The organism is Arachidicoccus rhizosphaerae (assembly GCF_900107765.1).
In the GTDB taxonomy this organism is placed as follows: domain Bacteria; phylum Bacteroidota; class Bacteroidia; order Chitinophagales; family Chitinophagaceae; genus Arachidicoccus; species Arachidicoccus rhizosphaerae.
In genome coordinates this window covers 1-115,343 of the sequence record NZ_FNQY01000010.1, presented here as the reverse complement: position 1 = coordinate 115,343, position 115,343 = coordinate 1, and the positions used below count along the sequence as shown (strand labels likewise).

The following is a 115,343-nucleotide window of genomic DNA, read 5'->3' as shown; positions in this document are numbered from 1 at the left end:
ATTTTTTGTTTTCTTTAGCTTTTTGCCTGTTTAAGTTTTAATGGTTTTTAAAACCGGAAAAAACAGATTTAAATGCTAATTTAATACATTGAACTGCACCCTATTACAAAGTTTAGTTTTTAGAGGTACTGCGCGCCACTTTTCGTTTTTGCTTGCGGCCAAATCAAATTCTGCTTGAAAAAATGTCAGTTTAACGCAATTAATTGTCAGATTTTAAAATTATACAGGATGGTACAGGACAGTTATGTTAACCCTGCATGATATATTTGTTAAGAATTGAAAAAATGATTAACGTTCGTTAGACCTCTTTGAAAGTTTTGAATGGATATGCTGTTGATACTCATGAGCTAGCATCACAAAATGCAGTGGTTTTGTCATGCTTTTTTCAGGTATTCTTTAATTAATGTTGGACAACAATTATTAAATAAAGCTAAATACTGTTTTCATAATGGCTGTATATGTGTTTATCAGGCTGCTTTAAGTTATTTTATTCTGGTATCGTTTTCAATACTGGAAATGCATGACAATCCTGCTTATATTCTATTCTTTTCTTCTGGGAGCAATGACGGTATTAATGACCAAAATCTTTAAAGAATGTACAACAAAAGTTCACTGGATCAGCTCTTGGGGCTGATCAAAAGACATCGGAAGAAGTTCTATGTTCCTTTGTCGTTGACGGTTTTGTGCCTGGGCAGTGCGCCCGCCATTTCTCTGGCTGCACCCAAAGGAGGTAGTATCTCTACTTTTTCCAGGAAGGAGGTTACGGTTACAGGAACAGTCGTAGATGAGTCAGGGAAGCCGGTAATCGGCGCCATTGTTACCATTAAAGGGGTATCCAAAGGTGTTTTAACAGGCTCTGATGGTAAATTTTCCATCGACGTGCCGGATGCGAACACAACGCTTTTGATTTCTTACATAGGCTATACAAGCCAGGAAGTCCCTTTGTCCGGAAAAACAAATGTGACGGTGACCTTAAAGGAAGCGGCAGGTGCGCTGGAGGACGTGGTAATGGTGGGTTATGGTACCCAGAAAAAAAGTGATTTAACCGGAGCGATCGTCAGTGTTTCTGCTGAGGAACTGGAAAGGCGGCCGGTAGCCAATGCTCTGGAAGCAATGCAGGGTAAGGCAGCTGGCGTTGATATTACTTCCAATGAACGCCCCGGTCAGACGGGTAGTGTACTGATTCGTGGGGTACGTTCTTTAAATGCCAGCAATTCACCTTTATATGTGGTGGATGGAATTCCGCTGGCTACAGGCGGTCTGGAGGCTTTAAATCCAAATGATATAGAAAGCGTTGATATCTTAAAGGACGCCTCTGCTACGGCCATATATGGCTCACGGGGTGCGAACGGTGTTATACTGGTAAAAACCAAGCAAGGAAAGGCCGGCAGAATGACGGTTAGCTACAACGGCTCGGCAACATTTGAGACACTAGAAGACAAGGCTACGATGATGAATGCGGAGCAGTATATTGAATTCAGAAGAGCGGCTTACCGCAGAGCAGACCAGTACCCTGAAGAAGCTACCGAGGCTAATGATAAGGCCATTTTCGGGCAGGACGCTTACGCCTGGGCCAATGTCGAAAAAGGCTGGGCCAGTGGAAGCTGGGATGGCTCTAAGGTAAGTACAACAGACTGGACCGGCATGGTGACGCGTACAGGAATTACCCAGAATCATTCTTTAAGTGTCAGCGGCGGTACCGAAAAAATGAAGACTTATGCTTCAGTAGGTTATCTGGATCAGACAGGCACGCAAAAAGGTCAGGATTATACCCGCTACAACGGCAAATTCTCCATTGACCTCCAGCCGGTTAAATGGTTTAGATTTGGAGGAAGTCTATCCACTACCTATAGTGTGCAGAACTATGGTTTCTCTTCCTCCAGTGCAAGCGGAGCCAGCAGTCTTTATTTTGCGGCTCAGGGTATGCTGCCTTTCGCAGTTCCGTTTGACAGTACCGGAGCGCGTATTAATCTTCCGGGAGGTGATATCAATATCTTAAATCCTATCGGTGAGGATAAATATAATATCAATGAGCGTAAACTTACCAGAACAATTGGTCTTGCCTATGCTGAGTTGAATATATTACCCGGATTAAAACTGCGCAGTAATTTTGGCCCTGAATTCTATAACTGGCAAAATGGCCGCTTTATGGATTCTTTATCTATTAACAGAGGGGGCGGGGAGCCAGGATCAACCAATTTTGCCGAGTTAAGTCAGAGTAATAAACTTTCCTGGACCCTGGATAATCTGCTTTATTATGAAAAAGCAATCCAGAAGCATAATTTTCAGTTGACCTTACTGCAGAGTTCTTCTTATAACAGAACAGAAACCTCAGATATGTCAGCGGAAGATCTGCCTTGGAACAGCCAGAAATGGTATCAGCTGAACTCTGTGAGTAAGCTGAGCGGTTATAGTACAGGCTTATCCAAATCAACACTGAAGTCTTATATGGCTCGCCTGAACTATTCTTTTGACAATAAATATCTTTTAACGCTTTCCAGCAGATGGGACGGAGCTTCTCAGCTGGCAGATAATCATAAATGGTCTTATTTTCCCTCCCTGGCTGCTGCCTGGAAAATAGACCAGGAAGACTTTATGCGTTCAGTTAGCTGGATAAATGCTTTAAAACTGAGAGCCGGCCTCGGTACAACGGGTAATGCGGCTATTGATGCCTATGGTACCAAAGGAGGCGTTCAGACCTTATATTATACCTGGGGCAGTACGGTGGATGCAGGTTATGTATCCAGCGACGCTTCTTTAAAAGATCCTGCTTCTATGCCTAATGAAAATCTGGGATGGGAGCGTACCACGCAGTTTAACGTAGGATTGGATTTTGATATCTTACATAACCGTATCAGTGGTTCTGTGGATGTATACAAATCCACGACCAGCGATATCTTAATGGAAATGAGTATCCCGTCCCTAACCGGTTATACAACAGCCTGGGCTAATATCGGGAAAACGGCTAACAAAGGGATTGATATCACTTTAAATACACAAAATATCAAGACCCGTAATTTTAGCTGGAATACGACCTTAACGCTGGCGGGCAACAGAAGCCGCATAGTGGAACTCAGTAATGGGAAAGAAGATGATTTATCAAACCTCTGGTTTATAGGACAGCGCTTAAGTGTATATTATGACTATAAAAAAGTCGGAATTTGGCAAAACACGGCTGCTGATCAGGAGGAAATGGCTAAATTCAATGCCAATGGCGGCACTTTTGAAGCGGGTGATATTAAGGTGGCTGATTTAAACGGCGACTATAAAATTGATGCTAATAATGACAGAACCATTGTAGGTCATTCAAGCCCGAACTGGACAGGCGGTTTGCAAAATATCTTTACTTATAAGAACTGGGAACTGACCGTATTTATGGTGAGCCGAATGGGATATACCATAGCGACAGGAGCAGAGTCCCTGCAGGGTAGGTATGCACAGCGTCTGGTAGACTACTGGACAGAAAGTAATCCTACCAATGATTATCCTTCTCCAGATTATAGTAGCGCGGCCGGGGATCCTTATAAATCTTCCATGAACTATCAAAATGGTTCTTTTATAAAGATTCGTAATATCTCCTTAGGCTACAGGCTGCCACAGTCTATGCTGGATAAATTACATGTTTCTAACCTGAAATTCTACGCACAGTTAACCAATCCCGGAATGATTTATTCCGGCGTATCCTGGATTGATCCTGATTTAGGGGGTTCTACGTATAACAGAGGGGTGGTTATTGGCGCAAACCTGAATTTCTAACAATTAAAGTATTAATGATCATGAACCGATATATAAGATATGGCATTTTAGGGATTAGCCTGGGGCTATGCACCATGCAATCCTGTAAGAAAGGTTTTTTGGAGGAGGATTTAGTAACTTCTCTGAGCACGGATGATTTTAAAACCCAGACAGGGCTGGATGCGCTGGTAACGGGTATGTATCAGTCTTTAAGATTTCACTTCAATTATGAGTGGGCTTATACGACTACAGAGTATGGAACCGATGAATTTGAAGTAGGCGGTGACCGGACAATGGAGATGTGGAATTCTTATAACTCCAATCTGAATTCTGAGACTGCCCATGCACAGGATATCTGGGATAATATGTATGGTAACATTAACTCTGCTAATATTGTGATTCAGAATGTACCGCTCTATTATGGAGAAGGAGAGAATAAGAATACCCGTTTGGGTGAAGGGTATTTTATGCGGGCATTTGATTATTTTAAGCTGGTGAAACAATATGGCGGTGTGCCACTTAAATTAACGCCTTCTACCTCGGTGGAAAGAGAATTTACCAGAAATACAGCCCAGGAAACCTATCAGCAGGTTATTGATGATTTTACGCAAGCGTATAATGATTTACCGGAAACACCCGAAGCTACAGGTCGTATAACCAAGTATGCAGCAGCACATTTTCTGGCCAAGGCTTATTTGTATAGGGCCAGTGAGCTGAACGATGACTGGAACAGTGATACCAAACAATCTGACCTGCAAAATGCAGTAAAATATGCAGATATAGTAATCAACAGCGGGCATTACAGCCTGGCTCCCAATTATAGCAGCCTTTGGGATTTTGAATCCGTTGACGGACCGAATGAACAGCTAAGTGAAATCATCCTGGCGGCTCAATTCTCTGACAATACGGCTACCCAGGGTCGGTATGGTAATCAGGTGCATTTGTATTATCCGTCCGTTTATCAGAATCTGCCTGGTATGCAGCGCGATATTGCCGGAGACAGAGAGTTTCAGCGCATGCGCTCCACAGACTATATCCTGGATGTATTCGACCGGGTTAATGACTCAAGGTTCTGGAAAAGTTTTAAGACCAGTTATCTGTGTAATAAACCCTCCAGTGCTCCAACCTGGACTGCTAAATATGCACCTTCCACTGATTTGGTAGGCAAGGTCAAGTTTGCAGGAGGAGAAGAGTCCATTCGTTATATCGTTAATGATGCAGGAGACACCCGGTATACTTCAGACAATATTAACTACCGTGCGCCTGGTATGTATGTTCGCTATTTCAGCGGAGAAGCGAATGGTTATAAAGGCGGCCATGGCAATTATACTGCCAGCCAGTACGTGGCACTTTCTAAGTTTATGGACGGTTCCAGAAGTACGGTCGCTTCACAGTTCGGGCAAAGAGACGGGATTTTAGCGCGTTTGGCAGAAACTTATCTGATCGCTGCTGAAGCTTATGGACGTCTGGGAGAATATGATAAGGCCCTGCCTTATTTAAATGCTGTGAGGGACCGTGCGGCCTATAAAGATGGAGAGGACCGCTCGGCCTATGTAGACGGCGGTATTGCTTATAAAAATAATACGGCCGCCAACACCGCCACTTACGTGTCTTACTCTTCTAAAAACACTTATTATGAGTCCAACGACATCGATGCGTCTACCACAGGCAGCACTTTAAGTGAAATGCATTTAAACAGTACGGCAGATATCTTTAATTCTACCCATGATTTCTATGATGTGCTGGCAGTGAGTTCAAACGCAGACAAGTTTCTTTGTTTTATCTTAAATGAACGTTCTCGTGAACTGGCAGGTGAATTGATGCGTTGGGAAGATCTGGCCAGAACAAAGACGCTGATCAAAAGAGATAATGCTTTTAATGATGAAGCCACGCCTACAGCGTATGATTACCTGCGTCCGATACCGCAGTCCTTTTTGGACGCGATTCAAAGTAATGGGTCAGCGCTTACCAGTGCTGAGAAAGAAGCGATGCAAAATCCTGGATGGTAAGCTAATTACAGCAGGCTTTTGCTGATGGAGAATAGTTTGTAATGTTGGATTTAAATTTGGACCCCGTCTCAAAAGGACGGGGTTTTTTGTCAGTTTTGTGTCTTTCAAATTAAATGGTAGTCTACTGCTATTGTGTTAAGGAACGGCTCTATGCTGCTGACGATATCTTTGTCTGACAATTATTTTATGCTTGACGCCGATAGAAATGCCAAAGTATTTCAGGCTGCCTTAGCTGAAAATTATTATACAGCCGATTTAATGTTAAGGTAACTCTTAATTTATTTTTAATATTGACAACAAAACCTGTAAGTTTTCCGATTTTATCACATGTATATTCTGGATAGGTAATCTTACTATCCACCTGACAGGGCGCTATTTCATTAAGGCAATATCGTCTCTTTGCTACAGTCCTTGTATTTACTATTTTGGAAATACGGTAAGTATTCTTTAGTGCAGGCGGATATATTTTTCAGTCAAAATCTGGTCTCATGATCCAATAATGATTTTTTGGTGTAATTGCTAGTATAACCAAATCTATATTGTGACCTCTTCAAGAGAACCTAAGCTTCCTGGCATCACTATTTGTTTGAAAACATCCCAAATATTCTGAATAAACAATCCCCGACAGTCTAGGAGGGTGGTAAATTAAAAAAGCAGCCAGGTAAATACCTAACTGCTTTTTAAAATTTTTTAGTCTTTTGGCCTTCGCCTTTTAACTGTTGCTCTCCCTGCTGGACTTGAACCAGCGACCCTCTGATTAACAGTCAGATGCTCTAACCAACTGAGCTAAGGAAGAATCTTCTTTTTCAAGAAGCGGACCGGACGAGACTCGAACTCGCGACCTCCGCCGTGACAGGGCGGCATTCTAACCAACTGAACTACCGATCCAATATTTGCTTGTCTGCAAATGTATAAAGAACTTAATTTAAAACCCACAAAATAGGGCTCGATTTTTTAGAAAATTAAAAGGCTGTTTTTGCAGCCTTTTCTTTCTGTTTTTGCTCTCCCTGCTGGACTTGAACCAGCGACCCTCTGATTAACAGTCAGATGCTCTAACCAACTGAGCTAAGGAAGAATCTTCCTGAATTTTAAGAATTCTCTTGATTTCAAAGAAGCGGACCGGACGAGACTCGAACTCGCGACCTCCGCCGTGACAGGGCGGCATTCTAACCAACTGAACTACCGATCCAAACTACCCAGAACTAATTGATATCCTTTGTTTTGGGAGTGCAAATATAAGGACAAATAATTTTATCAAACAAATATTTTTTAAAAAAATTTTCTAACGTTACTTTTACACTCGATTAGACTAAATATTAAATAATTATGCCCCAGTATCCAAACAGACAGTTCCTCGATTTTGAGAAGCCCATCAAGGAGTTATATGAACAAATTGATCAGGCAAAAAAGCTGGCTGAAAAGAATCCAAAGATTGATTATAACTCCAATATAGAACAATTAGAGGCTTTAATCTTGGCGAAGCGCAAGGAGATTACAGATAATCTAACTCCTTGGCAGCGAGTACAGTTAAGCCGTCATCCGGATAGACCTTACACGCTTAAATATATTGATAAAATGACCACCGACTTTGTCGAACTTTACGGTGACCGTAATGTAAAGGATGACAAGGCGATGGTGGGTGGTTTTGCTTCATTAGATGGAGAAACCATTATGTTTATCGGGCAGCAAAAAGGTACAAATACCAAACAGCGTCAATTGCGCAATTTTGGGATGGCTAATCCGGAAGGCTATCGTAAAGCTTTAAGGCTCATGAGGCTGGCTGAAAAATTTAATAAGCCTATCGTTACTTTGATTGACACGCCGGGCGCATTTCCGGGGATGGAAGCTGAAGAAAGAGGGCAGAGTGAAGCCATTGCCCGTAATATTTATGAAATGTTTCGCTTAAAAGTGCCTGTTATCTGTATTATCATCGGTGAGGGTGCAAGCGGGGGAGCCTTAGGTATAGGAGTCGGAGACCGGGTCTTTATGCTCGAAAACTCCTGGTATACAGTTATTTCTCCGGAAAACTGTAGCTCCATACTTTGGAGAAGCTGGGATTATAAGGAAACAGCTGCTGAACAATTGAAGCTCACTTCGGACTATATGAGTGAATTCGGGTTGGTAGATGGTGTGATCTCTGAGCCTGTAGGTGGAGCGCACTGGGACTATGACCTGGCAGCCGCCACTTTAAAGGATACCATTAAAAAATCTCTGGCAGAACTTAAAAAGGTATCTGCTGAGAAAAGGATCAGTCAGCGAATTGCCAAATTTGAGAAAATGGGCAATTTTGAGGAGGTAAAGGCTTAATTCATACATGGTTAAAGCTAATCAGCAACCTGAATGGATCATTTGGGTTTTGGTCAGGTTTTAATTACATTGTCATCATTAAAATTTAATATAGCAAACAATTATGTCGCTGAAAAGTTCTCTTAGAGGCACGGGCGTTGCCATTGTGACGCCATTTAACGAAGATCACACCATTGATTTTGAGGCATTAGGTAAGATTATTGACTTTCAGATTGACGGCGGTATCGAGTATCTGGTTACCCTGGGTACCACCGGGGAGACTCCTACCATTTCAAAAGAGGAGCAGGTACAGATCATAGAATATACCTATGAAAAAGTAGCCGGAAGGGTTCCGGTGGTGGTAGGTATTGGTGGAAATAACACACAGGCGGTTGTGGAGCAACTGAAGTCCTTCCCCTTGGAAAAAGCGGTTGCGGTACTTAGCTCTGCCCCTTATTACAGTAAACCTTCCCAGGAAGGTATTTATCAGCATTATAAGGCATTGGCTGCTGCCAGTCCTAAGCCTATTTTGTTGTATAATGTACCTCACCGTACAGGTAAGAATATTGACGCAGAAACAGTTATACGCCTGGCTAAGGAAGTGCCTGGTATTGGGGGTATTAAAGAAGCCTGTGGTAATTTTACACAGTTTGCCAAAATTCTAAGAGATGCACCTCAGGATTTTCTGGTCACCAGCGGTGAAGACGATATCGCCATTCCGCAGATTGCCATGGGAATGCAGGGGGTTATTACTGTGGCCGGGAACGCCTTTCCAAAGGAAGTCTCTACCATTGTCCGTCTGGCCCTGGAGGGTAAGTTTAAAGAGGCTACGGCGTTAAATAACAAGATTCTGGATGTTTTCACTTTATTGTTTAATGAGAACAATCCGGCAGGTGTAAAAGCGTTTTTATTTGAGAAAGGACTTATCAAAAATGAACTTCGATTACCAGTCGTTCCCTTAAGTGCGCCCAACCAGCAAAAAATAAAGGATTTTTTAAACAGCTACAAGGCAGATTAAAATAAACTAAAAATAGGCTATAAGCCTATTGTAATTCATAGTAAACAGGCATTTAAGGGTTATAGGTCCTTTCTTGCCTGTTTTTTATTCAGCGCAAGACAGAATTATACCGGCAAAGTTCCAGAATATACACCCTCTTTTTAACCAAAGGATTATGGGCAGACAGGCTTATAAAGACCTAAGGATAATGTTTGCTTGCTTTAAAGCCGACTAAAAACAAGGCAGGATTTTAAGGGAATGGCCCCTTTTTATATTTTTTCTGTCAACAGGTGTTACGTTTCAGTATTCATGGACGTTCTATGCATAAGATATGTTTCATTGTACCAATATTGAAAGGATAAAAAAATGTGGCAGGGAGGAGGTAATGATTTAAATCAGAGAATCTGCAGTTTTAATGGTTTTTAAATACGTAATGCTTATGAAGAATTTTTGCAGCCTTGTTATCGGTAGTTTTATTTGGCTTTTTATTTTTAGTAGTTGCCATAAGGAAACAGAAAAGGACTGTGGCTGTGGCAGCACGGTTATTACAAGTGTCTCTGGTAAAACTGCCCAACTTTATGGCTTTAAAGAGAATGATAAAACCCAGTGGAACCTTTACGTAAATCATTTAGACGATCAAATCCCTTACTATACCGGAGTTATCTGTAATACAGAAATGGTGGATGAGCTGCTGAAAAAGGAAGGGCTGCAGTTGAATACGGATGCGCATCCGGATCAGGTGGCTGTTGTTTTTTCAGGTGATTTATTTGATCGTTGCATAAAAGAAGATCCGAACGTCTGGAATATTACATTTAACTATAGCTTTAATGTACATCTGGACAGTCTTGCACTGGATACAGAAACGATAAATGATAAATAAGCCGCGGATGATATAATGGGATCGTCGGCGGTCTGTGTGGTAAAAATAATCTATTATAAAAAATGAACACCCTGCCTATCTGAACTGTCGTTCAGTGGCAGGGTGTTCATTTTTAAGGCAATTTGTCCAGACGCTCTTTAAAGAGGCCGCGCCTAAAATGGATTACCAGATTTTCAGCCTGTCTTCCGGTTTGATGTACATTTTATCACCCGGCTGAACATTGAAAGCCTTGTAAAAAGGATCAAAGTTCATCAGTGGTCCGAGTACACGCCACATGGCAGGAGAGTGAGGATCCAGATTGATGCGCTGACGAATCGTTGCGTCTTTATATTTACTTCTCCAGATCTGGGCCAGGGACATAAAGAAGCGCTGATCAGGTGTATATCCGTCAATCTTTGTGGTATCTTGTCCCTGCTTGGTTAATTTAAAGGCATCCCAAGCGATGGCCACACCACCAAAATCCGCCATATTTTCTCCGGTTGTTAATTTACCGTTGACATGCAGTGAATCTAAAACCGTAAATCCGTCATACAGCTTCTGTATTTTCTGAACTTTTTCATCAAATTTAGCTTTGTCTTCACTGGACCACCAGTTATTGATATTGCCGACTTTATCGTATTGAGAACCCTGGTCATCAAAGCCATGGGTCATTTCATGACCGATAACCATACCAATCGCTCCATAATTAACGGCGTCATCTGCATCCTTATCAAAGAATGGATACTGCAGAATACCGGCAGGGAATACAATCTGATTGGTGGTTGGGTCATAATAGGCATTGACGGTAGGAGGGGTCATGTACCAGATATTTTTATCCACTGGCTTGCCTAACTGAGACAACTGGAAATTGTAGTTATTCTCCCTGGCAGAAATTGTGTTCTCAAAATATTTGGCTTTGTCCACATTTACTTTACTATAATCTCTCCAGGTGTTAGGATAGCCGATTTTACGAACAATAGCCTTGAGTTTTATCTGGGCTGTCGCTTTTGTCGTATCACTCATCCAGTCCAGATGCTGAATTCTGTTTGAGAAGGCTGTTTCCAGATTCGTTACCAGCTGATCCATTCTTTTTTTAGCCTCTGGCGGGAAATACTTCTTAACATATAACTGTCCTAGCAGTTCTCCCAGGTTATGGTCGACGGCTGATACCATTCTTTTCCAGAGATCTTCCTGTTTGTCCCTTCCGGTAAGCACTTTTGAATAAGCAAATGCCGCATCAGAAAAAGGAGTGCTCAGAACGCCGGCATAGGATCCTATCGTATTGGCCTTCAGGTAGATTTTCCATTGATCAATAGGTACAGCAACCAGCAGTTTATTAAGGGCCTGATAATAGCCCGGCTGTTCTACATCCAGGGAATCAACGCCATTGGCACCCAGGTTTTTCAACAAATCGCTCCAGCCGATATTAGGCTCGGTGCTGACCAGAGTGGCTACCGGTATTTTATTATAATTGGCAGTGACATCTCTTAATTCTACCCTGGTTTTATGAGAGCCGGCGATTTGTTTTTCTATTTGATATACAGTCGCCGCATCTTTTTGAGCGGTAGCAGAATCTGTTCCGGTCAATGTAAAAAGGCTGGCTAAATAAACCCTGTAAGCCTTTTGAATATTTAAGGTAGAGCTATCGGTTTTAAAATAATAGTCTCTGTCCGGCAGCCCAAGGCCGGTCTGATGGAAGGAGGCTATGTTCATGGAACTGTTTTTCTGGTCTGGTCCGACATTAAAGGAGATAATGGACTGATCGCCTCTTTTGGCCGCATCGGCCACATAAATCATCAGGCTGGGCAGATCCTTAATGGCTTCAATGGAGGCCAGCATCGGCTTTATCGGATCGTAACCTCTTTTATCTCTGGTAATTGTGTCCATTCCGGAACGGTAATAATCACCGACCTTTTGTTCAATACTGCCAGCCTTTTTGTCTCCCAGGGAATCTTCCAAAATAGCGCGGAGTTCCTCCTGATTATCGTCATATAGTTTATTGAATCCGCCGACAGCTACTTTGTCTTCCGGTATTTTAACCGTATCCAGCCATTTGCCGTTGACAAACTGGAAGAAATTATCGCCCGGTTTGACGGTGCTGTCTATATACTGGGTTTCAATAAAATGCTGCTGGGTTTTGCCATTTCCCGTGCCTGGGCCGCTGCAGGCGGCAAAGCTGGAAACCACCGCTACTGCAGCAGCAGAAAGCGTAACTTTATTCATGGTTTTATTTTTATTATTTAAGTCCAAATTTGATTTTTATTATCACTGTCAGTTTACCTGTTCCTGAAACCGGCCTTCAGCAAAGGGGAGCCACGGATCCATCATGACACCACTATCAAAACACACATAAAGGAGGTTTCAGCCAGGTGCTGATTTTAAATACTATGGATGTCTGTTCTGCCCAATTTTGTTTCTTAGTTCATTGTGCTTAGCAAATGTCGGAAAATAATTTTAAAATCGCTTATCTAATCAGAGAACTGGCCGGGGTGGTTTTTTGGTATTTTTGTGCGTACTTTGCGCCATGCAAAAATTAAGCATGGATGATCTGGGCAGATTAAGCCCCGAAGAATTTAAAGCGGCCGAAAAAATGCCGCTGATCATCATTTTGGATAATATTCGCAGCATGCATAATGTTGGCAGCGTGTTTAGGACGGCTGATGCATTTTTGTGTGAACAGATCATGCTTTGCGGTTATACGCCGCAGCCTCCGCACCGGGATATCCACAAAACAGCCCTCGGGGCGACAGAGACGGTCGCCTGGAGCTATTTTAAGGAAACGGCAGCGGCCGTGGCACAGGCCCGCCAAAAAGGTTATGCGGTTTATGCAGTGGAACAGGCCGTCCACAGTATTTCTACAGAAAAGATGGAAGTGCTGAAGACATTGAGTGCTGATGGAATCGCCAAAGGACTGGTGCTGATTTTGGGCAATGAAGTCCAGGGGGTGGAACAGCAGATCATTGACCTAAGCGACGGTTGCCTGGAAATTCCCCAATATGGCACAAAACATTCTTTGAATATTTCTGTGGCTGCAGGCATCGTAATCTGGGAATCCTCCAAACTGTTAAGGAGTATCCGGTGAGAGATTCCGGTGAATTATTGAAAATATTTTTAGTGTAAAAATTTTAATTAACCCCTATAATCCATTGAAAATGACAATCCGAATTTTGGTCACAGGAGGAACGTTTGACAAGGAATATGACATGATCCATGGGAAGCTGGATTTTGAGCAGACCCATGTGCCTGAGATGCTGCAGCTAGGTCGCTGCACGGTCTCTGTAGAAATCAGAACACTGATGATGGTGGATTCTCTGGAAATGACAGATACGGACAGAGAGCTCATCCTGCATACCTGCAGATCTGTCCCAGAGGACAGAATCTTACTAACTCACGGTACCGATACAATGAGTCAGACGGCTGCTTATCTGGCGGCCGCTAATTTGCCTAAAACTATCGTAATTACAGGCGCGATGATTCCCTATAAATTCGGGAGCTCAGACGGGTTTTTTAATTTAGGAGCCGCGCTGGCTTTTCTGCAGACCCTGCCTCACGGGGTTTACGTGGCTATGAATGGCCGCTATTATAACTGGGACAATGTGCGCAAAAACAAAAAGACCGGTTTCTTTGAAGAAATTACACCTGTCAATGCCGGGTAATTATAATTGATTTTCAGTTACTTAAAAGTTCTGTGGTGGCTGTTAAAGGAATTTTACCAGCCACTCACCGAATTTTTAGTGATGTTGTAACACTAAGTTCAATCTAAACGTTATCTTTAAGGTATCAAAATTGCGTATTAAATACCCTAAAAGATGACCTATCAAATATCTCAAGGTATCAAAATTAATGTGGAGACTTTTTTCCAGCCGGATCAAAGCAGCCCGATGGTAAATGAGTATTTATTTGCCTACCGGATCACTATTGAAAACCACAATCATTTTGTGGTGCGGCTACTTAGCCGGCACTGGCATATTTTCGACTCTAATGGAACAACCCAGGAAGTCAAAGGAGATGGGGTGGTGGGCGCCCAGCCTTATATAGAACCCGGAGCTGCTTATCAATATATCAGCGGCTGTAACCTGAATTCAGAAATGGGGCGTATGCATGGTGATTATCTGATGGAAAATCAGGATACTAAAATGCAGTTTACCGTGCCTATTCCGGCTTTTGACCTGATTACGCCATCCAAACTCAATTAAGCGGGCTGCAGCGCTAATAGGGCGTTCCTATGGTGGCCATTCCATCAAAGGGCTGTCATGGCTGTCAGTTCGGTTTTCTTTTCTACTAAAATGAGGGCAGAATCTAATTTTGTTCATGGAACTCGTACCTTACACACTAAAGGATGCTACATTAAAGGAATTGGGTAAGACACCTGCACCTCATAAAACACGTATACGCATTCGCCAAAACAGCTGGATAGCTAAAATGGCCTGTTGGTGCATTAAAGAAAAGGATGTAGCTTTTACTTTATTTAGGACCATTCATCTCTCTCACAGTACTCCCCGCGTATTTTTAAATAATCAAAGATGGGTCGCTCATGAATTGGCGCATGTCCGGCAGTTTGCCACTTATGGCAATGTAAAGTTTATTTTTATGTATCTGTCTGAAAGCTTCAGAAATGGGTATCATAATAATAAATGGGAAGTTGAAGCGAGAGCCAATGAAGACTCAGTAGATATTCTGCAGGATTATTATTTTGAATATACCTCTTAGCGGAAGCGTCTGCCTTTTTAAGCCTCCACAATCAGGGATGCCGGCTGACAGTAATAGTCAGGATTCGTTATCCTTAAACTCCATAAGCGGGCAGTTATATTTATCTGCCTATGATTTTTAATACTCATTGCTGAATGTTAGTCTGTGGCTGAGGCGTTATACAGCGGCAGACTGACATAAAATGTCGTACCTTTTCCAACCTCACTTTCGAACCAGATCTGTCCGCCTGCATTTTCTACGATACCCTTGCAGATGGCAAGACCAAGGCCCGTTCCGGAGGTCTTGGTCGTAAAATTAGGAACGAATATTTTGGCCGCTTCTTGTTGAGTGATTCCCATACCTTTGTCTGCCACAGTAACCATGACGTTTTTCTCAATTCTTTGTTCTTGGATCGTTACAGAAAATTGATCCATTTGTTCAGAAGCCTCCAGCGCATTTTTAATTAAATTGGTAAAGACTCTTCTAAGCTGAACTTTATCGGCCATTACGGTATTTTTTTCCTGAGACGCCCTGTAATTGACTTCAATGCCATCCTCTGTATTATATAGTAACAGTAAGGGGCGTATAATCTCTTCTATGGTAAAGGTTTCGGGCTTGGTATGATGGATATTGGCGAATTGAGAAAAGTCGCTGGCAATTTTTGCCAGCTGGTCAATTTGTTCAATCAGCATATCTGATACCCTTTTGGATAAGGAATGAATATCCGTACTGGGGTTTTGGGCGGAGCGTTGCAAAAACTGCAGGCTCAGCTTCATAGGAGTAAGCGGGTTTTTGATTTCATGAGCCACCTGTCTGGCCATTTCTTTCCAGGCCCCTTCTCTTTCGCTTCTGGCCAGCGCTCTGGCGCTCTCGCCGAGTTTGCGCACCATGATGTTATATTCCTGAACAAGATCGCCGATCTCATCATTACGGTCCCATTGAATCTCCTCGTTTTCAATACCGAGGTTGATTTTTCGCATGTCTTCTTTTATTACAGAAAAGGATTGTGTAATTCTAAAAGTCAATAAGCTGGCGACAGCTCCGGCCAGTAAGAATATCAGGGCATTTAAATTGATAATGGTGACCAGAAAGCTGGAAATTTCCTGATCCAGCTCATACTGAGAATTTAAGGCAGGGGTGTTTAAATAACCAAATACCTGTTTATTCTTTCCGTAAAGCGGTACGTAGATGCTTAAATATTTAAGTTTACCGATGGTTTCCTGCTGGAAAAATTTAATGCGGTGCCGCTGATGGAGCGCGTCAAATGCTTTCGGGTGCATTTTATTGGAGACGATATTCTCATTAAAGATATAAGGCTGAGAGGATGCCTCCAGATTACCGTTCCGGTCATAGAGGTTCACGTCCTGTTTATTGAGGTTTGCCAGTTCAATCACCCTTTGGGCTGCCAGGGTACTATTATAAAAAGCGTCCAGTTCATTGGGCGTCTGCATGGTGAGCGGAAGTTCCTGACCGAGGCTTTCTTCAATTTCTCCGGCCAGAATCTGGGTCGACTGCATCAGTTTATCTTTGTTGCTTTTATTAAAGCGACTGATAAAAAAGGAGATCGTAGATATACCAATGACAATAAAAGAGAACATGCTGATAAAAATCAGTGTCGCATGCACCTGGAATCGTATATTAAAATTCAGTCCGTTTTTAATCAGTTTCCACTTAAAACGGCTCTGGATAATGAACCCTGATATTTTAAGCAATACGATAACGACGACAAAGGAGGAAAACAGATAGGCAAACAAGGTAATGGTATTCAGTAAGTCACTGTTCTTTTCCGTGATGACCACCGTTGTATGATTGCCCGCATTATACCAGAGCTCTTTTACCTTAAAGCTATTGATTTGTTTGAACTCTCTTCGGGGAACCTGATAGGCACTTAGAGAGTCCGAGAATTCAAAATCCTTGCTGTTTGAGAAGATCTGCCGGTTTTTATAAACGGCGTACGAATAATTCTGAGGTATCTGCCCCGTCACGATAACCGGGTTATTCAACAGCTCCAGAGAAAGATTATTATTGACATATTTGCGGGGAGAAAGCACCACAAACATATAACCCATAATGGCTTGGTTATATACACTGGATATCTCCTTACGGTAGATATAATTAAAATTATCGGACTCCGAACCATGGATATACAGATCCGTTACATTGGTCGGCTTGGAATTGCTGACCAGGGCATTGAGCAGACTGAAGGAAGAGGAGTCCGCATTGTATAATGGCTCTCTGTTGGCATCAAAGGTATATATCCGGGTATTGAACTTGTTTAGAAACCCCGAAAAATTAGCCATGATCAGACTGTCTTTAACAAAGCGGTTGTCGCCATCATCGTAAAGCCTGTTGAAATTATCATTCCAGAAGAAGTTGGTGAAATTGCTAATGGCCATTTTAACCAGGTTTTCTCCTGCATTGTCGGCCTGCAAGGCCAGCGCCTCTGCATACCTTTTTTTCTCTTCCAGTCTTCTGTTATTGGAAAGTTGTAATATGGCCGTAAAGGTCATGGCAAAAAACATGACCCAGAACAGAAAATATCTGGATGCCACTAGAGGTCCGGGCAGGTCCTCCCACCGCACTTGCAGGATAAACAAGTATAGCACCATCCAGATTAAAGCCAGAATTTTGATGGTTACCAGGCCCGCACCATCTACGGTAATCAGGATCAGACCGCTGACCACGACAATAGCCATCCGTTCATATAGATTAAATCCTGCATTTAACGCCGGCAGATTTAAAAAATAGGAGAGGTTAAAAAAACTGAGAGTGATAAAAGTCAGAATCACAAAAGTGACGGCAGTATAGATGTTCAGATTAAAAAAGTCGGCTACATTGATCGGAATTTTGGAATCTCTGACCAGGCTGGTTACAATGCTCACCATATTCATGGTACATAGGGCAAACAGGAATAAGGCTGTGATTGCGATTACCTTGCTGTATTTTTTCACCAGCTGCTGATGTCCCTGCCCGACCTTTGTATGCCGGTATTTTATAAAAAATGTAATCCAAAAAAACAGTAATGTATTGATTAACAGATCCCCCAAGGAGGAATGCAACATGTTGGAAGCATAGATGATCGGACTGAAAAGCTCATAACTCCTGTAATTAAAAGGAATAGGCAGCCAGTAGGTCATAAACCTTAGCAGCACAACTGTTACCAACAGCCAGAACGCTCCTTTATAAAAACCCTTGATGAGCGTGATTTCATTAATAATCCCGTTGATAAAAATCAGGACAAATAAAATGCCCAGCAACTTGAAAATTAGCGAAGCCATGCTGGGATGCTGATCCGGATTCTGGGCGTACTTGCTGAGCTTAAACAGCTGCTGACCTTTGGAGTTATGGATGGACTCTCCGGCTCCGGTTCTGTCTATATAATACATCCCATCCAGATCGGGTGCATGGGCGAAACTGTTCCTGAAATATTTACTCTCAATAAAATAAGTCCATCTGATCGGGATCATCCCCACCACCAGATAACTTCCTTCCCTGGTTGGGATTGTTTTTTTCAGCATTTCAAACAGGCCATTATTGGCCCGGATAGGGTAGTAGCCATCCGGCAAATGTAAATCCTGCTGGCTGACATTCATATTAAAGGTATTCCAGTAGGTTTGCCGGGGAGGCAGGCTGTCACGTAAGGCATACACAAAAACACCATAATCCTTATCCAGCAGATTCAGCGAGGATTTATCTGCTTTTTCATCCAATAAGAGATTTAATGCGGCGGTAGTGGTGGTAATCCTTTCAAAATCCTGTTCCTGGCTGGCCAGGTAAGACTCAAAACTCTGCTTGACCTTTTCAGGGGAAGCATTAAAGGCCCAGTAGTTGCTTATCACAAAGGAGAGTGTAAACATCCATGCGGCTATAATAAGAGAATAGCCCTGCTTAAATATGGCTTTTCTGAGTGTGGTGATCATTTGATTTTGGTGCTGCCTAAGGAAGGCTTGGTCCGCCTGTTTATATTATTCTGTTTTTATATTTTTTACATTTTAGTGCACATCTGTTTTTCCTTTGCCGTTGATGGACTCCTGCTTTAACTGCTTTTTAGCCAGCTCCCATAACTGATCCAATGCTTCAAAACTCTGATCCTTATCCGTAATGGATTTGCCAGAGGCTGCAGCCAGCGCTTCCATCCGGTTAAAGCGAAGGATAAATTTCTGATTGCAGCTTTCCAGTGCTTTATCGGCATCTACCTTCAAAAAGCGTGCGTAATTAATTAAGGAGAAAAAAACATCTCCCAATTCTTCCTCGATATGAGCCTGGTCATAAGAAGCGGCCGCTTCTGAAAGCTCATTTAATTCTTCCAGTACCTTATTATAAACGCTAACCGTATCCCCATCAGGCCAGTCAAAGCCTGCCTGGCTGGCTTTTTCCTGTATCCTGGCAGCCTTAACCATGGAGGGCAGGCCCTTTGGCACGCCGCTTAATATCGAGGTCTTTTCTTTTTGCTGTTTAATTTGTTGCCAGTTTCGCTTTACCTCTTCGGCATCCCGGACTTGAATGTCTCCATAAATATGAGGATGGCGCCGGATCATTTTGTCGCTGATGCCATCCAGTACATCTTTCAAATTAAATTTACCTTCTTCTTTGCCGATTCTGGCATAAAAGAGCAGATGCAGCATAATATCGCCCAACTCTCCCTTTAAATCTGACCAGTTTTTTTCATCAATGGCCCCGGTCAGTTCATAGGTTTCTTCCAGCGTCATGGACCTGAGGGTATCTATTGTTTGCTCTCTGTCCCATGGACAGCCTTCTCTGAGTTCATCCATAATGGTGACCAGTCCCATAAAAGCTGCTTCCAGTCCTGTCTGCTGACTAATCCGGTGTTGCATATTCACCGGATGGGTATGCGTTGGAACCGAAAGGGGGCTTTCTGGATTTTCAGCCAGTTTTTCAGGCTGCTGATTTTTATTTTCTGTGCTGGAATTTGTCATACCGTTTACTTTTCAATTGTCTAAGCGGGAACTTATGGGTAAATACCGTTACCATTTAATGATTGATACACCTGACTGGTTTTACAGTCAAGTCAGGGCCTAAAAATACTGTACCTGTGGCAAAGCACCTAATGGTTATTGCTGCAGGGGGCATATAAAGATATTCAGCTGATTTTTTTAGCGCTTGACAGCTTTCCACCGGAAAGCGCCGCTTATAATTTGCATAGAGGGACAGCTGGCAAAGGCTTTTAAGGAAGAATATCAGGAGGGCTGATTTATCCAAAGCGGGGTATAAATCGCAAAAATCGACTTATTTACCGCTTAAATCTGAATTTTCACCGAAAAGACAGGTTTTTTAAAAAATTATATAAACAATTTATTATCAATATAATAGATGCTTTTTTCGACTATTTTGAGTTATTTTTTTGAAAAAAAGATTAAACAAATGTTTGATTGACTTAAACAATTGTTTAATTTTGCATTTCAAAAGCAAAAGAAAGGATTTTAGAGATGTCAGACAAAAAATCTCATATTATTAATGTAGCCATTGAGTTATTTTCCAAAAATGGTTTTGAAGGAACTTCCATGCGAGATCTGGCCAGTGCGGCCGGTGTGAATATCGCTATGATTAATTATTACTTCGGTAGTAAGGAAAAACTATTTGAAGCTATTGTGGAGGGAAGATCTGAAAAGGCGAGGAAAGAATTTGAAGAGTTGGCGCAGGATACCAGCCTGACGGCTATTCAGAAGATGGATCGCGTTATCGTGCTTCAGGTAAATAAAGTTCTGGAAAAAAGGCATTTTCATAAGGTACTTCAAAATGAGGTAATGCTCAATAAAAGACCGGAACTCAATACGGCCATTGGTAATATATTTAAAAAGAATGGCCTGATACTAAGAACCATCCTGGAAGAAGGGATTGAAAATGGGGAGTTTAATGAACAGGTTGATTTGGGACTGATTGTATCCACCATTATGGGAACCATCAACCATGTCTTTTTATCCCGGACCATTTGTAATCTGATTTTTGAGCAGGATGACACAGGCACGGATCCTTTTGAGAATCCAAAAAATAAAAAAAGGGTGATTGATCATTTAAAGGCTTTAATCCATGTTTACCTGCAGAAAAAGCAGGTAACGGATACTAAATAATGGATATCAGGCAGCCCCGGCAAATACAGATTGCTGAAGGCTAATGCATTTAATTAATTCCGATTACAGCTTTTAGGGAAATTACCCAATAAACGTATTGTAAAACACATTCTACATGAATCAAACATTTAAAAAGGCAGGGTATTTGTTTGCAGCCGTAAGCTTTCCTGCTCTTTTATGGGCACAACAACCAACAAAAAACCTAAGTTTAAACGAGGCCATTGAGCTGGGACTGGGGCATAGTAAAAAACTGATGCTCTCCGATGCAGCTATTGAACAGGCTGAGGCCAGTTTAACAGAGGCCAAGGATGCCAAGTTGCCGGACCTGAAGGTCAGCGGCGCCTATTTATACCTGGCTCAGCCTCATCTGAACATCAAACTGGATCTGGGCGGAAACAGTGATAGTGATGATGGTAGTTCCTCTGATGACGGTAGCAGTTCTTCCAGTGAAATGCCAAAGGTACACCAGGCCGTTTACGGAATGGTGAGCGCTTCTTTACCTCTTTATGCCGGCGGGAAAATTAATAACTCCATAAAAAGTGCGGAGTATATCACCAAGGCCACCAAGCTGGATGCAGAAAATGATAAAGAAGGCGTCGTTCAAAATATCATCAGTGCCTATTATAATCTGTATAAGGCCGATGCACAGCTTAAGCTGGTTAACGAAAACCTGCGGACGGCTGAACAAAGAGTCAGGGATTTTTCTAATCTGGAAGCCAATGGTATTATTGCCAGAAATGACCTGATGAAAGCAGAACTGCAACAAAGTGATATGGAATTAGCCGTTCTGGACGCCGAAAACAACCGTAAAATTACCAATTTTAATTTCAATCTGTTATTGGGATTGGAAGACAGTACGCAGATTATTATAGATACCAATGCCGTGGGCACTCCTGCACAGATAGAAGGGCTCGCTGATCTGGTTGGTATGGCTAAGTCTAACCGATTTGATTATCTGGCTACTGTGGAGCGCAGTCAGGCGGCGCTTTATAACACAAAAGTTGTCCAGGGCAATAAACTGCCCACGGTAGCACTTACGGGTGGATATATGGCCGCAGATATTCCTAATGCGCTGAGTGCCTATAATATTGTGAATGTCGGAGTAGGCGTAAGTTATGATTTGGGGGCTTTATATAAGAACAAATCAAAGGAAAGATCCGCCAAAACCCAGGAAAAGATTCTGGATATCCGCAGACAGCAGCTGGAGGATGATATCCAGACAGAGATCTTCCAGGCCTATAATGATTATAACCATCAGCTGAAAAGACTGGATGTGCTGCAAAAAGCCATCGAACAGGCAGAGGAAAACTACCGGATCGTGAAAAATAAATACGATAATGCGCTGGCAACCGCCACTGATCTTTTCGATGCAGACGTTGCTCAGTTACAGGCGCGTATTAATTATGCCAATGCCAAGGCCGACGCTGCCGTGGCCTATAATAAAATTTATGAGACGGTGGGTGTGCTGAATAAAAAGGTACACAATATCCATCAGGCTCAATAATTAAAATATAATATCCAACAAGTAATTAAACAATTATAACAATAATAAAGCGAGAAAAATGTCTCAGGAAAATAACACCACAAAACCCAAGAAAAAATCAAATGCCTTATTTGCGATCATTTTCTCCATATTGGTCGTAGCAGGTATTATTTACGGCGTCATGGCCTTCTTACATGCACAAAAGCATGAAGAAACCGATGATGCGCAGATTTCCAGCGATATCAGCCCGGTTATCCCGCATGTATCAGGTTATATCAAAGATGTTAAAGTAAAAGATCATCAATATGTTCATAAGGGCGATACCCTGGTGATACTCGATGACAGAGATTTCCAGATTGCGCTGGAAAATGCAGAAGCCGGTCTTGCGACCGCCCAAAGCGGCGTTAGTATAGCCAATGCAGGTATTGGCGTTACCGCCAGTAATATTGCCAGTTCCAGAACATCTATTGAAACAGTGGACGCACAAATCGAGTCTGCCAAGGTGAACCTTTGGAGAGCCAATAGTGACTTTGAACGCTATAGCAATCTGATTAAAGACCACACGATAACCCAGCAACAGTTCGAAGAGGCAAAAGCTACAAAAGAACTGGCTGAAAAACAGTTAGGTATTTTGCAGGCGCAAAGAAATGCTGCTGCTAAAAATGTAGCGGCTGTGGCCAGTCAGAAAAGCGTTTCCAGCAGTCAGGTTTCCAGTGCTGAAGCCAAAATCAAACAGGAACAGGCTGCCATTGATGCCGCTAAACTGAATTTATCCTATACGGTCATCACCGCATCTGTTGATGGTCAGGTTGGAACTGTAAACCTGCAACCTGGTCAGTTTGTTTCTGCCGGTCAGTCCTTATTTGAAGTAGTACCTAATCTGAAAAGATGGGTAGTTGCCAACTTTAAAGAAACGCAGATGACTAAAATCCGCAACGGTCAGGATGTGGAAATACATGTGGATGCGTATCCCGATTTGGATTTAAAAGGTAAAGTATCTTCCATTTCTCCGGCTACAGGGGCTAAGATGGCCTTATTGCCTCCCGATAATGCATCTGGTAACTTTATCAAAGTGGTTCAGCGTATCCCGGTCAGAATTGATTTGGTAGGCGTAAATGATGCCACCTTACAGATGCTGAGTTCAGGCATGAGTGTAGACGTAGATGTTCTGTTGACTTCCGCAGGCAATAGCGCTCCGGCTGCCACGCCTGCAGCCGGTACAGATACTGCTGGGACGGCAGCAAAATAAGGCAGCAGAATTAGGTAGTAAGAAAGTACGGTTATAGAAGTTCTGATGAGAGGAGAAGCTGTCATGGTTATCTGCTATTGCGGATTAAATGTTTAATTTCTCCGATAGCAGACAGGGCGGTGGCAGGGAGTGATTAAAGGAAAGGGAACGCGCCGAAAGGCGGTCGGGCTTTCTTTTAAACAGGCCAGTTATCCATACTCCATACTTTCTACGTAAGGCAGAAATAGGCGTAGCCCGGCTTAAAGGTGCAGATATTTTCTGAAAATTATTGAACATCCTTTATTGCATTGCGGTTCACCTTTTCTTTTAAAAGATGAAAAATTATAATGAGTAATACAACAACCTTAAATCAACAGGATTCTTTAGTAGAATACGGTGCCCGAAGGGTGGTCATTGTCATCACAGCTATCCTGTGCGCACTGCTGGAGATTGTGGATACCACGATCGTCAATGTGGCGCTCAATGATATGAAAGGTAACCTGGGTGCTACTTTAAGTGAGATTGGCTGGGTCATTACGGCTTACGCCATTGGTAATGTGATTATTATTCCTATGACCAGTTGGCTGAGCCAGCAATTTGGCAGAAGAAATTATTTTGCGGCTTCCGTTATCCTTTTTACGGTATGTTCTTTTTTCTGTGGTAATGCTACCTCGCTTTGGGAGCTGATTGTATTTAGGTTTTTACAAGGCGTGGGTGGTGGCGCCCTGCTCGTAACTTCCCAAACCATTATTACGGAAGTTTTTCCGATGGAAAAAAGAGGGATGGCGCAGGCTATTTACGGACTGGGTGTAATTGTGGGCCCGACCCTGGGACCTCCTTTAGGGGGCTATCTGGTGGAAACTTATAGTTGGCCCTATATCTTCTTCGTCAATATACCGATCGGGATTGCAGCGGCAATCATGACCCTGAAATTTGTACGCAGTCCTAAATACGGTCAGAAGAAAAAAGCGAGCGAAGTAGACTGGTTCGGGATTCTCTTTTTGATGGGAGCCGTGGGCTGTCTGCAGTTTGTGCTGGAAAAGGGGCAGGAGGAAGATTGGTTCAGTTCACATATCATTGTAATTTGTTCCATTATTTCAGCCGTCATGTTTTATTTCTTTATCTGGCGGGAGTCGGTAGCTAAAAACCCGATTGTAAACCTTAGGGTGCTTCGGGATAAAAACCTGGCTATCGGTACGATTTTAACCTTTATCCTGGGTTTCGGCCTGTATGGCTCTACTTTTATCATTCCATTATATCTGCAGAATATTCTGGGTTGGACCGCGTACCAGGCGGGACTGATTATGGTGCCATCAGCCGTGGTGACGGCTATTATGATGCCAATTATCGGGATGCTGATGCAAAAGGGCGTCAAACAACAGTTGTTGATCTCTTTGGGATTTATCCTGTTCTTTGTCTATAGTATGTGGGGCTATAAAATTATTACGCCCGATACAGGTTTTGAGGACTTTTTCTGGATGTTGATGCTCAGAGGTTTTGCCCTGAGTATGATTTTTATTCCGATTACCACACTGGCCTTGTCCACCTTGACAGGTAAGTCCATAGGAGAGGGAGCCTCTTTCACGGGGATGGCGCGTCAGTTAGGTGGTAGCTTCGGGGTCGCTTTGATTACGACTTTTATGACCAGACAGACCTTTGGCTATCGTACCGACATGGTGAGCAATACCGTCGGCTCAAGCGGCATATTCCAGCAACGATATAACGGGTTGGTCGCGATGTTCACCCAAAAAGGCATGGCTATTAACCAGGCAAAGCAGGCAGCATATGAAGCCATTGATGGTATGATTAATAAACAGGTCGCGATTCTTTCCTATATGGATGTATTTCTTTATATCGGAATGATGTTCTTAATCTGCGTACCTTTTGTACTGATGGTAAAAAACAAAAACAAGAAAGTAGATCTGAGCGCGGCAATGCACTAAGCATCTATCGTTAAATAAATATTTAGTCGGATTATCCTCACATTAAGCATTGAAGACGCATCTGTCTATGTAGCTGGCACCGTACAATTTATTGGTAGTCGCCGGTCATAGGCAGATGTTTTTTTGGGGGGATAATGGACGGATCAAAGTGGATGTATAGCGGCTTTTTTCAGTGGCATTATCTGCAAACAGGTGTAGGAGCGGATCCCGCTATAAAAATTGAGTAATCGTATAAATCAGTAGACCAACCAGTCCGCCCACGATGGTGCCGTTGATTCTGATAAACTGCAGGTCCTTGCCTACTTCCAGTTCTAATTTTTCACTTAGATCTTTTCCCTGCCAGTTGCCAACCGTACGGCTGATCAGCTCACCTACTCTGGCCCTGTTGCGTAGCGTTAAGCGGTAAGCATTGAGCCGGATCCAGTGATTGACTTTGCCGGCCATTTTAGGGTCATTTTTAAGATGGTCGGCCAGACTGACCAGCTGCCGGTCCAGGTATCTTGATAATTTAGTGGAACCTTCCAAAGCAGCGTCGTAGTTCATTTCCTGAAGCAGCATGTCTTTTAAATACTGCCAGGCCATCATGGCATAACCTTCCAGCTGAGTTTCTGAAAGCAGACCTGCTTTGAGTTGCTGTAGATCAGCTTCGAACTTCTCGCCGGTCTTCAGATCCGCGGAAAGGGTTCTCAGTCTGGATCTGAGTTCCTGGCGCAGCGGATGGTTAGCCGTTTGGTGGATCTCATGTATATAATTGGCAAGACCCACTGTAATGCGGTTGGCCAGCATATTATCCACAAAACCCGGGACTAGAAAACCGCTTTCCTTTTTTACCCTGTCCTTAACCAAATCTTCATTTTCCGAAATATAATGTTTGAGGTTATCAAGCAGATAATTTAATAACCGTTGATCCTGACCCTGGTCTAGCAGCAGGTCCAGACCGCCGCCTAGTGTCGGCCCCAGCTTTACCGTTTCGAGTAAATCCCGTCCCTTGTTTTTTAAAAAACGGGCAGCCGCCTGGTCATCGGTTTTTTCCAGCAGCTCCGCCGCCATTTTTAAGGCCTCAGCAATAAGCTGGACCCGGTTATTTTCGATGGCCAGGTAGTTGCCAGCCATGGTAGCCACATCTAATTTTTCAAAATAGGGACGCAGCGCCATCGGAGTAAGGAAGTTATCCACGACAAAGCCGCCCAGGTTATTACCGATAGTGGCCTTTTTTCTTTCAATCAGGTTCGTGTGCGGTATTTTAAGACCCATGGGATGATGAAAGAGTGCCGTCACCGCAAACCAGTCCGCCAGCGCCCCGACAACGCCCGCCTCGGCAAATGCCTTAACATAACCCATCCATGCCCCGGGCCGGTGCTTTAATAAATAGACCATGCACAGATATAACAGTGCCATACATACCAGGCAGATGGTGGCCAGGGTTTTATGCTTTTTTAACTGCCTTAACTTGGGCCGATCCGGATGGAGGGCTGCGTGCAGTTGTCCGGACGCTTCAGTGAAGCCATCCGCTTTATTGGCATTATCTGTAATCTTATTGTTTAATTCATTCATTGTTTCAGGTTGATCATGGTTAGCAGGTGCCTTTTTTAATAGCGATTCAACGCAAAGGACGCTGCTATTCAAATCAAGAGGTACAAATAACCATTTAAAAGGTAAAAATACACCAAATACTTTTATGTCTGACTTTAACCCCGGGATAATGAATACAAGACGATTTATAGCAGAAAGAACCGGCTGTTTTATCAGAAAGGAGCAGCAATAGGTAAGAAGGAAGGATCTATTTTGGCGGTACTCCAAAGGGGGGATATCCGGATAGACAGAAAGATAAAAGCCACTCATTGAGTGGCTTTTATGGCTAAAAATTAGCATATATGCGATTTGCAACAGTACATAAAATTACATACTGATTTTCTTTGCCAGGTTTTTAGGAACGGATTTTTTGTTGACCAGTAAAGAAGTGGTTTTATATTGTACATAGGCTTTGGATACATATAAGAAACCTTTATAGTCGTTCTTGGTACCCCAGGAGTTTTTAACGATATAAAATTCTTTGCCATCCTGATCTTTAGCCATACCTACAATATGCATTCCATGATCATCGGTGGTGGTGTAATCTTCCAGTCCTTGTTGACGGTTTTCCGGAGTGATCACCAGTTCAGTGCGGTCCCCATTATAAATAGCAGATTTTTCATCGCGGGTCAGTTTTTTGCCTTCCAGCTCTTCTGCATTTTTAGGTACAAAGGCGACCCCGTTCGGCCAGCTAAAATAAGGCTCAGATACGTCAGCGCCCCAGCCCACCGTATAACCGTTTTTAAGGGCATTGTCGATAACATCGGTCATATCTGTCGGGGTAATATTGTAATCCCATTGAAAAGCCCAGTTATCGGAAGCCATCATCATGGCTTTTTTATAATAAGGAGTAGAGGTCTGTGAGATAAATTCAATATAATTATCTGCATCCAGGTGAGCTACCTCTTTTGCAAAAGTCTCAGGTGTATACGTCTTGCCTTTATACTGGAAAGAAGCCGGAACGGCTCCCAGGCTGTCGTCCAGGATCTTTTTAAATTCTGCTCTCCAGGCTGCCGGATCGATCTGACCTTTGGTCGCTACAACAGAATCCAATAAAGCTTTCAGCTTTTTTTGCATGGGACCAAACTGGTTGATCTGTTTGCCGTTGACCAGACCAGTATAGTCTGATTCCGGAAGAGTACCGTATTTAGCGTACATATTGATCACATCATGGCCTTCTCCACCATCGCCCCAGCTCAGACCGCCTTGCATCAGCACATAGGCTTCCGCCTTTTCCATATAGGCATTACGTACGGTATAGATTTTAGACAGATGGACGGGAGCCTGACCGTTTTTAATCATTTCTGATTCCAGGAAGGAGTTCGCTGAATAACTCCAGCAGGTTCCTGAAGAACCCTGGTTTTCTACAGGTGTAGTAGACAGGTCAATTACATTTGTAAATTGAAATCCTTGCTTTGCCGCATCTGTTGCATTTTCACTCGCTTTTTTGACCAGATTCACCTGTGCAGTCGCCATAGATACAGTAACCAGGACTGCAAAAGCTGAAAGAAGCGTTCTTTTCATTGTTTCGTTTAATTGGTTTTAGAAATAATTGTTTTGTTCCTTTGCCTGGATACAAAGCGCTGCTTTGATTACATTGTACTGTAGGGCGCAGCTAAGCGGCTCAGATCTCTTTATCGCAAAAAAACGAACCCTGGCTAAATTTAACCGGGGTTAGGTTGCCAAAGATAGGCAGCACCAACCTGAATTCAAAAAATCTTTTGAACACGTGTTAGTTTATTAACAAGCTTTGGATAAGTATTAACGTAGGAAGTTTAAAAGGGTGCCGCGGAAGCAGAAAGAATCAAAGGGCTGTAGGATGGATTATAGGACGGTTATTTATATATCATTCATAAAATCAATGGATAATATATGTTTTGAAGTCTTGTTATTGCTTTTGACCGCTCAATGCGTCAAAATTCAGATCCATCAGTAAATATGGATGGCCCCTGGAGGTTTTGTTTGGATAACTAAAATGCCACCACTCTGTACTCAGCGGGCTAAAGCCTCCTGCTTCCATAAATTTTTTAAGCAGTGCCCGGTTTTTAATGATACTATCTGGAAGGTTTTGATAACCCTGGTGGGCCTTGCTGGTAAAATTGTCAAATTCCGTAGGCATGGGAACCGCCTTGCCTGTCTGGAGACTATATAAACTCAGATCAACTGAGATACCCTTGTTATGCCCGCTGCCATGTTTAGGGTCGGCGGCATAACGATTATCAGGTACCACCTGCCACATCTTTTCCGTTACATTATAGGGTCTATAGGCATCATAGATCAGCAGACCATAGCCTAAGGGCCGCAACTGTTGCGCTATTTTTTGTAAGGCCAGTGCCGCAGGCTTTCTTAGATAAGCTCTTGGACGCTGATAGAGAATCGTATGCGTAAAATTATTTTTCGTAGCATACACGAAATCAGTTTTTAAATCGGGAATCAGGCTGTCTAGGGGCATCAGCGCCAGGTCCGAATCCATTTTAATGCGCGTCTGGTAGCCACTCCAATCTTTAATTAGTTGAAGGCCATATTTATTTATTTTGTATGTTTGGGCATTTAAGGGATGCAGGGGAATAGATAATGTCATGATAATCAGTGAAATTACCGTTTTTGAAAAAGTCGTAGTCTTTTGATAAGCCAGGCAGGTAAGACGGATGTGTTTGGCACATTTTTTAATAATAGTGGCCGGTTTTGAATCATAAGGATGGGGTATTTCCTTAAGTCGGTACATGGGCTTTAAAAGAAATAAATACATACGGTTATAATATGAAAAACAAATGGACACTATGGACGGTGATTCCTTTAATTTTATATTGGCTTGAAAAACAGAATTAATATTCAGATTAAAGATAAACATTAATTTGACAAAGGCAGCTAAAGAGAAGATGACCACCCTTCATTCTTGTTGATGCCCTATATCAAAGTTGTAGTTATACTTAAATTCGCATGACCAGAAAACGAAGCAATTCTCTTATCTGCCCTGCAAAAAAGGCGCAATCTTTAAATAAGATCCTCACGCAATTCAAAAAGATGTATAGGGGTTTTAATTTTTGTGTGCCAGCGACTTATAACGATATGGACTGTATTGAGATGAAGGCCCAGTGCGTCCGGCTCTCTGGCAGGGCATTTGTTTTTGGTTTACTGTTCGCTGGTCTTGGTTTACTGGTTCCGGTTGGTTCATCTAAACTGTATGCCCAGTCTGTCAGTAAATCCATCCGGGTTACCAAAACAGATGATGGCAGAAAAATGGTTTACGGGAAGGCAACGCATTACAGCCGGAGTCTGGAGGGGACAAAAACGGCCATCGGAACCCGCTATCATAATGATAAGTATACGGCTGCCAGTAATTTTTTTAAGCTCCGCACCTGGGTTAAGGTAACCAGGTTATCCAATGGCCGTTCGGTTACGGTCTTTATTAATGACAGGATGCATCCCAACATGGCCAGTAAAGGAAGGGTGATTGACCTGTCCATCGCTGCGGCACAGTCCATACATTTTCTGAGTGGTGCCGGCATTACCCGGGTTAAGGTAGAGGAAGTACCGAAGCCTGAGATAACGGAACCGCTCAAAAGCAATCAAAGTGCTCCTGAGTCCGAGATCAGTGAATATGACCGGTAAATTCCTTTTCAGCCAACAGTAAGTCCATTTAGATGATTATTTGTTAAAGTCGTCCCCATTATAAAGAAAGCCGAGTCCGCATGTAAGGTTATTCAGATGATATGATATAATTTTGGAATCCTTGGGAAATATCCTGAATTTAGCGCTCCTGAATGGTGCCAGGTGGTAAAGCTGGTTCAGGTTCGAAAAAAACAAAAAAGTAATGCTCGTTAAAAAATACATGGTTTTGCCTTTATTTATCCTGGCAGCAGCCTGCGGCAATAGTGGCAGTTCTGATTCAAACAATAACAATAATAGTGCGGATAACGGCAGTGGCAACGCCGCTGCGGCAGATTATACGGTTGTAAAAGTCTTTGCGCATGATCCGACTGCATTTACGGAAGGGTTTTATCTAAAAGGAGATACCGCCTATGAAAGTGCAGGCGAGCCCAATAAAAGCCGGCTTTTCAGTTATGATTTAGCGACCGGGAAGGTTTACCAGGAAGTAAAATTAGGCAAGGATGATTTTGGCGAAGGCATCAGTGAACTGAACGGGAAAATTTATCAGATGACCTGGCAGCAGCATGTGGTGTATGTATATGACGCGACGACCTTTAAAAAAACAGGACAGCTGACCTGGCCTAATGAAGGCTGGGGGATGACCACAGACGGTCAGCAGCTGATTATTAGTGATGGCAGCAGCCATATCTATTATATCAATCCCGCAGATTTTTCAATTATTAAGACGCTTAATATTCAAAATGATTACGGTCCGCTTTCCCAGATTAATGAGCTCGAGTATGTAGATGGTTTTATTTATGCCAATGTCTGGCAGACGGATAATATCGTAAAAATTGATCCGGCGACCAGTAAGGTGGTGGCCACCTTTGATTTATCCGATATCCGGAAGAAAAACGGTTTCCAGCAAAATAAAGATGATGTGCTCAACGGGATCGCCTTTAATAAAGCCACGGGCAATTTTGTGATTACCGGTAAAAACTGGGATCATAGCTTTGAGGTGAAATTTGCGGATACATCAAATAAATAGTACACGTTACGTTATAAAGGGCATAAGCATATTAATTGACCTGCCATCAATAAAGAGTTTGTATTTAACCTACTGATTATAATTGTTTTACAATAATCAATTATAATTTTTATTTATGAATCGAATGGATTTTGACTTTCCAGTATCACCTAGAGAACAGTTTGTCTTTAACAAGATTGCAGCCACCGCTGACGAACTGGGGATGGAGGTCTACCTGATTGGTGGTTATGTAAGAGATAAGTTGCTGGGGCGGCCAACCAAAGATATCGATATCATGACGGTGGGCGACGGTTTGGACCTGGCCCGGCAAATTGCAGAAAGATTCCACCCGAAGCCTCCGGTTTCTTTATTTAAAACCTATGGTACGGCGCAAATTAAATTACCTGACCTGGAATTAGAGTTTGTAGGCGCCAGAAAAGAGAGCTACCAGGAAAACAGCCGTAAACCGGAAGTGGAGAAAGGGAACCTACAAGATGATCTGGATCGCCGTGATTTTACCATTAACACTTTGTATACCAGACTGAGTCTTAAAGATCCGTCAGCGGGGCAGGTTCAGGATCCCTTTAATGGGTTGACGGATTTGAAATTTAAGATTATCCGAACACCCCTGGAGCCGGCTCATACTTTTAGTGATGACCCTTTAAGGATGCTCAGGGCCATCCGGTTTGCGACCCAGCTTCAATTTACGATTGAAGAATCGAGTCTCAGCGGAATTAAAAAAGAAAAGGACAGAATTAAGATTGTTTCAAAAGAACGAATAGCTGATGAGCTCAATAAGATCATGATGGCCAAAAAGCCGTCCATTGGTTGGGATTTGCTTTTCCAGACAGGCTTATTAGATTTGTTCTTCCCGCAGCTTAGCGCCATGGCAGGGGCGGAGAATCTGGACGGAATAGGACATAAGGATAATTTTTATCATAGCATTCAGGTTTTAGATAATATCGTACCGCATACGAAAGATCTATGGCTGCGATGGGCAGCCCTGCTTCATGATATTGGCAAGCCAGCCACCAAGCGCTTTGAAAAAGGGCATGGCTGGACTTTCCACGGACATGAACTGGTCGGCGCTAAAATGATCCCGAAGATTTTTGGGCAGCTGAAGCTCCCCTTAAATGAAAAGATGCGTTACGTTCAGAAACTGGTGGGCCTGCATATGCGGCCTGTTAGCCTGACCAAAGAAAATATTACAGACAGTGCAATCAGAAGGTTACTCTTTGATGCTGCGGAGCAGACCGACGATTTAATGACGCTTTGTGAGGCAGATATCACCAGTAAGAATGTGATGAAGGTGAAGCGTTTCAAGGCAAATTTTGAGCTGGTGCGTCAAAGAATGATTGAGGTTGAACAGGCCGATCAGATGCGCAACTGGCAACCGCCGATCTCAGGAGATTTGATCATGCAGACCTTTGGTATCTCGCCCAGTCGCGAAGTGGGCATCATAAAAGATCATATTAGAGAATCTATTATTGAAGGAATCATTGCCGGCAATTTTGAGGCAGCCTATCAGTTAATGCTGGATAAGGGACGGGAAATCGGTCTTGAGCTCAGCGGAGATCCGCAGCAACAGGATAAAATAAAGGCGCAGGCAAAAGCGCAATTAGAAGCTGCTATGCAGGAGTCGGCACATAAGGATCAGCCGTCTTCCGGATCCCAGGCGGATGCAAACGGGCCCTTATAGCCTGGCCAGGGATAGGGATGCGGGCAGCAACTTTTTCGGCCGGTTTTTTGATACAAGCTATGAGAATACCGGAACGCTTAATTATTGTTTATCTGGCGGGAAGCAGACTACAGCTATTTTTTTTTATCTTAGTCTTAATATCGTTCTTCCATTTTATATTCGCAGTTTTTTGGCGCAGTTTTTCATCAAATTGACTATTTAAAATCATTTTATGGCCGTATTGAAGTTCAGGGTTTATGTAGAAGAAGATAATGGTATTTACCGGGATATTGTCATTAAGACTTCTCAGGTATTTCTGGAGTTGCATGCCTGTATTTTGAAGGCGTACGGATTTGACAACAAGCATCAGGCGACATTTTACAGAAGTAATGAAAACTGGCAAAGAGGCCGGCAGATTTCTTTGGAAAAATATGACATCCCTTATAAGGTCGAGCCCTTGATTATGTCTGAAACCCAGATTAGTACAGAGATTAAAAATACCAATCAGCATTTTATCTATGAGTACGATTTTGATAAAAACTGGATTTTTTTAATTGAGTTGATTGGGGTGAATAAGGATGCTGATTCCAGAAAGGAATATCCTTACATCAGCAGAACAGAAGGGGTGGGCCCGCAACAATATGGTAATAAAAATATACTCTCTGATCAGTTTATGGATATTGAGGAGAAATATGATCTGGAAAAAGGCGCGGATGGTTATGAAAATGAAGGGGAGGATCCGGACGAACAGCAGGATGATGACCAGGCGGACGGCTCAGATGATTACGCAGAGGAGTTGTAGGTAAATAATAAGCGTTAGTTATGGCTTGTAAATTGATTATCAATTAATAATGTTAGTTGTTGAATTTAATCAGGCGATATGGATAATCAGAGGCCGGCTAAAAAAAGCATCTGATAATTATTTATCCGGTTATTGATGAGCATTTTTGAAACTATGAGGGGGCTGAATCCCCTTAATATAAGGAATTTAAAGACCGGAAATGGTAGTTTTTTGCCGTTTACCGGTCTTTTTTAGAGGGATTGCCTAAAAAATACAACTGTTTAACCAAATTTTTTTTCGAGTCTGGCGCAATTTCTGTAATATTGTATTTATTCACATGACTTAAAAAAATGATTTCTGATATACCTCCGGCTTCTGAGTCCGTTGACATTTTAAAAATAATACTAACCATTTTCCTGGTTCTATTAAATGGTTTTTTCGTTGCTGCTGAATTTGCTATCGTTAAAGTTCGTTCCTCCCAGATTTCTACTACAAAAGGCGCCTCCCAAAAACTGGTCAATACGGCACGTATTGTCACCAATAATTTGGATAATTATCTGGCCGCAACCCAGTTAGGGGTTACGCTCGCTTCTCTAGGCCTGGGTTGGGTGGGAGAGAGCGTAATGACTGGCGTGGTGGTTAAGTTTTTCCATCTTTTCTCTGTGGATTTAAGCACGCCTACAGCCAGCAAAATTGCAATTGTCCTTGCATTTGTGCTGATTACTGTCCTGCATATTGTTTTCGGAGAGTTAGCCCCGAAATCTATCGCCATACGCAAGGCCCCGCAGACAACACTGCTGGTGGCTGTTCCGCTTCGGATATTCTACTTTATTTTCCGGCCCTTTATATTACTGTTGAATGCCATGGCAAACCTGATATTAAAGGCTTTTGGTATTTCTCCGGTCAAGGAACAGGATATCCATACCGAGGAGGAGATTAAAATGATTATCACGGAAAGTGAGGAAGGAGGAGCTATTGAAGATTCTGAAAGGGAATTGATTAATAACGTATTTGACTTTGACTCCAGAAGGGTTAGAGAGATTCTGACACACAGAAAGGATATCGTAGCGCTGGATATCGATGCCAGTTTTGATGAAATTGTCAATACGGTGGTCGCTGAAGGGTATTCCCGTTATCCGGTCTATAAAAACTCTCTGGACGAACTGGTGGGCATTTTGACCGTAAAAGATATTTTACAGTTCGTTAATGCAGGTAAGAATCGGGATATTAAAAAAATCCTGCGTCCGGTGTTCTATATTCCGGATTCTATGAAGATTAAAGATATTTTAAAGTCCTTTCAGAAAGATCACCTGCAGATTGCCGTTGTGACGGATGAGTATGGTGATCTGGCTGGTATTGTTACCATGGAGGATATCTTAGAAGAACTCGTAGGCGATATACAGGATGAACATGATGCAGAACTACCGATTGTAGTAGAGCAACCTGATGGTAGCTTTTTGGTGCAGTCTCACGAGACGCTGGAAGATATCAATGAATTCTTACCGAGGCCGTTCCCTCCGGATGGGGAGGATGATTATTCTACCTTATCCGGGCTGATTACCTTCAGACATGGCAGCGTTCCGGTGGAAGGGGAGGTGCTGCACCAGGATGGCTATGAAATCACCATTCTTAAAATGTACAGAAGTTCCGTTGAAAAGGTGCGCTTAAGATTACTCCCCGAGACCTCGCTGCCACAGGAAGAAGATAAATAGCAACAATGAAGCTAAGACCGGACTTTTTGCTGGTTCCAATATAATCCCGCATCAAAAAAGAACAGCAGTTCCATGGTACACATGACCAGAAACTGCTGTTCTTTTTTATTTACCATTTATGCTTTGGCAATGATGATTAGTTGATGACCACTTCGGAAATGGTACCGGGTCCCATTTTTTCATTTATCCTTTCAATGATTAACCCTTTTTGAAACATCAGTTCGTTTTTTAAAGGGCCGTTACTGGTGGTGATAAATAATTTTTGGTTGATAATTTGCAATTTAGTGGTGTATTTGGCAATAACTTCTCCCATGATTTCTTGCCAGACCTGTTCAATGGCAGCAGATTTCAGACCGTTTTTAAGACGGCTCTTTTGCATAAAATTTTTCATGGCATCGTTGATGGAAAATTCGGACATATCTTCTGATTTAATTATAAAGAATTAAAAAGGGGAGTAGATGATTGATTTAAATTGCGGGGACTGTCAAAATCTCTAGAAAAATGACGGAGTCTCAGCTGTTGAAAAAAGGCCTTGCTACCCGCCGAGGTTTTGGGAGGTGTCAGGCAGGGGAAATGCCTGCATCCGGGCGATATATTTTCCGATTACATCAAACTCCAGATTGACCAGGCTTCCGGAGCTAATCTGGCTGATGCCCGTATGTTCGTAGGTATAAGGAATGATCGCTACAGAAAACGCCCCGTCAGAGACATCAAAGCAGGTCAGACTGGTTCCGGAAACCGCAATAGAGCCTTTTTCTATGATCAGATGGTTGAATGCTTTAGGGAAGCTGAAACGATATAAATAACTGCCTTGTTCCGGTGTAACGGACAGACAGGTGCCTGTGGCATCCACATGCCCCTGTACGATATGTCCATCGAGTCGCCCACCTAATGTCATGCAGCGTTCCAGGTTTACTTTTTTTCCCGGCTGCCACTGACTGATATTGCTTTTGCGAATTGTTTCTTCAATGGCCGTTACCTGGTATTGGTCGCCTATTATCGATTCTACGGTAAGGCAAATGCCATCATGGCTGACACTTTGATCAACTTTGAGTTCAGCGGTAATGGAGGATTTAATCCAAAAGGATAAATTACCCCCGGTTGCTGCTACTGCCTGCACGGTTCCAACGGTTTCTACGATTCCTGTAAACATAACTGCAAAGTTAATTGAATTTAATGGCTTCCGAAAACCAAAAACGGCTGTACTGAAGTTGTATTTTACGGAGGGGCACTGTCCCTGTTCCCTGAATTTTATTAAATGACTGCATTTTCTCCTATTTTAATGGACTGACAGGAGATTAGGGGCTAAATAATGTCATAATATATTGATAGTCAATAAATAATTCATTGCCAGAACTAAAAAAATAAGGAATATTCTTTGTTAAATCCTGACATAAGGGTATCTTTGCGCATCTTTTAACCAAAAGGGGGTATATAAAATTATGTTGATTATTGATTCCAAAGATTGTGAGAACATCGATAAAGCGCTCAAAAAGTATAAAAAGAAATTTGAGAAAAGCAAGACGTTATTGCAATTAAGAGAGCGCCAGCACTTTACCAAACCGTCCGTTAAACGTCGTTTTGAAGTTCTGAAAGCAATCTATAAGCAAGACATTGCTTCTGGCAAGATCGAGAAATAATCTCGCAACCATTATCAATAACGATAAGATTTTAGCCTTAAAGTATTAACTTTAAGGCTAATTTTTTATGGGTCAGTCAACAATATACAAGGGGGCAGCCGCCAGAATACCTGTTTTAGCCCAGTTTCTGGATTATCTCAGTTTTGAGAAGCGCTATTCCGTGCATACGGTCAGCGCCTATGAAATGGATCTGGGCCAGTTTTTTGATTTCCTGGAGACCTCCTATACCGGGACTGATTTTACGGAGGTCAACACTGCCATGGTCCGTTCCTGGATGGTGGAACTCAAAAATAATTCAGCCCATCCCAATAATAATAAAACCCTGCACCGAAAGATTTCCTCTTTAAAATCTTTTTATAAATATTTGTTACGCAATCAGCTGGTGGATTCAACGCCGCTTACTGTCCTCAAACTGCCAAAAATAAGCAAAAGGCTGCCTACCTTTCTAAAGGAACAGGAAGCCGCTGAACTGACCAGTCCTTCCAGGATGGAAGGACTGGTGGAAACTGAGTTGCTGGACCAGCAAAAAAGAACAGCCCTGCTAAAAGGACCGGTCCTGTATGAGGGTGCAGCTATCACAGACGGTCAGCTCAACAGCAAAGGAGCCATTCAGGTCTGGAAAAAATATTTTAATGAATTTACCGGATATCTGACTATTTGTTTATTTTATCAATGTGGCATCAGACGCAGTGAATTGATTGAACTTAAGCAAAGGGATGTTGACTTTAGCTTACAACAAATTAAAGTATTAGGTAAAGGACAAAAGCAAAGACTGATCCCGGTGTCGCCTGAGCTGTTGGCGTTAATGCAGACCTATATTCAGCAGCAGGGGCAGATTGATACACTGTTGAAAAATAATCCGGCAGCGGTTTTATTAACGGATCATACAGGTAAACCGCTATATGCGAAAAAGGTATATAATATGGTACGCAGCCTGGTGGGTGAGGTGACGGATCTGAAGAAAAAAAGTCCCCATATTTTGCGTCATAGTTTTGCCACCCATCTATTGAATGCGGGCGCCGATCTGAGCGCTGTCAAAGAGTTGCTGGGACATGCAAGTCTTGCAGCGACTCAGGTTTATACCCATACAAATATTGAAAAACTTAAGGAAGTGTATAAAAAGGCTCATCCTAAATCATGACAAACAATACAGAAGTAAACCGTCATCGTCCAGATGTAAGCACTTTCAAAAGTGAAGCAGCATCCGGTAAAAGGCCTGAGGGCTTTTCCTGGAAAAGCAGAGGCCGGTCCTTTGGGTATGCTTTTAATGGACTGCTGCATGCCTTTAAAACGCAGCATAATATGTGGCTGCATAGTCTGGCTGCCATTATAGCGGTTTGTCTGGGCGGGATTTTACATATCAGTAAAACCCAGTGGGCGGTTATTTTGCTTTGCATCGCAGTGGTGTTTTCTCTGGAAATCGTCAATACCGCCATTGAAAGTCTGGCGGATTTTGTCCATCCGCAATTGCATCCTAAGATGGGACTCGTCAAGGATCTGGCGGCAGGCGCAGTCCTTATCGCGGCTGTCATAAGTTTTATTATCGGCTGTCTGATATTCTGGCCACCCCTGTGGGCATTAGTAAAGGGGTAGCAGATACTGCCTTACAAAAAAGCTCCTGTGGCTGATCAGAAAATCATGTAGGCAGTCAGGTATCACGGTTTTTCCAGCCCTGATTCAGACGGCTGATTGCAACTTACATCCTTTCATTCAATTAATCAAAATGGAAAATACCATCAAAGATACCTCCAGCGAAGATTTTGAATCCGGATATAGTGAGGTCAATGGGCTTAAAATGTATTTTGAAATATATGGGCAGGGCAAACCGCTTGTGTTAATACATGGAGGAGGATCGACCATTCAATCCTGTTTTGGCCGGATTATCCCGCTTTTACAGCAAAACAGAAAGGTGATTGCCCTTGAACTACAGGCCCACGGTAGAACCAGTGATAGAAATACGGAGCTTAGTTTTGAGCAGGATGCGGATGACGTGTTTGTATTGTTACAAAACCTGCAAATTACTAAAGCGGATTTTTTCGGCTTTAGTAACGGGGGGACCACCACTTTGCAGATTGCCATCCGTCACCCTGAAATAATGGATAAGATGATTTTAGCCTCTGCATTAGCCAGAAGAAACGGCGTTGTTCAATGGTTATGGGATTTTATGCCCCAGGCCAGCGTGGAAAATATGCCTGCAGCACTCAAAGAGGCGTATCTACAGGTGGCTGAAGATCCTAAAGGACTCCAGGTGATGCATGATAAAGATGCCCGGCGCATGATCGGCTTTAAAGATATCCCGGACCAGCAGATAGCCGCCATTCAGATGCCCGTTCTAATTATCAACGCAGATAAGGATATCATCACCCTGGAACATGCCCTTGAGCTGCATAGATGGATCGCAGGATCTTCACTGGCCATACTTCCTGGAGGTCATGGAGGATATATGGGTGAAATAACGACGCTTGAGACCGGCTTTACATCCGGACAGCTGACGGTTCTGCTGTTAGAAGATTTTTTAAATAAATAAAGGGCGGGCTGTTTTTCCCGGAAGTTATCAGGTGATTAGTTCGGGAACCCTGACTCCCTGCATAAGCAGGATCTCTTTACTTTTACACGCTCAGCTTAATTGATTTTTATTTTCTATTGCCCATTTTAGCAACGCGTTTTTTACGGGCGGAATGTCCAGCTTTTTAATGATATGGGCCCTGTGTGTCTCAACGGTTTTCTCAGATATAAATAACATGGAAGCAATTTCCCTGCTTGATTTTTGTTCACTGATGAGTTGCAGGATTTTCTTTTCAGAAAAAGTCAGTTGTTCTATAATCCCGCTATGGACGGATTTGCTACCCACATGCAGACTGGTATTTAACTGGTTGCTGAAGTAAGGCTCACCTTTGTGGACCGATTTTATGCATTCTTCTAACTCATCCAGTGCAAAATCCTTTAATAAGAAACCGCTGACGCCGATTTTTTTGGCAAAATTAAAAGTGGCAAGTTCCTTATCCAGCGTAAGCAGAATTACCTTTGTCGCCATTCTGGACTGAATGACTTTTGAAGCCACCTCAATACCGGTCATTCCGGGCATGCTGATATCCAAAATGGCGATACTGGGCCTTTTGGCCAGTATATTATTGAAGGCTTCAATTCCATTGGTACAGGCGGCGATTACGCGGTGGCCTTTTTGTTCTAAATAGGTTTTAATTCCCAGTAAAATGGCCGGGTGATCATCGGCCAGTAATACATCAGACATCGATAGGTACTTTAATTTTGATGAAGGTGCCGGTTGCCCCGGAGTGAATGGTGGCTTTGCCGTTTATGGCTCGGCTACGCTCTAAGATACTAAATAAACCAAAAGAGGCGCCACTATTTAAGGTAGAAGAAACATCGAAACCTTTTCCATTATCCCTTATGACGGCAATGAGATCACTGCCTTCCACCCGGGTCTGGATGTTGGCAGCCTGCGCCTGCGCATATTTAATGACATTATTTAATCCTTCCTGAAAAATTCTAAACAACTGTAGTTCTTTTTCCTTGCCGAGTTCTCCGTTATATTCCAGGTCCGTCGAAATGAATAAGGATTCCTTTTCCGATAGCTGCCGGCAGATATGATTGACGCTCTCTTTAAACCCAATCTGATCCAGCATAATCGGATGCACATTGCGGGAAATGACTCTGACTTCGTCCAGCAACCGGTCAATACTATTCACATCAATTTTCTCCCCATCCTTTACCTGGTGCTTTAGTAAGAGAATATTTTGACCCAGCCCGTCATGCAGATCTCTGGCAAGTCTGCTGCGCTCCGTTTCACTACGGGCAATCAGCCCTGTTGAGAACTGACGCTGTAAATCCGCTTCTTTCTTTTTGCGACGTAAACGGCCATAAGTAATGATAAATCCGGAAAATGCAACGCCTGCAATCAGAAGTGCCCCAAGAAGGCGATTATAAGCTGTTTTTTTGACGATTTGCTTTTGTTGGCTAAGGATGATGGTCTGCTTTTTCTGAAGCTCGTATTGCGTCCTTAATTGGGTGATATACTTATTATTGTCCTGACTGGCCAGGATATTACTGACAGAGTCATAGGATTTATAATACTGTAAGGCATCTTGTAGCCAGCCCCTTTTCTCGGCCACCATATACAGGTTAAAATAAGCGGCCTTGACCAGGATCAGGTTGCTCTGTTGCGAAAAAAGAGTAATTGCTTTTTTTACTTCTGAAATTTCAGGGGAAATATCCGCTTTGACCTCATTGTAGGCAGGAGTGGCGTATATAATATACATTAAACGCTGTTCTTCAGTGCCGATGGCGGCCAGCGGGGCCTTGCATAAATCAAAAAAATACAGGGCTTTTTTAAGGTTACCGCGCTCAAAATAGATTTCTCCCAGGTTGGTGTACAGAATAATTTCCACGCTGGGATTGCTGATACCTTTTTCTTTTAGCTTCAGGGCGTTTTCATAATGATAAAAGGCAGAATCCATCTTACTCAGATTGGCATAGGATCTGGCTAAGCTGACTTCTCCGATAAAAGCATACGCATCATTTTTTTGACGGATATAATAATCCAGGGAGAGTTTTTTTAGAGGTACGGCTTTCTGTTCCTCATCCATACTGGAATAGATGGCAGACAGGTTCCCGTAATTACCTATAATTGCCATGCTGTCCTTTAATTTCTCCGCAATTTTGATCGTCTTTAAATAATAATCTGCCGCCTTTTGAAAATCTCCTTTCTGATAGAAGACCTGGGCCAGTAAGGTATAATAAGATTTATTGATGGTATCATTAAAAGTCGGCAAAAAAGGGGTTAACGCATCTAAAGCCAGCTTGCCACTATCCACCTGTTGGTTAATATACAGGTAATAGGCAGCCTGGGATAATAAGGATTCGACCTGAATTTTCGGCTCATCAGCATGCCGTTCAAATTGTTGCTTATAAAAAGGCAGGACCGTACTATCCGGATGGGCGTAGGCAACATTAAATAAACTCCTGAATATATCGTGACTGAAATGCAGTTGCATCTGCCTGGAAAGACCCTCGTAATATGTTTCCAGTTTCGCGATTTTTTCAAATGGGTCTTTTTGTGCCGTGTCGATCTGGGCGAGTTCTTTAGTAATTTGTTCAATTTCAGCTGGCTGGCTCTTATTATCCTGTGGGGCAGGCTTACTGTTACAACCCCAGAACAGAATAATGACCGCCAGCATCATCCGGTAAAAAGGCATTATTCTTATGATAGCACTACTGAATTGTCCATATTTTCGGCCATAACGGCCTAGTAAACAAAAAGTAGGGGTTTCCCCTGATTGCCTGGAATAAAAGCACATAGTAGTTTTGCTTCAGAATTTAAATAAAGGCAGCGTTTGTGTAGTGCACCCTTATATTATAGAAAATAATATACTACTTTAAAATGCTGCTAAACAAAGGTAAGGGGTTACTGCTTTAAAACGAACAAATCTGATGTAGATCATCATGAAACAAGAATTTTCTGGCCCGGGTTAACATGCGCAACCAAATATTGCCCGGACTGAGCTGAATATGATAATCATGGTTATGCGAAAGGCCGCAACCAAAATTAACCGGAAGGTGTAACCTGATTAACTGGACTAGGAGCTGAATCTGGATGTGGATACGGGTACTTTAAGCAAAAAGTGAGATTTAAAACTTAAAGGTGAGTTACGGTGGTCATATTCGTTGACCGCCTCTCTTTAAGTATCGTTCCAGGTTTTCCCTCAATATGAAGCTGGAGGTAAAACAGACCAGGAAATCCTTTCAAACAGACAACCATAACTGACTGAACATAGTCCATCAAACCAAAACTATCATTACCTCAGGTTCTCTTAAAACAACAAAAACATAAAAAATCCGGCGGCCGGGCTGTAAAAAATAGACGGTCTTAGGCGGCTGTAAAAAAAATCCTTACATGAAAAAGAAACTTTTACTAAGTGCACTGCTGCTGGTCAGCGTGGTGACCCTCTCATGGGCACAGGAATATTTAAATCAGGACCAAACCCTTAGCTCGGGCAACTATGTTTATTTAGGTTTTAGCAACATAACCATTACGGTACCTCAAGGACAGATCGTTTCAATTACTTTCACGGGTGGTTATGGTGGCGGTAATTTAATCGTGGCCGGACAATTAACCATTAATAAAAGCGATCAGGATAATATGCAAATCGGGGGCAATCTGACGGTAGAGAGCGGGGGAGCGGTTAGCGTTAATGGAAATTTTACCACTTCTCAAAATGTTACCCTGAATACGAATTCCAGCCTTAGCGTGACCAAAAATTATGCATCCAATTTACCATATAATAGTGGAGAGTCTGTTCAATTACTGACGGGCAGTCAGCTGCTGATAGGCGGAAACGCTGCATTCAATGCCGGTCATTGTATCATCAATCAGGATGCTTTACTGAAAGCTGAAGGGGATTTAGAATTTGCTAATGCGTATAACGTCATCACGGGTGCCTTGAAAGTTGGAGGAACGCTGGGATTTAAAAACTCTCCTAATGAACTTCATTGTCCCGGCAGCATCGTAACAAAAAATCTGCTAAATGAAGCAGAGCGTAATCCGGACGCACTGTCCGGATCAGGGTTTATACAGGTGCTGGGTAGTTTTATCTCGAACAATCCATTAACCAGTGATGCAGCGATTGTTATTGATTATGATCCGAACCAGGGCGGCGGAGATATAGGAAGCGCTACCAGAGGCGTAATGAGTCCCTGTGCCACCACCTTATATGTAAAACTATCACAATTTACCTGCTCCTATAAAGCAAACAGTATCCAGGTAAGCTGGCAGACAGCTACCGAGCTAAACAATAAAGGTTTTTATATAGAGCGCAGCACGGACGGGATCCATTTTGAGGCTTTGGATTTTATAGTTAGCAAGGCTTTAAGTGGTAATAGCAGCGATCCGGTTGATTATAATTATTCGGATAAAGGGTACGGTATCAGTAATTATTACAGGCTAAAGCAGGTGGCGCTGGATGGCAGTATCACATATAGTACAGTGATTCATCAAAATGTACCAAACGCTTTAAATGCTGCAGCTACGGCTACTGACCAGGTTGTTGCTTACCCAAATCCGGCCGGCAGTTTTATTGACTTTAAAGTTACCGCAGGGGCCGTTCTTTTCCTGTATGATGCAAACGGACGGTTATTACGCCAAATTGCGTTAAACGCAGGCGTCAACCGAATCTCTTTATCCGGTATATCCAGCGGATTATATTATTACCGGTACGGAGCTCAGAAAGGGCGTTTTATCAAAAAGTAGCGCATTACCCATATCAGCCGATCCCTTCCCCGGTTATCTCGACGAACATTAAAAAAGATGCCAGCCTTTAAGTCATACAAACTCAAAGGCTGGCATCTTTTTATATAACAAAACGCTTGCTTAATAGCTCAGGTTACGCTTCTTCGCTGGTAAGTACCGCACGCAGATATTCCTTGTTCAGGCGCGCAATATTGGTGATGGAAATTCCCTTCGGACAGGTCGCTTCACAGGCGCCTGTTGCCGTACAGGAACCAAATCCTTCCTTATCCATCTGCGCCACCATTTCAATAACGCGGGTGCTTCTTTCCGGGTCCCCTTGAGGCAGCAGTGCCAGCTGGGAGACTTTAGCGCCTGCGAACAACATGGCAGAACTATTTTTGCAGGCAGCGACGCAAGCGCCGCAGCCGATACAGGCAGCAGCTGCAAAGGCGTCATCAGCAGATTTCTTATCAATGGGTATCGCATTGGCATCGGCTGCATTACCTGTATTTACGGAAATGTAACCACCTGCCTGGATGACTCTGTCAAAGGCCGATCTGTCCACCATCAGGTCTTTGATAACCGGGAAGGCTTTAGCTCTCCATGGTTCCACAATAATCGTATCCCCGTCCTGGAAAGCACGCATATGCAACTGACAGGTTGTGTTTTTTGCCCAAGGGCCATGAGGTTTACCGTCAATCACCATCGAGCAGGCTCCGCAGATACCTTCTCTGCAGTCGTGGTCAAAAGCGATAGGATCTTCTCCTTCCTCAATAAGTCTTTCATTGAGGACATCAAACATTTCAAGGAAAGACATTTCTGAAGAGATATTATCTACTTCATAGCTCTTAAATCCACCTTGAGCGTTTGTACCAGGCTGGCGCCATACCTTGAGCGTCAAATGCATATTGTAATGTTCCATAATGCCTATTTTGTATTTATCCTTTTACCGGGCCTTTGCTTTGCGACTTAGAATTGGTTCGTAAGGCATTGAACCGGCTCAGGTTCTCGTATTAAGTTATAATATTAAGATCGTGGACTGATGGGTATTTTTTAAGGGTATTTGCTTAAAAAATGCGAACCAGATCCCTTGGTGGCCGACTTTGCTTAAAGTTCCTATTACTTATAGTTCCGCTGCGTTGGCTGTATTTTTTCGTAAACCAATGGTTCTTTGTGTAGTTCCCACTCGCCGACTCCTTTGTATTCCCAGGCAGATACATACATGAACTTATCGTCATGTCTGAGAGCTTCTCCTTCCGGCGTCTGAGACTCTTCTCTAAAGTGACCACCGCAACTTTCTGCACGGTCCAAAGCGTCCAGACACATCAGTTCACCCAGTTCCAGAAAATCAGCCACACGGCCGGCTTTATCCAGTTCCGGATTGTATTCTTTGTCAGAACCCGGTACACGTAAATCTTTCCAGAATTCGGCTCTGAGTTCTCTGATTTCCTGAATGGCTTTTTTAAGACCGGCTTCGTTTCTGGCCATACCGCAGTATTCCCACATAATCTTACCCAGACGTTTATGGAAATGGTCTACGCTGTGTTTACCTTGGATACCCATGAGCAGATCAATTCTTTCTCTGACGGACTCTTCTGCTTTAGCAAAAGCGGGGTGGTCGGTTGCAATGGGTTTATTGTAAATTTCTCCCGCCAGGAAGTTGCCTAAAGTATAGGGAATCACAAAATAACCATCTGCCAGACCCTGCATCAGGGCTGAGGCCCCCAGGCGGTTGGCTCCATGGTCGCTGAAATTAGCCTCACCGAGGCAATACAGACCTTCTACGGAGGTCATGAGTTCATAGTCCACCCAGAGTCCGCCCATGGTGTAGTGGATGGCAGGATAGATACGCATCGGGATCTCGTAAGGATTTTCTCCGGTAATCTTTTCATACATGTCAAAGAGGTTACCGTATTTTTCCTTGACCACTTCCAGGCCATGGTGACGGATCACGTCAGCGGAAGGGTTTTCAATACCGTGTTTGCCACATTCAATGGTGCCATAACGGTTGATGGCTTCGGCAAAATCAAGGTAAACGGCCTGTTTGGTCGTTCCGACGCCATAACCGGCGTCACATCTTTCCTTGGCCGCTCTGGATGCCACATCGCGTGGTACCAGGTTACCAAAGGCAGGATATCTTCTTTCCAGATAATAGTCGCGTTCTTCTTCCGGAATCTGGCCAGCTTTTCTTTTATCGTCTTTTTGTTTAGGTACCCAGATTCTTCCGTCATTACGCAGGGATTCACTCATCAGTGTTAATTTGGACTGATGATCTCCGGTAACCGGGATACAGGTCGGGTGAATTTGGGTCATGCAGGGGTTGGCAAAATAAGCACCATGTCTGTGCGCCTTCCAGGCTGCGGTAACATTAGAACCCATGGCGTTGGTAGAGAGGAAGTATACGTTACCATAACCGCCGCTGCAGATAAGGACGGCATACCCGAAATGTCTTTCCAGTTCTCCGGTAATCAGGTTACGGGCGATGATACCTCTGGCCTTGCCGTCGATATTAACGACTTCTAGCATTTCATGGCGATCGTAGACTTTTACGTTACCCAGTGCCACCTGTCTTTCCAGGGCGCTATAGGCACCCAGCAAAAGCTGCTGGCCTGTCTGACCGGCAGCATAAAAGGTACGCTGTACCTGTACACCACCGAAAGAACGGTTGGACAGCAATCCGCCGTATTCTCTGGCAAAGGGAACCCCTTGGGCCACACATTGATCAATAATATTAGCACTGACTTCTGCCAGTCTGTAAACGTTGGAGTCTCTGGAGCGATAGTCGCCACCCTTTAAGGTGTCATAAAACAATCTGAATACAGAGTCACCATCATTTTGATAGTTTTTGGCCGCGTTAATCCCTCCCTGAGCCGCAATAGAGTGTGCTCTTCTGGGGGAATCCTGGAAACAAAATGTTTTTACTTTATAGCCCATCTCACCTAAGGAAGCTGCAGCACTGGCGCCGGCCAGGCCTGTACCAATCACGATGATTTCCAGCTTACGTTTATTGGCGGGGTTGACCAGTTTACAGTGGTCCTTGTATTCTGTCCACTTATTCTCTAATGGTCCTTTGGGTACTTTTGAGTCAAATGCCATGCTATAAATAGTTGTAATTATTATTTGATTGGTTTTACATACAAAAGAACCCGGCTTTTCAGGGGTTCTTTACCACTAGCTTAACTCAGCCAGCCAAAATAAAAACTCAGGGGCATCAGAGCGAATAATACAGGGACAATGATTGCAAAGCCGTGTCCGATGCAGGTGAGTAATTTGTTGTATTTATTATTGTGTACACCCAGGGAACGAAATGCGCTCTGGAAGCCGTGCATCAGATGATAGGCCAGGGCAATCAGTCCCAGTAGATATACGATTACAATCCAACCGACACTAAAAGTCACTTTCATGCGCTCATAGAGATTAATTTCTTCTCCCAGTAAAAATCCCTGATGAACACGGTTGGGCAACCAAAAATTAGATATATGCAGTACCAGGAAGATTAAAATGAGCGTGCCTAATAAAGCCATGGAACGGCTGTACCATTTAGATCCACGGTTGCCGTAACTTTTAGCATAACTGACCCCTCTTTTGGAACGATTGTTCATTTCCAGGATCAGCCCTTGAATAATATGAACGATTAAAAAGAAGAAAAGGCCGATTTCCAATATTCTGGGCACCCAGTTTCCACCCATAAAATGCGCTGCCTGGTTGAACATTTCTCCGCCGTCATTGGCAAAAACGCAGAGGTTCAGTCCGACATGTACAATTAAAAATAGAACGAGGAAAAGACCTGTGGCACCCATGGTAATTTTTCTGCCAACTGCGGAAGTTAATAACTTTTTAAAGCTCATATCACTTGTTTAGTCTTAAATAATTTCTGGTGCAAAACTACTAAACTAACAGCAGTTTTGCATCATAGAAAAAAAATATTTTTTACAATTGTCTGACAATTCACAAAATAATTGATTCAGATTAGAATTATCCTAATAATTAGTTCATTCGTAATGAGCTTATATCACAATTTTCCATCAAATCTGTCCCGGTTAGCCTGTCTGGATTGCATATTAACAATTAAGTCTTTGCAATGGGCTAAATAGTGTAAACTGTTGTTAGTTCAGCGGCTAACTGGCGGATAATAATCCGGCAGCCGCCTTATCAATAAACCAGTGTAATTCTCCTGAGGAGGGTCTGATGATCTGGCTGGGATATAAATCAGGCTGGTATTTGCCCTCTAATACTTCTTTTAACGCCTGTTGTTTTCCTGGACCTGCTACTAAGAAGGCAACCGCTCCGGCGTGATTGGCCACCGGATGTGTCAGCGTTATACGGTACATATCCTGCGCTTCCAGCCAGAAACTATCTACCCATTTTTTTGTTTCATGGATAATGGGCTGGTGTGGAAATAAAGATAAGGTATGCCCGTCATCGCCCATGCCCAGAATGACCAGGTCAATGCCCGCCGCTTTACCTTCATAAAAGCCGCGAAGCATTTTTTCATAGGCTGCCGCACTGTCGGCAGGTTCAATACCTTCGGTCTGGTAAAAATGAATCTGATCTTCCGAAACGGGAATGTGATTCAGTAAGGTTTCATAGCACATTTTGGCATTGCTTCTATCGTCATTAAATGGGACAAAACGCTCATCACCCATAAAAAAATGCCATTTAGACCAATCCGTCTTGTCTTTATAGGCTGCACTGGTCAGCAAAACGTGAAGTTTTTTGGGCGTACTGCCACCGGAAAGGGCAACGGAAAATTCTCCGGTCTGTTGGATTTTCTGATTGGCATAGCTCAGCAACCAGTTTGCGAAGTCCCGGCTTAACTGATCAATGTCCTCTGATTTGTGTATATGCATCATGATAAAATTGATTGCTCGTTTAGTATATTGTTTTTTATGCTTCCTGATTTTTTTTAGTGGCCACTTGTTTTACAAAATTATAGGTTTTTCCATGTTGCGTCAGCTGAAAAGCTGATTTATCCCTCATAAAATGGATATTTAGGTCGTATTTAGGTTGATTGATCTGGTCAGGGGCCGTCCAATAAGTACAAAGTGCGTCCTGACCTTTAGGATAAACGATCACTGTGTTGCCATCATTGAGCAGACTTATGGTCATTTTCAGCCGGTCGCAATAATATGTGCCCAAAAGTGGTGTTACTTCCCGGATGGCGGGGTGCCACTTATCAACAAAAGGAAGTTCCAACGTTTTATTTTGGGTCGCATGATAGAGGATATCCAGCATATCATTACGCTCAAATTGAGGGGATAAGCCGTTCAATAGGCAACAGATGGCGTATCCGGTCTTTGGAAAATAAAAAACGCCTCCGTGGTTAAAATACGTGTCTCCGCTATGGCCCGCGGCTAAGTCGTTATCCGGCCATAATGCACTTTCCAGGCCTAAACCAAACTGTCCTAAATGGCTACTGTCCGGATAATGAAAATCATCCATTAAAGCCAGGGTTTTTGCACTGACGAGTTTGCCGTGATATAAGCCCTGCATGAATGCTAATAAGTCTTCAGGGGTGGAAAGGATATCCCCCGCACCTTGTACGCTCGGTAAATAGATATCAGCGCTTTTTTGCCAACCTCCGCAGTAATAATAGCTTTCCCGGATTTTCAATGGCGTGTTATGCTTCATTTTTTCCAGTCGCCCGGCGGTGAGCGTATGAATTAGGCCTAGCCTGTCTGTTATCCGACGTTTTAAATTACTGTCAAAAGAACTGCCCGTACATTTTTCAATGATGGCTGCCAGTAGCCAATAGCCGCTATTATTGTATTCTGATGAGGCATTGGGCCTGAAATGCACCTGGGAGTGGCTGAGCATATGCAAAATGGAATCCTCCGGATTTTTGATGGGGTCTAGGAGCCACCCCAAATTAGTATGGAGTCTGCCATAATCGTAGTGAACGGTGGCGAACAGAGAATCCTGATTCAGGCTTTCTATTTTGTCTATTGTATAATCCGGCAGACCGCTTCTATGACGCAGCAGCATTTCAATACTAATACTGTCTGCACTTGGAAGGCCTGAAAAATATTTACTCAGTTTTGTATCAAGGCTTAGCTTTCCTTCCTCTATCAGCTGCATAATCATAACAGCCGTAAACATCTTACTGACGGATCCTGTCGTATAAACAAATGAAGGGTTTTCTTTATCCGGTTCTTTTTCCGGTATTTTCCCATTACCGGAAACATCCGGCGTTAAGGTTCTTTCATAAAGTATTTGGCCGTTTTGCTGTATGGCTACACTTCCGACAGCTAAGTGATTGGTGAAAATAAAATCCAATACCCCGTCCAGTTGTTTTATGGCTTCACTGGTTAAAGCGTTTTTGTTATTTACCCGTAAGCTGGATAAATCCTGGGCAAATAAGCAGGAGGCGCCCGGCAGCGTATTTAGAAGCTGTACCGTGATAACGATCAGAGACAGTAAAGCCCTTGGCAATCTGGCGCATTTGTTTATCAAAGCCCTTTTAATCATTCTGGAGGTAAGGAATGGAAAAATGTATAATCGCCTCTTCATATCTGCAATGTGTCCGCTTTAATCTAAAGCCTGAAGAATTGCCGGTCTGGTAAAAAACCACTGGGTTATGGAATGCCCTCAAAAACTATATAAAAGCCTGAGGATTTTTTGTCCTCAGGCTTTTTAAAGTAATTGATTTACTTATTCTTTTCTGTCTTTTTTCGGAGGCAGGGTGACCCAGGTTCTGCCATCTCTGGCAATCAGGGCTTCTGCATCTTCCGGACCCCATGAACCTGGTGCATAGTTCGGGAAATCTACCGGTGGCCGGCTTTCCCAGGTTTCCAGGATAGGAGCTACCACTTCCCAGGCAATCTCGACCTGGTCACCGCGCATGAACTGTGTGGCGTTGCCCATCATAGCATCCAACAGCAGTGTTTCATAGGCCTCCGGTTGAGGTTCGTCGTAGTTATCATTATAGCTGAATACCATATCCACAGGATTGAGCGACATGGTCTGGCCAGGCCTTTTGGCCTGGAATCTCAGCCGGATATCCATTTCCGGTTGAATAGAAATCGTTAGCCTGTTAGCCCTCCAGGTTTCAGAAGCTTCTGAGGGAAAGGCGTATTTAGGTGCTTCCTTGAACTGAATGGTGATCAGTGTTGTCTTTTCCATCAGGTGTTTACCGGTTCTGACATAAAAAGGCACGCCCTGCCAGCGCCAGTTATCAATATAGAATTTAACGGCAGCAAAAGTATCGGTGGCGCTTTCCGGGTTGACACCTTTTTCCTCTCTATAGGCTTTTTCCTTTTTGCCCTGCATCCATCCGCTGCCATACTGGCCACGAACGGCATATTTCTGTACTTCGTGTTTATTGATTTTACGGATGGCATTGAGCACATCTGATTTTTTATTGCGGATTTCATTGGCTTCGAAGGAAACCGGGGCTTCCATGGCCACCATACAAAGAACCTGCAATATATGGTTTTGTACCATATCTCTCAGGGCACCAGCCTGTTCATAGTAACCACCTCTGTCTTCAACACCCACGGTTTCTGCAGCGGTAATCTGGACATGGTCGATATAATTACAGTTCCAGATCGGTTCAAACAAGGCATTGGCAAAACGCAGCGCCAGGATATTTTGAACCGTCTCTTTTCCTAAGTAATGGTCAATACGATAAATCTGGTTTTCTTCAAATAATCCCGTCAGTAAACTATTGAGTTCTTTGGCGCTCTGCAGGTCATGTCCAAATGGTTTTTCAACGACGATGCGGGTATTTTTTTTGTCTTCTTTATTAATTTTAAGTTTACTGAGGTTGGTGGCAATCTCAGGTACCAGCTGAGGAGCTACGGCCAGATAAAACAGCACGCTGGGGTGTTCGCCCCAGGTTTTTTCGCAGTCATCAATGATCTTGGTGATGCCATTGTAATCTTCCGGTTTATCTGCGTCCATACGCAAATAAGAGATATGCTGCTGGAAATTCTCCCAGGTAGCATTTTTGTCATTTTTTCTTCTGGAGAATTCTTTGATGCCTTCCAGCAGATGTCCCCTGAATTTTTCATTGGAATAATCGGTACGCCCGGTGCCAATGATGGCAAAGTTTTCAGGCATAAAATCATCTATAAACAGATTGTATAATGCCGGGGTTAATTTGCGCTGGTTCAGATCACCACTACCGCCAAAAATAAATACGACGGTGGAAGAGGGCTTTTTATGATTATTATTCTTTTTAGCCATGCTTTTATGATTAAGATAAGGGCAGTTGAGCGGGGTTAATCTCCCTGACTGCCTTTGTATTTTTTACTGGTTAAATTATGGATGCTGTTCCCATTCAGTGTGGAAGATGCCTTCTTTATCCGTGCGCTGATAGGTATGGGAGCCAAAATTGTCTCTTTGTGCCTGGATCAGATTGGTAGGCATTTTTGCGGAAACAAAAGACTCCAGATAAGCCAGAGAGCTCTGAATAGCACCAATCGCGATGCCGCTTTTGGCTGCCTGAGACACGACGTCTCTTAAATCCTGTTGCCCGGCTTTCACTTCCCCTGCGATGGTCGGGTCCAGCAGTACGTTAGATAGATTCGGATCTTTCAGGTAGGCCTGGTAGAAGGTTTCCAGCAGGGTAGAGCGGATAATACAACCGCCTCTCCATATTTTTACAACATCCTTTAATGGGATTTCCATCTGCAGTTCTTCGGAGGCTTTGACTAATAAGGAAAGACCCTGCGCATAACAGATAATAGTAGAGATATATAAGGCAGCTTCTACCTGAGCTTCAAATTTGGCGGCATCTTCCTGGATTTTATGGACAACCGGCTGATATAACGCGGCCGCTTTCAAACGGTCCTCTTTATAAGCCGATAGCGTACGCATGGAGACTGCCATATCAATGCTTGGGATGGCCACGCCGGTATCCATAGCGTCCTGAGACGTCCATTTTCCGGTTCCTTTGGCGCCAGCTTTATCCAAGATCATATCAACCAGGTAATTACCTGTTTCAGGATCTTTGGTGGCAAATATATCGCGGGTGATTTCTATTAAGAAGGAGGAGAGACGTCCCTCATTCCATTTGGCGAACAGCCCGTGCAGCTGGTCGTTGGAATAATCAAGGCCGTTTTTCAGTAAATCATACGCTTCGCTGATGACTTCCATAATGGCATATTCGATACCGTTGTGCACCATTTTTACAAAATGGCCGGCTGCATCCTTACCCATGTAAGCGGTACAAGGTTCCTGATCCTTGCCCACTTTGGCAGAAATAGCTTCTAAAAGCGGCTGGACGTGATTATAAGCTTCTTTATCGCCACCGGGCATAATGCTGGGGCCGAAACGGGCACCTTTCTCACCCCCCGAAACACCCATTCCCATAAAGTGAAAACCTTTGGGTGCCAGTTCTTTAACTCTTCTTAAAGTGTCCGTGTAATGGGAGTTGCCGCCGTCAATAATAATGTCCCCTTTTTCCAAGTAAGGGAGCAGGCTTGCGACAACGGCGTCCACCGGCTTGCCGGCAGGAACCAGTAAGGTGATCCTTCTGGGTGTAGAGAGCCCCTCTACAAATGTTTTGGTATCGGTGGTGCCTTTTACATATGTTCCGGCAGGCGCTCCTGCCTCCAGGGCCTTGGCCTTCTTTTCATCCAGATCCAGACCCAATACACTGAAGCCGTGATCTGCCATATTATATAAAAGGTTCTGGCCCATTACGCCAAGACCAATCATACCAAAATCAAACTTTTTTTCCATAATCCTTTTCTTTAATTTATGAGAGTACCAAAGTTAGTCAATTTAGGGCTTAGCCACCTGCAAATGATATATTAATTTTTATTTTATTTTTTGAAATGTACTGTTCCATCTGCTGCAATGAAAAACTACTTAGATTTTGGGCAGGAGTTACCCCCGCTTTTTGCGCAACCAGCACCCCGTACCGGATATCATCCAACCCTGCAATACTATGGGCATCCGGGTCAATGGATATGCGTATACCGCGGTCCAGTGCCTGGCCGATATGACGCCAGTCTATATCCAGGCGTCTTGGGTTGGCATTGAGTTCAATGACCACATTATTTTGCTTACACGCGTCCAGTATCTTTTCCATATCCAGCGGGTAACCCTGCCTACTTAGCAGGAGTCTTCCGGTCATATGTCCTAAAATATGGGTAAATGGATGCTCGATGGCTTTTATCAGCCTGGCGGTGGCGTCATTTTGGTCCATTTTTAAAACGGAATGGACGGAAGCTATGACCAGATCAAAGCTTTGTAAAATTTCCGGGGGGTAATCCAGGTCGCCGTGCCGTAAAATATCACTTTCAATACTCTTGAATATTTTAAAAGGCGCCAGTTGCTCATTCAGCTGATCTATTTCCGCGTGTTGTTCCACAATCCGGTCCGGCTGCAGACCGCCGGCGTAACCAGCTGATTTTGAGTGGTCCGATATCATCAGGTATTCAAATCCTTTTTCTTTGGCTGCCAGGGCCATTTCCTTAAGGGTCTGACCGCCATCACTGTAACGGCTGTGACAGTGAATGATTCCTTTGATGTCGCTGGTCTGTATGGGTGGGGGTAATATCTCTTTACTTGCTTTTTCTAAGATCTGCGGAAATTCTCTTTGGGGAACAGGGATAAAATGAATGCCGAGTTTTTTAAATAGATCCGCCGGGGTAAAAGTGCCGTTTTGGGTATACCAGTCAGAGAAGGAAGGCTTTGCGTATTTGCGGAGAACAGCTTCTATAAAAGCCGGAGAACCATTTTGTAAAAAGGCTTGTTGATTCATCCGGTGTTCAATAGGTGAATCCTCCCCGCAGGTAACTCCTTTGGATTGCTCCGTACTCATTAAAGTAAAAGATAAATCCGGTAATTTATCGCTATGGATTTCAAGCCAAGCAAGCGAAGGATTACCCGGATCCTCTGTCCTGATAAACGCAGCAGCCGGATACAATTTTTTTACATCCGGATTTGTAAATACTGCTCTTAGCTCTGTTTCGTTTAGGGTCGTTACCCATTCAAGTTTTTCTATAACCGGTAATTGTCTGATAAACTGCCCGGCCATCTGTATCCGGTTCGCAGGTTGTCCATTTTCCGTGCTGGCGGTTTTCAGCATTTGATCCAGCTCATGGGCCAATGATTCCACCTGGGCATACAGAAACTGTCCTTTTTGATCCTGAAAAAATAAGATAGCTGCTTTAATATTGTCTTGCGTTTTCTGACCAAAGCCTTTGAGTAGCATTAAACGGTTTTCCTCGCAGGCATAAAGTAGTTCTCCCAGGTTCTCTATGCCAAGTTCACGCCAGATAATCTCAATTTTTTTGGGACCAAGTCCTTTGACACCCAGCATTTCTATAATCCCTGAGGGCGTTTTTTCTATGAACTGATCCAATACTTTTATATGGCCGGTAGTGAGTAGTTCACTGGTCTTTTGCCCGACAGCAGATCCGATTCCCGGGATCTCCAGCATTTCTTGCGGTGTCATATCCTTAAAGGGTCGGGCAAATTTTTCAATCGTTCTGACTGCATTCTGATAGGTCCGGATCTTAAAGGGAGACTCCTGGTGTAATTCCATCAAACTGGCCAGTAATTTAAATTGATGGGAGATTTCTTTATTTGTCATGTGTTTATCTTAAACCTTTATTGATTGTATGATGGCCATTTAGGATAGTAGAAAGATTTGTCACTATTGCTTAAATGGGACATGCTGTAAAATTAAGGCAGTTCTCCTTAGGTTGGCAATAGATTTGCCCTTAGTTTTCAAAAGTTACCCGCAAGATTCTTTGAAGCTCCAAACAGGGTAGGGAGATAAAAAAAGTCCCGAAGAATCGGGACTCTTTATAATCAGCTTTAATAGCTTTTTATTTGTTTTTTTCTTCTTTTGAAGCTTAAACAGTCTTTCTTTTTCAAAATTAACTGTTGGTGTCAGAAGAAGAGGCTTCAGAAGCTGCAGGCGGAGGCACGGCAGCCTTCTTAGTGCTTTTTGCTCCAGCTTTTTTAGCTGCTTTTTTGGGAGCTGCCTTTTTAGCTGCTTTCTTAGGAGCTGCTTTTTTTGCTGCTGCTTTTTTGGGAGCTGCCTTTTTAGCCGCTTTCTTAGGAGCTGCTTTTTTTGCTGCTGCTTTTTTAGGAGCTGCCTTTTTAGCTGCTTTCTTCGGAGCTGCTTTTTTTGCTGCTGCTTTCTTCGGAGCTGCCTTCTTTGCTGCTGCTTTTTTAGGAGCTGCTTTTTTAGCTACTTTCTTAACGGCTGCTTTTTTGGGAGCCGCTTTTTTTGCTGCTGCTTTTTTGGGAGCTGCTTTTTTAGCTACTTTTTTAACGGCTGCTTTTTTGGGAGCCGCTTTTTTTGCTGCTGCTTTTTTAGGAGCTGCTTTTTTAGCTGTTGCCATGATAAAATTTATTTTAATGGTTAGTAAATTGATAGTAAATTTATAACCTTTTGTAATAACCAAAAAATATTCTTTGCACAGTATGTTGAAAACTCTGAATCTATTTTATATGGTTTTTCAGTCAGTCATATATATCAAAGTTCGCTAATACCTATAAATAAAGGGATACAGCGAATTCGTTTTAATAAAAAAAACTGAATTTCTCAAAAAAAACAACTTCTTTTTCTTAGAAAAAAAACTTGTTTTTTAACCTTATTTTTCCTTTTTTTCTTCATTTTTCAGCATTTTTCCTTCTTTTTTTAATGGAAAATTGTTCTTTTTTATAGCTGATTTTTCTTGTAATTTTTCTTTATTTCCAAGGTTGTTTTCTGTGTTATTCAACTAGAGGAAAGCGCCCGTTTTATTAGATACTGTTCAACAGGTCCGGTAGACGGCTGAACGGTAATCATCTTTTTATTTTCGTTTTTAAAAGGCTGGAGCGGAAGTCATAGACAGACATTTTTTCTGTGGGTTATCGCCCGTCTTTTTTCCAGAAAAAAGACGGGCAAGGCATAAAAACAAAAAAGGAAAAGTCGCTTTTGGGTGATTGCGATCTTTTCCTTTTTGAAAGAATGGAATAAAGTCTGCCGGCTCTTTTTACTTTACTAACTTACCTTAAAATCTGTTTTGCCTGCATATCCTTTAGGATGGTTTTTGCAAAGTCATAAGACATTTTTTCTGCTGAAGTTGGATCAATGGTTTCAGACTGAGCAGAATACAACATCTTATTTCTGGCTTGTAAATCATAAAGGTTGGTTTCGAAGGAATAGGAAGTGGTTCTTTCATAATAACCTCCATAGGGGGCTCCCCACATATAGGGCGCATAGAAAGAATAATAACTCCAAAAATAATAGGGACCTACTCCATAATATCCGGGCACGAAACGACGCGATGCGTTCTTGTCAATCATGGCAATGGTAATCACTGCGTCAATGCCATCTCTTTTCAGCATTCTGAGTACCTGTTGTTCACTTTTATTACGGAAAGCCATAGGACCGTAAATGTCGGTTGCGGTGACGGCGGCAATGCCCATACTATTCAGGCCTGCTGCCAGTTCATTTTCCATGTTTACCTTTACAGCCCGGTTTTTGGCACTTAACATTCCCAGCACCAGGACTTTATTGAAATGCTGGCCGTTTGCCTGTAAGTCTTTGGAGACCCAGCTGGTGGTCAATCTTGAGGAACTGCACCCTGCTATTAACAGCATCATTACGGGCACACACCAAAGCAATAGTTTTTTCATCGTTTTTCTTTTTATGGATTGACTATTATTGTTTTATGATTTATCTTATTATAGTTGAATTGACTTCTGGAATTATTGTATAAGAGGAAAAACCAGAGGCCCATCCATGACTTATTATTTTTAAGTGAATATACTACTATTTGGTTGTTTGACAAATAACGTATTGAAAAGTAATGACGCTACGCTAGGTTTAACTTTTTTTTACCTGATAGGTGCGTTTTTGCATTAAACCTGACTGGTATTTTCCAGTACCCTTTGCTGGAACTGCCGGTGCCAGTTCATCACCTGAGGCCATAGCAGCTGATTTCCATTATTGAAGATAATGCCATCACATTTATCCATCTTTTGTTCTTCATCCATTTGCTTGCTAATACGGTTAATGGCCGCCTGTTCTGTCAGGGAGTCGCGGAGCATAATCCGCTCTATACGAACAGGCTTTTCTGCATAAACACCCAGGATAAAATCAAGCGGTTTATTGCTGCCGGATTCAAATAGCAGGGCTGCTTCTTTTATAAGGTAACCGACAGGAGTTGGGGGAACCGCTTTTGCGTTTTTAAGGGCCCAGTCTCTTTGATTTTGCCATTTATTTATGGCCTCATGATAAGCTTCGGTCTTTTGTTTTATCCAGTCTTGAGCTGCCTGGATTACCGGAGGATGCGTAATGCGGTTGAGCTGTGCCAGCTTCTCACTATCCTGGAAGACCAGGCTTGCGACGGCTTTTCTGTCCAGGCCCTGTCCATTCGCTAAATAGGCGGAGCTGCCGAAGGCCTCCGTAATGGCCCGGATGATTGCCGGATCAGTATTGATGAGTCTTTTAGCCTCCGCGTCGCTATCAAAAACAGGAACCCCGAGCTGACCAAAAAGTCGGGTAACCACAGATTTGCCGCTGCCGATCCCACCAGTGATGCCTATTTTTAGCATAAGGATGATTTTTTGAGTGTCTGTTGGATTTGAAGATGAATTGCCCGGGCTTTATATTTTTGGTCAAAAAAAGGCGACTACCAAAATTAAGGGATTAATCTGGTGGTCGCCTTGAAATTAATTAGAAAATAACGAAATGCTATTGTAAAATTAATCTAAAACAAATTGATTTGTAGTGGATTATTTGGCCGCAGTTCCGCTTTGCAAACCTTTGGTCCAATCCAGGGAGATAGCGGATTTTTCCAGTTTTACATAGCTGCCTGGGCTGGTTTCCAGCATGATGGTGGTGCCATCTTCGTTCACTTTATTGATGGTACCGTGGATACCGGCTATGGTTACCACTTTATCACCTTTTTTCAGGTCATTGATAAAGTTTTTCTGATCTTTTGCTTTCTTTGTCTGTGGCCTGATCATAAAAAAATAAAAGACCACAATGATACCAACCATGATGATCAGCTGTGCGGATCCTCCACCTGGTTGTCCGCCTTGACCAGCCATCATTAATACTGAATTTAGAGTACTCATTAAATTGCTTGTTTTTATGTGTAAAATTAGTGTTTATATTGTTTAAATATTAGCTGCCTTGTAGCAATGACGGGTTACTTTTCTACTTTACCGGTAAACCCTAACACAAAATGCGTATCATTTATCGTATTGGAACTGACCACAATACTTTTGCGAACACTGCCCGGGGCTCCGTGATTGGTATCAAATAAAGCAGTGACACTCCCTTTTTTACCTGGAAGAACGGCCGTCTTTGTATAATCAGCTACCGTGCAACCGCAGGTAGGTCTTACCTGGGTTATAAAAAGCGGCTTTTTACCGGTATTTTCAAAGGTATAGTTGATTTCTACTTTATCGCCCATTTTCGCTGTCCCAAAATCCTTGAGAGAGTCAATCCACTGAATAGTGGTGAAATTAGCGGTATCCGTTTCAACATTGGCCGGAGCTTTGATATTGCTGCCACTTGTATCCTGACAACTAAAGGTGACGCAGGCCAGACATAACATACTGAATCCGATCAGGCTTATCTTACGCATATGCTTATTTTTATGCTATTGGGATTTGTAAAAATCAGCCAAATTTAGGGAAATCACCTTAGAATCCGGCAAAGAAAATAGCGCCGTTTCATCAGAAAGTACCACTTAGGGCTGATTTCTATTATTTTTTGAAGTCTACTTTTTGAATCTTGTTTTGCGAAATTAGCTCTTTATGAATAGAATCTAAAATCCCATTGACAAATTGACCGCTTTGTTGTGTGGAATATTCTTTAGCAATATCAATGTATTCATTGATGGTCACTTTCGTTGGGATGGTCTCAAAATAAAGAAGTTCACTGAGCCCCATTTTAAGTAAAATCATGTCAATTAATGCGATTCTGTCTGAATCCCAGTTTTTGAGTTTGGGCTTTATTAATTCCATCAGATAGTCTTCTTTATCTAAGACAGTGTTTAACAGAGTCTTAGCATAGAGCCATTTGTCCGGAGCGGCTGCATCACCCACATGCATGGAGCTGGGTTTATGCAGGTATTGCATGACCATTTGCTCTGCCATTTCTGCGTCATCATCCAAATTAGGGTATAATTCTTCCAATTTGCCTAAAAAGCCTTCATGCGTGAGTAGTAAATTGGTGAATATAAAGGAGATAATGGCGGATTCAGCTTTTTTCTCCCGGCTGGCCTCTGTAATATATTGTTTGTAGGTAGCTGTGGTGATCAGTTCCAGAAATATCTTTTTGATAATTTCCTCATCAATCAGACTCTCTGTTTTTTCAATGCTTAATACATTTTGAAAATCAAGGTCTTCTTTGATTTTCCAGATAACTTCATTGCCGGCCAGTTTAATATTAAAGCTGCGATCGGCTTCTGTTACAATATGTTTGGAGGCCAGCTGACGTGCATGTTTTTCTGCGTAAGTCGCAATATGAACTAAGTTATCGAGTAAATACACTACCAGCGCCCGGGTCTGATTAATTTGTTGAAGGAGTGTTTTGGAAAGATCGCCGCTTGCAAAAGCGGGTTTTTCGGGTCGTATCACATCGATTGCGTATAAAAGCTGCATGACTTTAACCCGGATATTTCTTCTGCTGATCATAAGGATGGAATAAGAACTTTTTTTAGAGGGAGCAAAGGTAATTAAAGTTTATTATATGACAACCTAATTTCAGGGCTTTAGTAGCTAAAATCAGCGGAATACTCCGCTTTTATGCCGCCGCGGCTTCAGTTTAGCAATCGTTTAGCAAATTTAGGCCAAAAGCAAAAGATACGCTTTAGGAGAATACATGGAAAACCAGAAGGCCTCGGCTGAATATTACTTTTTTATTTGATCCAAAAAAGCCAGGGCCGCTTCAAAAGGCCGGCCAATGGCGGCCTGGTTTTCGGTGACCAAAACGGGCCTTTGTAAAAGTTCGGGGTCAGCGCTAAGGATTGCAATCACCAGGTCGGTACCCTCCGTTGGTGCTTGGTGGTGCATTGGATTCAACTGAGCGCAGCGTTCAGAAAACGTTTCATCTTCTAACCGAATCAACTGCCTGGGGGCTATACCTGTTCGTTTTAATTTGCGGATCAGTTCTGTCAGCTCTTCCACTGTCAGCGGATCGGTTAGGTAGTTTCTGAGGGTGAAAGGTATCTGCTGATCCAGCAGATACTGATACAGACAATTGCTTTTGGAACAGCTGGGGTTATGGATAAGGGTCAGCTTATTGCTATCCATGATATTACTTAAAATTTAGCCGGAAGATGACTTTATTAATAATTAAAAAGGCGTATCCGATCAAAGCATGCTGGAAGGGATACGCCTTTTTATTCAATGCCATTAATGATTAATAGCGGTAATGGTCTGGTTTATAAGGACCTTCCTTAGCCAGTCCTAAATAACTTGCCTGTGCATCACTTAGTTCATCCAAGGTGACGCCGATTTTAGCAAGATGCAAACGGGCTACTTTTTCGTCCAGGTGCTTGGGCAGGACATAGACTTTGTTTTCATAGTTTTCCGGATGGTTCCAAAGCTCGATCTGGGCCAGTGTCTGGTTGGTGAAGGAGTTACTCATCACAAAGGATGGATGTCCGGTTGCACAACCCAGGTTAACCAATCGGCCTTCCGCCAGTACAATGATTTCTTTGCCGTCTATATTGTATAAGTCTACCTGAGGTTTGATGGTATTTTTTGTATTACCATAAGTATCATTCAGCCATTTCATGTCAATTTCAATATCGAAGTGCCCGATATTACAAACGATGGCTTTGTCTTTCATCAGACGGAACTCACGCTCTGTCACGATATCTCTACAACCTGTAGTGGTAACGATGATGTCTGCTTCAGATACGGCGTCCACCATTTTTTTAACTTCAAAGCCTTCCATTGCGGCCTGCAGCGCACAAATAGGGTCGATTTCAGTGACAATAACTCTTGCACCGGCGCCACGCAGCGACTCAGCTGAGCCTTTTCCTACGTCGCCATATCCGGCCACAACGGCCACCTTACCGGCCATCATGACATCCGTTGCACGGCGGATGGCATCTACCAGTGACTCTCTGCATCCGTATTTATTATCAAACTTGCTCTTGGTGACAGAGTCGTTCACGTTAATAGCCGGGATAGGCAGGGTACCTTTGGCCATTCTTTCATATAAGCGGTGCACACCCGTAGTGGTTTCTTCTGAAAGACCTTTAATACCGGCAACCAGTTCAGGATACTGATCCAGTACAATATTGGTCAGATCACCGCCATCATCTAAAATCATGTTTAAAGGCTTGTCTTTGCTGCCAAAAAACAGGGTTTGTTCTATACACCAGTCAGCTTCCTGTTGTGTTTCACCTTTCCAGGCAAAAACCGGGACGCCGGTGGCTGCGATAGCAGCGGCTGCATGGTCCTGTGTGGAGAAGATATTACATGAACTCCAGCGAACCTCAGCGCCCAGGGCGGTTAATGTTTCAATTAACACGGCGGTTTGGATGGTCATATGCAGACAGCCAGCTATGCGCGCACCTTTTAAAGGCTGGGCGGCACCATACTCTTCACGCAGACTCATCAGGCCGGGCATTTCGGCTTCGGCTAATTTAATTTCCTTACGACCCCAATCGGCCAGATGAATATCTGCCACTTTATAGGGAAGGTTAAAATCTATTTTTTCTATTCCAGTAGACGTATTAGCGGCTGTTGACATAGTTTTTTTATTGATTATCTATATAATTTGCGCGAAAATAAGGTTTTTTTAGGTTATGGGCCAGAATTGACTGCTATATATACCGTAAAAGAAACTTAAAGACCTGTGAATAGGGGTAAAGCCGCTTAGAGACCGGTCGTATCAGGGTGGATATTCGCTTTACTCGTCAGGCGCCTGCAGTTCAATTAGTTGATAGGGCTCCGCCAGTTGGTCAAAGGCCGCTTTTAACCGTTCACTGTGGGTATCGGTGATAAAAACCTGTCCCTTAATGCGGGTGGACACCTGACTTAGTAGGTTCAGCATCCTTTGCTGGTCGAGTTTTTCAAAGACATCGTCGAGCAGTAAAACGGGAGGGTTGCTTTTCTGACGGGCTATATAATAATAAGCCGCCAGTTTGAGTGCAAATAATAGGCTTTTGCGCTGGCCCTGACTGGCCAGCGTTTTAAAGGGCTGGTTGTCAAGCGTGATGTTTAGATCATCCCGGTGGATGCCTTTGGTGGTCCTTTGAAGCATTACATCTCTTTGCTGACTGTTGTGAAGCAATTCCGCTAGCGTTGATGTCAGAAGCTGGGACTGAAAATCCAGCTGTAAGGCTTCCAGTGTCTCATGGCCGGCTATTGCCTGATATTGAGTAATGACCTCCGGAATAAAGCCGGCAAAAAAGGCCTTTCGTTTCTCAAATATAGGGGTCGCTACATGGCTAAGCTGCTGGTCCAGTACCTGCAGAACCCCTTCCATCTGAGTAATCGTTTGTCCGGATTTTAACAGTGCATTGCGTTGCTGTAAGATCTTGTTGTACTGGATCAGCAGGCACAGATAATCATAATCCGTCTGGCTTAAAACCTGATCGGCAAATTTTCGGCGTTCCTCGCTGCCACCTGTGATCAGGATGGCATCATCAGGGGCAATCATGATAGCAGGTATACGGCCGATGTGCTCAGAGAAACGTTCATAGGGCACCTGGTCGAATAAAAATTCTTTTTTCCCCCCGGGGCGGACCACACAGCTTATATCACTTTGATGGGGAGAGCCGGCGCCGTCCTGTATATTTGATTCGAGCCGGAAACCTTCCATGCCGTGCTGGGCGTTTTTGCTATCCGGCCGGTTAAAATAACTGCGCGTAAAGCACAGATAATAGATAGCGTCCAGTAAGTTCGTCTTTCCGCTTCCGTTAGGTCCGGCAATGGCCACAATCCGTTTGTCAAACCGGTAGGTGGCCTGCGTATAGTTTCTGAACTGAATCAAGGATAAACGGGTAAATGTTGACACCCTGCAAAATTAGCCAAAAATAGGGGCTAAAAAAATTTAGAGGCAGTAGCCGGTCGTTAAAGGCCCGGGACTGTGCATGGTGTGTCAAATCCTGGAAGAACAGCCTGGACAACAAGCTGGAAGGACAACCAGAACAAATAATAGGGATGAATAGTCTTTGTTTAGATTCCTGACAGCAAATAAGTACAAGACCTTATCGCTTAATCAAAGCAATATTGGGCCAGTTTTCTTTCCTGTTTACCGGGCTGTATGGGCCGTGATTGTTTAAAGCAAAACAGCTCCCGGATGACCGGCATTTAAAAGGCCGGTCATCCAGGAGCTGTTTTCAGGTTAAAGTCTTTAATATTCCTTTGGATCAAGGATCGTTCCGACCTATTTACTCCAGTGAACCGTAGCCGACTGGACCTTTTCACTATTGGTTCCTACCATGATGTCAAAGTCACCGGCTTCCCAATCAAAGTTCAATTCACTATTATAGAATTTTAAGTCTTCCGGCGTTAAGGTAAACTGTACATTTACGGTCTGTCCCTTTTTAATGCTTAGTTTTTGAAAGCCTTTTAATTGCTGAACGGGACGAACCACTGAGCCTACCAGGTCGCGGATATAAAGCTGGACGATCTCCTGTCCGTCATAATCCCCGCTGTTGGTAACCGCAACCGTGACAGTTAAGTGTTGGCTCCCCGTCAGGGTCGTATCAGAAAGCTTCATTTTGCCATATTTGAATTGGGTATAGCTCAACCCATATCCGAAAGGATATACGGGCAGGTTAGAAACGTCCAGGTAATTGGATTTAAACTTTTCAAACCATTTGCCTTTAGGCAGGGGACGGCCGGTGTTCATGTGGTTATAGTATAACGGGATCTGTCCGACATCCTGAGGAAAAGTCATGGTCAGTTTAGCGCTTGGATTTGCTTTTCCGAATAATAAATCCGTTATGGCGGGTGCTGCCATCGTACCACCGAACCAGCTGTCCAGTATAGCCGTAACATTTTTAGCTTCCCAGCCAAGCGTCAAAGGGCGGCCATTGAATAAAACCAGCACGACAGGCTTTCCTGTCTTCACCAGTGCCTTTAACAGGAGACGCTGCGCGTCCGGAATGCCAATCCGGGACCTGCTGGATGCCTCACCTGAGAACTCAGCGCTTTCACCCAGGGCGGCCACGATAATATCCGCCTTGTCTGCGGCCAGTAGTGCTTCTTGTATTAGTTGCTCGGGCGTTTTACGATTTGTATATCTTGGCATCGTTTTGCCAAACAGGGTGACATTATTTTGCAATGTACTGTCGGCAGTTAAGTCGGAGCCCGGTGCATAATACAGCTGGCTGCTGTCTGCCACCGCAAGTTTCATGGCCTGGAGCAGTGACTCCACACCGTTGTTGTTGGCCGCTACCGCCCAGGTACCGCTCATCTGATTGGCGGCATCTGCCAGCGGGCCGATCAAGGCTATTTTCTGGGTCTTTTTCAGGGGCAGTATCTGCCGCTCATTTTTGAGTAACACCATGGATGCCGTAGCCGCTTTTTTCGCAAAGGCTTTATTGGAATCCGTAAAGACTTCAGTCTTAGCCCGGTCAGCATCGCAGTATTTATAGGGATCTTTAAATAACCCCAGGTCATATTTAGCTTCCAGGATTCTTCTGCAGGCCTGGTCAATTTCTGCCTGGGTGATCTTGGATTCATCCAAGGATGTAGCCAGCGTTTTTAAAAATCCTTCACCAACCATATCCATGTCAAGGCCGGCTCTTAGTGCCAGGGCGGATACCTGCTGATAATCCCCTATCCCATGGGCCGTCATTTCGGGAACACCTGTATAATCGCTGACAACAAATCCTTTAAAGCCCCACTGATTCCTTAGTACATCCGTTAAGAGCCAGCGGTTGCCGGAGGCCGGGATGCCGTCCACCAGGTTGAAACTGGCCATGACCGAAGCGGCCCCGGCATCAACGGCAGCCTTATAAGGGGGGAAATAATCGTTGTACATCTGCAGATGACTCATATCGACCGTATTGTATTCCCTGCCTGCTTCAATAGCGCCATATAACGCAAAATGTTTGACACAGGCCAGGATGTTTTGGTTGGAGGATAAATTGCCCTGATATCCGGCTACCATTGCTTTAGCAATCTGGCTGCCTAAAAAAGGGTCTTCTCCATTTCCCTCAGAAACCCGGCCCCATCTGGGATCTCTTGAGATATCCACCATGGGGCTGAAGGTCCAGTTTATACCGTCTGCCGAGGCTTCCCTGGCTGCCGCCTGGGCCGTTTTTTTTATCAGTGCGGTGTCCCAGCTGGTGGAAAGGGCCAGCGGAATCGGGAAAACGGTTTCATAGCCATGGATAACATCCATCCCGAATATCATGGGGATATGCAGGCGGCTTTCTTTTACGGCAATATCCTGGACGGCTTTTATTTTGGCCTCCCCCTTGATGTTAAACAATCCGCCGACTTTGCCTTCCCGGATGCTGGCGGCAATATTTGAACTCTTTGCCTCACCGGTGGTAAAATCACCGGCGCTTGGCAGGTTAAGCTGACCCAGTTTTTCTTCCAGCGTCATCTTAGCCATTAACTGATCAATAAAAGCCTTTTTATCGGCCTGTCCGGCAGTAAGGGATGTGGAATGAGTACTGTTTTGTTGCGCCTGCGCTGCTCCGGTCCCTAGCGAAGCGAGCAAGGTCGCAACAATAAAAACGGGGACTGCTTTTCGAAGCAATCTCTTACGGGTACAAAAACGCAGTGTAGGAGTAAAGGGTTTTTGTGGAATAATCATAAATGATACTTTAATAATTAGTTTGAAATAATAAAGTTTACTGGCAAAACAGGAGGCATCCTGTTTTTGTGACAGTTACTTGATTTTTGACAGTCAATATACCATCGCCTCAAAGGCGATGGCTTGCCACTACTGTCGGATAAATCCGACAACGCGACCAGAGGCTGATTGACGACAGCCCAATAGTTTAATGTTTTTTGCGGCATTAAAGTCCGCATGGTCTGTGTGACCACACTTCATACACTGAAATTCATTTTGAGTTTTCCGGTTTCGTCTTTCAATATGATCGCATTCATTACAGCGTTGCGAAGTGTACGCTGGTGGTACTAAAAATACCGGTACTCCAGCTATCTCAGCCTTGTAGCTGATGAATGCTCTTAATTGGTTGAAAGACCATCCGGAAAACCGGGAACGAAGCTTTTTAGAAACCCTTTGCCGATTACGTATGCCTGATAAATCCTCTAAGGCAATGCCCCTACCGGTGCGTTTTGCTTGTTCCACAATTATCTTACTTATCCTGTGGTTCTCATTTTTTTTGAATCTTTTCTCGCGGCCTGATCTTTTCTTGAGTTTTCTTTTCGCCGCCCTCGTTCCTTTTTTTTGTAGGCCGTCCCTGGCGGCCTGGTTTCTTTGGTGTACTGTTTGAATTTCTTTTCCATCAAAGGACCTGCCATCACTGGTGGTTGCCAGCTGACAAATTCCCAGATCAACTCCAATTACATCTTCGCATTTTATTTTTTCTTCTACAGGCACCTGGCAACAGACATTCAGGAAGAATGCTCCTCGGCTAAAAAAAAGGTCACATTCACCCTTTTGGTGTTGTAAGGCCACTCTGCCACTTTCCCCTACTTTAAAGGATATTTCTTCTCTTCCCTCTAAAGTGAGGATACTAAGTCTCTGCTTTTCCATGTCAAAGGTTAACATACGACAGTCAAAGGGTACGGCGCCCTTTAACCTGAAACGGCGAGCGGTGTCTATGTTACCCTTCGATTGCTTAGCCCTCACTTTGTAGCTATCCACGACTTTGCCTATACAGCGAATAGCCATTTGCGATTTTAAGCTAAAAAGCCGTCGTAATTCATAGTAAGACAGGTGATGTACCCTCAGCTTGTCAAAAACCTGATGACTATGAGCCAACGCTGACACATGATTGCAAGCGTTATTCATCCCTTCTAATGTTTCCATTAGAAGAGATATCTGCCTGTTCGAAGGAACCAATTTTATCTTAGCTGTAATAGTCATTCCTGATACAAAGCTAATATAAATAGTTTATAAATCCTATCATGTTAGTATTATTTAATAAAAATAATAAATTGTTTAATTTTGAGACTCCGCCTGAAAGGCGGTGGTTTCTACCAATGAATCAGAAAATGAAGTATAATGGCGGGGTATTATTTTTACGTCAGTTACCGCTCGTTGCTGTTTTTAATGAGTGTTTAAAGATGACGGAGTGGTCTCCTTAATTGGGTTTACCCTTCAAAGTTTCATAAAAATCGGGAGTTTTACTTATTTTTTTAATTCAAGGAAGGGGAAGGAAGCTGACTTTTTATGCCGGCAGCTGCGGCGCCAAGGGTAAAGCCGAGCTTTTTAAGACCTGCTCTGACCTCCGGTGCACTCACAAACAGACGCCAGAGCAACTGAGAACGGTAATTTTCCATCATTACTACAATAGGGCCCTGATCGATGGCCAGATACCGTTTGGGAAACCAGTTGTCTGCCTGGCTGAATCCGTCATAAAATCCATATTTTCCCAGCAATTTACTGCCCAGGCTATCATAAAAATACCGGAGTGCGGCCATGGACTGCCTGGGCGTATAGGCAAAGCTGCTGAGGGCTGCCGTAGGAGAGATCACCCCCAGGTCGCTTTGCATACTAGGCGCATGCGCCGCATATCCGGCTGTGGAATATCCGGCAGTAAGTCCCCAGCAACCGGGTCCATAGCCTTTAAAACCCTTCGGATTGTCCACACACCACTGATAATTAATTAAGGTCTGGTTGATGTTTTCCTGGCCGTAGTTGCCATAGGCGTCTATCAGGCCTCTGGGGTCCAGCCCCAGATAGGAGTATTCGCTCCAAAACAAGGGACCGCCATTTGGCAGATCCCCCTGGTGAAAAAATTGCAAATCGATGCCTTTATAGCTGCTGGCTCTTTTTATTTTACCATTCATGGCCCAGCCTTCATCATAGGTCGTTTTATCAACCGGGTGTGTAGGAGAGCTGGCTCCCAGTATATACATAATCAGACACTCATTATATCCGTGAACCGGAAAATTCATTTCCCAGCCATAATCAGGGCTCCAATGCCAGTAAAGGACTTTTTCTCCGCCCTTCGTATACCAGTGGTAATCGACCCCGCGCCAAAGCTGGTCTATTCTGGCAGCCAGCGCTTTTTCCTCGCTGCTGCCCCCTTGCAGGTATTGTCTGGCTGTAATCAGTCCCTGCATCAGAAAGGAAGTTTCAACCAGGTCGCCGCCGTCGTCTTTGGTCCCAAAAGGCTTTGTCTTACCTGTTGTGCCCTCATACCAATGCGAATAGGCTCCGTGATAACGGTCGGCTTTTTCTAAAAAGCTGACGATGGCCGTGAGTCTTTGTACGCCTGCTGCTCTGGTAATAAATCCTCTGTCCATTCCGACTATAAGGGCCATGATCCCGAAACCGCTGCCACCGGTGGTGACCACGCTCTGGTCATGTTCAGGATAATCTCCATCCATATGTATCCGCTCGGGGGCCATTTTGCTTTCTAATTCCGCCCCGTCATAAAAATACTGAAAACTGCGCTGCTGAATCAGGGTGAAAAGCGCACTGTCTGAAAGGTAGGGCAGGGGGGCGCCTGCTGCCGTGTCTATACCGGCTGTTGTGTCCGAAGTGCCGGTTTTCAGACTGCTGTCCGGGGACTGGCGGCAGGCTGAGAACACCAATGGAAATGAAAACAGTAAACAAAGGCTGAGCCAGAAATGGTACCGGGATTTGCTGGCAGGTAATGTAAAAAGAATTCCCTTTAAAAAAGAGTGCAAGGGAGCTGAAACTTTATCTTTTCCGGGCTTTATCCCTATGTTTTCAGCCGTGCTGAGGGTATTTGTACTTGTCTGAATGGAATAGGATTGAATAGGTTGCATGATAGACTGTATAGAGGAATGAAAAATGAATGGTAGATAGATATATTAAGAAAACAAAATGAACGCATCTATATAAAAACGTTTTTATAAAAGCGTTTTACTGGAAGACAAAAAAAGGCTGTCTTCCAGTATGAGTACGCTATTAATGTAATGCCGCCTTTTAGTAGCCCGGATTTTGGGTCGTCACGCCTTCTGTGGCATCAATTTCCACCTGCGGAACCGGGAAATGTTCATTTTTACCCGTAGTGAACGTTTTTCCTAAAGCACTAAATACCGTGGCTGCCTGACCGGTACGGATCAGATCAAAGAAGCGGTCACATTCCATTGCAAGTTCAACCCTTCTTTCTTTCCAGATGGCTGTCCTGAGTCCCTGCTGACCGCTGGCCGTCGTATTACCCAGGCCGGCTCTGTGGCGAATAAGGTTCAGGGAGCTGACAGCCGTTGCCGTATTGCCCAGCTCGTTGGCCGCTTCTGCATTAATGAGCACAATATCTCCCATTCTGAGCAGTCGGATATTTTTATTGGTATTATCTCCGTCTCCATCATAACTTTCATCGAAAACACTGACGTAGGCTTTGTAATTATAGCGTGGGTTCGCGGCGGATACCAGGATTACCCCGTCAAATAGTGTGTCGCCTATATGAATGATGGTCGCTTTTTTTCTTTTATCCCCTGCTTCATAGGCGTTGTCTAAATCCTGGCTCGGAACATTAAAGCCCCAGCCGGAATAGGCGCTGACACTGACCGTGCCGGCCTCTGTTATTCTTTTAAAGCTACCGGCTCTGATACCTTGTACGGCGGTATATTGCTGTACGGCAGCGTCAGGAACGCCGATTTTACTTTGGACTTCAAACAAAGACTCTTTGGAGTTTTCTCCGATTTCCCGCCAGATGGTACTGTAATCATCCACCAGGCCATATGTGCCATAACTGCCCTGCATGATGCCGCTGCTCAGATCATAGGCCTGCTGATAATTTTTCTCATATAAAGACACTTTAGCCAGCAGTCCTGCTGCGGCTCCCTTGGTGGCGTGTCCTACATCCGCTGCGGCCTGATTGTCATTGGTGGGCAATACGCTCATGGCTTCCTTTAGATCCTTTTCAATAAAAGCATAGATATCGGCTTCAGGAACCCGGGTTGCTGCTTTTGTGACATCATCGGGGTTTTCAGAGTTCAGCACCGTGTCGATTAATGGGACATCCCCGAACATACGTACCAGGTTAAAATAATAATAAGCCCTTAAAAACTTGGCTTCTGCAATATAGCGGTTTTTAAGGCCGGCGTCCAGCTGGGTATAAAGACCGATGTTTAATATGGCCTGATTACAGTTGGAAACGCCGTTGTAGTTACCTGTCCAACCCTCTGCCACGCTGCCTGTGGTGGCGCTATAAGTCAGTGCATCCATCTGGTCTTTATCGCCACCCAGGTCACCAGGGTCGCTGCCCTTATCGGCATCATCGGAGGTGATGGACGTTAGACCCAGCCAGGAAAATGAAGATTCGTTCCATTGTAAAAGGTTGGTATAGCAGGCTGCCAGAAATTTGGCAGCTCCTGCCGGGTCGGTATAAATGGAATCATTTTGCTGAACCGTATTTTGCGGTGTGGGGTTAAGATAAGATTTGGAACAGCTGCAGTAAAACAACAGCGCGGATGCTGTTATTAAAAGGATATTTATCGATTTTTTCATGATCATATTTTTTTAGGTGGATCGTTTAGAAGCCAACATTAACGCCGAACATATAGGTGGCGGTGACCGGATAGATACTCAGTTCTATACCAGAACTAAGGGCATTGCCGGGCAGTTCCGGCGTATAGCCACTGTATTTTTTCCAGATAAGCGGGTTTTCCGCACTGGCGAAAACCCTGAGCGACTGGATATGCCATTTTTGCGTATTGCTAAATGTATAGCCCAGTGTAACATTATTGACTCTCAAGAAATTGCCCGATTCCACATAATAGGTGGAAGGTTTAGGGATGGCATTAGAAGCTCTGGGTTGTGTCCCGTTTGGATTATCTGTACTCCACATATCATCCACCCTTGCGGCCTCAATTTCATCATTTCCGAAACGAACGGCTTTCTTACCGTTATAGATTTTATTGCCGGCATTGCCATACAGGTCGAAGGAGAAATCCAGTCCTTTGAAGGCAAATCCGCCATTGATGCCATAATAAAACTTAGGCTGGTAGGAGCCGGCAAAGATGCGGTCTTTGTCGTTAATCAAATCATCTCCGTTCTGGTCCACATACCGAAAATCGCCGGGCTGTGCACCTTGTATATGAGCGCTATTGTCAATCTCATCCTGGCTTTTATAAATACCATCTGTCTGATAGACCCAGAAGCTGCCGATAGGTTGTCCGGGAACGGTATAGGTTACGATCTCTCCATTACCCAGGCTACCGCCTTTAAGTTGCAAAGTCCCGTCTACATGATCCACTACGTTGGTGTTAAAGGTCATATTAAAACCCAGGTGGTAGCTAAAATCTTTACTGGTATGATCTTGCCAGTTCAGTTCAAATTCGACACCTTTGTTTCGAACATCTGCCGCCTGAGAATAAACAATCTTATCCTGGTCTCCGAAAGTGGTAGGAACGGTAACAGGAATATAGGCATGGGTGAGTTTATTATAATAGCTTATATCTCCGGAGAGTTTATTTTTGAGTAAGGCAAACTCCAGACCCAGATCGGTGCCTTTGGTGGTTTCCCAGCTGACGGCAGCGTCTTTGATCTGGTCAAAGGTCCATGCCTGTTGCGCAGCGGTATTGCTGCCACCAAACCCGTAATATTTACTCTGCAAAGAGATTTCGTTTAAAATCCTCAGGTTGGAGATGGTAATATCATTACCTACTTTACCATAACCCGCCCTGAGTTTTAAAGAATTAAAAAGGGTTTGATTTTTCATGAACTTTTCCTCCGAAATCACCCAGGCGCCCCCGATGGAGTAGAAGGTACCGTACTGGTTATCCGTAGGGAAGGAGCTCGATCCGTCTCTACGCAGTGATCCGTTGAAAATATAACGCCTGTCATAGGTATAGATCAGACGGCTATAAGCAGAAGCCCTGGTCAGGATGGCTCCTGAGCTTCCTACGTCTGCATTGTTATCTCCCTGATCCAGATACCACAAATTGGGATCAGCCGGCACATTCTGAATGGAGCCGGACCAGCTTTTATCCCTGTTCTTTTCGGACGAATATCCTAAAGTGGCATTGATCTCATGTAGCCCGAAAGTTTTATTATAGGTAGCGTTATTATCTATAATATAATAAAAACTGTTGTTGTTGCTTTGGCTTAAACTGGAAATATCATTTTTCTGACCGGACCAGATAAAGTATACCGGTGTATAGACCTTCTGGTTGTTGTTGTGATAATCAAAATTGTAACTGCTACGTAGGGTAAGTCCGTTTACCGGTTTGAGTTCCGCAAAGACATTGCCTTGCAGGCGTAACTGATCGCCCTTATCATGCGTCAGATCTAGCTTAGCCACTGGGTTGGCTACACTTAAAAGGCTGGTATATCCGTAACTGCCATCATCAAAGCGGACAGGGACGGTGGGAGCCATCCGGTAAGCATCGTCAAACTCGGTGGGTTTGTTATTCATATTGTAAACACTTACATTTAAATTGTTACCCAGTTTTAAAAAGGGTGCCAGCTGGTAGGTGTTATTGATTCTGAAGGCAGCTCTTGTATAATCTTCACCCGGGATAATGCCCTGGTCTTTAAAAACGGAACCTCCAAAGTAATAGGTTACTTTTTCAGAACCGCCACTGATATTCAGATCATAGTTCTGGATGATTCCTTTATGTGTCACCTCATCGAACCAGTTAGTGGTGGCGCTAAGCGTATCCAGGTCAAAAGCAGGATCGACATTGTCATATGCTCTGGCCGCATTGGTGAAAGCGGCGTAAGTTCTGGCATCTGCCATCTTAACCGTAGAGGTAGGCGTTTTAAACCCTGTATAAGTGTTTAAATGTATTTGCATCTTACCCGACTTGCCACTTTTTGTCGTAATGATAACCACACCGTTACCCGCCCTGCTACCATATATGGCCTGAGCGGAGGCGTCCTTTAAAACCTGGACGGAGGCGATATCATTGTTATTGATATTGGTAATATCTGAGGTAATCACGCCATCTACTACAAAAATCGGATTCGCGTCACCCAGCACGGAGCCTACTCCCCGAACCCTGACTTCAGGCTGCGAACCAGGTGCACCGGAGGCGGTAATCTGGACGCCTGGAACCTTGCCCTGGATTCCCTGGGCTGCCGAAAGAACCGGCCTGGCGGCAATGTCTTTGCCGTCTACCTGCGCCACCGAACCCACCACCTGGCTTCTTCTGGCTGAACCATAACCGATAATGACCACCTCATCCAGGGTGCCGGCCGCACTGTGTAATACAATGGAAAGATTCGTATTAGAGGCTAGTGTAACGGTCGTTCCCACATAGCCGATGGAAGAAACGGATAATTTCTCTCCGGGACTTGCCTGAATGGAGAATTGTCCGGCCGAATCACTGATCGCACCTTTGCCTGAACTAAGTAGTGTAACCGAAGCGCTTTGAATGGGAGCACCGGTTAAAGAGTCTTTGACCTGACCCGTATAAATTTGTTGTGCCATCATAAAGGAAGGAAATGCCATAAAGCCAACAATAATCAGGATGGTTGTTTTTAGCCTGGCCATAGTTGTCACTAGGGCCGGAGCTGCGATTTTATGGCCGTCTCTTGCACCTGAAGGTGGTATGACCTGGACTGACCTGGGGTTCTTTTTCATATTCATAATGTGCATTTTTTGATTTGCTGAGGTTGATAGTATTTGAGTAGGAGTTCGATAGGTATAAAATTTAATTAATATGGATTGGGTAAATAATGTATTTTTTTGATGCTAAAAAGGGGGTCGGTGCTCATTTAGTGATCAGGTTATCATCTCAGGTTTGATCAGTTTAAAGTAGGGTTAACTGCTGGAGCTGCGTCATACAGAAACCATATACTCCTGCTTGATGCTGGCTCAAATTTAACAGCAAAAGCGCTGTCGTTTAAAATTCTTTAACACATCTAGACTACATCAATTCGGTGGAAAATTAAAATTTTGAATGTATTTACCACATCATAAATACATCATATTGGATTGTGTATAATTATAAATAATTGATTTATAATACGATATAAAATTATTGTGATTTTTGATTAAAATAACAATTGTTTGTGTAGGGATTGTCTGGAGCTGGCTTTGATTTTTGATGTAGACGCCGCTTTTTAAGCTAGTTAGATATTGTTTAACATTTTTTGGGCGGCAGTTAGACTTGCATTAATTTTTGGAAAAGGTGCTTTAGCTCTGTTCGCTAATTCAATGGCCCCGCTTATGCAAAGAAAATATTGGTCAAAATGGCTGTTTAGGGCTGAGAAAATGTCCGGGAACGGGAGTGGAAACGGCAAACAATATGGGTGCTTATCGTTTTTGGGATGGTCAAATCAACCTTATCACCTCTGGTAAACCGGGGTCGTTTCAGTACAAGGAACATCAGCAGACCTGCAATAGTTGGAGTCCGCTGTTCATATGGGCAGGCTATTTTATACCAGGTTGGGTGGCTTTATCACAGCTTATATGCGCAACATAAAATCACTTAGGTTGTCCTGAGGACCGAGGCGCAATTTTTTACGAAGCCGGTAGCGTTTTATCTCTACGCCCCGCACGGAGATATTTAACAAAGGAGCGATTTCCTTGGTCGACAAATTCATTTTAAGGTAAGCAGCGAGCCTTAAATCCTGACTGGTCAGATCTGGATAGGACTGGACCAGTTTTTCAAAAAAGGCTTCATGTACTTTACTAAATCCATTGTCAAATAACTGCCAGTCACTTTCTTCATCCTGGATATATTTATTCAGTGACTTGGATAGCTTTTGCAGCCGGCTGTCAATGGGGAGGGTATCTGATACAGAATTGTGTTGCGTTTTCATCTGATCCAGCTCTTCCTTAAAACGTTTAAGGGCTTTTTTCTTTTTAATTAACTCCATGGCCAGTTTCGCAAGGTCTTCACTTTTATGCAGCACTTCCCCTTTAAGCTTTTGCTGTTCCAGGACCAGCAGCTGGTTGGCATTTTTTTCTCTTTGTAGCTGCAACGCTTCCCTCATTTTAAGGGTCATCGTCTGCCGCTGTAATTTCAGCCGGTGTTGATGTATACGCCAGAGTACAAGTATCAATATAAGCAACAACAACAGGTACAGAATTCTGGCTACAATAGAAAAATACCAGGGGTTCAGGACCTGGATTTCAAGGGTCGCTATTTTATCAGACAGATTGCTTTTTACCTGAAACTTATAATTGCCGGAGCTCAGGTTATTGAGTTCTTTTTCTCCAGGAAAGCTATAAGCACTCCACCGGTCCTCAGGACTACCCAGCAAACGGTAGCTATAGGCGGCAGGCTGGTCATATGCCGCCAGAGAATAACTGATTTTTAAATTGTTACTCCGGTAGGGAAGACGCAGCGTTCCATCAGATTGAACAAATGAGCCCGGAAGGCTGATATCTTTACCTTCTTTAATCAGACTGATTTGTCTGAAACTGGGGCTGGGAAGATTTACCGGCAGTGTCCTTTCTGTTTTATGCAGTATTACAAAACCGTCTTCGCCTGTCAATAGGCTAGCCAGGGGGTTTATCGATACAATATTTTCAAATCCGGTTACCAGGTTGAATAAATGACTATTTAAAGCAAAATGAGTCCATTCGCCATCCGGATTTTTATAGTGAAGCTGTTTGTCTTTGTCCAGTACCCAATAGGCCGTTTTTTTTGGCGAGGGGGAAGTTACCGCTCGGGCTCCCACTTCGTCTGTAAAAATAGCCCTGGGATTGTCGTAGGGTTCCAGGTAAGCCTCCAGCTCTTTGTCTCGCACAAGTTGGTTACTGGCATTATCCCACTTATAAATACCGGTCCTGCCAGATAATCTGACCTGATCTCCGGTTCGGAACAGACACCAGCCCAGCGTCGTAGGTCCCGGATTTTTTAAAGGAAGCTGTACCATATTTTGAACCTGCTGATAGCCGCTGTCTGCACTTAATAAATAGATGCCCTTATAAGCGTGCATGGCCCAAATACGTCCGTCTGAAGCTATTCTGACCCGGCTGACAGCCATATTCTTGGTCCCTTTAAGCAGGTGGGAGAACTTCCAGCCAGCCTTATTTTTCTCATATACGGCAATCCCGTTATAAGTGCCTTGCAGGAGTTTTTTGATTTTTCCCGTTTTGGGGTCTATTAGCGGTTCCAGATCCCAGCCGCCGGAAAGACTGGATATTTTTTCTATGCCGGTCTGATTGATCCGGTAGGTGCCGGTATTATTGCCACAAAATAGGGTTGAATCGATTATTTTTAGATCCCAGACCTGACCGGTTATCCCCGGTACTTCTTTTAAATCCGTTAGCTCAAAATGCGCCATCTGATTATAAGGGGCCTGGTAAAGGCCATGATTGGATCCGACATATAGGGTATGCCGGTAAATGGCTACCGCATAGACGGTGCCTATTGTTCCTTCCTGGTCTTTATAATAGGCAACATTGGATTTTAAAATAAGCTGGGCAATTCCTTTATCCATGGCAAGCCATACATTGCCTTCTTTATCGGGGTACATACCCAGGATCGTATTGTTCTGCAAACCTGTTTTTTTATTGACGCCGGCCAATAACTGTCCCTGTGCATCCATGAAAAATACGCCCTGTCCGATGGTGCCAATTGCATAGAGATTATCCGCTAATTTGACGCCGTTATTGATCTCCGCCAGCTTTAACTCTTGATCTATAGCTGTAGGGAAAGCGGTAATCTGGCCACTCAGCGGATCAAAACGCAAAAGGCCGTCTTTTTCCGTACCAATCAATAGTTCCCGGGTACCATAGGGAAGCATCATGGTAATGCGGCCATGGCATAACTGCGGCTTGTTACTGACAGGTTCTAATTTTTCTGATTCATTGATTCTAAATAGACCCTTTCCCAGAACCTGTACATAGAATTGATCTCTGACTGGGTAGGTATATAAAATAGTACCCGGTGCTACCAGGGTTTTTACGGTGCCGCCATGTAATAAATGGATTCTGGAAAAAGACTGAAACAAAACAAAATTGTTCTCTGGTATAATCTTCCAGATTTCTTCCGCGCCAAACATTGAATCCCGAACCAGTTGGCTTAAGTTATGAAACTGATAACCCCCAAAATCTTTTTTCTGATAATAACCGAATACGCCAAAACCGCCAGCGTAAATTCTGCCCTTTCCATCGCTGGCAACCGATCTAACAATTTGATTCTCGGGCAGCGGATATAGGTGCCAGCTCGCACCGTCATAACTTAACAATCCCTGGTTGTTGGCAAAAAAGAGCAGGTCATCTTCTGACTGAGTGATAGACCAGTTCTGACTCTCCGCCTGGTACTGACTATTGGTGTAATTAATGATCTCCGGCCGGATATTCATTGTCTGCGCCTGAACCGGCACCTGGCAGAGCAAGCGTATAATAAAAAGAAAAACCGTTAGGGGTACATATGCCATCGTCTTGCGCAAATTAACGGGGCGGTGCCTGTAAGAATTTTTTAAACCTGAGGAAGGAAGCAGGCAAATTAAGTCCGTCTTAAAAAAGGAAATTATATTTCTGTTTGTGTCTGCCTGCATAGGGACATAGGTAAAATGATGAACCGTGTTATTTGATTTTGGAACCGGAAGTTTTTTTGCCGTTGTTGGACTGTTGTAGCATTTGCCAATTTACCATTTTTATTCTATTGAAAGGATTGGCAAATGGCTCATTAAAAATGTAGACTTTAATAGTTATAAAATTGTTGTTTATCAAATATAAGCATTCCTGCCATATTATTTAAGGAGTACCCGAAAGGTTGGCGGGAGCAGAGAACCGCCGGGCTACCTTATTTATTTGGAATTAAAATAAAATTGGCCGGCCTGTAACGCTTGAATAAAGCTTACCCGGCCGGCCAATGCTGATATGCAGATTTTATATTGAGCGCAATAAAACCTGTTTTTTTACAGACGTTTTCTTATTTTTTTGCACTGTCTGAAGGCGTAACATCCAACACCTGTATGTCAAATTTAAGGTTGCTGAAAGCAGGGATTTTATCGCCCTGATCTCTGTCTCCGTAACCTAATTCAGCAGGAATATAGATCGTGCCTTTTGCTCCTTTACCAAATAAACGCAACCCTTCGTCCATACCCTGGATAGAACGGTGCTGTCCGATGGCAATAGGCAATGGTTCGGTGTGTCCGGCAATGGTAGAATCGATATTAGAATCAAATGGTTTACCACTAGAGAGCAGACTGCCGGTGTATTTGATGGTAGCTGTCATTCCGGAATCTGCTTTTTTGCTGATATCACCAGGTTCGTCAATGACGACATAAGCACCGCTTTTAGTCTTCGTGGCTTTTAAGCCCTTGTCTTTGATGTATTTATCTAAATCTGCCGTGGCTTTTTTAAGTTTTTCCTCAGAAACAGCCTGTTGTTTGGTTCTTTCTTTGGTGACATCTTTTTGAGCGCTGGCCTCATCTTTGAAGACATTCAGGATGCTGACGATTGCTTTGACATGGCGACCCTTGGTCATAAACGGAGGCAAACCCTGGTTAGGACCACCTTGTTTGATAATAGAATCCACGCTGATAACCACTTCTGCGCTGTCTCCGGATTTTAACTGAGGGAAAATTTCCAGGAAAGTCATTTTTACCCTGGCTGATGTATCGACCTTGGTGTATTGCGGCATCATGTCATAGGCGTTGCGCCATACAGTGTCTCCCAGTTCCGGAATGGTGAATTTGAATTTGAATTTAATGATATCGCCTGGTGCAGCCTGTACACCCATGGTGTCGGCCCCTATTACCTTGCCTGAAAGGATTTTATATTTCATGCCAGAAGGGGTGGTCTTGTAATTGACATTACAAGCAGCCAGACCCAGTATTGCAGCGGCAGAACAGGCAAAAATTAGTTTTTTCATTTTTAAAATTATACGTTCTTTTAATATTTGGATTCGCAATATTAACTTAAAGCGGACTTATAATCTAATAAAACCTTTTTAAATTTTTGGACAGTTTCAGTAAGGGAGTCGGGAGTATTACCGCCGGCCGCATTTTTATGGCCTCCGCCATTGAAATGTTGTCGGGCGAACTGATTGACGTCAAAATCACCTTTACTGCGGAAGGACCATTTTCGTTCCTCATCCCGGTCAATGACGATGGCTCCGAACTTGATGCCATCAATGGAAAGCAAATAGTTCACCAGGCCCTCAGTATCACCTGTTTTCGTATGAAAAGTCAGCAAATCCGCTTTTGGAATCGTCATAATGGCGGTATTGTACTCATAGAGGACCTCCATGCGTTTGAGCAGACTATGGCCCAAAAATCTAAGTCGTTCTTCGCTGTTTGAGTCATAAATATGTTCATGAACCTTACTGTGATCCAGTCCCAGATTTTTTAAATCGGCAATTACTGCATGAACGGAAGCAGTGGTGGAGGGGAATCTGAAAGAGCCGGTATCGGTCATAAGACCTGTGTAAATACAACTGGCCAGAAGAGGATCTATCTTGTCATGATGACCACTGCCTACAATAAAATCATACACCATCTCACAGGTGGAGCTTTTTTCCGGAATACTAATGCCATAATCAAAAGCAGCTACCTGGGGCTGTTCATGGTGATCTATTAATATTTTTACAGCGCCTGCCTGGCTGATGGCAGGTTCCATGGATTTTGTTCTATATAATACATTGAAATCCAGACAAAATATCCAATCGGCAGCTTTGATGGTTGCATCAGAGAATAACTTGGTTTTTTCATAGTCCCAGACCTGTTCTGCTCCGGGAAGCCAGTCCAAAAAGGGTGCCCAGTTAGTGGGAGAGATGACCTGGACATGATGACCCAGCTTTATTAAAAAATGATATAAGGCCAGTGTAGATCCCATTGCGTCGCCGTCGGGCTTCTGATGCATGGTAATCATGACTTTTTTAGGCTTTTTTGTCTCGTTTAAAAGGGTATAGAACTCGGAAATTGCTTTCATGAATGAATGATCTAATTATTAACTGTCAAAAATGCCCGGTTTGGAGATCTGGCGGTTCAGACCGCTTTTATAGCCAGTGCAATCCAGCTCAGGTTCCCGACGGGTTTATAATCCAACAGGCGCAAAAATAACAGATTTTATGCGGTTGGCAAAAGTTCGTGAAGATGGCTGAACAACAAAAAAATAGATGTGCTAATAAATTGAAAACCAAATTATTATTTTTTAGGTACGGGTCTGCTCTGGGTCAAAATTGTGAAACTATCACTCGTTTATTCAGCTAAATGCTTTATTTTTGCGGCCAATCTTAAAAAAATATGAGCAATACAACTTTTACCATGATTAAACCGGATGCTACGGCTAAAGGCTACACCGGTGCAATCTTAGATCAAATCATTAAAGCCGGCTTTACCATCAAGGCTATGAAATGGACAAAATTGACCAAAGAGCAGGCTGGTGCTTTCTATGAAGTGCATAAAGAACGTCCTTTCTATGGTGAGCTGGTTGATTTTATGAGCAGTGGCCAAATCGTTGCAGCTATCTTAGAAAAAGATAATGCGGTAGCAGATTTCAGAACACTGATTGGTTCTACCAATCCTGCTGAAGCTGCTGAAGGTACCATTCGTAAACAATTTGCTGCTTCTATCGGCGAAAATGCAGTCCATGGTAGTGATAGCGATGAAAATGCACAGATTGAGGGTAACTTCTTTTTCTCCAGACTGGAAAGATTCTAAGCCAGGGGTAGGAACCGGTCTATGACTGTTTATTTCCTTTAAGCTTAAGATGAATAAGAAATAATAAATGCTTACAAAGTCCTGTTAGGGAAATTGTAAGCATTTTTTTTGCGCGGTGAAAAAGAGGGTCATCCACAAAAAAAAACGGATAGTTTTACACTATCCGTTGATTGAAATTTACTAACACTTTTTTTTCAATTGCTTGCTTTATTTTTTGGCTGCCTTTTTCTCAGATTGTTCTGCAGCTTCTTCCAGTGCAGCGGCCGTGTTTTCCGGCGCCTGTTGCTCTGATAACTGAGCTCTGATCTTGCCTTCAATTTCTCCGGCTAAATCAGGATTGTCAGTTAGCAGGCTTTTCACAGCGTCACGGCCCTGGCCTAGTTTGCTGCCATTATAGCTAAACCAGCTACCACTTTTACCAACGATACCTAATTCAACACCCATATCGATGATTTCGCCGATTTTACTGATCCCTTGTCCAAAAATGATATCAAATTCAGTGTTTCTAAAAGGCGGAGCGACCTTATTTTTAACCACTTTTACTTTTACCCGGTTACCAATAGCTACATCCCCGTCCTTAATCTGTGCCGCACGGCGGATATCCAGTCTTACAGAAGCGTAAAATTTAAGGGCGTTACCTCCGGTGGTTGTTTCGGGATTGCCGAACATTACGCCGATTTTCTCACGTAACTGGTTGATAAAAATACAAATGGTATTGGTCTTGGAAATGGTGGCGGTTAATTTACGAAGGGCCTGGCTCATTAATCTGGCCTGTAAGCCCATTTTGGAATCGCCCATTTCACCTTCTAATTCACCTTTTGGTACTAAGGCAGCAACGGAGTCCACTACGACAACGTCCAGTGCTCCGGAGAGAATCAGACGGTCGGTGATTTCCAGTGCCTGTTCACCATAATCTGGCTGTGAGATTAAAAGATTATCAACATCTACCCCTAGTTTACGGGCATAACTGCTGTCAAAAGCGTGTTCGGCATCCACAATCGCACACATACCGCCTCTTTTCTGTGCTTCAGCGATTACATGGGTGGCCAGAGTGGTCTTACCGGAAGATTCAGGTCCGTAAATCTCAACCACGCGGCCTCTGGGTAATCCACCAATCCCTAATGCTGTATCCAGCCCGATGGAACCGGTTGATATAGCATCAATTATCTGGTTAGGCTTTTCATTCATCATCATGACGGAGCCTTTCCCAAAGTCTTTATCTATTTTATCGATGGTGAGCTTTAGGGCTTTTAATTTTTCTGCGTTTACGTTACTCATGCCAATAGCGTGTTTTTAAAGTTTGAGATAATCAGAAATCAAAAGTACACATTTTTTTGAATAAAGCTAATCTGTTTAGTCAAAAATTTTTAAAGTCTTAGACATTATAATAATAACGTATAAGATTTTAAGAATGTGATTTCTGTTGCTGCCATGAAAGTAGAAAAGATTTATCAAAAGCGGGATTTTGACTGTCGTATTTTATGCACCTGTTGATAAATAAAAAAAACGTCCGTTCCTTTCGGGGGCTTGCCCGGTGGAAACAGACGTTTTTAGGTGTCAGGTTAAGGCAAAGCTAATGGCTCTGCTTTTTAATAAATCAATTAATAATTAATGGAATACGTATCTGAAGGCAATTCCAAACCTGCCAGCTTCAAAATCGGAGCCATGTGTTAATTGCCAGGCCGGACGCCAGTCAAATCCAAAATTGATGGGCGCATTGGGAACCTTATATTCAAGGCCAAGTGCCGGACGGACCAGAAAATCGGTGGACCCATCTCCAAAAGCGGCCTGCGGACCAACACCTACATTCCACATCAGGCCTGCGGCATTACGGATGGGTTCATTGTAAGAGTATTCAACGCCGAGGGCGGTCAGGCCGTTACCAAAAAGAACCATGCCCTGAATAGCACCGTTTTGATTGATAAAATGCTTGACATGTGGACCTACCAGAGTCGCACCATTGCCAAAGTCAATGAATAATCCACCAGCTGTACGGTAGGATTGTGCTTTAAGACTCTGCGCCGCGCCAATAAGGAGCATCGCAGATAACGCTAGAAGAATTTTTTTCATACTCAAATTTTTAATTTGCAATAGTTTGTTTGTGTGTGAAATACAAAATCTGAGCCAAAGGCCAAAAAAAACTTAAAATACCGGTTTTTGGGTAGATGGATTGGCTATTCTATTAACGGGCCTTGCTTTAAGTGTACTTATGGCCATTGTTTTTTTAAAGATTTTATGGAAAGGTTTGTAGCGTTTCTACAGCAGTATTCGTATTTATAGCAATGATTTAAAACAAAAGGGTGTAACCAACCAGGTATTGGCTGCCGACGGGTAAAAAACGAAGGTAAAAAAATACAAGGAGGACATTCCAAAATAATACGTCAGGTTTTTTGAAAGTAAATAATATGAATAATCGCATGAAAAAGTATATGCTGTTGTCGGGCAAAATCGCTGGAAAGTATAATCAGCAAACAGGCACAGGAAGGGGCCGCGGATTTGTTATAGGACTATGTCTTTTTTGGGGCTTTGTTGTACTTGGGTTAAGTTCTTGTCTTAAAACAGACAATAATAGTTATAGCGTACAGGTGGCTGCTGTAACGCTGGTCAATGCTGCGCCGGAATCCGGCCCTCTGGATTTCATCTCGGATGGTAACAGAAATTATCTCCCTGCCTTGTTTGACTATGACACGGTATTAGCTTACAGAAGTGCTTACCCCGGTTTTAGAGTGTTTGGAGTAACCGCCCACAATAGTAATATGTTACTTACATCTCAGCAGTTTTACCTTGAGCCGGGTGTTGCTTATTCTTTATTTGTAACAGATACACTGGGAGATTTGAAACTGGCTATGATTAAAGATAGCCTCGGAACACAGGATAGCACTAAAGCCATGTTGCGTTTTACAAATATGAGCCAGGATGCGCCTGCCCTTTCTTTGGAATTGTCGCCAAGCGCTGACAATAGTGAAGCATTTACTGATATTGCATATAGCAAGACTTCAAATTTTACGGCCATTACGCCTGCGGATAGCTATACCTTAAAACTAGTTAATTCGCAAACAGGTAAAACATTGGCTTCTAAAACAGGTCTTGCCCTGGCGGCCGGGAAAGTTTATACGGTCTGGGCCAAGGGTGTTTTTAATAGTAAAGATAGTAAGCTTAAATTAGGAATCGGCGTGATGGAAAATGAGTAAAGAATGCAAAGAGGGGCGGATGGGGTCAAAATATTGGCTAACTTTGGATAGCCACTGATCACTTCCTCTTTTGACAAATGGGTTTATCGGGTCTTGTTTTCTTGTTGGTCAATGGTAGAACAGTTATCAAATTTAAAACAGCAGTTAATCTTCCCTTTTGTAATGGAAGGGAGTCACTTCATGAATCGCGACTTTCCCAGCATCAGAGGTCTTGTCCAGGACTGTCAAAACAGTGATGCATCCTCCAAAGAAAGGATGTACAGGACATTTTATGGCTATTTGATGGGGGTGGTGTTACGTTATGTCCCCTCTAGTGATGACGCAGAAGAGTTGGTCAATGACAGTTTTATGAAGATATTCAAAAATATCCAGGGTTTTATAGGCCCGGAGGATCCGGATAGCTATGCCCGGCTTTTTAAAGGCTGGATGGCAAAAATTGCTTCCCGGACTGCTATTGACCATATCAGGCGCCAGAAATCCAGTTTTAATACGGAAGAGATTGAAAAGGTAGAAAAAATACCGCATGCGGTCCAGGCTTCTGTAGAACTGGAAGTTGCGGATATTATGGCTTTGGTGAATCAACTTCCTGAAAACCATAAAATTGTCTTTAATCTGCATGAGGTAGAGGGATACACCCATGAAGAGATCGCTAAACTCATAGATATTCCGGTGAGTAGTTCGCGGGTATTTCTGACAAGGGCTAAAAGCAAACTCAGAGCTTTATACGCACTTAGATATAGTACTTGTTGACAAAAACTGTAGTCATTCATAAATGGAAATGAGGTTAATAATAAATGATAAATAGTAAGGAACTCAGGTTAAATAAAATATATTATAATATGAACATAGTTTTTCAACATAAACAGCCAGGCGCTTAAAATGGAACAGGAGCCAAACGATATTATCCGCCAGCTCGCTGATCGGTTAAAAGAGCATGAGCTTCCTTATCAGCAAGGGGCATGGGAAAGGTTTTTGGAAAAGCAAGCGGTCACCGAAAAAATGGAGGCTGAAGCTGCTGCCTTAGCGGGGGCGGAAAAGCAGGTGTATGCTGAAAAGAAAGGGGCAGATGCAAAGGTTTTACCACTTAATACGGGAGCAAAGGGTAGGACGGGCAACCGGCTATGGAGAACTTTAGGTGCGGCGGCAGCAATACTGATTGCCATTGGTGCAGGGTGGTTATATCTGGGTCAACGGGGCGCAGATACTTCTAAAAACGCAGCGGACCAACAAGTCGCCCTTTCCAATGGGGACGCCTCAGGTAACGATAGACCATCTGTTCAGCCTTCACCAAAGGTAGCGATAACTGCGCCTAATGTCAATATTACAGCGGATGTCCCGAGCCCTGAAGACCTGAGCGTCGCCTCCACAATAGCAGCGGGGGCCATTGCCAGTATACCTCTTGAAGAAGTGAATGGTTTTTCTGATTTATCGGGTCTGAATCCTGATGCCCTGAGGCAGGATAAACCGGGTTTACAAATCAATCCGGTCGGGCCGGTATTCACTTTATTGCCGCCTGATAATAAGAGCGAAAAAAGGACGACTGAATCAAATAATCATACAGGTAATCAGGCAGATCTGAAAGGTATTTATTCGAATGCAGAAAAGCAGGATAAAGCAGCCCTGGCAGGGGCTCTTGGTCCAAAGAAGGATAATTTTGATGACCGGGGGTATTTTCAGGTGGGCGGTCAACAGCAAAATCAACGTGATGAGCAAGGCGCTGCTGCCGGGAGACTCGCTAGCCGGAAATGGCAAATGGGCGTCATGGTCGTTCCCGGGCTGAGCAATAATGCCAAACTTAATATGGGCTATGGAGTGAGCGTAGGTTACCGCTTAAATAAACGGCTTTCTTTAAACTCTGGCCTGGCCTATGCGGCACTCACGGGTGCTAAGGACGCAACGGAACTGCAAAGCGCCAAACAGGGGATAACAACCCTTGCTTCCAGCGGCAGGGCACTCTCTGCCATTGAAGCCAGTGTAACGGGTTTGAAAGTGCCGCTCGAATTACGTTATCAGTTAAATTCCAAGATTTATATTGGAACCGGTGTTTCTGCAATGGCTGTTCTTTCCGACAAGGTAGAGCGGCGTTATACTATTGCACAGATGCAGAGCTCTGCACTTCAGGCTTCTTCTGGAGGTATGTTAAAAGCAGATGCCATGCAAAGTCTGGCTTCTAATGTGAAAACAACTGAAGTCATACCTGATGATGAGGTCGGAGCTAAAAATGTAGCAGGATTTATCAATTTCAGTCTCGGGCTCCAACAACCAATCAATAAAAACAAATCAATTTCTATTGAACCTTTTGTCAGCGTTCCGATGAATAATCACTTATTTAACCAGAATATTAAAATGACAGATGCAGGCATTAGAATTAAACTGGGTCTGTAATTTGAATAGAGGATTGTTCAACATTCACACAGAATACTGAAGTGGCGATTTTTTACATAGCTGTTGCTAACCTGTTACCTGACTTATTGCTTAGTTAAACCCGGTAAAATAGCTACGGTTCATCCTAAAACTGAATCTTTGAAAGACTTCCAGTTGTAAGATGAACCGCAGTTTTTATTGTAAATTCTCTAAGGTCTTCGTTTAGCTATTTGGCTTTTACCTTTGAATTTGCTGATTTAGTCGTCTCTTGTTTAGCCTTGCTTACAGCGCTTGTTTTTTTAGCGACTTTTGAAAAGGCAGGCGCTGCCTTCGGAGCCGATTTGGATTCGGTGGCATTTTGTTCAGAAAGCTCCAAAATAACTTCCCATTCTTTTGCAGTAACTGGAGATACAGAGAGCCTGCCCTGGCGGATCAGCCCCAGATCCTGCAATCTTTTTTCTGCTTTTATCTGGGCCAGACTTACCGGAGCCTTTAAGGTCGTCACCGGTTTTAAATCCACTGCTACCCAGCGCTCGTCATCAATTGTCGGATCCTGATAGGCTTCTTTTACTACTTCTGCAATTCCTACGATTTCCAGGCCTTCATTACTATGATAGAAAAAGACCTGGTCGCCTTTTTGCATGGTACGCAGATTATTGCGTGCCTGGTAGTTTCTAACACCATCCCAAAAGGTCTTCTTGTCCTTCAGGAATTTTTCCCAACTGTATTTAAAAGGTTCAGATTTAACGAGCCAGTGATTATTTCCCATTGTTTAATTCGTAATTATCGTGAATGTTCCTATATACTAATACAATCTTGATTGTCTGGAATGATTGCCGCTGCTTTTATCTATTTATTCCTCCCAGCCACTGGCCAGGACATCTGCCAGATGCAGACTCTTGATGGGCGCTCCTTTTTTGGATGCACAACCGCCAATATGCATCAGGCAACTCATGTCTGTTGAAATCAGATATTCTGCCTTGGTGTCCAGTGCATGGCCTATTTTCTGGTCAGCCATGGCCACGCTGATGGGATTGAATTTGACCGCAAAAGTGCCTCCGAAGCCACAACAGGTGGTTGTATCTTCCATCTCGATTAGTTGAAGCCCTTTAACGTGCGCAAGTAATTTTCTGGGCTCCTCTTTGATCTTGCACTCTCTGAGTCCTGCACAACTATCGTGATAAGTAGCGGTACCCTCAAAACTGGCACCAATATCTTCTACTTTAAGCACATTTACCATAAAATCCGAGAACTCATAGATACGCTCTCCAATAGCTTTAACATCGTGTACAAGGGATGAATTTTCGAAAAGTTTACCATAATAATTCCGTACAAAACCGGTGCAGCTGGCACTGGGGGCTACGATATAATCATCCGATTTAAAATCTTCCAGGAATTTTTTACAAACGGATTTAGCTTCTTCGAAAAAACCGGCATTGAAGGCCGGTTGACCACAACAGGTCTGATTAGCGTTATATTTTACATTGCACCCTGCTTTTTTGAGTACCTTGACCATGTTAAAAGCTACACTAGGGTATAGCTGGTCAATAAAACAGGGAATAAATAGTTGAACGTCCATATCACTTAAATAATAGCGTTTTGCGTGGGTGATGAAGCAACCTTTACACTTCTTTCAGCGCATTTACGCTTTGTTTACTGCAAGCTTTTCAAAAACCTTGCTAGAAAGCAAATGTACCAAATTATGCTTGTTTTTTTGAGGCAGTTTCCGGAGCATTTTGCCTTAATGCAAGGTCCGACTATTGAAGACTCTGATTAAGTGCAATCATCTTTAATGCAGTAATTGCTGCCTCTTCTCCTTTATGTCCGTGAACACCGCCGGTACGATCTATGGCCTCCTGTTCGTTATTCAGCGTGAGGACGCCGAATATGACAGGCACCGGAAGTTGTAGGTTAAGTTGTGTGACACCCTGGGATACCATCTGGCATACATACTCAAAATGGGGGGTTCCTCCTTGAATGACGGTGCCAAGCGTAATATATGCATCTGCCTTTTGACTGCTTATTTTTTGGTGTCGCTGTACGGCAAAAGGGAGTTCCACAGCACCCGGTACGCTTAACGTGGTATGCGTAGCGCCTGCTTCATTAAGGACTTTTATACAACCTTCCTCCAATCGGTCAACCAGGTGAGCATTCCATTCAGTCTTGACAATGACAACAAAGGCATCCGCTAGTTTAGGGATGCCTTTTGTCAATAGGGTGTTTCCAGTACTGGCCATATTGATTAATTTGTTGTTTGAACTTCCAGGCGGTTCAGGTACTTTTCTGCCTGTGTACCTTTTACTGTATTTGGAAATTCATCTTTTAATTGTTTGTAAATTGCGATAGCGTCACTTTTTTGTCCGGAAAGTTCACTCAGCATTCCTGCTCTGAACAGGTATTCGGAAGCGTTAACACCATCATCTTCAAATGTTGAAGCGGCTTTTTTATAACTGGCAATAGCTTCTTTATTCTGTTTGAGCTCGCTGTATGCATCACCCAGTGCACCATAGGCCATCATCTGAATCTGCTTTTGTTCTGTGGAGAAGTCTTTGAGGTACTTTACCGCATTAGCGAAATCTCCGATATGCAGATAGGCAGCACCGGCATAGAATTTTGCCAGGTTGCCGGCAGGGGTACCACCATAGCTTTTTATAATGCCAAGGGCTCCTATGCCTTCGCCTGCGCCGTTTAATACTGCTTTGTAAGCAGCGGTATCCAGTGTTGGCTGAAAGGCTGCCTGTTGAAAATTAGTCTGTACAACAGCTAACTGTTCGTTGGCCCTTTCTGCCTTAGGTCCTTGTATAAAGGCCTTATAAGCAATAACGCCTAGAATGGCAATGATAATAATTGCGACGATAGTCAGTAACGCTTTTTGGTTCTTATACCAAAATGCGGTGAGAGCTGTACCACTATTTGCCTGATTGTAAGCCATAAATTGTTTTGATTTTTAATATAATATTAGTCTACTATGAATTCGTAATTAGGATCTGCATAGACATCTTTCAGTACTTCACTTGCATCAGGGAATGGACTTTCTTCTGCAAATTTAACGGCGGCTTCTACAACATCTTCAATACGTTTATCGATTGCTGCGATTTCTTCGTCGGTAGCCAGTCCTTTTTCTTTGATGGTGTGCAGGGTGAGCAGGATCGGATCTTTGGATTTGTACTCTTCCAGCTCTTCCTTTGTACGGTATTTACCCGGATCGGAAATAGAGTGTCCTTTGTAACGGTAGGTTTTGATTTCCAAAAGGGTAGGACCGCCTTTTTCACGTGCACGTTTAACCGCTCTGGCAACTGCTTCATGAACTGTTTCTGGGTTCATACCATCTACAGAGTCACCCGGCATTTCAAAGCCATCCGCTAATTTATAGATGTCCAAAACGTTAGAGGTTCTTTCTACAGAAGTTCCCATCGCATAATGGTTATTCTCACATATAAATACAACAGGAAGTTTCCATAACATAGCCAGGTTGAAGGTTTCATGTAATACCCCTTGTCTGGCGGCACCGTCACCGAAGAAACAAAGTACAACATTGTCTGTACCGCGGTATTGTTCAGCAAAAGCAAGGCCTGCGCCCACACCGATCTGTCCGCCTACGATACCGTGACCGCCAAAGAAATGATGTTCTTTACTAAAAAAGTGCATGGAACCACCTTTACCTTTAGCACAACCGGTTGCCTTTCCATATAACTCAGCCATTGCTTCGTTCGGAGTGATGCCTTTAGCCATGCCCAGACCGTGATCACGATAAGCCGTGATAAACGGATCTTCCGGACGGGTTGCTGTCATACAGCCGGCCGCAATTGCTTCCTGACCCACATAAGCGTGGAAAAATCCACGGATTTTTCCTGCCATTTTATACTTTTCTTCCGCTTTTAGTTCAAACTGGCGGATGAGTTGCATCAGTTCATACCAATACAGATAGGTTTCCTTTGAAAATTGAGTATTTGTAGCCACGATATTAAAATTTGAGTCGCAAATATAGTAATTAATTCCAGAATACAACAGCAATTCCTTAATTGGTTTTCAACAGAAAACCAATTTTTAACGCCGTTGGAATTGGGTCTTTTATGATTGATTTTAAGGGGGAAAATGTATAAATAGTTGCCAATAAGAATTTTGGCCTTTAAAATTATTGATTTTTAATGCATTATGTTGCCCCGTTATGGTAATTATTATCGAATGAATATAAAGATCGGCCAAATTAAGTAAACGTTGGGTTGCACATTTAAGCCGAATAAAGCTTTCAGATCTTTTTATCAACATATGTAAATAAAGCCATTTGTGTGGTTTTATTTACCGATTTAAATCTGAAATATTATTAATTTATATATAATTTTGAACTTAAATTATTGACCATTATTACCTGGATTTTAAATAACCGGATGTAAATAATGGTGTTTTTGGATCAATGCTATCAGATTGTGTAAATGTTTAATATGTAAGAACGGTTTTTGCTTTCACCGAATCTGGGGTGCCATTTGTCGAAAACTTATATAGTATTAGCAGGCTTTTGTTTTATTTTTGTCCCTATCATGAAACAAAAAAAGAAGCCATCAGCTGACGAATTGGACGAAACATTGAAAGAGAAGCCCGCTACAGATAAAGAGGATTCAAAAGATACAAATAGGGAAAGAGCTCCCAAAGCCAACATTTTTAAGGTATTAAAACCTTATAAGGGATTGATTGCAGGATTATTGGTGTTCGCACTTTTGAGTAATTTGTTGAATCTGGTGATTCCAAAGATTATTGAAAGAGGCATTGACCACTTTACACACCATACCTATCAATTATCTTCAATACTCACGGTTTTTCTGGCTGCCACTGTGGGTATTTTTATTTTTAGCTATTTACAAAGTATTATTCAGACTTATGCATCAGAAAAAGTTGCCAGGGATCTTAGAGTTCAACTGGCAGATAAAGTTTCTTTGCATTCCTTTAAACAAATCCAGGAGGTAACACCCAGTAAAATATTGACAAATCTGACCTCTGATGTGGACGCCGTAAAAACTTTTGTCTCACAGGCAATTGTCTCTATCGTATCTTCTCTTGTACTCATTATTGGTGCTGCCGTTTTATTATTGCATATTAACTGGGAACTTGGCCTATTAGTGCTATTGGTGATTCCTATCATCGGAGGTGCTTTCTTTCTGGTGTTTAAAAAAGTAAAATCACTGTTTAAAAAATCTCAGGAGGTACTGGATAAACTCAACCGTGTTATCAGTGAGGCTATTTTAGGTTCTGCCTTAATACGAGTATTAAATGCCCAGTTGCCAGAATATTATAAATTTACTGAGGCTAGCGGAGAAGCTAAAAATCTGGGCCTCACAATATTAAGGTTGTTTGCCTTATTAATACCGGTTATTGTTTTTACAGCAAATATGGCCAGGTTGATTGTGCTGGGAATGGGTGGTCATTTTGTGATTGCTAAAGCAATGACTTTGGGGGAATTTGCCGCCTTTAATAGTTATATCGCCATTCTGATCTTCCCGATATTAATAATAGGCTTTATGAGTAATATAATTGCCCGTGCTTCGGCTTCTTACGGAAGAATCTTGCAGGTTCTGGAAGCGCCGGAAATTCCAACTGGCGGCAGTTTTCACAAAAAGCTGGAAGGCAGTATTGAAATGGAACACTTATGGCTTTCTTTTGGCGAGAAAAAGGCACTCAAAAATGTATCCATAAGTATTGAGGCCGGCTCAAGAACCGCCATAATTGGACCAACTGCTGCAGGAAAAACGCAACTTTTATATAGTCTGACGACGCTGATTAGCCCAGAAAAAGGAAAGATTCTTTATGATGGCATTCCAATTGAACAGTATGATCAGGAGAACCTGTTAAGTCAGATCGGCCTTGTTTTCCAGGATGCTGTAATTTTTAATATGAGCCTTCGGGAAAATATTGCATTTAACACGGAGGTGTCTGATCAGGATCTACAAAAGGCGATACAGACAGCCGAAATGGAAGATTTTATCCAGACTCTTCCAGCTGGGTTAAATACGGTGGTCTCCGAGAGAGGTGGCAGTCTTTCCGGTGGTCAGAAACAAAGGGTTATGCTGGCAAGAGCGTTGGCTATTAATCCAAGAATATTATTGTTAGATGAATTTACTGCCAGGGTCGATAAACAGACTGAGCAAAGAATCTGGCAAAATGTTGCTAAAAATTATCCGGGCATAACTTTGGTATCCATTACGCAGAATCTGGCTCCAGTAATGGATTACGAACAGATCGTCTTACTGATGGAAGGAGAGGTGGTTGCTACCGGCACGCATAAAACACTTTTACAATCCACACCTGAATATGTGCAGATTTTTGAATCCCAGCAGAGTCTGAATGCCTATGAACAGGTGGGTGGTTAAAACAACCATGTTTTGGGTTTGAATTTTATCTTTTAAGCTTCAATTTTATTTTTTATAAATGAACTATGATTTAAGTAACGCCCCGAAAAGCTCGACGAAAGCAGCACTCAAGAAAATGCTACTTTTTCTTCGTCCTGAACGTCAGAAGCTGTTTTTGGCATTGGGGATTATGATTCTGAATTCCGGCATCACAATGCTGACACCTTATCTTATCGGTTATACCATTGATCATTATATTCAGACCGGACAATATCATGGCCTTATGGTCTATTGCGGTATATTATTGGGCCTATATTTGGTCTGGGCCTGGACTGAATATATGCAAACAGAGGTGATGGGAAGTATCGGGCAAAGAATGCTCTATAGCTTACGTAATGAAGTTTTTGGAAAACTGCAGGCTTTGCCGGTTAGTTTTTTTAACCAAAATAAATCAGGAGATCTCATTGCCAGAATTAACAGCGATACGGATAAGGTGAATCAATTTTTTTCTCAATCACTCATGCGTTTTGTCGATAGTGTTTTCGCTATGACCGGAGCCATGATTTTTTTGTTGAGTATTCATTTAAGGCTGGGTGCTGCCACCTTGGTTCCCGGCGTTTTTATCCTGGTATTTGTGCTGGTTATTTCCCCCTGGGTTAAAAGAAAAAATGCAGTCAGCCTTAAAAGTTCTGGGGCCTTAAGCGGGGAGATTCAAGAAAGCCTGCATAACTTTAAAACCATTATTGCTTTTAACAGACGAGATTATTTCAGAAGAAGATTTGCCACTGCTAATAAGGATAACTATTCAGCAGCCCTGCATGCCGGGTTGGCTAATAGTGTTTTTGTTCCGGTTTTTGCCTTGTTTTCAAATCTGGCTCAACTAATTGTATTAACGTATGGTATTTATTTAATTGCCGAAGGACAGTTTACCATCGGACTGCTTATTAGTTTTATTGCCTATGCCCAGAATTTCTATCAGCCACTCAGACAACTGGCTGCATTATGGGCCAGCTTTCAGACTGCAATGGCTGCCTGGGACCGAATTTCTGTGATTATAGAATTGGAACCAGATTTAAAAGATTCGCCGCGGGTGGATTCGGCCAATCAGGTTCCGGTCATCTCTATTGCTAAGAACCAACCGGTAATTGAGTTTAAGCAGGTTCACTTTGCTTACCCGGGTGGAAAACAGGTATTAAGCGATATTAATTTTACGTTGCTTAAAGGTAAAACTTACGCACTGGTAGGACCAACAGGAGGTGGAAAAACAACAACAGCTTCTTTAATTGCCCGTCTATATGATCCCACAAATGGGCAGGTCTTATTAGAGGGTCGGGATATACGAAGTTTTTCTGCAGTGGAACGTACAGCTAAAATCGGTTTTATTCTACAGGAACCGTTTTTGTTTTCAGGCAGCTTAAAAGATAATATACTCTACGGGAATGCAGACTATCAGCACTTAGACAGTGAAGCTCTTTTAACAAGGATGGAACAAATGGGCCTGTCTAATTTGCTGAAGCGTTTTGACCAGGGGTTGGAAACACCGCTTAATAGTGCAGGTGAATCTATAAGTCTGGGCCAGAAGCAACTCATTGCTTTTATACGTGCCGTGCTAAGACAACCCGAAATTTTAATTTTAGATGAGGCAACAGCTAATATAGATACAGTCACAGAGCAGTTGCTGGGAGAGATCCTGGAAAAACTTCCTGAATCTACCACGCGCGTCATTATTGCGCACCGTTTAAACACCATTGAAAATGCGGATGAAATATTTTTTGTCAATGGTGGGAAAATTACGCCTGCAGGGACTTTTAAACATGCCCTACAATTACTATTGGAAGGCAAAAGGGTCAGTTAGCAAAGATTCAGTTCATTTAGAAGTTTACGTTCCGATTATTTTTATCGAGTGACTGAACTACTGAACTAAAGTGATTTTTTAAGTAAATATTAAAACAAGCATCCCTGACAATAATTAAATTGACAGGGATGTGTTTTTATTCCAATTTCAAAACAAAGTATTACTGAGTTGCAATGAATTGCTCAGTTATTTTTTTACGAACTTCAATTGGACGGCTCCGATTTTTATAAAATATATACCCTTTGCTATAGCCTGGATGTAGATTCTGGTAGCAGAACCTGAGGGGATTGCCTGCGTAAGCACCTGCCTTCCGGAAGCGTCATAAATGATGGCATTGCCACTTACGCCGCTGATATAGATATAATCGCTTGCCGGGTTTGGATATAGTTTTACATTTGCGTTTGCACCTGATTTGATGGAAACTATTTTTGACCAGGTGAATTTACCCTGATTATCTATAATCTGGAGTTTATACTGAGTTTCATTAACTGATATCTGAATAGGTTCTTCGAACTGGTAGGTAGAAGACTGAGTTGTGGTGCCATTTCCGGCAATAAAGCCTACTTTATTCCAGCTTTTTCCATTATCTGTTGACCGGTAAATATCAAAACCTTTGTTGTCAATTTCTGAAGAGGTTATCCAATCCAGATGGTTTAAACCCTTGCTGGAATAACCGCTAAAGTTTTGCAGGGTGATGGCCAGTGTCCCGTCTTCAACGGTTACAGTAATGATATTGCTGGCTACCGGAGCCAAATCTCTGTCAGTGGCATTATCCAGTCTGCGGTAGTAGGTTGTACTGGCTAGGCTTTGTGTTTGCTGATAAGTAGCCTCTGTAGCTCCCTGAATATCAGTCCAGTTAACGCCATCTTCACTTATTTGCCATTGATGATTTATTGTTGCCCCCGTTGTTGTCGATGCGGCTTCGATTTGCGTGAAAGCAGCCGGAGTTTGCTGTTCTTTAATTTTTTGGTCACTACCAATTTCTCCTGCGCTAAACTGCTGAATAGTCAATTGATCACTAAAAGTATTATTTGCAGTGTCATTATCGGTAGAAACTCTCACTATTCCTTTGTTTTCAACTGCACCGCTTGCATCGTCTCTGGTCTTGACATTTAAAATAAGTGGCGGGAAGTCCTGATTGGAACCAACAGTTCCATTATAAACCGCAGTGATGACTCCATTTTGCTCTTCGACAATCCATCCGTTGTCTTCATTGCTCATTAACTCAAGTCCTTCTGGAAGCGTGTCAGTAATGATGGTAGAAGTGCCTGTGGCATCCGGACCATTATTTTTTACCTGTACAAGAAGTTGCCCTTTTTCATCTCCCTGATAAAATGACCCTTTCTTGGAAGTAGTCACACTCAAATCAGTTGCAATAATCTGAGTAGATACTTTTGCATAGTTATTGGTAAGATCCTGATCGGTAATTCCTGTCCCCGTTGCATCTATATAAGCAGCATTGGATATGATACCACCTTCGGGCCTTTTTTTGAGGGTGATATAGGAAGTAACGGTTGCCTCTGTACTGTTGTCCAGTGTTGCAGCCCCCATATCTATTTCAGCCTTATAGGTGCCACTGTTAAAGGAAGTGTTTTTTAATATATTTTTTGTATTGCCCTGATTATTAAAAACAATGCTGTCTACTGCAAAAAAATCCTGCGGCAGAATATTTCCTGCCCCATCTCGCAGCGTATCGGTCAATATTAAACCCTGCAGGTCGGCTGTGGTGGCATTGCCGATTTTTACAGTATATTTCAGCTGTTCGCCTACGGCTACGCTTGTTTTGTTAACCTGCTTATCCAGACGTACCCCACCTGGTGTGGTGACGACTAAATTGCGGATTTCATGATAGTTATAACCTAAACCTGTAGAAGCTGCAAAACCTACTTTCATATTTTTAGGCGGAGCAGTGGTAGTGGTGTAATCCAATATTTTTGTGAAACTTCCTCCAACCGAAGTTGCCCATCTAACCTGTATTCTATATTTTTTGTCAGCGGTAGGATCAACCTGTATCTGAATACGACGGTAAAAATTGTTGCTACTAGGTCTGTTTTTGACAATTGAGTTATAAGCCACAGGAGAACTCACCTGGATTCCCTGCAAATATTTATTCGTTTCTTTATCTTTAGTGGTTGGCCCCCTTAAAACGATTGCATTAGGTGTAAATCCCGGGCCACCCACGCGACCTTCTGTGGGATTAGAAAAGTTTCCATACTCATCGATCCCAATGCCTATATAACCTCCTGTGAGTCCTTGTGTGGTGGTCCCTGATTTTAAATAACTGTATCCTAAAGAGCCCCCATTGCCACCTAGTTTAAAAGTCCCTGGACCATATTGTGCATCAAATAAAAACACCGAGAAGCCATCGGCACTTCCATATTGCGCCTTTGAATCTGCCCATGCACTATATTCAAAGTCAATAAAAACGCCCAGTGAGGAAGGAAAACTTTTATTGATATATGCAAAACCTTTTTGTTGATAGTCTGCCTTAGTGACTCTTAACCAGCCACTATTAATTGGGTCTTCTTTTCCCGATGTTAAATATGCGGAGCTGGGGTCTCCTCCAAGGATAATGTCATTATTGATATTACTGCCTTTAAAGTCCTGTTTAATCGTGAACTGCGCGTGTGCATTTAAAAAGGTTAATAACATAGCCAAGCCCATAATCCAGGCAAGGATACGCCCGTAATTGGGCGTTTTTTTTGTAGTAGTAAATTTTCTTTTCATGTTGTAGATTGTTTTAAATTAGGCATATAGCATTCACCGACCAGCCGTCTTTAAATGCCTGGTCTGACCATTGCTAGCCTCAGTTTTAAGGTTTTAGAATTGTGGGCAAAACGGTGCCCGTAAGCCTGTTAAAAAGGCTGATCAGTATTGTTTTAATGTTGTTTGTATCTTATTTAAACCCAGAAAGACCCACTTGATTTAAATAAAAGTCTGATATAAGATTTTAAAGCCCTAGTCGTTTTGGAATGGTTGATTGGAGGTTTTGCGAAGGGTTATTTAATCATAAGTGTTTCATTTTCCTCGTGAATATTCTATATTTTATGTGAATTTATTAATGGGCCACCTTTTACTTGAGTACCTGTCGATTTTTTACTACTAAAGTAACCAGTTCAAATAACTGGGAGGGTTCGAATGGTTTTAATAGCCAACCATTAAAATTTTCAACGGTTAGCTGCCTTGAGTTTTGACTTTCCGGTTTTTGACCACTTACCCCAAGAATTGGGATTTTTTGATTCATCCCTTCATTGGAACGGATTGTTGCCGCTAATTGATATCCACTCATTCCAGGCATGGAGATATCCGTTATAACCAAATCTAATTGCTGTGATTTTAGTTTATTGAGTGCATCCTCCGCTCCGGATGATTCTATAACCTGGTAACCTTTTCTTTTTAGTAACATGGCCATGTAGGTCCTGTTAAGTATATCGTTATCAACAACCAATATATTGGCTATAATCGGTTGTTGAATTTGGTTAGAAGATTTGGAAAAAGCTTCATTAGGTTGACCTGTAGTCTGGTTAAGACTACTGCTTAATAAAGTACCTTCCATTTCATGTTTAGTTTTTTTATTATTCTCCGGAATTTTTATATTTTCTGTAGAAAGTTCTGGTTCCAGTGGATTAATAGGGGCTTGTACGTTGTTGTCTAATAAATAAGGAAGTTCAATATAAAAAGTCGTGCCTTTATCCTTTATGCTTTCTACATTTATTTTTCCTTTATGTAAAGCCACCACTTTTTTAACGATGCTGAGTCCTAGTCCGGTACTTCCTTCTTTAATTTCTCTTCGATGAATCGCTGTTACATAAGCGTCGAATATAGAACCACCTACTTTAGCGTCAACAGAACCGTCAATGCCGATACCTGTATCCTTAATGGCCAGTGCCATCACACAACTGTCCTTCGTTTTTTTATGCAGCGAGGCCGCTATTCTGATGGAGCCGCTCTCTGTATATTTTATAGCATTACTTAATAAATTGATAAGTAATTGCCTGAGTTGAAATGCATCTCCCAGCAAACTGGTATTTAACTGGTTATCTAATGCTTCTTCCAATTGCAAATTTTTACTTTTTGCCTGAAGTTGTAATCCTAATAACACTTCCCGGATAACAAGCATCGGATTAAAAGGGGTCTCCGCCAGTTTAAACTTCCCTTTTTCCATCTTAGTATAATCCAAAATGTTATTGACAACAGACAGTAACATACCAGAAGATAATTTAATGGCATCTATCACTTCAGATTGTTCCGCACTTTTATGATCTGCTGACAGTTCGTTAGCAAACCGTGTGATTGAATGCAGTGGGGTCCGGATTTCATGGCTCATAGTTTCCGCAAATTCACTTTTTAGGTGAGCATATTCTTCTGCTTTTTCCTTAGCTCTTTTAAGTTGATTACTGTTTTTAAATAAGCGCTGCAAAATCCAGATAATGATAAGGGTCAATAATAAGCCAAATATTATTAGTAACGTATTGCCGAAGCGAATATCACTTGCTATTGAAAATGCGTTTTTACTCAAAAGCATTTTCTTCTTTTCTTGCTGATCAACAATAGTGGATTTTAATGAAGAAAGTATATTTTGTAAACTTTGTAATAAATTATGATTGGCGCTTAACAATGCCCTCTCTTTGGACTTGAGAGCCATAAACAAAGCTGCCTGTTCTTGTAAAGCATTTGTCTGATCTTTTAAATCTTGCTTTTTGACCTGATAAACAGAATCCAGGCTTTTTTGGTGAACTACTATAGTTTGATTAACCCTATTATATTGTTTGTTCGTAATGGCATCTTTTAAACGCCTAAATAATTTTCTTTTGGGTATTGCTGGTAAAACAATTCTTTCTAAAGTTGTATCTGCTTGTACTGACAATGGATGTGTTACACTATAGGCTGAGCTCTGTTCAATATTGTCATGGGTATGTAACTCGGATTCAGATAATTGCAACAATGAATCCAACAACAGTCTGGCTTTAATATATTGCTTGGTTTTGTTTGCTTTCTCGGTAACCAATCCTTCTACTTGTTCATTTTCAGGAAATTTATCCGATTCTGAAATAGAGTCTAAGATGACAGAAACCTGTTCAAGCTGTTGCTGATAGGCAACTGCAAATACTGAATCTTTTTGCAGTATGTATAACCTACAGTTGTTTTCGGCGGCATATAACAGGCGGATGGCATCGTCAACTCTGTCAATGCTTGACCTGGTTTCCGCTAAATCTCCAACTGCTTTTGCCAGTTTATCCGTATCCCGCTGGTTAATAAAGGCCAGAATGGAAAGACAAGATAAAGCCAAAACCAAAAAAATAACCGTTATAAAGCCATACCCCTGATTTTTAATGAGTCTGCCTTTTATCATTGTACCCTTCAATTTAATAAAGTACCGGGCTCAGGAAAGGGTCTAGCGTATTTACATTCATGTTGATTGTATATCCTTTACCCGGCACTAGATTATCAGTTCTTTCGAACCGAAATGCTCCATTCAATCATTTCCAATGCAAAAATAGGCGCTTGAATTACAATACATTGTAGATAATCTTGAATACTTATGTAGTAAATTTACGACAATACATCTGTTGTTGTATTTGATTATCAGTTGTTTAAATCTAGAACCTTTATCAGATCCGGTAAGCTTTGGATTTGTAGTTTTTCGAAAATTCTGGTTTTATAAGTACTGACCGTTGAAACGTGTAAATGCAATTCCTGAGAAATCTCCTTTAAACTCTTTCCACTTACCAACATATTAGCAATAGCTATTTCACGGTTGGATAATTGATCGAGCTGACGGCCTTTGCTTTTACTTTTTTTGTAAAAGACCAGGGAGTCTTTAACGGCGTCGCTGACATATTTCCCATTATTAAATATTTTTTCCAATGCATTTTGCATCTCTTGTTCAGAAGCTAATTTGTTTAAAAAACCGTCTGCACCACTTTCAATATATCGCATGGCATAAATTTCTTCATCCAGAGATGAAAATATAAGAATTTTGCATTGCGGGGAGTATTTCTTTAAAAGGGTATAGGCATTTAAGAAGCTTCCATTGGGCATTGAAACATCTAAAATATAAAGATCATAAGGTGTTTTCTTAGCCATTTCCAGGACGATTGAATAGTCCTGAGCTTCTTCCACTAAAACATCGGGTCTTATTTTACGAATCATCATCATCAATCCGTATCGAACAATCCCATGATCATCTGCGACTAGTATTTTTTCCACCATGTACTTTTGTTTAATTCAATCCTCCTAAAGATTCAATGGAAGGCAAAATGCCAGATAATTACCGCTGATTTCTTTATTAATTAATTCAGAAGCCAGCTTTGGTTTTTTCGTGCGAGATGTAAAATCTCTTTGTCCATTGAATCCACTTAATACTTTCCCTCCAACCATGGATAGTAATTCATAAAACATAACTTTTGGCCAATGATCTGAATGAGTTGTTACTGGTTCATTCAATTCAAAAATACCATTTTCCCATAATTCATGATGCCAGAATGATGCCGAACCTTCAATGCGAACATAAAATAGATCTTCCTGGTTAAGGTAAAGTGTGATATGTAATTGACTGTCACGATCTTGGAAAGCAGAAATATGATCTATTAATTTTTGTAATAAAAAGCTCAAAACACGTGCAAAAGTTCGGGTTACTTCAATAGAACTTGTTCCAAAAGAAACAGTTTCTGGTTCAAGTCTGGGAACGGTAGTTAATAGCAAAGCCTTGTTCAGAATAATATAGTCATTTGGTTGGTTGTTTTTTTCTGCGACTACATTTAACACCTGGATATATTGTTGAATTACTCTTAAAGTATAAATGTTTTTTTGAGTGTTTTGATTTAATTCTCTGAATACTGCTTTTGGTAAGTCGGCATCATTTATATCATCACCCAGCAGTTGAGATATCCAATTGACATTACTCAACAGACCATTAGATTCATGGAATAATACATTTAACCACCTATTTGTGATTTGGACAATCGTTCTTAATTGCCGATTGTGTTTTTTATCATTAATCCGGATCTCACTCGGAAGCTCTGTTTTTTGGTTTTCCATGTTTGTTATTCGTTAAGCTAGGGTATGGCTAAAAATACAATAAAAAATTTATTATTTAAACCATTAAGCAATTATGTTTAATTTAAATTTTACAAATTACAGTTAATTGTCATGGATGAGTTGAATTTTATACTGAGATTTTTCTCAAGAAATGATTAGGAAGCCTGGAAAATTTCCGAAGAATAAAAATTTCTGAAACCCTTTATACTCCTTTGTTTAATTCGATTGCACAAGGAGTAAAAATGCAATAAGTTGCTTAATGATTCAAGACATGTTAAGCATATTTAGTCTATTTAAACAATGGATTAGTTTTATTAATAATTTTAAGAATTATTTGGGAAAATGATCATTCTGATTGTTTTCATGAAAAGATGAAAATTATCGGGGCTTTACCTTGTATATGATTTGGGTAGCCAAAATTTTCTCTTTGTTTCATTTATTAATTGAAATAGACGGGGCTTATAAGATAGAGTAGGAGGACTAAAATTATTTCTCAGCTTATTGCTGATTTAAAATGTTGGCCCAGGTTGTTTATGCCTTCATTGGGATTTGACTGTTTTGATGAGTTGCCAGTAATTATTATTTCTCAATTGTTCTACAAATTTGTTGTAGTGGCATTTTATAGATGTGACTTGTCATAATTCCTTATTGCAATTAATTTCAGAAGTATTCACTCTGATTCAGTTCAATTGTTTTTTGGTAAAACTTGCAGTATTCGCTGAGATTTTCAAATCTTTACGCTGATTTGATTTACGTCCTTTTGTAAGGAGCCTTATAGATTGTTAAATGCGTTTTGCCGGCTGTCAACATCCCATTTGATGTTCATCTGCAACCGGTATGTTTACCTATTCCTTTATTACTAGCGTAAAGGAAGGCTGGCTGGATAAGCAAACTTATAGTCCAGCGGCCCGCAAAGCCTGGCCTTAATTAGGTGCATAGATGAAAATAATGTTATTCATAATGTCTGCGAAGGTACGAATAAGAAAAACGACCCTCTATATTGAGACCGAAAAAAATATTGGTGATTTACACGTTCAGGTACCCTTACTTTGATGTGCAGCCGCATTACTTCGTAAGTAGGAGATAGTCTTAAATCTTAAAAAATCCACCAGACAATTGCTTGCTAGCTTTTGATATTTTGCCCTGTATGCCGAAAAGCTAATTGATTTTCAAAAAAAATTGGAGAATAAATCTTTAGTATTAAATTTGGTAAAGCAAAGCTGATGTAAGCCCTTCAATATTCGAAGGAGACTAAGAGCAATATGAGAGGTCGGTATCCGATAATTATGGATACCAGATGTGAAGAAAACTACTTTGCAAGCTTAGGGATTCACTTTATATAACGAATTAATATAAGTAGGATGAAAGGTAACTTACTTATCATTCTGGTACTGTAGCAGGTTGAAGATAGTAGAGCACTGGATAGAATTGTTATCAAAAATAAATTGGGACAAATCGTTAAACAATACAAGTTTGAATAGCCAAATTAGTACCCAATATAATCAAGTACTCTTAGATTACTTTGGTCAATCGCAAAGAAAGGGTTTGTATATTATGTTATTAATCAGCAGATTGATGTTAGTCAAATGGGAGATTCCTTAACTTATTATAATGTTCAGTTCTATTTTCCGCACGGGGAATTATTTGAACAAATAAACTATTCAGTACACTGAGATGAAAAAAAATATAATTTTTTATACATTCGTGACATTTGTAGTAATAATAGCTATATTATTAGTAGATCCAATTTCAAAAAACACTAGTCATCCAGTATCTGCGTATATCTTTGTGTGTTATTTACCCCTTACGTTAATAATGAGAGGGCTACTTATAAAAGGTAAATACAAGGAAACCATGTATTATTTAAATGGAATCCTATTATTGGTAATAATACTTATTTTTAGATGGATTTATAGATAGAGGATAATTGATTGCCTGGCTTTGACTTGGGCTATGATAATAAAACTAACAGTTTAATTAATAATCAAGCTTATACCTCAGCCCGGTATGATGGTAATATAACTGGGACAGTCTGGAAAACAGTACAGGACAATAAAGTGTGTAAATATGATTATACCTATGATAATGTCGGAAGACTTACAGGCGCGGGTTTCAATCAATATACCGGAATCTCCTTTAATAAGACGGCAGGAGTAGATTATAGTGTTAGTAGTTTAAACTATGATCTCAACGGAAATATCAAAACTATGACACAAAAGAGGGCTACTCAGTTCGGGGACCTTAAGTACTATTGATCAATTATCCTATGGCTATCAAATTGGTACGAATCGGCTGGTCAAAGTAACGGACGGGGCTGCAATTGTTAGCCTTGAGAATTTAGGAGATTTTCAGGATGGTAATCAATCGGGGAATGATTACGCTTATGACGGTAATGGTAACCTGCCCCAGGATCTGAATAAGAAAATTTCTGGTATCAGCTATAATGTGTTAAATTTACCTAGTAAAATTAGTGTTACTGGTAATGGGACAATTTATTACATCTATGATGCGGCTGGTGGTAAACTAAGGAGATGGACCGTTGACTGCACATCGCTGCCCGGCATTCAGACTACCACACTTTATTTAGGTAGTACTCTTTACCAAAATGACACTTTGAAGTTCTTTGGCACAGCAGTGGGGCGAAGCCGCCCAGCTTCCAGTTACTCCAGTTGGATAAATGATTATTTTTTAAAAGACCACCTTGGTAATACCCGCGTGATTATAACGGATGATTACACGGTCAGCTCAGCGATTATTGAAGTAAATAGTTATTACCCTTATGGTCTTGAGATGAAAAACATTGGCTATCACCAGTCTGGGGTTACCGCTAATCCCTATAAATACAACTCTGGTGCTGAACTAAATCAGCAACTAGGCATTAATTTATACGAGACTACATTTAGAAGCCTTGATCCACACGGAAGATTCTGGCAGCTAGATCCTAGACCCGATCCTATGGGTAGTCTATATGCTACCATGGCTGGAAATCCTATCTTGTTTTCAGACCCTTTAGGCGATATGATTAATTATGATAATGAAGGCTAATATTCTCAGCAGGATGATATAACAGTGAATACAGGAGGAGTTCGATATTCGTACTCTGATATGGATTATGGCCAATTTTTTCATCATTTTGGAGATACACCCTTTGTTAAGGATCATCCGGGAAGTCATTATTTCGATGCAGGGATGCAAAGATTTAGTGAATCGATTCACAATCCAGAATCTTCGACAACAAAAAATAATATACAAGCACCATATATTATTCAAGATGGGAAACAGGTTCCATTGTCAAACTTTAATACTGGAATAGAAGACTTCCTAGGAAGGTTTGTTTCACAAAAGGCTTTATCTCTTGATGATGAAAAGTTGCGGAGCTACTTGGGCAGCAATAGTTCGCAATGGGTAAATTTTAGCGATAATTTGGCTATAGCTGAAATAGCGAGTACACGTCTATGTAAAGCCAATCCTTTCAATTGCCCCTGTAATTGGATTGAAAGGAAGAAATGCTAGCCTTGTTAGTTCATTATATAATCAAGTTACATTAGATTATTGGGGTCAACCGCAAAGAAATGGGTTGAATGTTATTATTTAGCAGGTTGAAATTAGTCAAATGGGAGCTTCCTTAACTTATTATAATGTTCAGTTCTATTTTCCCCAAGGGAATTATTTGAACAAATAAACTATTCAGTACACTAATATGATTAAAAAGCCAATATATTATATATACATATTATTTGTTATAGTAATTGCAATATTATTATCACGTCCAATATTAAATACCCAAATTCATCCCTCATTTACTTATATATTATTAGCTTATTCTCCATTGTTTTTTTTAATTAGAGGAATTGTTAATTTGAAATATAAAGAAAAATGGGATTATTTAGGTGGAATCCTATTATTAGTAATAATACTTATTTTTAGGTGGATTTATAGATAGAGGATTATTGACTGACTTCCAAAGATAATCTCCTTTGCTTAAGGTGAATATCATTTTGTTTGTGACCTTATAGTAACCCGCTGCGCAGGTAACCCTTTTGCCTGTGCGGTTAATAGGATATCCCCGCTACTTTTAATAACTACCGGGCCGAGCCCTTCCATGCTTTTTTTACGAAACGTCCTTCATAAAAGCCTTTCTATTGATGAAGAACAATGTAAGTGTAAAAGTAAAAGAACTGAAAATCGGTACAATGACTGACAGTAAGGGCCATTTTGACCTGAAGCTGCCCTCCGGACAAATTTTATTGGAATTCAGTACTGTGGGGTATCTCCTCATCGAGGAAACGGCCGGTGACCGTAGTGTGATTAATGTTACCTTATCCCAAAACTTGCTGATCTGGATGAAATGGTCGTTATGGCCTGTGGTAAAGAGAAGAAAGAATCGGTGGCAGGATCCATCATCATGATTAATCCGGCTAAGTTGAAGATACCCACCAGCAATCTGGCGTAGGCGCTCGCTGGGAAGTTGGCCGGGGTTATTGCTTATCAGCGCATAGGTGAACCGGGTGTCTATTACACGGAGTTCTTTATCAGGGATGCGACCATCATGATGAAGAATGTTTTGAATCGATCAATAAAAAGAAAACTGCATTATAGGCTGTAATACAAAAATTAAAAAATGCAATAATTAATTGATATTCAATTTATTATTGCATTTTTATGTGGGAGCCGGCGGCCAGATGTTGGACTTTTTGAAAGATATGGATTTAATTATCAATTGCTCTGAGTCAACTGGTTGTTGGTCTGTTCGAAAACTTGAGATTAATTTCTTTAAATGCTAAAACGTGTCTTATCTTTGAACGTCATTATAAGAATTGCTTGAAGGATAGACGACTACTCAATAGACTATTTGTTAATAATTTGTTATAAGTATAATGAGGGAAATAGAAATTTACAGCACTAAAGATGGTGATATAGAGGTAGAGGTTCAGTTCGATGGAAATACTGTTTGGTTAACCCAGCGCCAACTTATAGATTTATTTGAATCGAGTAAGGCCAATATAAGTGAACATGTCAAACACATTTTTGAGTCAGGAGAGCTTGATCGTAGTTCAACTGTTCGGAAATTCCGAACAGTTCAAATGGAGGGAAAGAGAAAAGTCGAACGATTGCTTGAACATTTTAATCTGGATGTGATTATTTCAGTTGGTTACAGGGTTAATACTAAAAGAGGTATTCAATTCCGTCAATGGGCTACAGAGCGCATAAAAGCTTATTTAGTAAAAGGCTATACTGTCAATCAAAAGAGGTTGAAGCAATTACAGCAAACGGTTAAATTGATCAGCTTGGGAGCCACTTCCCTCGATTTGCAATTACAGGAAGCCCAAGGGCTTTTGGAAATTATCCGAAATTACAGCCAAACCTTTGAGTGGTTGTATAAATTTGATAGTAATAATCTTTCAGTTCAAATGAAAGGCAAAGAAATTACCCATATCATTCAATATGAGGAGGCGAAAGTTGCAATAAGTAAATTAAAGAAGCAACTTATAATTAATCAGCAAGCATCCACTCTCTTTGGTAAAGAAAAAGATGAAGGGTTTAAAAGTTCTTTACTTAGCATTGTGCAGACGTTTGCTGGTGAATATCTTTATTCAAGTATAGAAGAGCAGGCTGCTCATTTGTTATATTTTGTGGTTAAAAATCATTCTTTCAGTGACGGGAATAAACGCATTGGTGCATTTTTATTTATTTTGTTCTTAGAGAGGAATAAGTTTCTATTTAAGAACTCTGGAGAAGCAAAGATTAATGACAATGGCCTAACGGCACTAACTCTTTTAATTGCACAAAGCAAGCCAGAAGAGAAAGAATTAATAATTAAACTTATTATTAATTTGATTGCAAATGATAGTAACTAATTGGACTACATTCAGTCTCAACAAGCAGATTTAATATTTGACCGATATCCAGCGAGGCTAAGTGTTATTCACAAGAGGGATTCAATCTTCCGGCATTATACCAGTAAATAGCGTCTCGGTTATGCATAACCCGTATAGGGACGTTACATGTATCGTCCGCCCTATGTGACCATAAAAGCAATATGTCAACTTTTGCAGGGTAAATGTATTTAAAAGTACGGACAAGTAAAGTAAAAAATAAAGCCCTAAAATGAAAAAAGCCCCGAAACACGTATGTTTCAAGACTTTTTCCCGTGTGGTCTCGACAGGGATTTCTGGAAAAGTGTAATAGCTTGAATAATAATTTATTTAGCTTTTTCTGCGGATTATTTGCGGAAAAAATATCTTGTCTTTTAGTGAGTAGGCAATGTCCCCGGTGTTAGAGTTGTAGTGCCGCCGGCTGTCAAATTGATCACTATCTTAGTCTTTGAGTAAGACGTGATTGTCCCATCCAGGAACTCAGCATTTGACATTTTAACCTGCAACCGATCGCTGTTCAGAACAAACCATGTATTACCTCCCACGCTTTCCGGGCCGGTCGAACTAATATATCCAGCCTCGTTATTATCTTGGAAAAATGCGTATCCTGTAGCGTAAACATCTCCATTTTTAGTAGTGACAGTCTCCCAAGTGCCGAATATTTTTGCATTATCGTTGCTGGCACTTGGACTGTCTTTTTTGCAACTGAAGAGTGTTATGGTAGCGAGTATAAACAGCAAATATTTCATGATTATTTCTTTAAATAAACTTCTCTGAGCGTTATCAATATTTAAAAATGTTAATAAATATTTTTGGTTTTATTTACTAATTATTATAGCTTCGGTTTCTAAATCATTAAGCTATGCTAAATAAAATTAAGAAAAAAAGCGCACCCACGAAGAAAAAAACAGATTACCGTAGCGAACATGTAAATGAAAATAGGGATATACAGCACCTTAATAACAAGAAAAGCTCATGTATTAAACACCCAAAGCTTTCTCAATGGATGCTTCTAACAAGGCTAGTTCATCAGTGTACAAAGTCCCTTTGATTTGAGCTCTAATACTTGCAAGTTCATTAATCACAAAAGCATTGAATCTATCCTGATCTGTTGCTCCTTTTGATGCATTCTTATTAATCAACTCTCCGTTACCGGTAGTCATGTATTGGATGTCTAGTTCGGGATAGATTTTATTTAATGATGTTGCTATTTCCAGACTGATAGACTTCACTCGTTCATTCCTGATGTCATAAAGCACCTGAGGACGTTTATCAATTTCGCCAGCTATTTTACCAAGAGTTTTGCCTGTATGGCCAATGATTTCCTTCAAAATCTCGTTTGCTTTTTTCATTTTATGCAGTAATGCTGTATTTTTGTTTAAAATTTGATGATATGATCAAAGATTTTATTGCATATATATATTTAGACCTGAAAAAGAATTGGTGGCAATTAATAATTAGTGTTGCCTTAGGGTTTATTTATGGTTACTTCTTTATGTAGTATCCCGCAATTAATCCCAGGCCGAAGCCAACAAGTATTTTTATTATATCCCAAGCCCCTTTGTAAATATTTTTTCTTATTTCTTTATATCTCCTCTTAGATATAATTTTAGCAAATCCGCCATCTTCAGCCAGCTTATGCCATTGGTCGGTTCTCTGATAATAGTACTTATCATTTCCAAAGCCTTCAATTCTATACATTATTTCTGGCTTATAATCACATAAATGATCAAGATAATAAGCCGCTAATTCTTTTGTTATTTGCTCTTCTTTAAATATATAATCAGTCAATGTACTTATAGTACTATGCGATCCTTTCTTTACTGGCGGTTTGAACCATACAAGTATTCGATCCAAATCTCTTATTTCCTTTTTCGTCAAATGATTTAAAAATTCATTCATTTCATATTCAATTAGTTGTAAATAGTTGCAACTCCGTTACAAAAATAATTACAGTATTTATTTTAAATAATACCGCAATACTGTATATTTGCTGTATAGATATAACGCATTGCTGTTATTCTTATCACAGAATTATTACAAACTTACTACAAAAGTAATACCAAATGACAATTTTAGAACAGGCAAATAAAGAATTGCAGGACTTGAGGCCAAATTTGGCCCCCGGTGACCTTAAAAGATGCGCAAAAGAAATCGGTATAACTGCCGAGAATGTAAGCCTTTATATGAATAGAAAGGGCGGAAATCCTCAGCGTGCAGTAGAAATACTGACTTTCTTAAAAAATATTATTTCAGACAGGAAAAGCCAATTGGCATGAGAACTTATAACATCCCAAAGGCAGAATGGGATAAGCTAATGGCGAGGTTTGATGCTGAGGACGCAATAAGCGAAGAGGAAGCTGCCAAGCTTCTGGGTATAAAACTCGTCAGCCTGAGGGTGGCCAGATGTAAAGGGACAATTCCAGCTGATTGCTGGACCAAGCCCAAAGTTGGCAACACAGTTTATTTCAAATCGCGGCTTCTAAATCTCTAATCATGACCACCACCCACATCACTAGGGCCCAGAAAAAGGAAATCATGCAGCTGATGGAAGGCCGCAGCGGGGAATTAAACGGCAGGGAATATCGGTTTGAGGACGGTGTTATTTACACCCACTGGATAGATAACTATAAACCGGCCACAAGGTACGACCTGGACAGCTGGGATGATATGGATGATGAGAATACCCTCGACAATCTCCGCTGGTTGGACCACGAAGCGTTACTCAAAGCTCTGGAAGCTTACCATATAGAGATGGACGAAGACGGCCTCAAAGAAATTGAATTTTTAATTGCCTCAGAGGCAACAACAATATAACCGCGCTGGCTACGGTAACCAGAAACACAATGAACACAGAAGTAATCGAACACAATTGCATCGTACCGCCTGAAGTAGGCTGCATTTTAACTCAATACGCCTACTCTGGATTCAGTAAAGGGCCTGATAAACGAAGCAACGTGCTTTGGCCAAAGGGCTACCAGAAGGAGGATGTAACCATACTTAACAGCCCGTCCCTGGTAGCTGTATTCCACATCACTAAAATGAATCCCCATGCAAGAAGTAATTAACTGTTTAAAACTCGCTGCCTGCATCATTGGCGTAGTGTACGCCTTTAAATGGCTGGCAGCGTATTGTAAGCATAAAATGACTGCCACCGCTTCAATAGATGTTAACCGATGGATCAGCAGGATTGAGCAGGACATGAGCTGTTGCACATCATTTGAGAGCCTGGACAGACTGGAAGAGAAAGGAAACAAAGTGCTTGAAAAAGCGAAAGCCCTGATTCCCGATACCTCGCCTTATGCAGAAAGGCTTTTAAAAGCTTACAACAGCCGGCACATTGATCTTACAAATATTCATTGTCCGGGCTGGCCACAATCAGCGCTCAGACTAATTAATCTACGATAATAAAACGCACCGGGCAACGTCTCCCGGCAACACAATGGCACAGTTACCAACACTCAAAGAGCTTCACCAGTCACCTGAGGAAGCCTTTAAGAATGATCAGTTCAGACTATTACTTAACCAGGAACCGCACATAACCTGGATTAAAAAGCACCCTTTAGCCAAAGCGAAAAACGACCAGGGCCAAACGGTCCCTGCTGAATACCTGCCGATTGACAAGATAGAATCTCTTTTGGATTACATTTTTCAGGACTGGTACCCAGAGATCCTAAGCACGCAGGCTTTATTCAACTCAATTACGGTTACCGTAAGAGTGCACTTAAAATGGCCTACTACGGGCGAATGGCGTTTTTATGACGGAGTTGGAGCCGCTACTATTCAGGTAGACAAAGGGTCCATGGCCGGAGACCTGAGCGCAATCAAAGCAAGCGCAGTTCAGATGGCCGCTCCAAGCGCAAAAAGCTATGCCATTAAAGATGCCTGCGAGCACCTAGGTAAGTTATTCGGCCGGGACCTTAACAGGAGGGACACGGTAATGTTAGCAGGGGCTTACTCCAAGGAGCAACCATTAGAACAGCAACCGGCTCCCCAGGTGCAATACCAACAGACCCCGGTTCAGGCAGCGCCACAGCAGTATCAGCCGCAAGCAGCGCCACAGCAGCAAGCTCCGCCCCAGTCCGCTCCGCAGGCATCACCCGTACAGCAATCCTTTTCTTTTAACCCCGCAAATCTTTAAACACAATGGAACAGACACAGGCAATAGAACCGGTACAGCAGGCACCAGTACAACAGCCACAGCCCCCCGCTCAGTTAATCACCATGCAGCTGACAGAGCAGCAAGCTGCATGGGCAGGCTTACCCCTTCAAAAAAACGCCCTGACAGAAGCCCTGCAACGTCAGGAACTGACCGCTCAGGGGTTATTACAGCAGGCAGAAGCCGCCGGAGACAAATGGGCAGATATTGATACCAATCTGGCTGCATACCGCAAGCTGCATATCGAAATGGTAGAAGGTCGTAAGCCTTTTACAGGGATGATACAGGATAGAATCATTGCCCCTCTGATGGCTTTTGAAAAGAGAGTAGACCCTAAGAGCAATGAAAAGTACAATGAGCTGTTCAATAAGAGTGTTGACATCCGCCGTAAGGAGAATTTAGCAGCAGCGGTTACCAATGCTAAGAATACGGAAAAAAGCAATTTTACTGCTCACTTTACTAATGAGCACGTCCGTATCGTGGGCCTTTATAAAGCCACTGTTATGAGAGAGGCTACTAACATCTATTCAAGTTACCTGAAGGGTGGCATTAAAGACCCTGCTTTGCAGGAATTAAAACAGAAGCTTGCAGAGGTGCCACAGCCGGCCATGACGGCTTTCATTCCTCAGAGATTAACCCATGAGGAAATGCAGGAACTGTACAAACAGATTGCACCTATCAACTGGCTAGAAATCTTTTCAGGCCTGATGGTGGAAGTAGACAACCTGTTTGCCAACTATGCAAGTGATCTGGCAAACGCTGAGGCTGCCATTAAAGCGCAGGAAGATGCTTTGCAGTTGGCCACTCAGGCAGCTGACAAGAAGATCCAGGAAGAGCAGGCTATTAATACACTTGTTATCAATGCAGTTACACCCACTATTGAAGGCCCTAAAATCAAAAAGAATCTTAAGGTTACCGTCCGCACGGATTGGGTTTGGATGAAAGCCGTCATGGCGGCCTTCATGGTAAACTTTGACGATCTGAGCAAATGGATATCAGTTAAAGAACCTGCTAACCTTAAGGTCGGTCAGATGGCAGACTACCTGGGCAAGCTAGCCACAGAAACAGGCTTAACTTTTAACGGGCTAGAGTTGGAGGAAGTATGCAAGTAGCCAGTAACACCTTCACAGCAGTCGCCCCTGCACCCGGGGCGGCCATTAACCCAATGCTGTTTACAGTTAGTGACGTAAAGTATTACAGGAATGTTCCCTTTGAGGATTACTTGAAGATCCCCGGCGTTTCCTTTAGCAGCATCAAAGGATTTGAAGGTGAAAAAACCGAGGGCATGAAACTAGGGGAGAGGGTGCACCAGTACCTGAATGAGCCACACCTCTATGACTGGCAGCAGTCGGAGATAGTAAGACCAATAGCAGGCGTTATCCGCTCCAAGATAGGCACCGCTTTTAAGTTTATGGAAAAGGAGCTGGCTTTTACCTGCTGGTTTCACTACATGGGAATGAAGTTGCTGTATAAAGGCCGCTCAGACCTGATCAAGACAGGGCAGGTGCTGGTGGACTACAAGGTTATGGCAGGCGGTCTGGATAATGCAATTAATCACTTTGGTTATGACAGACAGATCAGCGGTTATTGTCTGCCTACCGGTTGCAGGATGGGAATTATCATCTCTTGGAATAAAAACCAAAAGAAGCCGGAGCAGCGGACCATAATACCGGATAGTACTTTCTGGGCAACCCAAGTAGTAAGGCTGGGAGTTCCGGCGTAAATTTTTTTCATAAGCAGTTTTGGTTGCAGCCCCTTATTCTTAGGGGGCTTACCAGCCAACTGACACAAAACAAAACACAATGAAAGTAGAAAATATAGAAAAGGCAAAAGAGCTTATTAATAAAATATCTGTAGCAGAGGGTGAAATAGAAGCTATCAAAGAGTGCTATCAAATCAGGCTAGCAGATAGGCAAAACTCAATGGATTATAACCCTTTAAATGCGGTAGATATTTCATTGGGAACTGATAAAGACCTAAACGCAATCATTGAAGAGTTTAAATGCAGGGTTATAGACTATTACAAAGACCAGATTCACGATGCCAAAGAGGAGCTAAAGGAATTGTAACAAACACCCCCTGCCAATTGGGTACCGCTTCGCAAGCAACAGGGGGGCGACCGATGGTAAACCTGCACCGACACGCAGGCTCACAAAACAAAAGGAGGTACATCATGAAATAGAAAATGAATGTACATAGTCAGGGGCGGGATAAAATTAAAAAATTCAGTGGTTAGAATAATGCAGCCGCCCCTTTATTAAGCTCACAATCAATTTAAAAATAGCTGCTTAGCGGCACAAAATTTACACAATGACTAAAGAACAGTTTTTAAAAAGGTACGGTCTCACAGAAGATCAATTCGCAGGAAAGGAAATTTATAA

The 115,343-nt window shown here is 42.3% G+C and carries 90 protein-coding genes and 4 tRNA genes; 42 read left to right on the top strand and 52 right to left on the bottom strand.

Features of this window, described 5'->3' with window-relative positions; all coding sequences use genetic code 11:
* Positions 1-594 precede the first annotated feature (594 nt).
* Positions 595-3,756, top strand: coding sequence for a SusC/RagA family TonB-linked outer membrane protein (locus tag BLU80_RS10255; RefSeq protein WP_091397616.1), 3,162 nt, complete (start codon positions 595-597; stop codon positions 3,754-3,756).
* A gap of 20 nt (positions 3,757-3,776) precedes the next feature.
* On the top strand, positions 3,777-5,744 hold the full coding sequence (locus BLU80_RS10250) for a RagB/SusD family nutrient uptake outer membrane protein (protein ID WP_244518867.1): 1,968 nt from the start codon (positions 3,777-3,779) through the stop codon (positions 5,742-5,744).
* A gap of 722 nt (positions 5,745-6,466) precedes the next feature.
* On the opposite strand, the gene BLU80_RS10245 is transcribed toward BLU80_RS10250, so the two are convergent.
* The 4 genes from BLU80_RS10245 to BLU80_RS10230 form a co-directional block, all read right to left on the bottom strand.
* A tRNA-Asn gene (locus tag BLU80_RS10245) sits at positions 6,467-6,540 on the bottom strand.
* An 18-nt stretch (positions 6,541-6,558) separates the two neighbouring features.
* A tRNA-Asp gene (locus BLU80_RS10240) sits at positions 6,559-6,632 on the bottom strand.
* Positions 6,633-6,745: 113 nt separating this feature from the next.
* A tRNA-Asn gene (locus BLU80_RS10235) sits at positions 6,746-6,819 on the bottom strand.
* A gap of 40 nt (positions 6,820-6,859) precedes the next feature.
* Positions 6,860-6,933, bottom strand: a tRNA-Asp gene (locus tag BLU80_RS10230).
* A 137-nt stretch (positions 6,934-7,070) separates the two neighbouring features.
* Between BLU80_RS10230 and BLU80_RS10225 the strand changes: the two genes are divergently transcribed.
* The 3 genes from BLU80_RS10225 (at position 7,071) to BLU80_RS10215 (ending at position 9,907) form a co-directional block, all read left to right on the top strand.
* Positions 7,071-8,051 carry an acetyl-CoA carboxylase carboxyltransferase subunit alpha gene (locus BLU80_RS10225; RefSeq protein WP_091397610.1) on the top strand — a complete coding sequence of 327 codons (981 nt, stop codon included), beginning with the start codon at positions 7,071-7,073 and terminating at the stop codon, positions 8,049-8,051.
* A 103-nt stretch (positions 8,052-8,154) separates the two neighbouring features.
* Positions 8,155-9,048 carry a 4-hydroxy-tetrahydrodipicolinate synthase gene (gene dapA, locus BLU80_RS10220; RefSeq protein WP_091397608.1) on the top strand — a complete coding sequence of 298 codons (894 nt, stop codon included), beginning with the start codon at positions 8,155-8,157 and terminating at the stop codon, positions 9,046-9,048.
* Positions 9,049-9,466: 418 nt separating this feature from the next.
* Complete coding sequence (locus tag BLU80_RS10215) at positions 9,467-9,907, top strand: hypothetical protein (protein WP_091397606.1); 441 nt, start codon at positions 9,467-9,469, stop codon at positions 9,905-9,907.
* A 162-nt stretch (positions 9,908-10,069) separates the two neighbouring features.
* Here the strand turns inward: BLU80_RS10215 and BLU80_RS10210 are convergent, their stop codons facing one another.
* Positions 10,070-12,109 (bottom strand): M13 family metallopeptidase, encoded by a 2,040-nt coding sequence (locus BLU80_RS10210; RefSeq protein ID WP_091397753.1) that lies wholly within the window; start codon positions 12,107-12,109, stop codon positions 10,070-10,072.
* Positions 12,110-12,410: 301 nt separating this feature from the next.
* On the opposite strand from BLU80_RS10210, the gene BLU80_RS10205 reads away from it, so the two are divergent.
* From BLU80_RS10205 to BLU80_RS10190, 4 genes are all read left to right on the top strand, one after another.
* On the top strand, positions 12,411-12,968 hold the full coding sequence (locus BLU80_RS10205) for an RNA methyltransferase (protein ID WP_091397603.1): 558 nt from the start codon (positions 12,411-12,413) through the stop codon (positions 12,966-12,968).
* Between the two features lie 70 nt (positions 12,969-13,038).
* Positions 13,039-13,542, top strand: coding sequence for an asparaginase domain-containing protein (locus BLU80_RS10200; protein ID WP_091397601.1), 504 nt, complete (start codon positions 13,039-13,041; stop codon positions 13,540-13,542).
* A gap of 153 nt (positions 13,543-13,695) precedes the next feature.
* Positions 13,696-14,082 carry a Co2+/Mg2+ efflux protein ApaG gene (apaG, locus tag BLU80_RS10195; RefSeq protein ID WP_091397599.1) on the top strand — a complete coding sequence of 129 codons (387 nt, stop codon included), beginning with the start codon at positions 13,696-13,698 and terminating at the stop codon, positions 14,080-14,082.
* Between the two features lie 115 nt (positions 14,083-14,197).
* Complete coding sequence (locus tag BLU80_RS10190; protein ID WP_139188126.1) at positions 14,198-14,596, top strand: eCIS core domain-containing protein; 399 nt, start codon at positions 14,198-14,200, stop codon at positions 14,594-14,596.
* Positions 14,597-14,733: 137 nt separating this feature from the next.
* On the opposite strand, the gene BLU80_RS10185 is transcribed toward BLU80_RS10190, so the two are convergent.
* Both BLU80_RS10185 and mazG read right to left on the bottom strand, forming a co-directional pair.
* Positions 14,734-18,495 carry a sensor histidine kinase gene (locus tag BLU80_RS10185; protein WP_091397596.1) on the bottom strand — a complete coding sequence of 1,254 codons (3,762 nt, stop codon included), beginning with the start codon at positions 18,493-18,495 and terminating at the stop codon, positions 14,734-14,736.
* A 72-nt stretch (positions 18,496-18,567) separates the two neighbouring features.
* Positions 18,568-19,512, bottom strand: coding sequence for a nucleoside triphosphate pyrophosphohydrolase (gene mazG / locus BLU80_RS10180; RefSeq protein ID WP_244518865.1), 945 nt, complete (start codon positions 19,510-19,512; stop codon positions 18,568-18,570).
* 510 nt (positions 19,513-20,022) lie between these two features.
* Between mazG and BLU80_RS10175 the strand changes: the two genes are divergently transcribed.
* From BLU80_RS10175 to BLU80_RS10155, 4 genes are all read left to right on the top strand, one after another.
* On the top strand, positions 20,023-20,664 hold the full coding sequence (locus tag BLU80_RS10175) for a TetR/AcrR family transcriptional regulator (protein ID WP_091397594.1): 642 nt from the start codon (positions 20,023-20,025) through the stop codon (positions 20,662-20,664).
* A 115-nt stretch (positions 20,665-20,779) separates the two neighbouring features.
* A complete protein-coding gene (locus BLU80_RS10170; protein ID WP_091397591.1) occupies positions 20,780-22,168 on the top strand; it encodes a TolC family protein in 1,389 nt (462 codons plus the stop codon).
* Positions 22,169-22,226: 58 nt separating this feature from the next.
* Positions 22,227-23,396 carry an HlyD family secretion protein gene (locus tag BLU80_RS10165; protein ID WP_091397588.1) on the top strand — a complete coding sequence of 390 codons (1,170 nt, stop codon included), beginning with the start codon at positions 22,227-22,229 and terminating at the stop codon, positions 23,394-23,396.
* 326 nt (positions 23,397-23,722) lie between these two features.
* Positions 23,723-25,318, top strand: a complete 1,596-nt coding sequence (locus tag BLU80_RS10155) for a DHA2 family efflux MFS transporter permease subunit (protein ID WP_091397580.1) — start codon at positions 23,723-23,725, stop codon at positions 25,316-25,318.
* A gap of 210 nt (positions 25,319-25,528) precedes the next feature.
* On the opposite strand, the gene BLU80_RS10150 is transcribed toward BLU80_RS10155, so the two are convergent.
* The 3 genes from BLU80_RS10150 to BLU80_RS10140 all read right to left on the bottom strand — a co-directional run bounded on the left by BLU80_RS10150 (position 25,529) and on the right by BLU80_RS10140 (position 29,639).
* Complete coding sequence (locus BLU80_RS10150; protein ID WP_170831202.1) at positions 25,529-27,160, bottom strand: DUF445 domain-containing protein; 1,632 nt, start codon at positions 27,158-27,160, stop codon at positions 25,529-25,531.
* 57 nt (positions 27,161-27,217) lie between these two features.
* Positions 27,218-28,414 (bottom strand): C1 family peptidase, encoded by a 1,197-nt coding sequence (locus BLU80_RS10145; RefSeq protein WP_091397574.1) that lies wholly within the window; start codon positions 28,412-28,414, stop codon positions 27,218-27,220.
* Positions 28,415-28,778: 364 nt separating this feature from the next.
* Positions 28,779-29,639: a M15 family metallopeptidase gene (locus tag BLU80_RS10140; RefSeq protein WP_170831201.1), complete on the bottom strand. Its 861-nt coding sequence runs from the start codon at positions 29,637-29,639 to the stop codon at positions 28,779-28,781.
* 191 nt (positions 29,640-29,830) lie between these two features.
* Here BLU80_RS10140 and BLU80_RS10135 point away from each other — a divergent pair, with 191 nt between their 5' ends.
* The 5 genes from BLU80_RS10135 (at position 29,831) to BLU80_RS10105 (ending at position 35,679) form a co-directional block, all read left to right on the top strand.
* Complete coding sequence (locus BLU80_RS10135; protein ID WP_091397566.1) at positions 29,831-30,502, top strand: septal ring lytic transglycosylase RlpA family protein; 672 nt, start codon at positions 29,831-29,833, stop codon at positions 30,500-30,502.
* A gap of 202 nt (positions 30,503-30,704) precedes the next feature.
* Positions 30,705-31,529 carry a glutaminyl-peptide cyclotransferase gene (locus BLU80_RS10125; RefSeq protein ID WP_091397558.1) on the top strand — a complete coding sequence of 275 codons (825 nt, stop codon included), beginning with the start codon at positions 30,705-30,707 and terminating at the stop codon, positions 31,527-31,529.
* Between the two features lie 115 nt (positions 31,530-31,644).
* Positions 31,645-33,207 carry a CCA tRNA nucleotidyltransferase gene (locus BLU80_RS10120; protein ID WP_091397555.1) on the top strand — a complete coding sequence of 521 codons (1,563 nt, stop codon included), beginning with the start codon at positions 31,645-31,647 and terminating at the stop codon, positions 33,205-33,207.
* Between the two features lie 211 nt (positions 33,208-33,418).
* Positions 33,419-33,988 (top strand): IS1096 element passenger TnpR family protein, encoded by a 570-nt coding sequence (locus tag BLU80_RS10110; RefSeq protein ID WP_091397549.1) that lies wholly within the window; start codon positions 33,419-33,421, stop codon positions 33,986-33,988.
* A gap of 329 nt (positions 33,989-34,317) precedes the next feature.
* A complete protein-coding gene (locus BLU80_RS10105; protein WP_091397546.1) occupies positions 34,318-35,679 on the top strand; it encodes a hemolysin family protein in 1,362 nt (453 codons plus the stop codon).
* Positions 35,680-35,815: 136 nt separating this feature from the next.
* Here BLU80_RS10105 and BLU80_RS10100 read toward each other — a convergent pair whose 3' ends face one another.
* Both BLU80_RS10100 and BLU80_RS10095 read right to left on the bottom strand, forming a co-directional pair.
* A complete protein-coding gene (locus BLU80_RS10100; protein ID WP_091397544.1) occupies positions 35,816-36,097 on the bottom strand; it encodes a DciA family protein in 282 nt (93 codons plus the stop codon).
* A 117-nt stretch (positions 36,098-36,214) separates the two neighbouring features.
* The gene (locus BLU80_RS10095; RefSeq protein ID WP_091397541.1) at positions 36,215-36,832 is read right to left on the bottom strand and encodes a riboflavin synthase; all 618 of its coding nucleotides are present in this window, start codon (positions 36,830-36,832) and stop codon (positions 36,215-36,217) included.
* Between the two features lie 289 nt (positions 36,833-37,121).
* Here BLU80_RS10095 and rpsU point away from each other — a divergent pair, with 289 nt between their 5' ends.
* The 4 genes from rpsU (at position 37,122) to BLU80_RS10075 (ending at position 39,846) form a co-directional block, all read left to right on the top strand.
* Entirely contained in the window at positions 37,122-37,319 is a 198-nt protein-coding gene (gene rpsU, locus BLU80_RS10090; RefSeq protein WP_091397539.1) for a 30S ribosomal protein S21, read from the top strand.
* A 67-nt stretch (positions 37,320-37,386) separates the two neighbouring features.
* Positions 37,387-38,460, top strand: a complete 1,074-nt coding sequence (locus tag BLU80_RS10085) for a tyrosine-type recombinase/integrase (RefSeq protein ID WP_091397535.1) — start codon at positions 37,387-37,389, stop codon at positions 38,458-38,460.
* Complete coding sequence (locus BLU80_RS10080) at positions 38,457-38,912, top strand: diacylglycerol kinase family protein (RefSeq protein ID WP_091397532.1); 456 nt, start codon at positions 38,457-38,459, stop codon at positions 38,910-38,912. Before BLU80_RS10085 ends, BLU80_RS10080 begins: the two co-directional genes overlap by 4 nt.
* 130 nt (positions 38,913-39,042) lie before the next feature.
* Positions 39,043-39,846 (top strand): alpha/beta fold hydrolase, encoded by an 804-nt coding sequence (locus BLU80_RS10075; protein WP_091397529.1) that lies wholly within the window; start codon positions 39,043-39,045, stop codon positions 39,844-39,846.
* Between the two features lie 90 nt (positions 39,847-39,936).
* Here BLU80_RS10075 and BLU80_RS10070 read toward each other — a convergent pair whose 3' ends face one another.
* Both BLU80_RS10070 and BLU80_RS10065 read right to left on the bottom strand, forming a co-directional pair.
* Positions 39,937-40,569, bottom strand: a complete 633-nt coding sequence (locus tag BLU80_RS10070; RefSeq protein ID WP_091397525.1) for a response regulator — start codon at positions 40,567-40,569, stop codon at positions 39,937-39,939.
* Positions 40,562-42,634 (bottom strand): tetratricopeptide repeat-containing sensor histidine kinase, encoded by a 2,073-nt coding sequence (locus BLU80_RS10065; RefSeq protein WP_091397521.1) that lies wholly within the window; start codon positions 42,632-42,634, stop codon positions 40,562-40,564. Before BLU80_RS10065 ends, BLU80_RS10070 begins: the two co-directional genes overlap by 8 nt.
* Before the next feature lie 596 nt (positions 42,635-43,230).
* Here BLU80_RS10065 and BLU80_RS10060 point away from each other — a divergent pair.
* Positions 43,231-44,583: a T9SS type A sorting domain-containing protein gene (locus BLU80_RS10060; protein ID WP_091397517.1), complete on the top strand. Its 1,353-nt coding sequence runs from the start codon at positions 43,231-43,233 to the stop codon at positions 44,581-44,583.
* Between the two features lie 133 nt (positions 44,584-44,716).
* Here the strand turns inward: BLU80_RS10060 and BLU80_RS10055 are convergent, their stop codons facing one another.
* From BLU80_RS10055 to BLU80_RS10020, 8 genes are all read right to left on the bottom strand, one after another.
* The gene (locus BLU80_RS10055; protein WP_091397514.1) at positions 44,717-45,484 is read right to left on the bottom strand and encodes a succinate dehydrogenase/fumarate reductase iron-sulfur subunit; all 768 of its coding nucleotides are present in this window, start codon (positions 45,482-45,484) and stop codon (positions 44,717-44,719) included.
* A gap of 197 nt (positions 45,485-45,681) precedes the next feature.
* Positions 45,682-47,658, bottom strand: a complete 1,977-nt coding sequence (locus tag BLU80_RS10050) for a fumarate reductase/succinate dehydrogenase flavoprotein subunit (RefSeq protein ID WP_091397510.1) — start codon at positions 47,656-47,658, stop codon at positions 45,682-45,684.
* An 80-nt stretch (positions 47,659-47,738) separates the two neighbouring features.
* Entirely contained in the window at positions 47,739-48,410 is a 672-nt protein-coding gene (locus tag BLU80_RS10045; RefSeq protein WP_091397506.1) for a succinate dehydrogenase cytochrome b subunit, read from the bottom strand.
* Between the two features lie 270 nt (positions 48,411-48,680).
* Positions 48,681-49,415 carry a 6-phosphogluconolactonase gene (gene pgl / locus BLU80_RS10040; protein ID WP_244518863.1) on the bottom strand — a complete coding sequence of 245 codons (735 nt, stop codon included), beginning with the start codon at positions 49,413-49,415 and terminating at the stop codon, positions 48,681-48,683.
* 34 nt (positions 49,416-49,449) lie between these two features.
* Complete coding sequence (locus BLU80_RS10035) at positions 49,450-51,015, bottom strand: serine hydrolase domain-containing protein (protein WP_170831200.1); 1,566 nt, start codon at positions 51,013-51,015, stop codon at positions 49,450-49,452.
* A 198-nt stretch (positions 51,016-51,213) separates the two neighbouring features.
* Positions 51,214-52,749, bottom strand: a complete 1,536-nt coding sequence (gene zwf, locus BLU80_RS10030; protein ID WP_091397501.1) for a glucose-6-phosphate dehydrogenase — start codon at positions 52,747-52,749, stop codon at positions 51,214-51,216.
* Between the two features lie 75 nt (positions 52,750-52,824).
* Positions 52,825-54,249, bottom strand: a complete 1,425-nt coding sequence (gndA, locus tag BLU80_RS10025) for an NADP-dependent phosphogluconate dehydrogenase (protein ID WP_244518861.1) — start codon at positions 54,247-54,249, stop codon at positions 52,825-52,827.
* Positions 54,250-54,298: 49 nt separating this feature from the next.
* Entirely contained in the window at positions 54,299-56,110 is a 1,812-nt protein-coding gene (locus BLU80_RS10020; protein ID WP_091397496.1) for a DNA polymerase/3'-5' exonuclease PolX, read from the bottom strand.
* 299 nt (positions 56,111-56,409) lie between these two features.
* Here BLU80_RS10020 and BLU80_RS19545 point away from each other — a divergent pair, with 299 nt between their 5' ends.
* Entirely contained in the window at positions 56,410-56,916 is a 507-nt protein-coding gene (locus BLU80_RS19545) for a hypothetical protein (RefSeq protein WP_170831199.1), read from the top strand.
* 603 nt (positions 56,917-57,519) lie between these two features.
* Here the strand turns inward: BLU80_RS19545 and BLU80_RS10010 are convergent.
* From BLU80_RS10010 to BLU80_RS09930, 16 genes are all read right to left on the bottom strand, one after another.
* Complete coding sequence (locus tag BLU80_RS10010) at positions 57,520-58,152, bottom strand: hypothetical protein (RefSeq protein WP_139188125.1); 633 nt, start codon at positions 58,150-58,152, stop codon at positions 57,520-57,522.
* A gap of 225 nt (positions 58,153-58,377) precedes the next feature.
* Positions 58,378-59,073, bottom strand: a complete 696-nt coding sequence (coaE, locus tag BLU80_RS10005) for a dephospho-CoA kinase (protein ID WP_091397491.1) — start codon at positions 59,071-59,073, stop codon at positions 58,378-58,380.
* Positions 59,074-59,253: 180 nt separating this feature from the next.
* Positions 59,254-59,574, bottom strand: a complete 321-nt coding sequence (gene yajC / locus BLU80_RS10000; protein WP_091397488.1) for a preprotein translocase subunit YajC — start codon at positions 59,572-59,574, stop codon at positions 59,254-59,256.
* Between the two features lie 98 nt (positions 59,575-59,672).
* On the bottom strand, positions 59,673-60,113 hold the full coding sequence (locus tag BLU80_RS09995; RefSeq protein ID WP_091397486.1) for a DUF1573 domain-containing protein: 441 nt from the start codon (positions 60,111-60,113) through the stop codon (positions 59,673-59,675).
* 121 nt (positions 60,114-60,234) lie between these two features.
* Positions 60,235-61,167 (bottom strand): transcription antitermination factor NusB, encoded by a 933-nt coding sequence (nusB, locus tag BLU80_RS09990; RefSeq protein WP_091397483.1) that lies wholly within the window; start codon positions 61,165-61,167, stop codon positions 60,235-60,237.
* A gap of 216 nt (positions 61,168-61,383) precedes the next feature.
* Positions 61,384-61,785: an ArsC/Spx/MgsR family protein gene (locus BLU80_RS09985; RefSeq protein ID WP_091397480.1), complete on the bottom strand. Its 402-nt coding sequence runs from the start codon at positions 61,783-61,785 to the stop codon at positions 61,384-61,386.
* Between the two features lie 109 nt (positions 61,786-61,894).
* Positions 61,895-63,238 carry an adenosylhomocysteinase gene (gene ahcY / locus BLU80_RS09980; protein ID WP_091397477.1) on the bottom strand — a complete coding sequence of 448 codons (1,344 nt, stop codon included), beginning with the start codon at positions 63,236-63,238 and terminating at the stop codon, positions 61,895-61,897.
* Positions 63,239-63,397: 159 nt separating this feature from the next.
* Positions 63,398-64,507 (bottom strand): DNA replication/repair protein RecF, encoded by a 1,110-nt coding sequence (gene recF, locus BLU80_RS09975; RefSeq protein ID WP_091397474.1) that lies wholly within the window; start codon positions 64,505-64,507, stop codon positions 63,398-63,400.
* Between the two features lie 372 nt (positions 64,508-64,879).
* Entirely contained in the window at positions 64,880-67,267 is a 2,388-nt protein-coding gene (gene bglX / locus BLU80_RS09970; RefSeq protein WP_091397471.1) for a beta-glucosidase BglX, read from the bottom strand.
* 129 nt (positions 67,268-67,396) lie between these two features.
* A complete protein-coding gene (locus BLU80_RS09965) occupies positions 67,397-68,509 on the bottom strand; it encodes an RNA-guided endonuclease InsQ/TnpB family protein (protein WP_091397468.1) in 1,113 nt (370 codons plus the stop codon).
* A 272-nt stretch (positions 68,510-68,781) separates the two neighbouring features.
* Positions 68,782-70,383 (bottom strand): glucoamylase family protein, encoded by a 1,602-nt coding sequence (locus BLU80_RS09955; protein ID WP_091397462.1) that lies wholly within the window; start codon positions 70,381-70,383, stop codon positions 68,782-68,784.
* Positions 70,384-70,543: 160 nt separating this feature from the next.
* Positions 70,544-72,070, bottom strand: a complete 1,527-nt coding sequence (locus BLU80_RS09950) for a RagB/SusD family nutrient uptake outer membrane protein (protein WP_091397458.1) — start codon at positions 72,068-72,070, stop codon at positions 70,544-70,546.
* Between the two features lie 25 nt (positions 72,071-72,095).
* Entirely contained in the window at positions 72,096-75,155 is a 3,060-nt protein-coding gene (locus tag BLU80_RS09945; protein WP_211481807.1) for a SusC/RagA family TonB-linked outer membrane protein, read from the bottom strand.
* Positions 75,156-75,976: 821 nt separating this feature from the next.
* On the bottom strand, positions 75,977-78,904 hold the full coding sequence (locus tag BLU80_RS09940; RefSeq protein WP_139188124.1) for a two-component regulator propeller domain-containing protein: 2,928 nt from the start codon (positions 78,902-78,904) through the stop codon (positions 75,977-75,979).
* Between the two features lie 497 nt (positions 78,905-79,401).
* Positions 79,402-80,346, bottom strand: coding sequence for an FKBP-type peptidyl-prolyl cis-trans isomerase (locus BLU80_RS09935; RefSeq protein ID WP_091397452.1), 945 nt, complete (start codon positions 80,344-80,346; stop codon positions 79,402-79,404).
* Between the two features lie 41 nt (positions 80,347-80,387).
* Positions 80,388-81,404 carry a DHH family phosphoesterase gene (locus BLU80_RS09930; protein WP_091397449.1) on the bottom strand — a complete coding sequence of 339 codons (1,017 nt, stop codon included), beginning with the start codon at positions 81,402-81,404 and terminating at the stop codon, positions 80,388-80,390.
* Positions 81,405-81,718: 314 nt separating this feature from the next.
* On the opposite strand from BLU80_RS09930, the gene BLU80_RS09925 reads away from it, so the two are divergent.
* Entirely contained in the window at positions 81,719-82,135 is a 417-nt protein-coding gene (locus tag BLU80_RS09925; protein ID WP_091397446.1) for a nucleoside-diphosphate kinase, read from the top strand.
* Between the two features lie 207 nt (positions 82,136-82,342).
* Here BLU80_RS09925 and recA read toward each other — a convergent pair whose 3' ends face one another.
* A complete protein-coding gene (recA, locus tag BLU80_RS09920; protein WP_091397443.1) occupies positions 82,343-83,413 on the bottom strand; it encodes a recombinase RecA in 1,071 nt (356 codons plus the stop codon).
* 330 nt (positions 83,414-83,743) lie between these two features.
* The gene (locus tag BLU80_RS09915; protein WP_091397440.1) at positions 83,744-84,205 is read right to left on the bottom strand and encodes a hypothetical protein; all 462 of its coding nucleotides are present in this window, start codon (positions 84,203-84,205) and stop codon (positions 83,744-83,746) included.
* A 347-nt stretch (positions 84,206-84,552) separates the two neighbouring features.
* Between BLU80_RS09915 and BLU80_RS09910 the strand changes: the two genes are divergently transcribed.
* The 3 genes from BLU80_RS09910 (at position 84,553) to BLU80_RS09900 (ending at position 87,711) form a co-directional block, all read left to right on the top strand.
* Positions 84,553-85,326: a DUF4397 domain-containing protein gene (locus tag BLU80_RS09910; RefSeq protein WP_170831197.1), complete on the top strand. Its 774-nt coding sequence runs from the start codon at positions 84,553-84,555 to the stop codon at positions 85,324-85,326.
* 180 nt (positions 85,327-85,506) lie between these two features.
* The gene (locus BLU80_RS09905) at positions 85,507-86,076 is read left to right on the top strand and encodes an RNA polymerase sigma factor (protein ID WP_091397732.1); all 570 of its coding nucleotides are present in this window, start codon (positions 85,507-85,509) and stop codon (positions 86,074-86,076) included.
* A 129-nt stretch (positions 86,077-86,205) separates the two neighbouring features.
* Complete coding sequence (locus BLU80_RS09900; RefSeq protein WP_091397434.1) at positions 86,206-87,711, top strand: hypothetical protein; 1,506 nt, start codon at positions 86,206-86,208, stop codon at positions 87,709-87,711.
* A 205-nt stretch (positions 87,712-87,916) separates the two neighbouring features.
* On the opposite strand, the gene BLU80_RS09895 is transcribed toward BLU80_RS09900, so the two are convergent.
* The 5 genes from BLU80_RS09895 to pdhA form a co-directional block, all read right to left on the bottom strand.
* The gene (locus tag BLU80_RS09895) at positions 87,917-88,459 is read right to left on the bottom strand and encodes an EVE domain-containing protein (protein WP_091397432.1); all 543 of its coding nucleotides are present in this window, start codon (positions 88,457-88,459) and stop codon (positions 87,917-87,919) included.
* A gap of 84 nt (positions 88,460-88,543) precedes the next feature.
* Complete coding sequence (locus BLU80_RS09890) at positions 88,544-89,269, bottom strand: (Fe-S)-binding protein (RefSeq protein WP_091397430.1); 726 nt, start codon at positions 89,267-89,269, stop codon at positions 88,544-88,546.
* A gap of 178 nt (positions 89,270-89,447) precedes the next feature.
* Positions 89,448-89,927: a 6,7-dimethyl-8-ribityllumazine synthase gene (gene ribH, locus BLU80_RS09885; protein ID WP_091397427.1), complete on the bottom strand. Its 480-nt coding sequence runs from the start codon at positions 89,925-89,927 to the stop codon at positions 89,448-89,450.
* A 5-nt stretch (positions 89,928-89,932) separates the two neighbouring features.
* Positions 89,933-90,622, bottom strand: coding sequence for a tetratricopeptide repeat protein (locus BLU80_RS09880; protein ID WP_091397424.1), 690 nt, complete (start codon positions 90,620-90,622; stop codon positions 89,933-89,935).
* A gap of 26 nt (positions 90,623-90,648) precedes the next feature.
* Complete coding sequence (gene pdhA, locus BLU80_RS09875) at positions 90,649-91,650, bottom strand: pyruvate dehydrogenase (acetyl-transferring) E1 component subunit alpha (protein ID WP_244518859.1); 1,002 nt, start codon at positions 91,648-91,650, stop codon at positions 90,649-90,651.
* A 578-nt stretch (positions 91,651-92,228) separates the two neighbouring features.
* On the opposite strand from pdhA, the gene BLU80_RS09870 reads away from it, so the two are divergent.
* A complete protein-coding gene (locus tag BLU80_RS09870; RefSeq protein ID WP_091397420.1) occupies positions 92,229-94,052 on the top strand; it encodes an ABC transporter ATP-binding protein in 1,824 nt (607 codons plus the stop codon).
* Positions 94,053-94,110: 58 nt separating this feature from the next.
* Complete coding sequence (locus BLU80_RS09865) at positions 94,111-95,886, top strand: ABC transporter ATP-binding protein (RefSeq protein ID WP_091397419.1); 1,776 nt, start codon at positions 94,111-94,113, stop codon at positions 95,884-95,886.
* 186 nt (positions 95,887-96,072) lie between these two features.
* Here the strand turns inward: BLU80_RS09865 and BLU80_RS09860 are convergent, their stop codons facing one another.
* The 4 genes from BLU80_RS09860 to BLU80_RS09845 form a co-directional block, all read right to left on the bottom strand.
* Positions 96,073-98,613 carry a T9SS type A sorting domain-containing protein gene (locus BLU80_RS09860; protein ID WP_091397416.1) on the bottom strand — a complete coding sequence of 847 codons (2,541 nt, stop codon included), beginning with the start codon at positions 98,611-98,613 and terminating at the stop codon, positions 96,073-96,075.
* Positions 98,614-98,959: 346 nt separating this feature from the next.
* Entirely contained in the window at positions 98,960-101,239 is a 2,280-nt protein-coding gene (locus tag BLU80_RS09855) for an ATP-binding response regulator (protein WP_091397414.1), read from the bottom strand.
* A gap of 233 nt (positions 101,240-101,472) precedes the next feature.
* Positions 101,473-102,099 carry a response regulator transcription factor gene (locus BLU80_RS09850; protein ID WP_091397411.1) on the bottom strand — a complete coding sequence of 209 codons (627 nt, stop codon included), beginning with the start codon at positions 102,097-102,099 and terminating at the stop codon, positions 101,473-101,475.
* Positions 102,100-102,123: 24 nt separating this feature from the next.
* Positions 102,124-102,927 carry a hypothetical protein gene (locus BLU80_RS09845; protein ID WP_091397410.1) on the bottom strand — a complete coding sequence of 268 codons (804 nt, stop codon included), beginning with the start codon at positions 102,925-102,927 and terminating at the stop codon, positions 102,124-102,126.
* Positions 102,928-105,372: 2,445 nt separating this feature from the next.
* On the opposite strand from BLU80_RS09845, the gene BLU80_RS09835 reads away from it, so the two are divergent.
* The 4 genes from BLU80_RS09835 to rhuM all read left to right on the top strand — a co-directional run bounded on the left by BLU80_RS09835 (position 105,373) and on the right by rhuM (position 108,785).
* On the top strand, positions 105,373-105,972 hold the full coding sequence (locus BLU80_RS09835; RefSeq protein ID WP_091397406.1) for an RHS repeat-associated core domain-containing protein: 600 nt from the start codon (positions 105,373-105,375) through the stop codon (positions 105,970-105,972).
* Between the two features lie 60 nt (positions 105,973-106,032).
* Entirely contained in the window at positions 106,033-106,440 is a 408-nt protein-coding gene (locus BLU80_RS09830) for a hypothetical protein (protein WP_091397403.1), read from the top strand.
* Between the two features lie 632 nt (positions 106,441-107,072).
* Positions 107,073-107,336, top strand: coding sequence for a carboxypeptidase-like regulatory domain-containing protein (locus BLU80_RS09825; protein WP_091397400.1), 264 nt, complete (start codon positions 107,073-107,075; stop codon positions 107,334-107,336).
* Positions 107,337-107,804: 468 nt separating this feature from the next.
* Positions 107,805-108,785: a virulence RhuM family protein/type II toxin-antitoxin system death-on-curing family toxin gene (gene rhuM / locus BLU80_RS09820; protein WP_091397397.1), complete on the top strand. Its 981-nt coding sequence runs from the start codon at positions 107,805-107,807 to the stop codon at positions 108,783-108,785.
* Between the two features lie 392 nt (positions 108,786-109,177).
* Here the strand turns inward: rhuM and BLU80_RS09815 are convergent, their stop codons facing one another.
* The 3 genes from BLU80_RS09815 to BLU80_RS09805 form a co-directional block, all read right to left on the bottom strand.
* A complete protein-coding gene (locus tag BLU80_RS09815; RefSeq protein WP_091397394.1) occupies positions 109,178-109,552 on the bottom strand; it encodes a hypothetical protein in 375 nt (124 codons plus the stop codon).
* A gap of 231 nt (positions 109,553-109,783) precedes the next feature.
* Complete coding sequence (locus BLU80_RS09810; RefSeq protein ID WP_091397392.1) at positions 109,784-110,155, bottom strand: hypothetical protein; 372 nt, start codon at positions 110,153-110,155, stop codon at positions 109,784-109,786.
* 133 nt (positions 110,156-110,288) lie between these two features.
* Positions 110,289-110,705 (bottom strand): hypothetical protein, encoded by a 417-nt coding sequence (locus BLU80_RS09805; RefSeq protein ID WP_091397389.1) that lies wholly within the window; start codon positions 110,703-110,705, stop codon positions 110,289-110,291.
* Between the two features lie 164 nt (positions 110,706-110,869).
* On the opposite strand from BLU80_RS09805, the gene BLU80_RS09800 reads away from it, so the two are divergent.
* The 8 genes from BLU80_RS09800 to BLU80_RS09765 all read left to right on the top strand — a co-directional run bounded on the left by BLU80_RS09800 (position 110,870) and on the right by BLU80_RS09765 (position 115,031).
* Positions 110,870-111,082, top strand: coding sequence for a hypothetical protein (locus BLU80_RS09800; RefSeq protein ID WP_091397386.1), 213 nt, complete (start codon positions 110,870-110,872; stop codon positions 111,080-111,082).
* A complete protein-coding gene (locus BLU80_RS09795) occupies positions 111,079-111,297 on the top strand; it encodes a hypothetical protein (protein WP_091397383.1) in 219 nt (72 codons plus the stop codon). Before BLU80_RS09800 ends, BLU80_RS09795 begins: the two co-directional genes overlap by 4 nt.
* 2 nt (positions 111,298-111,299) lie before the next feature.
* Positions 111,300-111,620, top strand: a complete 321-nt coding sequence (locus BLU80_RS09790) for a hypothetical protein (RefSeq protein WP_091397380.1) — start codon at positions 111,300-111,302, stop codon at positions 111,618-111,620.
* A gap of 234 nt (positions 111,621-111,854) precedes the next feature.
* The gene (locus BLU80_RS09785; RefSeq protein ID WP_091397378.1) at positions 111,855-112,211 is read left to right on the top strand and encodes a hypothetical protein; all 357 of its coding nucleotides are present in this window, start codon (positions 111,855-111,857) and stop codon (positions 112,209-112,211) included.
* Between the two features lie 34 nt (positions 112,212-112,245).
* Positions 112,246-112,944: a hypothetical protein gene (locus BLU80_RS09780; protein ID WP_091397376.1), complete on the top strand. Its 699-nt coding sequence runs from the start codon at positions 112,246-112,248 to the stop codon at positions 112,942-112,944.
* Positions 112,945-112,949: 5 nt separating this feature from the next.
* Positions 112,950-114,074 (top strand): hypothetical protein, encoded by a 1,125-nt coding sequence (locus tag BLU80_RS09775; protein ID WP_091397374.1) that lies wholly within the window; start codon positions 112,950-112,952, stop codon positions 114,072-114,074.
* Entirely contained in the window at positions 114,065-114,685 is a 621-nt protein-coding gene (locus BLU80_RS09770; protein ID WP_091397370.1) for a hypothetical protein, read from the top strand. The genes BLU80_RS09775 and BLU80_RS09770 overlap by 10 nt, the downstream gene beginning before the upstream one ends.
* Positions 114,686-114,764: 79 nt before the next feature.
* A complete protein-coding gene (locus BLU80_RS09765) occupies positions 114,765-115,031 on the top strand; it encodes a hypothetical protein (RefSeq protein WP_091397367.1) in 267 nt (88 codons plus the stop codon).
* Positions 115,032-115,343: the final 312 nt, after the last annotated feature.

Coding starts and splice junctions, on each gene's coding strand:
- BLU80_RS10165 (WP_091397588.1), top strand. CDS start 22,227: ATGTCTCAGGAAAATAACACCACAAAACCCAAGAAAAAATCAAATGCC.
- bglX (WP_091397471.1), bottom strand. CDS start 67,267: ATGATTATTCCACAAAAACCCTTTACTCCTACACTGCGTTTTTGTACC.
- BLU80_RS09925 (WP_091397446.1), top strand. CDS start 81,719: ATGAGCAATACAACTTTTACCATGATTAAACCGGATGCTACGGCTAAA.
- nusB (WP_091397483.1), bottom strand. CDS start 61,167: ATGATCAGCAGAAGAAATATCCGGGTTAAAGTCATGCAGCTTTTATAC.
- BLU80_RS09935 (WP_091397452.1), bottom strand. CDS start 80,346: ATGAAAAAACTAATTTTTGCCTGTTCTGCCGCTGCAATACTGGGTCTG.
- BLU80_RS10140 (WP_170831201.1), bottom strand. CDS start 29,639: ATGTATTTATTTCTTTTAAAGCCCATGTACCGACTTAAGGAAATACCC.
- BLU80_RS09890 (WP_091397430.1), bottom strand. CDS start 89,269: ATGGACGTTCAACTATTTATTCCCTGTTTTATTGACCAGCTATACCCT.
- mazG (WP_244518865.1), bottom strand. CDS start 19,512: ATGACAAATTCCAGCACAGAAAATAAAAATCAGCAGCCTGAAAAACTG.
- BLU80_RS10080 (WP_091397532.1), top strand. CDS start 38,457: ATGACAAACAATACAGAAGTAAACCGTCATCGTCCAGATGTAAGCACT.
- BLU80_RS10125 (WP_091397558.1), top strand. CDS start 30,705: ATGCTCGTTAAAAAATACATGGTTTTGCCTTTATTTATCCTGGCAGCA.
- BLU80_RS10085 (WP_091397535.1), top strand. CDS start 37,387: ATGGGTCAGTCAACAATATACAAGGGGGCAGCCGCCAGAATACCTGTT.
- pgl (WP_244518863.1), bottom strand. CDS start 49,415: ATGATGCATATACACAAATCAGAGGACATTGATCAGTTAAGCCGGGAC.
- BLU80_RS09805 (WP_091397389.1), bottom strand. CDS start 110,705: ATGAATGAATTTTTAAATCATTTGACGAAAAAGGAAATAAGAGATTTG.
- BLU80_RS09985 (WP_091397480.1), bottom strand. CDS start 61,785: ATGGATAGCAATAAGCTGACCCTTATCCATAACCCCAGCTGTTCCAAA.
- BLU80_RS09900 (WP_091397434.1), top strand. CDS start 86,206: ATGGAACAGGAGCCAAACGATATTATCCGCCAGCTCGCTGATCGGTTA.
- BLU80_RS10070 (WP_091397525.1), bottom strand. CDS start 40,569: ATGTCTGATGTATTACTGGCCGATGATCACCCGGCCATTTTACTGGGA.
- BLU80_RS10255 (WP_091397616.1), top strand. CDS start 595: ATGTACAACAAAAGTTCACTGGATCAGCTCTTGGGGCTGATCAAAAGA.
- recA (WP_091397443.1), bottom strand. CDS start 83,413: ATGAGTAACGTAAACGCAGAAAAATTAAAAGCCCTAAAGCTCACCATC.
- zwf (WP_091397501.1), bottom strand. CDS start 52,749: ATGGCTAAAAAGAATAATAATCATAAAAAGCCCTCTTCCACCGTCGTA.
- dapA (WP_091397608.1), top strand. CDS start 8,155: ATGTCGCTGAAAAGTTCTCTTAGAGGCACGGGCGTTGCCATTGTGACG.
- BLU80_RS09830 (WP_091397403.1), top strand. CDS start 106,033: ATGGATTATGGCCAATTTTTTCATCATTTTGGAGATACACCCTTTGTT.
- BLU80_RS10045 (WP_091397506.1), bottom strand. CDS start 48,410: ATGAGCTTTAAAAAGTTATTAACTTCCGCAGTTGGCAGAAAAATTACC.
- ribH (WP_091397427.1), bottom strand. CDS start 89,927: ATGGCCAGTACTGGAAACACCCTATTGACAAAAGGCATCCCTAAACTA.
- BLU80_RS09910 (WP_170831197.1), top strand. CDS start 84,553: ATGAAAAAGTATATGCTGTTGTCGGGCAAAATCGCTGGAAAGTATAAT.
- BLU80_RS10150 (WP_170831202.1), bottom strand. CDS start 27,160: ATGAGTGGCTTTTATCTTTCTGTCTATCCGGATATCCCCCCTTTGGAG.
- BLU80_RS09995 (WP_091397486.1), bottom strand. CDS start 60,113: ATGCGTAAGATAAGCCTGATCGGATTCAGTATGTTATGTCTGGCCTGC.
- BLU80_RS09895 (WP_091397432.1), bottom strand. CDS start 88,459: ATGGGAAATAATCACTGGCTCGTTAAATCTGAACCTTTTAAATACAGT.
- BLU80_RS09955 (WP_091397462.1), bottom strand. CDS start 70,383: ATGCAACCTATTCAATCCTATTCCATTCAGACAAGTACAAATACCCTC.
- BLU80_RS09930 (WP_091397449.1), bottom strand. CDS start 81,404: ATGAAAGCAATTTCCGAGTTCTATACCCTTTTAAACGAGACAAAAAAG.
- BLU80_RS09860 (WP_091397416.1), bottom strand. CDS start 98,613: ATGAAAAGAAAATTTACTACTACAAAAAAAACGCCCAATTACGGGCGT.
- BLU80_RS10020 (WP_091397496.1), bottom strand. CDS start 56,110: ATGACAAATAAAGAAATCTCCCATCAATTTAAATTACTGGCCAGTTTG.
- BLU80_RS10170 (WP_091397591.1), top strand. CDS start 20,780: ATGAATCAAACATTTAAAAAGGCAGGGTATTTGTTTGCAGCCGTAAGC.
- BLU80_RS10110 (WP_091397549.1), top strand. CDS start 33,419: ATGGCCGTATTGAAGTTCAGGGTTTATGTAGAAGAAGATAATGGTATT.
- BLU80_RS10055 (WP_091397514.1), bottom strand. CDS start 45,484: ATGGAACATTACAATATGCATTTGACGCTCAAGGTATGGCGCCAGCCT.
- BLU80_RS10075 (WP_091397529.1), top strand. CDS start 39,043: ATGGAAAATACCATCAAAGATACCTCCAGCGAAGATTTTGAATCCGGA.
- BLU80_RS10065 (WP_091397521.1), bottom strand. CDS start 42,634: ATGTGCTTTTATTCCAGGCAATCAGGGGAAACCCCTACTTTTTGTTTA.
- gndA (WP_244518861.1), bottom strand. CDS start 54,249: ATGGAAAAAAAGTTTGATTTTGGTATGATTGGTCTTGGCGTAATGGGC.
- BLU80_RS09940 (WP_139188124.1), bottom strand. CDS start 78,904: ATGGCATATGTACCCCTAACGGTTTTTCTTTTTATTATACGCTTGCTC.
- BLU80_RS09810 (WP_091397392.1), bottom strand. CDS start 110,155: ATGAAAAAAGCAAACGAGATTTTGAAGGAAATCATTGGCCATACAGGC.
- BLU80_RS09780 (WP_091397376.1), top strand. CDS start 112,246: ATGGCACAGTTACCAACACTCAAAGAGCTTCACCAGTCACCTGAGGAA.
- BLU80_RS09945 (WP_211481807.1), bottom strand. CDS start 75,155: ATGAATATGAAAAAGAACCCCAGGTCAGTCCAGGTCATACCACCTTCA.
- BLU80_RS09770 (WP_091397370.1), top strand. CDS start 114,065: ATGCAAGTAGCCAGTAACACCTTCACAGCAGTCGCCCCTGCACCCGGG.
- BLU80_RS09775 (WP_091397374.1), top strand. CDS start 112,950: ATGGAACAGACACAGGCAATAGAACCGGTACAGCAGGCACCAGTACAA.
- BLU80_RS09765 (WP_091397367.1), top strand. CDS start 114,765: ATGAAAGTAGAAAATATAGAAAAGGCAAAAGAGCTTATTAATAAAATA.
- BLU80_RS10185 (WP_091397596.1), bottom strand. CDS start 18,495: ATGATCACCACACTCAGAAAAGCCATATTTAAGCAGGGCTATTCTCTT.
- BLU80_RS09800 (WP_091397386.1), top strand. CDS start 110,870: ATGACAATTTTAGAACAGGCAAATAAAGAATTGCAGGACTTGAGGCCA.
- BLU80_RS10215 (WP_091397606.1), top strand. CDS start 9,467: ATGAAGAATTTTTGCAGCCTTGTTATCGGTAGTTTTATTTGGCTTTTT.
- BLU80_RS10095 (WP_091397541.1), bottom strand. CDS start 36,832: ATGTTTACAGGAATCGTAGAAACCGTTGGAACCGTGCAGGCAGTAGCA.
- rpsU (WP_091397539.1), top strand. CDS start 37,122: ATGTTGATTATTGATTCCAAAGATTGTGAGAACATCGATAAAGCGCTC.
- BLU80_RS09815 (WP_091397394.1), bottom strand. CDS start 109,552: ATGAAATATTTGCTGTTTATACTCGCTACCATAACACTCTTCAGTTGC.
- BLU80_RS09965 (WP_091397468.1), bottom strand. CDS start 68,509: ATGACTATTACAGCTAAGATAAAATTGGTTCCTTCGAACAGGCAGATA.
- BLU80_RS09785 (WP_091397378.1), top strand. CDS start 111,855: ATGCAAGAAGTAATTAACTGTTTAAAACTCGCTGCCTGCATCATTGGC.
- BLU80_RS09845 (WP_091397410.1), bottom strand. CDS start 102,927: ATGGAAAACCAAAAAACAGAGCTTCCGAGTGAGATCCGGATTAATGAT.
- BLU80_RS09865 (WP_091397419.1), top strand. CDS start 94,111: ATGAACTATGATTTAAGTAACGCCCCGAAAAGCTCGACGAAAGCAGCA.
- BLU80_RS10205 (WP_091397603.1), top strand. CDS start 12,411: ATGCAAAAATTAAGCATGGATGATCTGGGCAGATTAAGCCCCGAAGAA.
- BLU80_RS10225 (WP_091397610.1), top strand. CDS start 7,071: ATGCCCCAGTATCCAAACAGACAGTTCCTCGATTTTGAGAAGCCCATC.
- yajC (WP_091397488.1), bottom strand. CDS start 59,574: ATGATGGCTGGTCAAGGCGGACAACCAGGTGGAGGATCCGCACAGCTG.
- BLU80_RS09795 (WP_091397383.1), top strand. CDS start 111,079: ATGAGAACTTATAACATCCCAAAGGCAGAATGGGATAAGCTAATGGCG.
- BLU80_RS10175 (WP_091397594.1), top strand. CDS start 20,023: ATGTCAGACAAAAAATCTCATATTATTAATGTAGCCATTGAGTTATTT.
- BLU80_RS10050 (WP_091397510.1), bottom strand. CDS start 47,658: ATGGCATTTGACTCAAAAGTACCCAAAGGACCATTAGAGAATAAGTGG.
- BLU80_RS10200 (WP_091397601.1), top strand. CDS start 13,039: ATGACAATCCGAATTTTGGTCACAGGAGGAACGTTTGACAAGGAATAT.
- BLU80_RS09790 (WP_091397380.1), top strand. CDS start 111,300: ATGACCACCACCCACATCACTAGGGCCCAGAAAAAGGAAATCATGCAG.
- BLU80_RS10100 (WP_091397544.1), bottom strand. CDS start 36,097: ATGTCCGAATTTTCCATCAACGATGCCATGAAAAATTTTATGCAAAAG.
- BLU80_RS09950 (WP_091397458.1), bottom strand. CDS start 72,070: ATGAAAAAATCGATAAATATCCTTTTAATAACAGCATCCGCGCTGTTG.
- BLU80_RS10105 (WP_091397546.1), top strand. CDS start 34,318: ATGATTTCTGATATACCTCCGGCTTCTGAGTCCGTTGACATTTTAAAA.
- BLU80_RS10190 (WP_139188126.1), top strand. CDS start 14,198: ATGGAACTCGTACCTTACACACTAAAGGATGCTACATTAAAGGAATTG.
- coaE (WP_091397491.1), bottom strand. CDS start 59,073: ATGCTAAAAATAGGCATCACTGGTGGGATCGGCAGCGGCAAATCTGTG.
- BLU80_RS10060 (WP_091397517.1), top strand. CDS start 43,231: ATGAAAAAGAAACTTTTACTAAGTGCACTGCTGCTGGTCAGCGTGGTG.
- BLU80_RS10120 (WP_091397555.1), top strand. CDS start 31,645: ATGAATCGAATGGATTTTGACTTTCCAGTATCACCTAGAGAACAGTTT.
- BLU80_RS10210 (WP_091397753.1), bottom strand. CDS start 12,109: ATGAATAAAGTTACGCTTTCTGCTGCTGCAGTAGCGGTGGTTTCCAGC.
- BLU80_RS10145 (WP_091397574.1), bottom strand. CDS start 28,414: ATGAAAAGAACGCTTCTTTCAGCTTTTGCAGTCCTGGTTACTGTATCT.
- BLU80_RS10155 (WP_091397580.1), top strand. CDS start 23,723: ATGAGTAATACAACAACCTTAAATCAACAGGATTCTTTAGTAGAATAC.
- ahcY (WP_091397477.1), bottom strand. CDS start 63,238: ATGTCAACAGCCGCTAATACGTCTACTGGAATAGAAAAAATAGATTTT.
- BLU80_RS09915 (WP_091397440.1), bottom strand. CDS start 84,205: ATGAAAAAAATTCTTCTAGCGTTATCTGCGATGCTCCTTATTGGCGCG.
- apaG (WP_091397599.1), top strand. CDS start 13,696: ATGACCTATCAAATATCTCAAGGTATCAAAATTAATGTGGAGACTTTT.
- BLU80_RS09870 (WP_091397420.1), top strand. CDS start 92,229: ATGAAACAAAAAAAGAAGCCATCAGCTGACGAATTGGACGAAACATTG.
- rhuM (WP_091397397.1), top strand. CDS start 107,805: ATGAGGGAAATAGAAATTTACAGCACTAAAGATGGTGATATAGAGGTA.
- BLU80_RS09905 (WP_091397732.1), top strand. CDS start 85,507: ATGAATCGCGACTTTCCCAGCATCAGAGGTCTTGTCCAGGACTGTCAA.
- BLU80_RS10250 (WP_244518867.1), top strand. CDS start 3,777: ATGAACCGATATATAAGATATGGCATTTTAGGGATTAGCCTGGGGCTA.
- BLU80_RS10010 (WP_139188125.1), bottom strand. CDS start 58,152: ATGAAAAAACTATTGCTTTGGTGTGTGCCCGTAATGATGCTGTTAATA.
- BLU80_RS09825 (WP_091397400.1), top strand. CDS start 107,073: ATGAAGAACAATGTAAGTGTAAAAGTAAAAGAACTGAAAATCGGTACA.
- BLU80_RS09880 (WP_091397424.1), bottom strand. CDS start 90,622: ATGGCTTACAATCAGGCAAATAGTGGTACAGCTCTCACCGCATTTTGG.
- BLU80_RS10135 (WP_091397566.1), top strand. CDS start 29,831: ATGACCAGAAAACGAAGCAATTCTCTTATCTGCCCTGCAAAAAAGGCG.
- BLU80_RS09850 (WP_091397411.1), bottom strand. CDS start 102,099: ATGGTGGAAAAAATACTAGTCGCAGATGATCATGGGATTGTTCGATAC.
- BLU80_RS09855 (WP_091397414.1), bottom strand. CDS start 101,239: ATGATAAAAGGCAGACTCATTAAAAATCAGGGGTATGGCTTTATAACG.